This window comes from Marivita geojedonensis (genome assembly GCF_002115805.1).
Classification (GTDB): domain Bacteria; phylum Pseudomonadota; class Alphaproteobacteria; order Rhodobacterales; family Rhodobacteraceae; genus Marivita; species Marivita geojedonensis.
In genome coordinates, this window is record NZ_JFKC01000005.1 from 56,332 (window position 1) to 166,387 (window position 110,056).

Annotated in this window: 120 protein-coding genes (2 of these 120 running past the window's edge); 67 read left to right on the forward strand and 53 right to left on the reverse strand. The window is 62.0% G+C overall.

Going from position 1 to position 110,056, the window contains the following annotated elements; translation table 11 throughout:
- On the forward strand, positions 1–295 hold the 3' end of the coding sequence (locus MGEO_RS07920) for a 50S ribosomal protein L25/general stress protein Ctc (protein WP_085636186.1). Its footprint begins 353 nt before the window's first position; only the last 295 of its 648 coding nucleotides appear in the window; its start codon lies beyond the left edge, outside the window; its stop codon occupies positions 293–295.
- Between the two features lie 120 nt (positions 296–415).
- Here the strand turns inward: MGEO_RS07920 and MGEO_RS07925 are convergent, their stop codons facing one another.
- Positions 416–907, reverse strand: coding sequence for a SixA phosphatase family protein (locus tag MGEO_RS07925; protein WP_158090993.1), 492 nt, complete (start codon positions 905–907; stop codon positions 416–418).
- Between the two features lie 215 nt (positions 908–1,122).
- Between MGEO_RS07925 and MGEO_RS07930 the strand changes: the two genes are divergently transcribed.
- The 5 genes from MGEO_RS07930 (at position 1,123) to MGEO_RS07950 (ending at position 5,846) form a co-directional block, all read left to right on the forward strand.
- On the forward strand, positions 1,123–2,307 hold the full coding sequence (locus MGEO_RS07930) for a glycoside hydrolase domain-containing protein (RefSeq protein ID WP_158090994.1): 1,185 nt from the start codon (positions 1,123–1,125) through the stop codon (positions 2,305–2,307).
- Between the two features lie 61 nt (positions 2,308–2,368).
- On the forward strand, positions 2,369–3,622 hold the full coding sequence (gene chrA / locus MGEO_RS07935) for a chromate efflux transporter (RefSeq protein WP_085636189.1): 1,254 nt from the start codon (positions 2,369–2,371) through the stop codon (positions 3,620–3,622).
- Between the two features lie 75 nt (positions 3,623–3,697).
- On the forward strand, positions 3,698–4,393 hold the full coding sequence (pth, locus tag MGEO_RS07940) for an aminoacyl-tRNA hydrolase (protein ID WP_085636190.1): 696 nt from the start codon (positions 3,698–3,700) through the stop codon (positions 4,391–4,393).
- Complete coding sequence (locus MGEO_RS07945) at positions 4,390–5,427, forward strand: DUF2332 domain-containing protein (protein WP_085636191.1); 1,038 nt, start codon at positions 4,390–4,392, stop codon at positions 5,425–5,427. The genes pth and MGEO_RS07945 overlap by 4 nt, the downstream gene beginning before the upstream one ends.
- A 35-nt stretch (positions 5,428–5,462) precedes the next feature.
- Positions 5,463–5,846 (forward strand): DUF2237 family protein, encoded by a 384-nt coding sequence (locus MGEO_RS07950; protein ID WP_085636192.1) that lies wholly within the window; start codon positions 5,463–5,465, stop codon positions 5,844–5,846.
- A gap of 6 nt (positions 5,847–5,852) precedes the next feature.
- On the opposite strand, the gene MGEO_RS07955 is transcribed toward MGEO_RS07950, so the two are convergent.
- The 8 genes from MGEO_RS07955 to MGEO_RS07990 all read right to left on the reverse strand — a co-directional run bounded on the left by MGEO_RS07955 (position 5,853) and on the right by MGEO_RS07990 (position 11,990).
- Entirely contained in the window at positions 5,853–6,386 is a 534-nt protein-coding gene (locus tag MGEO_RS07955; protein ID WP_233139758.1) for a helix-turn-helix transcriptional regulator, read from the reverse strand.
- Between the two features lie 30 nt (positions 6,387–6,416).
- Positions 6,417–6,908, reverse strand: a complete 492-nt coding sequence (locus tag MGEO_RS21360; protein WP_158090995.1) for a PepSY domain-containing protein — start codon at positions 6,906–6,908, stop codon at positions 6,417–6,419.
- 65 nt (positions 6,909–6,973) lie between these two features.
- Positions 6,974–7,846, reverse strand: a complete 873-nt coding sequence (locus MGEO_RS21365) for a PepSY domain-containing protein (protein WP_106299170.1) — start codon at positions 7,844–7,846, stop codon at positions 6,974–6,976.
- A 242-nt stretch (positions 7,847–8,088) separates the two neighbouring features.
- On the reverse strand, positions 8,089–9,309 hold the full coding sequence (gene trpB, locus MGEO_RS07970) for a tryptophan synthase subunit beta (protein ID WP_085636193.1): 1,221 nt from the start codon (positions 9,307–9,309) through the stop codon (positions 8,089–8,091).
- A 152-nt stretch (positions 9,310–9,461) separates the two neighbouring features.
- Entirely contained in the window at positions 9,462–9,692 is a 231-nt protein-coding gene (locus tag MGEO_RS07975; RefSeq protein WP_085636194.1) for an N-(5'-phosphoribosyl)anthranilate isomerase, read from the reverse strand.
- 34 nt (positions 9,693–9,726) lie between these two features.
- Positions 9,727–11,055 (reverse strand): MATE family efflux transporter, encoded by a 1,329-nt coding sequence (locus tag MGEO_RS07980; protein WP_085636195.1) that lies wholly within the window; start codon positions 11,053–11,055, stop codon positions 9,727–9,729.
- Complete coding sequence (locus tag MGEO_RS07985) at positions 11,048–11,566, reverse strand: PaaI family thioesterase (protein WP_085636196.1); 519 nt, start codon at positions 11,564–11,566, stop codon at positions 11,048–11,050. The genes MGEO_RS07980 and MGEO_RS07985 overlap by 8 nt, the downstream gene beginning before the upstream one ends.
- 1 nt (position 11,567) lies before the next feature.
- Positions 11,568–11,990, reverse strand: a complete 423-nt coding sequence (locus MGEO_RS07990) for a PaaI family thioesterase (RefSeq protein WP_085636197.1) — start codon at positions 11,988–11,990, stop codon at positions 11,568–11,570.
- Between the two features lie 119 nt (positions 11,991–12,109).
- Between MGEO_RS07990 and MGEO_RS07995 the strand changes: the two genes are divergently transcribed.
- The 9 genes from MGEO_RS07995 to MGEO_RS08035 all read left to right on the forward strand — a co-directional run bounded on the left by MGEO_RS07995 (position 12,110) and on the right by MGEO_RS08035 (position 21,290).
- On the forward strand, positions 12,110–12,481 hold the full coding sequence (locus MGEO_RS07995; RefSeq protein ID WP_085636198.1) for a MerR family transcriptional regulator: 372 nt from the start codon (positions 12,110–12,112) through the stop codon (positions 12,479–12,481).
- Between the two features lie 280 nt (positions 12,482–12,761).
- A complete protein-coding gene (locus MGEO_RS08000) occupies positions 12,762–13,166 on the forward strand; it encodes a MerR family transcriptional regulator (protein ID WP_085636199.1) in 405 nt (134 codons plus the stop codon).
- A gap of 25 nt (positions 13,167–13,191) precedes the next feature.
- The gene (locus MGEO_RS08005) at positions 13,192–14,973 is read left to right on the forward strand and encodes an acyl-CoA dehydrogenase C-terminal domain-containing protein (protein ID WP_085636200.1); all 1,782 of its coding nucleotides are present in this window, start codon (positions 13,192–13,194) and stop codon (positions 14,971–14,973) included.
- A gap of 15 nt (positions 14,974–14,988) precedes the next feature.
- Positions 14,989–15,201, forward strand: coding sequence for a hypothetical protein (locus tag MGEO_RS08010; protein WP_085636201.1), 213 nt, complete (start codon positions 14,989–14,991; stop codon positions 15,199–15,201).
- 18 nt (positions 15,202–15,219) lie between these two features.
- On the forward strand, positions 15,220–16,359 hold the full coding sequence (locus MGEO_RS08015; protein ID WP_106299168.1) for an acyl-CoA dehydrogenase family protein: 1,140 nt from the start codon (positions 15,220–15,222) through the stop codon (positions 16,357–16,359).
- Positions 16,360–16,668: 309 nt separating this feature from the next.
- Positions 16,669–17,307: a glutathione S-transferase family protein gene (locus MGEO_RS08020; RefSeq protein WP_085636203.1), complete on the forward strand. Its 639-nt coding sequence runs from the start codon at positions 16,669–16,671 to the stop codon at positions 17,305–17,307.
- Between the two features lie 13 nt (positions 17,308–17,320).
- Entirely contained in the window at positions 17,321–18,532 is a 1,212-nt protein-coding gene (locus tag MGEO_RS08025; RefSeq protein WP_085636204.1) for an acetyl-CoA C-acetyltransferase, read from the forward strand.
- Positions 18,533–18,535: 3 nt separating this feature from the next.
- Positions 18,536–19,024, forward strand: a complete 489-nt coding sequence (locus MGEO_RS08030; RefSeq protein ID WP_085636205.1) for a hypothetical protein — start codon at positions 18,536–18,538, stop codon at positions 19,022–19,024.
- A gap of 79 nt (positions 19,025–19,103) precedes the next feature.
- Positions 19,104–21,290: a 3-hydroxyacyl-CoA dehydrogenase NAD-binding domain-containing protein gene (locus MGEO_RS08035; RefSeq protein WP_085636206.1), complete on the forward strand. Its 2,187-nt coding sequence runs from the start codon at positions 19,104–19,106 to the stop codon at positions 21,288–21,290.
- Between the two features lie 106 nt (positions 21,291–21,396).
- On the opposite strand, the gene MGEO_RS08040 is transcribed toward MGEO_RS08035, so the two are convergent.
- Both MGEO_RS08040 and MGEO_RS08045 read right to left on the reverse strand, forming a co-directional pair.
- Positions 21,397–21,591: a hypothetical protein gene (locus MGEO_RS08040; protein WP_085636207.1), complete on the reverse strand. Its 195-nt coding sequence runs from the start codon at positions 21,589–21,591 to the stop codon at positions 21,397–21,399.
- A gap of 170 nt (positions 21,592–21,761) precedes the next feature.
- Positions 21,762–22,412, reverse strand: a complete 651-nt coding sequence (locus MGEO_RS08045) for a sulfotransferase family 2 domain-containing protein (protein ID WP_085636208.1) — start codon at positions 22,410–22,412, stop codon at positions 21,762–21,764.
- 107 nt (positions 22,413–22,519) lie between these two features.
- On the opposite strand from MGEO_RS08045, the gene MGEO_RS08050 reads away from it, so the two are divergent.
- On the forward strand, positions 22,520–24,148 hold the full coding sequence (locus tag MGEO_RS08050) for an AMP-binding protein (RefSeq protein WP_085636209.1): 1,629 nt from the start codon (positions 22,520–22,522) through the stop codon (positions 24,146–24,148).
- Positions 24,149–24,167: 19 nt separating this feature from the next.
- Here the strand turns inward: MGEO_RS08050 and MGEO_RS08055 are convergent, their stop codons facing one another.
- Positions 24,168–24,584 (reverse strand): VOC family protein, encoded by a 417-nt coding sequence (locus MGEO_RS08055; protein WP_085636210.1) that lies wholly within the window; start codon positions 24,582–24,584, stop codon positions 24,168–24,170.
- 267 nt (positions 24,585–24,851) lie between these two features.
- On the opposite strand from MGEO_RS08055, the gene MGEO_RS08060 reads away from it, so the two are divergent.
- Positions 24,852–25,877, forward strand: a complete 1,026-nt coding sequence (locus tag MGEO_RS08060; protein WP_085636211.1) for a hypothetical protein — start codon at positions 24,852–24,854, stop codon at positions 25,875–25,877.
- On the opposite strand, the gene MGEO_RS08065 is transcribed toward MGEO_RS08060, so the two are convergent.
- From MGEO_RS08065 to MGEO_RS08090, 6 genes are all read right to left on the reverse strand, one after another.
- Complete coding sequence (locus MGEO_RS08065; RefSeq protein ID WP_143746248.1) at positions 25,878–26,519, reverse strand: hypothetical protein; 642 nt, start codon at positions 26,517–26,519, stop codon at positions 25,878–25,880.
- Positions 26,520–26,577: 58 nt separating this feature from the next.
- Positions 26,578–27,210: a uracil phosphoribosyltransferase gene (gene upp, locus MGEO_RS08070; protein WP_085636213.1), complete on the reverse strand. Its 633-nt coding sequence runs from the start codon at positions 27,208–27,210 to the stop codon at positions 26,578–26,580.
- Positions 27,207–28,184 carry an adenosine deaminase gene (locus MGEO_RS08075; RefSeq protein WP_085636316.1) on the reverse strand — a complete coding sequence of 326 codons (978 nt, stop codon included), beginning with the start codon at positions 28,182–28,184 and terminating at the stop codon, positions 27,207–27,209. The genes upp and MGEO_RS08075 overlap by 4 nt, the downstream gene beginning before the upstream one ends.
- Positions 28,185–28,246: 62 nt before the next feature.
- Complete coding sequence (locus tag MGEO_RS08080) at positions 28,247–29,455, reverse strand: phosphopentomutase (protein ID WP_085636214.1); 1,209 nt, start codon at positions 29,453–29,455, stop codon at positions 28,247–28,249.
- Positions 29,452–30,744 carry a thymidine phosphorylase gene (locus MGEO_RS08085; RefSeq protein WP_085636215.1) on the reverse strand — a complete coding sequence of 431 codons (1,293 nt, stop codon included), beginning with the start codon at positions 30,742–30,744 and terminating at the stop codon, positions 29,452–29,454. Before MGEO_RS08085 ends, MGEO_RS08080 begins: the two co-directional genes overlap by 4 nt.
- Positions 30,744–31,136: a cytidine deaminase gene (locus MGEO_RS08090; protein ID WP_085636317.1), complete on the reverse strand. Its 393-nt coding sequence runs from the start codon at positions 31,134–31,136 to the stop codon at positions 30,744–30,746. Before MGEO_RS08090 ends, MGEO_RS08085 begins: the two co-directional genes overlap by 1 nt.
- Positions 31,137–31,253: 117 nt before the next feature.
- Here MGEO_RS08090 and MGEO_RS08095 point away from each other — a divergent pair, with 117 nt between their 5' ends.
- Together MGEO_RS08095 and MGEO_RS08100 are read left to right on the forward strand one after the other, a co-directional pair.
- Positions 31,254–31,445 (forward strand): hypothetical protein, encoded by a 192-nt coding sequence (locus MGEO_RS08095; RefSeq protein ID WP_085636216.1) that lies wholly within the window; start codon positions 31,254–31,256, stop codon positions 31,443–31,445.
- An 86-nt stretch (positions 31,446–31,531) separates the two neighbouring features.
- The gene (locus tag MGEO_RS08100; protein ID WP_085636217.1) at positions 31,532–33,811 is read left to right on the forward strand and encodes an NADP-dependent malic enzyme; all 2,280 of its coding nucleotides are present in this window, start codon (positions 31,532–31,534) and stop codon (positions 33,809–33,811) included.
- A 42-nt stretch (positions 33,812–33,853) separates the two neighbouring features.
- Here the strand turns inward: MGEO_RS08100 and MGEO_RS08105 are convergent, their stop codons facing one another.
- Genes MGEO_RS08105 through MGEO_RS08115 form a run of 3 tightly spaced genes read right to left on the reverse strand, consistent with a single transcriptional unit; the run spans position 33,854 to position 36,444 of the window.
- Entirely contained in the window at positions 33,854–35,368 is a 1,515-nt protein-coding gene (locus MGEO_RS08105; RefSeq protein WP_085636218.1) for a cryptochrome/photolyase family protein, read from the reverse strand.
- Entirely contained in the window at positions 35,362–36,027 is a 666-nt protein-coding gene (locus MGEO_RS08110; protein WP_085636219.1) for an SDR family NAD(P)-dependent oxidoreductase, read from the reverse strand. Before MGEO_RS08110 ends, MGEO_RS08105 begins: the two co-directional genes overlap by 7 nt.
- Before the next feature lie 42 nt (positions 36,028–36,069).
- Positions 36,070–36,444, reverse strand: a complete 375-nt coding sequence (locus tag MGEO_RS08115) for a hypothetical protein (protein ID WP_085636220.1) — start codon at positions 36,442–36,444, stop codon at positions 36,070–36,072.
- A 63-nt stretch (positions 36,445–36,507) separates the two neighbouring features.
- Here MGEO_RS08115 and MGEO_RS08120 point away from each other — a divergent pair, with 63 nt between their 5' ends.
- A complete protein-coding gene (locus MGEO_RS08120) occupies positions 36,508–37,272 on the forward strand; it encodes an alpha/beta fold hydrolase (RefSeq protein ID WP_085636221.1) in 765 nt (254 codons plus the stop codon).
- Here the strand turns inward: MGEO_RS08120 and MGEO_RS08125 are convergent.
- A complete protein-coding gene (locus tag MGEO_RS08125; protein ID WP_085636222.1) occupies positions 37,266–37,616 on the reverse strand; it encodes a hypothetical protein in 351 nt (116 codons plus the stop codon). The two genes, MGEO_RS08120 and MGEO_RS08125, sit on opposite strands and share 7 nt — an antisense overlap.
- Positions 37,617–37,791: 175 nt before the next feature.
- Between MGEO_RS08125 and lepA the strand changes: the two genes are divergently transcribed.
- A complete protein-coding gene (gene lepA, locus MGEO_RS08130) occupies positions 37,792–39,594 on the forward strand; it encodes a translation elongation factor 4 (RefSeq protein ID WP_085636223.1) in 1,803 nt (600 codons plus the stop codon).
- A gap of 695 nt (positions 39,595–40,289) precedes the next feature.
- On the opposite strand, the gene MGEO_RS08135 is transcribed toward lepA, so the two are convergent.
- The gene (locus MGEO_RS08135; protein WP_085636224.1) at positions 40,290–41,438 is read right to left on the reverse strand and encodes a hypothetical protein; all 1,149 of its coding nucleotides are present in this window, start codon (positions 41,436–41,438) and stop codon (positions 40,290–40,292) included.
- A 288-nt stretch (positions 41,439–41,726) separates the two neighbouring features.
- Between MGEO_RS08135 and MGEO_RS08140 the strand changes: the two genes are divergently transcribed.
- From MGEO_RS08140 to MGEO_RS08150, 3 genes are all read left to right on the forward strand, one after another.
- Positions 41,727–42,047: a TraR/DksA family transcriptional regulator gene (locus MGEO_RS08140; RefSeq protein WP_085636225.1), complete on the forward strand. Its 321-nt coding sequence runs from the start codon at positions 41,727–41,729 to the stop codon at positions 42,045–42,047.
- A gap of 206 nt (positions 42,048–42,253) precedes the next feature.
- On the forward strand, positions 42,254–42,556 hold the full coding sequence (locus MGEO_RS08145; RefSeq protein ID WP_143746249.1) for a hypothetical protein: 303 nt from the start codon (positions 42,254–42,256) through the stop codon (positions 42,554–42,556).
- 68 nt (positions 42,557–42,624) lie between these two features.
- Entirely contained in the window at positions 42,625–42,807 is a 183-nt protein-coding gene (locus tag MGEO_RS08150) for a CTP synthetase (RefSeq protein WP_085636318.1), read from the forward strand.
- On the opposite strand, the gene MGEO_RS08155 is transcribed toward MGEO_RS08150, so the two are convergent.
- Complete coding sequence (locus tag MGEO_RS08155; protein WP_085636319.1) at positions 42,804–43,262, reverse strand: low molecular weight protein-tyrosine-phosphatase; 459 nt, start codon at positions 43,260–43,262, stop codon at positions 42,804–42,806. The genes MGEO_RS08150 and MGEO_RS08155 overlap by 4 nt on opposite strands.
- A 44-nt stretch (positions 43,263–43,306) precedes the next feature.
- On the opposite strand from MGEO_RS08155, the gene MGEO_RS08160 reads away from it, so the two are divergent.
- Positions 43,307–44,002: an NAD-dependent deacylase gene (locus MGEO_RS08160; RefSeq protein WP_085636227.1), complete on the forward strand. Its 696-nt coding sequence runs from the start codon at positions 43,307–43,309 to the stop codon at positions 44,000–44,002.
- A 4-nt stretch (positions 44,003–44,006) separates the two neighbouring features.
- Here MGEO_RS08160 and MGEO_RS08165 read toward each other — a convergent pair whose 3' ends face one another.
- The 8 genes from MGEO_RS08165 to parA all read right to left on the reverse strand — a co-directional run bounded on the left by MGEO_RS08165 (position 44,007) and on the right by parA (position 49,471).
- Positions 44,007–44,483 (reverse strand): copper chaperone PCu(A)C, encoded by a 477-nt coding sequence (locus MGEO_RS08165; RefSeq protein WP_085636228.1) that lies wholly within the window; start codon positions 44,481–44,483, stop codon positions 44,007–44,009.
- 39 nt (positions 44,484–44,522) lie between these two features.
- On the reverse strand, positions 44,523–44,873 hold the full coding sequence (locus MGEO_RS08170) for a hypothetical protein (RefSeq protein ID WP_085636229.1): 351 nt from the start codon (positions 44,871–44,873) through the stop codon (positions 44,523–44,525).
- A 102-nt stretch (positions 44,874–44,975) separates the two neighbouring features.
- Positions 44,976–45,266 carry a 50S ribosomal protein L28 gene (gene rpmB, locus MGEO_RS08175; RefSeq protein ID WP_085636230.1) on the reverse strand — a complete coding sequence of 97 codons (291 nt, stop codon included), beginning with the start codon at positions 45,264–45,266 and terminating at the stop codon, positions 44,976–44,978.
- 508 nt (positions 45,267–45,774) lie between these two features.
- Entirely contained in the window at positions 45,775–46,767 is a 993-nt protein-coding gene (gene meaB / locus MGEO_RS08180) for a methylmalonyl Co-A mutase-associated GTPase MeaB (protein WP_085636231.1), read from the reverse strand.
- Positions 46,768–46,830: 63 nt separating this feature from the next.
- On the reverse strand, positions 46,831–47,382 hold the full coding sequence (locus MGEO_RS08185) for a hemerythrin domain-containing protein (protein WP_085636232.1): 552 nt from the start codon (positions 47,380–47,382) through the stop codon (positions 46,831–46,833).
- Positions 47,383–47,430: 48 nt separating this feature from the next.
- Positions 47,431–47,838: a universal stress protein gene (locus MGEO_RS08190; RefSeq protein WP_085636233.1), complete on the reverse strand. Its 408-nt coding sequence runs from the start codon at positions 47,836–47,838 to the stop codon at positions 47,431–47,433.
- A gap of 115 nt (positions 47,839–47,953) precedes the next feature.
- Positions 47,954–48,799 carry a DUF6206 family protein gene (locus tag MGEO_RS08195; protein WP_085636234.1) on the reverse strand — a complete coding sequence of 282 codons (846 nt, stop codon included), beginning with the start codon at positions 48,797–48,799 and terminating at the stop codon, positions 47,954–47,956.
- A gap of 30 nt (positions 48,800–48,829) precedes the next feature.
- Positions 48,830–49,471, reverse strand: coding sequence for a ParA family partition ATPase (gene parA, locus MGEO_RS08200; protein ID WP_085636235.1), 642 nt, complete (start codon positions 49,469–49,471; stop codon positions 48,830–48,832).
- A 96-nt stretch (positions 49,472–49,567) separates the two neighbouring features.
- On the opposite strand from parA, the gene MGEO_RS08205 reads away from it, so the two are divergent.
- Positions 49,568–50,047, forward strand: a complete 480-nt coding sequence (locus tag MGEO_RS08205) for a pyridoxamine 5'-phosphate oxidase family protein (RefSeq protein WP_085636236.1) — start codon at positions 49,568–49,570, stop codon at positions 50,045–50,047.
- Between the two features lie 21 nt (positions 50,048–50,068).
- Here the strand turns inward: MGEO_RS08205 and MGEO_RS08210 are convergent, their stop codons facing one another.
- Positions 50,069–50,485 carry a DUF4864 domain-containing protein gene (locus tag MGEO_RS08210; RefSeq protein ID WP_085636237.1) on the reverse strand — a complete coding sequence of 139 codons (417 nt, stop codon included), beginning with the start codon at positions 50,483–50,485 and terminating at the stop codon, positions 50,069–50,071.
- A 95-nt stretch (positions 50,486–50,580) separates the two neighbouring features.
- Entirely contained in the window at positions 50,581–52,161 is a 1,581-nt protein-coding gene (locus MGEO_RS08215; protein ID WP_085636238.1) for a lysine--tRNA ligase, read from the reverse strand.
- 152 nt (positions 52,162–52,313) lie between these two features.
- Here MGEO_RS08215 and MGEO_RS08220 point away from each other — a divergent pair, with 152 nt between their 5' ends.
- Positions 52,314–52,715 (forward strand): tellurite resistance TerB family protein, encoded by a 402-nt coding sequence (locus MGEO_RS08220; protein WP_408607491.1) that lies wholly within the window; start codon positions 52,314–52,316, stop codon positions 52,713–52,715.
- On the opposite strand, the gene MGEO_RS08225 is transcribed toward MGEO_RS08220, so the two are convergent.
- Positions 52,716–53,144: a PaaI family thioesterase gene (locus MGEO_RS08225; protein ID WP_085636239.1), complete on the reverse strand. Its 429-nt coding sequence runs from the start codon at positions 53,142–53,144 to the stop codon at positions 52,716–52,718.
- Between the two features lie 56 nt (positions 53,145–53,200).
- On the opposite strand from MGEO_RS08225, the gene MGEO_RS08230 reads away from it, so the two are divergent.
- Genes MGEO_RS08230 through dacB form a run of 3 tightly spaced genes read left to right on the forward strand, consistent with a single transcriptional unit; the run spans position 53,201 to position 56,174 of the window.
- Positions 53,201–53,986, forward strand: a complete 786-nt coding sequence (locus MGEO_RS08230) for an enoyl-CoA hydratase (RefSeq protein WP_085636240.1) — start codon at positions 53,201–53,203, stop codon at positions 53,984–53,986.
- 2 nt (positions 53,987–53,988) lie between these two features.
- Positions 53,989–54,597, forward strand: a complete 609-nt coding sequence (locus MGEO_RS08235) for a nicotinate-nucleotide adenylyltransferase (protein ID WP_269845882.1) — start codon at positions 53,989–53,991, stop codon at positions 54,595–54,597.
- A 32-nt stretch (positions 54,598–54,629) separates the two neighbouring features.
- Positions 54,630–56,174 carry a D-alanyl-D-alanine carboxypeptidase/D-alanyl-D-alanine endopeptidase gene (gene dacB / locus MGEO_RS08240; protein ID WP_332908311.1) on the forward strand — a complete coding sequence of 515 codons (1,545 nt, stop codon included), beginning with the start codon at positions 54,630–54,632 and terminating at the stop codon, positions 56,172–56,174.
- An 83-nt stretch (positions 56,175–56,257) separates the two neighbouring features.
- Here the strand turns inward: dacB and MGEO_RS08245 are convergent, their stop codons facing one another.
- Positions 56,258–56,485 (reverse strand): DUF1127 domain-containing protein, encoded by a 228-nt coding sequence (locus MGEO_RS08245; protein ID WP_085636242.1) that lies wholly within the window; start codon positions 56,483–56,485, stop codon positions 56,258–56,260.
- A 112-nt stretch (positions 56,486–56,597) separates the two neighbouring features.
- On the opposite strand from MGEO_RS08245, the gene MGEO_RS08250 reads away from it, so the two are divergent.
- The 4 genes from MGEO_RS08250 to rpsI all read left to right on the forward strand — a co-directional run bounded on the left by MGEO_RS08250 (position 56,598) and on the right by rpsI (position 59,774).
- Positions 56,598–58,019 (forward strand): aminotransferase-like domain-containing protein, encoded by a 1,422-nt coding sequence (locus tag MGEO_RS08250; RefSeq protein ID WP_085636243.1) that lies wholly within the window; start codon positions 56,598–56,600, stop codon positions 58,017–58,019.
- 89 nt (positions 58,020–58,108) lie between these two features.
- The gene (locus MGEO_RS08255) at positions 58,109–58,642 is read left to right on the forward strand and encodes a GNAT family N-acetyltransferase (RefSeq protein ID WP_085636244.1); all 534 of its coding nucleotides are present in this window, start codon (positions 58,109–58,111) and stop codon (positions 58,640–58,642) included.
- A gap of 167 nt (positions 58,643–58,809) precedes the next feature.
- Positions 58,810–59,274 (forward strand): 50S ribosomal protein L13, encoded by a 465-nt coding sequence (rplM, locus tag MGEO_RS08260; protein WP_085636245.1) that lies wholly within the window; start codon positions 58,810–58,812, stop codon positions 59,272–59,274.
- Positions 59,274–59,774 (forward strand): 30S ribosomal protein S9, encoded by a 501-nt coding sequence (gene rpsI / locus MGEO_RS08265; RefSeq protein WP_085636246.1) that lies wholly within the window; start codon positions 59,274–59,276, stop codon positions 59,772–59,774. The genes rplM and rpsI overlap by 1 nt, the downstream gene beginning before the upstream one ends.
- A gap of 108 nt (positions 59,775–59,882) precedes the next feature.
- Here the strand turns inward: rpsI and MGEO_RS08270 are convergent, their stop codons facing one another.
- Both MGEO_RS08270 and tsaA read right to left on the reverse strand, forming a co-directional pair.
- Positions 59,883–60,911 (reverse strand): fatty acid desaturase, encoded by a 1,029-nt coding sequence (locus tag MGEO_RS08270; RefSeq protein ID WP_085636247.1) that lies wholly within the window; start codon positions 60,909–60,911, stop codon positions 59,883–59,885.
- A 102-nt stretch (positions 60,912–61,013) separates the two neighbouring features.
- Positions 61,014–61,505: a tRNA (N6-threonylcarbamoyladenosine(37)-N6)-methyltransferase TrmO gene (gene tsaA / locus MGEO_RS08275; RefSeq protein WP_085636248.1), complete on the reverse strand. Its 492-nt coding sequence runs from the start codon at positions 61,503–61,505 to the stop codon at positions 61,014–61,016.
- A 135-nt stretch (positions 61,506–61,640) separates the two neighbouring features.
- On the opposite strand from tsaA, the gene MGEO_RS08280 reads away from it, so the two are divergent.
- From MGEO_RS08280 to MGEO_RS08310, 8 genes are all read left to right on the forward strand, one after another.
- Positions 61,641–62,534, forward strand: a complete 894-nt coding sequence (locus tag MGEO_RS08280) for a helix-turn-helix transcriptional regulator (RefSeq protein ID WP_085636249.1) — start codon at positions 61,641–61,643, stop codon at positions 62,532–62,534.
- 74 nt (positions 62,535–62,608) lie between these two features.
- Positions 62,609–64,357, forward strand: coding sequence for a DNA polymerase III subunit gamma/tau (locus MGEO_RS08285; RefSeq protein WP_085636250.1), 1,749 nt, complete (start codon positions 62,609–62,611; stop codon positions 64,355–64,357).
- Positions 64,354–64,716, forward strand: coding sequence for a hypothetical protein (locus tag MGEO_RS08290; protein ID WP_085636251.1), 363 nt, complete (start codon positions 64,354–64,356; stop codon positions 64,714–64,716). Before MGEO_RS08285 ends, MGEO_RS08290 begins: the two co-directional genes overlap by 4 nt.
- 15 nt (positions 64,717–64,731) lie before the next feature.
- A complete protein-coding gene (locus MGEO_RS08295) occupies positions 64,732–65,076 on the forward strand; it encodes a YbaB/EbfC family nucleoid-associated protein (protein WP_085636252.1) in 345 nt (114 codons plus the stop codon).
- A 22-nt stretch (positions 65,077–65,098) separates the two neighbouring features.
- On the forward strand, positions 65,099–65,692 hold the full coding sequence (recR, locus tag MGEO_RS08300; protein ID WP_085636253.1) for a recombination mediator RecR: 594 nt from the start codon (positions 65,099–65,101) through the stop codon (positions 65,690–65,692).
- 117 nt (positions 65,693–65,809) lie between these two features.
- Positions 65,810–66,424 carry an MliC family protein gene (locus tag MGEO_RS08305; RefSeq protein ID WP_085636254.1) on the forward strand — a complete coding sequence of 205 codons (615 nt, stop codon included), beginning with the start codon at positions 65,810–65,812 and terminating at the stop codon, positions 66,422–66,424.
- Entirely contained in the window at positions 66,396–66,578 is a 183-nt protein-coding gene (locus tag MGEO_RS21680; RefSeq protein ID WP_170102901.1) for a hypothetical protein, read from the forward strand. The genes MGEO_RS08305 and MGEO_RS21680 overlap by 29 nt, the downstream gene beginning before the upstream one ends.
- Before the next feature lie 33 nt (positions 66,579–66,611).
- Positions 66,612–66,995, forward strand: a complete 384-nt coding sequence (locus MGEO_RS08310) for a rhodanese-like domain-containing protein (RefSeq protein WP_085636255.1) — start codon at positions 66,612–66,614, stop codon at positions 66,993–66,995.
- Between the two features lie 72 nt (positions 66,996–67,067).
- On the opposite strand, the gene MGEO_RS08315 is transcribed toward MGEO_RS08310, so the two are convergent.
- On the reverse strand, positions 67,068–67,835 hold the full coding sequence (locus MGEO_RS08315; protein ID WP_085636256.1) for a DUF1013 domain-containing protein: 768 nt from the start codon (positions 67,833–67,835) through the stop codon (positions 67,068–67,070).
- 134 nt (positions 67,836–67,969) lie between these two features.
- Between MGEO_RS08315 and MGEO_RS08320 the strand changes: the two genes are divergently transcribed.
- Entirely contained in the window at positions 67,970–68,608 is a 639-nt protein-coding gene (locus tag MGEO_RS08320; RefSeq protein WP_085636257.1) for a ribonuclease T2 family protein, read from the forward strand.
- A gap of 6 nt (positions 68,609–68,614) precedes the next feature.
- On the opposite strand, the gene MGEO_RS08325 is transcribed toward MGEO_RS08320, so the two are convergent.
- The gene (locus MGEO_RS08325) at positions 68,615–69,307 is read right to left on the reverse strand and encodes a COQ9 family protein (protein WP_085636258.1); all 693 of its coding nucleotides are present in this window, start codon (positions 69,305–69,307) and stop codon (positions 68,615–68,617) included.
- A gap of 213 nt (positions 69,308–69,520) precedes the next feature.
- On the opposite strand from MGEO_RS08325, the gene MGEO_RS08330 reads away from it, so the two are divergent.
- The 13 genes from MGEO_RS08330 to MGEO_RS08390 all read left to right on the forward strand — a co-directional run bounded on the left by MGEO_RS08330 (position 69,521) and on the right by MGEO_RS08390 (position 81,526).
- On the forward strand, positions 69,521–70,213 hold the full coding sequence (locus tag MGEO_RS08330) for a hypothetical protein (protein ID WP_085636259.1): 693 nt from the start codon (positions 69,521–69,523) through the stop codon (positions 70,211–70,213).
- Positions 70,214–70,300: 87 nt separating this feature from the next.
- Entirely contained in the window at positions 70,301–70,507 is a 207-nt protein-coding gene (rpsU, locus tag MGEO_RS08335) for a 30S ribosomal protein S21 (protein WP_036556662.1), read from the forward strand.
- 230 nt (positions 70,508–70,737) lie between these two features.
- A complete protein-coding gene (locus MGEO_RS08340) occupies positions 70,738–71,289 on the forward strand; it encodes a hypothetical protein (RefSeq protein WP_085636260.1) in 552 nt (183 codons plus the stop codon).
- 101 nt (positions 71,290–71,390) lie between these two features.
- Positions 71,391–72,068, forward strand: a complete 678-nt coding sequence (locus tag MGEO_RS08345; RefSeq protein WP_085636322.1) for a haloacid dehalogenase type II — start codon at positions 71,391–71,393, stop codon at positions 72,066–72,068.
- On the forward strand, positions 72,068–72,889 hold the full coding sequence (locus tag MGEO_RS08350; RefSeq protein WP_085636261.1) for an alpha/beta fold hydrolase: 822 nt from the start codon (positions 72,068–72,070) through the stop codon (positions 72,887–72,889). The genes MGEO_RS08345 and MGEO_RS08350 overlap by 1 nt, the downstream gene beginning before the upstream one ends.
- 4 nt (positions 72,890–72,893) lie before the next feature.
- Positions 72,894–73,871 (forward strand): threonine ammonia-lyase, encoded by a 978-nt coding sequence (locus MGEO_RS08355; RefSeq protein ID WP_085636262.1) that lies wholly within the window; start codon positions 72,894–72,896, stop codon positions 73,869–73,871.
- Entirely contained in the window at positions 73,871–75,070 is a 1,200-nt protein-coding gene (locus MGEO_RS08360) for an endonuclease/exonuclease/phosphatase family protein (protein ID WP_085636263.1), read from the forward strand. Before MGEO_RS08355 ends, MGEO_RS08360 begins: the two co-directional genes overlap by 1 nt.
- A gap of 82 nt (positions 75,071–75,152) precedes the next feature.
- Positions 75,153–75,941 (forward strand): 3-oxoadipate enol-lactonase, encoded by a 789-nt coding sequence (pcaD, locus tag MGEO_RS08365; protein ID WP_085636264.1) that lies wholly within the window; start codon positions 75,153–75,155, stop codon positions 75,939–75,941.
- Between the two features lie 66 nt (positions 75,942–76,007).
- Complete coding sequence (locus MGEO_RS08370) at positions 76,008–77,213, forward strand: TCR/Tet family MFS transporter (protein ID WP_085636265.1); 1,206 nt, start codon at positions 76,008–76,010, stop codon at positions 77,211–77,213.
- 75 nt (positions 77,214–77,288) lie between these two features.
- Positions 77,289–78,368, forward strand: a complete 1,080-nt coding sequence (locus MGEO_RS08375) for a Zn-dependent alcohol dehydrogenase (RefSeq protein WP_085636266.1) — start codon at positions 77,289–77,291, stop codon at positions 78,366–78,368.
- A gap of 117 nt (positions 78,369–78,485) precedes the next feature.
- A complete protein-coding gene (locus MGEO_RS08380; protein ID WP_085636267.1) occupies positions 78,486–79,721 on the forward strand; it encodes a mandelate racemase/muconate lactonizing enzyme family protein in 1,236 nt (411 codons plus the stop codon).
- A 70-nt stretch (positions 79,722–79,791) separates the two neighbouring features.
- Entirely contained in the window at positions 79,792–80,121 is a 330-nt protein-coding gene (locus tag MGEO_RS08385; protein ID WP_233139764.1) for an ArsR/SmtB family transcription factor, read from the forward strand.
- Positions 80,108–81,526, forward strand: coding sequence for an amidase (locus MGEO_RS08390; protein ID WP_085636269.1), 1,419 nt, complete (start codon positions 80,108–80,110; stop codon positions 81,524–81,526). The genes MGEO_RS08385 and MGEO_RS08390 overlap by 14 nt, the downstream gene beginning before the upstream one ends.
- A gap of 136 nt (positions 81,527–81,662) precedes the next feature.
- Here MGEO_RS08390 and MGEO_RS08395 read toward each other — a convergent pair whose 3' ends face one another.
- Positions 81,663–83,543, reverse strand: coding sequence for an acyl-CoA synthetase (locus MGEO_RS08395; RefSeq protein WP_085636270.1), 1,881 nt, complete (start codon positions 83,541–83,543; stop codon positions 81,663–81,665).
- Between the two features lie 298 nt (positions 83,544–83,841).
- On the opposite strand from MGEO_RS08395, the gene MGEO_RS08400 reads away from it, so the two are divergent.
- The 4 genes from MGEO_RS08400 to MGEO_RS08415 all read left to right on the forward strand — a co-directional run bounded on the left by MGEO_RS08400 (position 83,842) and on the right by MGEO_RS08415 (position 88,206).
- Positions 83,842–84,894: an ABC transporter ATP-binding protein gene (locus MGEO_RS08400; RefSeq protein WP_085636271.1), complete on the forward strand. Its 1,053-nt coding sequence runs from the start codon at positions 83,842–83,844 to the stop codon at positions 84,892–84,894.
- Between the two features lie 80 nt (positions 84,895–84,974).
- A complete protein-coding gene (locus MGEO_RS08405; protein WP_085636272.1) occupies positions 84,975–86,216 on the forward strand; it encodes an ABC transporter substrate-binding protein in 1,242 nt (413 codons plus the stop codon).
- Between the two features lie 74 nt (positions 86,217–86,290).
- Positions 86,291–87,313 carry a carbohydrate ABC transporter permease gene (locus MGEO_RS08410; RefSeq protein ID WP_085636273.1) on the forward strand — a complete coding sequence of 341 codons (1,023 nt, stop codon included), beginning with the start codon at positions 86,291–86,293 and terminating at the stop codon, positions 87,311–87,313.
- A gap of 11 nt (positions 87,314–87,324) precedes the next feature.
- Positions 87,325–88,206, forward strand: a complete 882-nt coding sequence (locus MGEO_RS08415; protein ID WP_085636274.1) for a carbohydrate ABC transporter permease — start codon at positions 87,325–87,327, stop codon at positions 88,204–88,206.
- A 119-nt stretch (positions 88,207–88,325) separates the two neighbouring features.
- Here the strand turns inward: MGEO_RS08415 and MGEO_RS08420 are convergent, their stop codons facing one another.
- From MGEO_RS08420 to MGEO_RS08430, 3 genes are read right to left on the reverse strand one after another with little or no spacing between them, the layout of a single operon-like run.
- Entirely contained in the window at positions 88,326–89,711 is a 1,386-nt protein-coding gene (locus tag MGEO_RS08420) for an FAD-binding oxidoreductase (RefSeq protein ID WP_085636275.1), read from the reverse strand.
- A gap of 57 nt (positions 89,712–89,768) precedes the next feature.
- Positions 89,769–90,434, reverse strand: coding sequence for an SOS response-associated peptidase (locus MGEO_RS08425; protein ID WP_085636276.1), 666 nt, complete (start codon positions 90,432–90,434; stop codon positions 89,769–89,771).
- A 43-nt stretch (positions 90,435–90,477) separates the two neighbouring features.
- Positions 90,478–92,037, reverse strand: coding sequence for a bifunctional metallophosphatase/5'-nucleotidase (locus MGEO_RS08430; protein ID WP_085636277.1), 1,560 nt, complete (start codon positions 92,035–92,037; stop codon positions 90,478–90,480).
- A 162-nt stretch (positions 92,038–92,199) separates the two neighbouring features.
- Between MGEO_RS08430 and MGEO_RS08435 the strand changes: the two genes are divergently transcribed.
- The gene (locus tag MGEO_RS08435) at positions 92,200–92,535 is read left to right on the forward strand and encodes a DUF952 domain-containing protein (RefSeq protein ID WP_085636323.1); all 336 of its coding nucleotides are present in this window, start codon (positions 92,200–92,202) and stop codon (positions 92,533–92,535) included.
- Between the two features lie 88 nt (positions 92,536–92,623).
- Positions 92,624–93,670, forward strand: a complete 1,047-nt coding sequence (locus MGEO_RS08440; RefSeq protein ID WP_085636278.1) for a quinone-dependent dihydroorotate dehydrogenase — start codon at positions 92,624–92,626, stop codon at positions 93,668–93,670.
- A 96-nt stretch (positions 93,671–93,766) separates the two neighbouring features.
- On the opposite strand, the gene MGEO_RS08445 is transcribed toward MGEO_RS08440, so the two are convergent.
- From MGEO_RS08445 to ihfB, 3 genes are read right to left on the reverse strand one after another with little or no spacing between them, the layout of a single operon-like run.
- Positions 93,767–94,423 carry a phosphoribosylanthranilate isomerase gene (locus tag MGEO_RS08445; protein WP_085636279.1) on the reverse strand — a complete coding sequence of 219 codons (657 nt, stop codon included), beginning with the start codon at positions 94,421–94,423 and terminating at the stop codon, positions 93,767–93,769.
- An 8-nt stretch (positions 94,424–94,431) separates the two neighbouring features.
- Positions 94,432–94,782, reverse strand: coding sequence for a lipopolysaccharide assembly protein LapA domain-containing protein (locus tag MGEO_RS08450; protein WP_085636280.1), 351 nt, complete (start codon positions 94,780–94,782; stop codon positions 94,432–94,434).
- Between the two features lie 6 nt (positions 94,783–94,788).
- Positions 94,789–95,070, reverse strand: a complete 282-nt coding sequence (ihfB, locus tag MGEO_RS08455; protein WP_085636281.1) for an integration host factor subunit beta — start codon at positions 95,068–95,070, stop codon at positions 94,789–94,791.
- A gap of 324 nt (positions 95,071–95,394) precedes the next feature.
- Here ihfB and MGEO_RS08460 point away from each other — a divergent pair, with 324 nt between their 5' ends.
- Entirely contained in the window at positions 95,395–96,243 is an 849-nt protein-coding gene (locus MGEO_RS08460) for a fumarylacetoacetate hydrolase family protein (RefSeq protein WP_085636282.1), read from the forward strand.
- A gap of 25 nt (positions 96,244–96,268) precedes the next feature.
- Here MGEO_RS08460 and MGEO_RS08465 read toward each other — a convergent pair whose 3' ends face one another.
- The gene (locus tag MGEO_RS08465; RefSeq protein WP_085636283.1) at positions 96,269–98,758 is read right to left on the reverse strand and encodes an adenosylcobalamin-dependent ribonucleoside-diphosphate reductase; all 2,490 of its coding nucleotides are present in this window, start codon (positions 98,756–98,758) and stop codon (positions 96,269–96,271) included.
- 204 nt (positions 98,759–98,962) lie between these two features.
- On the opposite strand from MGEO_RS08465, the gene MGEO_RS08470 reads away from it, so the two are divergent.
- From MGEO_RS08470 to MGEO_RS08480, 3 genes are all read left to right on the forward strand, one after another.
- Complete coding sequence (locus MGEO_RS08470) at positions 98,963–99,394, forward strand: DUF1489 family protein (RefSeq protein ID WP_085636284.1); 432 nt, start codon at positions 98,963–98,965, stop codon at positions 99,392–99,394.
- Between the two features lie 93 nt (positions 99,395–99,487).
- Entirely contained in the window at positions 99,488–100,354 is an 867-nt protein-coding gene (gene yghU, locus MGEO_RS08475) for a glutathione-dependent disulfide-bond oxidoreductase (protein WP_085636285.1), read from the forward strand.
- A 72-nt stretch (positions 100,355–100,426) separates the two neighbouring features.
- A complete protein-coding gene (locus MGEO_RS08480) occupies positions 100,427–101,746 on the forward strand; it encodes an ABC1 kinase family protein (protein WP_085636286.1) in 1,320 nt (439 codons plus the stop codon).
- 53 nt (positions 101,747–101,799) lie between these two features.
- Here the strand turns inward: MGEO_RS08480 and hisG are convergent, their stop codons facing one another.
- The 3 genes from hisG to hisS are packed head-to-tail and all read right to left on the reverse strand — an operon-like array spanning position 101,800 to position 105,070.
- Positions 101,800–102,492: an ATP phosphoribosyltransferase gene (gene hisG / locus MGEO_RS08485; RefSeq protein ID WP_085636287.1), complete on the reverse strand. Its 693-nt coding sequence runs from the start codon at positions 102,490–102,492 to the stop codon at positions 101,800–101,802.
- Positions 102,489–103,586 (reverse strand): ATP phosphoribosyltransferase regulatory subunit, encoded by a 1,098-nt coding sequence (locus tag MGEO_RS08490; protein WP_085636288.1) that lies wholly within the window; start codon positions 103,584–103,586, stop codon positions 102,489–102,491. The genes hisG and MGEO_RS08490 overlap by 4 nt, the downstream gene beginning before the upstream one ends.
- The gene (hisS, locus tag MGEO_RS08495; RefSeq protein WP_085636289.1) at positions 103,586–105,070 is read right to left on the reverse strand and encodes a histidine--tRNA ligase; all 1,485 of its coding nucleotides are present in this window, start codon (positions 105,068–105,070) and stop codon (positions 103,586–103,588) included. The genes MGEO_RS08490 and hisS overlap by 1 nt, the downstream gene beginning before the upstream one ends.
- Before the next feature lie 212 nt (positions 105,071–105,282).
- Between hisS and MGEO_RS08500 the strand changes: the two genes are divergently transcribed.
- Positions 105,283–105,483 carry a SlyX family protein gene (locus MGEO_RS08500; RefSeq protein ID WP_085636290.1) on the forward strand — a complete coding sequence of 67 codons (201 nt, stop codon included), beginning with the start codon at positions 105,283–105,285 and terminating at the stop codon, positions 105,481–105,483.
- A 10-nt stretch (positions 105,484–105,493) separates the two neighbouring features.
- Here MGEO_RS08500 and MGEO_RS08505 read toward each other — a convergent pair whose 3' ends face one another.
- Positions 105,494–106,495 (reverse strand): hypothetical protein, encoded by a 1,002-nt coding sequence (locus MGEO_RS08505; protein WP_085636291.1) that lies wholly within the window; start codon positions 106,493–106,495, stop codon positions 105,494–105,496.
- Positions 106,496–106,581: 86 nt separating this feature from the next.
- On the reverse strand, positions 106,582–110,056 hold the 3' portion of the coding sequence (gene dnaE, locus MGEO_RS08510; RefSeq protein WP_085636292.1) for a DNA polymerase III subunit alpha. 26 nt of this gene lie beyond the right edge of the window; the window shows 3,475 of its 3,501 coding nt (coding positions 27–3,501); its start codon lies beyond the right edge, outside the window; it ends in the stop codon at positions 106,582–106,584.

Consider the following 110,056-nt stretch of genomic DNA (forward strand, 5'->3'; position numbering starts at 1 on the left):
TGCTCCCGGCCTGAAGAAAGGTGGCGTACTGACCGTTGTGCGTCCGGAAGTCGAACTGGTGGTGACTGCCGGTGACATCCCCGAGAAGCTGACCGTCGATCTGACCGGCCTGAACATCGGTGACACCGTGACCATTTCGGCGATCACCCTGCCGGAAGGCACCAAGCCGACCATCGACCGTGACTTCGTGATCGCGAACGTTTCGGCTCCGTCGGGTCTGCGGTCGTCCGAGTCGGAAGACGAGGATGCGGCAGAGGCGGACGAGGTTCCGGCAACCGAGCAGTCCGACGACTGAGACCTGTCATCCAGGTCTGGATCGTTTCATGGCCCCGCCTTTTGGCGGGGCCATTTGCATTCAAGGGTCATTGAACCACACCGGCTTTGATGGACAACTACCGCCGCCGGGTGTTCCTCATCAGGGCATCCGAAGTTGGATCACCGCAGGCTCGCCGCCCTCAGACGGGCGAATGACAAACAGGTTTGCGTAGTCTGTCAGGTCGATCTGAACTTTGCCGGTATGGCCCATTCCTCTGATGATCGAAGGAATGGTCTCTGTGTGACCGACGACCAGCACTCTTTGGTCGGCATAATCAAAGCTAAGAAGGTCAAGCAGCCCTGTTACGTCTTCCACCGCAAGTGCCGACCGGTCAACACCCAGCGTCTCAGCGATGATCCGTCCGGTTTCGCGGGTCCGTCTGGCATCGGATGTGAGGACATGATCGATCTCCGACGTCGCGAGCATGGTCGCCCATGCCTCAGCGCGGGCACGGCCGGCTGCGGTCAAGTCTGGGTCTTCTTCGGACAGGGCTTTTTCGGCATGGCGGATCACGAAGACGGTTTCCTGAGCATGGACCGACGGCGCCGCGATCAGCACCGCTGCAGCAAATGGCAGAAGCATTTGGGTCATCTTGGACATCTCCGGTCTGATATTGCTCTTTGCCGATGGGCCCGACAGCCCCTCAGTCAATGGGTCTTATACAACATCCACTCGATTTTTCCGAACTCCGGCCCCGCGCCTGAGCAGCCGCGCCTGATCACCCTCTCCGTAATCATATCGGTCGCCAAAAAGGCGCGCTCGCCTTATGCTGCCACCATTGATGTATTCGCCATCGGGGGTTTCCCGTGTTCAGTTATGTATTTATCCCGCTTCTTTTTGCTGCCAGCCTGCTTTGGGCGCCAGCCCCGCTGCACGCCGAAACCCGCGTGGCGATCATCGACACGGCTTATGACACCCGCCCCTATCTCGACCGGTTGAAAGAGCGCGGCGTCGTTGCCATCGGGCGATACTACGCCCGCTGCGATCAGCCGGAATACGGGCTGACCGAAAAGCGGCTGATCAATCAGGGGCGCCCCAGCGACCCCGGCAGCGAGATTGCGCAGATGTTCGCCAAGGGCTTCGCTGTGCTGTCGGTCTACCAGTATTACAGCAACACCCCGAACAAGTTCCGCGGCCAGAACCGCGACGGCAAAGCTCTGCCCGATGCCAATTGCAACTGGACAGGTGTGGGTCGCAGCGTGGAAGAGGAAGCGGAACTGGATGTGCAGGCGGCGATCTCGCAGGCGCAGGCTTTGGGGCAACCCCGAGGCACCGCGATCTATTTCGGGGTGGATTTCAATTTCACCGACAGCGACACCGAGACCATTGACCTGATGGTGCGCTATTTCCGGGTGATCAAAGCGCGGATGGATGCGGCGGGTTACCGGACCGGAGCCTATGGCAGCGGTCATGCACATCAGATCCTGAAGGGTGCCGGGCTGATCGAGTATTCGTGGATCTCGGCCTCGCGCGCCTTTTCGCGCACCAGTGCATTTCACCGGTCGGGCGAGTGGCATCTCTTTCAGAACCAGGTGGACCGGGAATGGTTCGGCAGCAGCGGATCGGGGTGCAGGCGCGGTTTGCCGCTCGATACCAATGTGCAGAACATGTTTCAGGACGCCGACGTGGGTCTCTGGCGGCAGGGTGAGAGCTATATCATCGATGAAGGCCGCACCTTCGACATCTTCGCCACACGCCGCTTTGCCTGCGACGGCGACGCGGTGGTGCGGCGCGACAAAGGATCATCCTCGTCCGACGTGGCGCGGATCACCGAGTGCAAGGCGGGCAAGGCCAAGGCATTGCCGCCCAAGATCGACTTCGCCAATGCCGCGCGGGTGGGGGCGGCGACGGACACGCTGATCGAGGTCGATGTGGACGATGACGGCGAGTTTGACGGCTGGACGCATCACAGCAACCTGACGGCGCATTTCGGCTACAAGCCCGACTGGATTTTCGAAACCGCACGACGCAACGCGACATCCTGCGACTGATCTGGCATTCAATGGCCAAGGTGTCATTCTACGGACATCCAGATCAGAGACACCGCCCCTCATGTCGCCCAGCCTTTCCCAGATCTTTGCCGTGTTCCTGAAAATCGGGCTTCTGTCCTTTGGCGGCCCGGCGGCGCAGATCGCGCTTATGCACCGGATGCTGGTGGATGAACGCGATTGGCTGACGGAAAAGCAGTTTCTCAACGCGTTGAGCTTTTGCATGCTCCTGCCCGGGCCGGAGGCCATGCAGTTGGCGACCTACGCGGGCTGGCGGCTGCATGGGATCCTGGGTGGTCTGATCGCGGGGCTGCTGTTTGTGCTGCCGGGGGCGGTGGTGATCTTTGCACTGGCGCTGCTCTACGTGACCTATGGCGACCTGCCGCTGGTGGACACGTTGTTCCTCGGTGTGCAGGCGGTGGCCGTGGTGATCGTGGTCGAGGCGCTGCTGAAAGTGTCCAAGCGCGCGCTTCATGGGATGCCGCATTGGGTGCTGGCGGGCTTGGCCTTTGTCGCGATTTTCTTCTTTGCGGTACCGTTCCCGGTGATCGTTCTTGCCGCCGGGCTTTACGGCGCGATGGTGGCGACGACCGAGGCGACCCCTGCCCTGCCCGTCGCGGTGTCGGCAAAGCGCAGCTTGGTGACGATCCTGATCGGACTGGCAGCATGGGGCTTGCCGGTGCTGTTCGTCGACCTGGCCTTTGGCGGCACGATTCTGACCGAGATCGCGCTCTTTTTCTCCAAGCTTGCAGTTGTGACCTTTGGCGGAGCCTATGCGGTGCTGGCCTACATGGCGCAGGACGTGGTCGTGCAATACGGTTGGCTCACCCCGACCGAGATGATGGACGGGTTGGTTCTTGCGGAAACCACCCCCGGCCCGCTGATCCTTGTCACGCAGTTCGTGGGGACTTTGGCTGCGTTCCGCGAGGGCGGATACGCGCTGGCCATCGCAGGTGGGGCGATGACGCTTTGGGTGACCTTTATCCCCTGCTTCCTATGGATCTTTGTCGGTGCCCCCTACATCGACTGGATTTCCGCGCAGCCGCGTCTGAACGGAGCCCTACGCGCGATCACGGCGGCGGTGGTTGGGGTGATCCTGAACCTGTCGCTCTGGTTTGCGCTGCATGTGCTGTTCGGCACGGTGACAGAAGCACATATCGGGGTGCTGCGCCTCTGGTCGCCGGACGTGGCAACGCTGAATTGGCCGGCCCTTGCCCTGATCGCGTTGTCGGCGGTGTTGCTGTTGCGCGTCCACTTGGCGATTGGCTGGGTTCTGGGCATCTCGGCTGCAGCTGCTCTCGTTCTGGCCCAGATCTGACGCTTGGGCTTTTGCCCTTGGTCCCGGTTTCGCCTAGAGAGGGGCAAAGGCGATGCACTTGGAGGCACGGGCAGGATGAAACTCTTTGTGGGACTGGGCAATCCGGGGTCAGGCTACGCCAGGAACCGGCACAATATCGGCTTCATGGCGGTGGACCGGATCGCGTCGGATCATGGGTTTGGCCCGTGGAAATCCAAGTTCCAGGGCGAATTCACAGAAGGGCGGCTGGGCAGCGACAAGGTGCTGCTCCTGAAGCCCGGCACCTTCATGAACCGCTCGGGCCAATCGGTGCAGGCGGCGATGCAGTTCTACAAGCTGGAGCCTGCGGATGTGGTGGTGTTCCACGACGAGCTGGACCTCGCCCCTGGAAAGTGCCGCGTCAAACAGGGTGGCGGCCACGCCGGGCATAACGGGTTGCGGTCGATCCACGGGCATATCGGTGAGGCGTATGGTCGGGTGCGGTTGGGCATCGGGCATCCGGGCCACAAGGACAAGGTCGCGGGATACGTGCTGCATGATTTCCCCAAGGCGGATGAGGTCTGGCTGGACGACCTGCTGCGCGGGATTTCCGACGGGGCAGCGTATCTGGCGGATGGCGACACCGGCAAGTTCATGAACGCGGTGGCGCTGCGCGTGGCCCCGCCCCGGTCGTCAAAGACCCCGGCAAAGGCGGAAAAGGCGGATGTGCCGAAACCGGCCCCGAAACCCGAGGCCGAACCGGAGCCCGATACCCGCAACCCGCTGCAGAAGCTCGTGGACCGCTTCCGGTGAGCCTCTCAGACGCGCTGGCCGATCAGGCCGGGCATTGCGCGGCGCTCGGCTCGCCCTTCATGGCGCGGATTCTGCCGCTTCTGGCAGAGGTCTGGCCGGCGGGTTCGGCATTGGATGCGGCGTTGCGGGCTTTCACCGGCGACATCGGCCCCAAAGGCCATTCCCTGCCCTTGCGATTGGCCTCGGGGTTGCACGCGTTAGTTCTCACCGGGCAGGATGCGGACCTGATCGCGGCCTACCCGCCGAACGACGTGTCGGATCAGGCATTGAGAACGGCCCTGACCGGCGCGCTGGCGCGGCACGAAGCTTTCTTGACCCAATGGATCACCTCACCGCCCCAGACCAACGAGGTGCGCCGGTCGGCGCTTCTGATCGCAGGGGCGCATGCGCTGGTGCATCGGACCGGGGTGAGAGATCTGCGCCTGTCGGAACTGGGGGCCAGTGCCGGGTTGAACCTGATGTTCGACCGCTACGCGCTGGACGCTGGCGGCACCCGGCTGGGGCCGGAGGACGCGGCATTGACGTTGTCACCCGATTGGGTCGGACCTGCCCCGATGGCCGCGCCCTTCACCGTATGCGACCGGCGGGGTGTGGACCTCAACCCGCTTGATCCGCACAACCCCGACCACGCGCTGCGCCTGCGCGCGTATCTCTGGGCGGATCAGGAACACCGGCTGACGCTCACCAACGCGGCGATCCGGGCCAATGCGGCAGAGGTCGACAGGGGCGATGCGGTGGATTGGTTGGACAGGCGGCTGGCCGATGCGCCGGAAGGCCAGATGCACCTGATCTATCACACCATCGCTTGGCAATACTTCCCGGCCGAGCGGCAGGCCACCGGCACCGCCCTGATCGAAGCGGCGGGCGCGCGGGCAACGGCAGACGCGCCGCTGGCATGGCTGCGCATGGAAGCCGACGGAGAGACACGGGGCGCATCGGTGACCGCACGGCTTTGGCCGGGCGATCATCACATCACGTTGGGACGGGCAGATTTTCACGGGCGCTGGGTGGATTGGGCGGACAATCCCGCCTAGGTTTCGTGGATACCACCGCAACGCAGGAGGCCCCGATGGAACCCGACGACTCAATCAATGTGCTGGGCGGTCCGCTGCAAGGATGCTCGACCGATCCGCTTACGGGATTCTTCCGCGACGGACATTGCAACACCTGCGCCGCCGATCAGGGCAGCCACACGGTCTGTGCGATGATGACGGCGGAATTCCTCGCCTATTCGAAATATGTGGGCAACGACCTGAGCACCCCAAACCCGCAATTCCGCTTTCCGGGGCTGAAGCCCGGCGATCACTGGTGCCTCTGCGCCTCGCGTTTCCTGCAAGCCCATGACGAAGGCTGCGCGCCGATGGTGAACCTTGCGGCCACACACAAACGGGCACTGGACATCGTGCCGATGCGGGTGCTTGAGCAATACGACATCAACGCCTCGGAGGCCTGACGCGGGTCAGGAGGCTTTCTCGATCACCTGCGGCGTGTCGCTTGGCGGCGCAACGGCGATCGGCTCGCCCATCAGTTCTTCGATGAAGAGGCTCAGAAGCTGAGGGCGGCCCGACACCCCGGCCTTGCGGTAGATGGCGTTGGTCTGCGCCTTTACCGTGCCTTCGGAGGTGTTGCGCAACCCGGCAATATCAGCCGTGCTCAAGCCCTTGATCGAAAACAGCGCGACATCCTTTTCCGCCGGGGTCAGTTCCCACTCGGCGAACCGTTCCTGCAGCACATCCATAAATGCGCCCGAAGCCAACCGCAGGCTTTCCTCGGCCGCGCGCTGGCGGCGGATCGAGCGCAACATCAGGACTGCGCTGACCACCATACCGAGGATCAGACCGATCACCGCACCAATCTGTGCCAGTTCGTAATAGACCCACGCGATGGGTGACGATGAAATGCCGAGGATGCTGCCAAGAATGTCCCACAACAGAAAAAGCCCGCTGCCCATCTGCAGCGCGCCCAATGGAATGAGGACAATCCAAACCTTCACTGGCTAACCGTCACCCCGACCGATCCCTGATCAGTCGTCATCATCATCGTCATCGTCGTCCCCGCCGCCGCCACTGCCGCTGTTGTCGTCGCGATCATCGTCGCGGTCGTCATCCCGGTCTCCACCGCCACCGGGACCGCTGTTGTCGTCATCGTCACGGTCGTCGTCGCGATCATCATCACGGTCGTCATCACGGTCGTCATCGCGATCATCATCGCGATCATCGTCGCGGTCGTCATCAACGTCGCTGCTTTGGCTGCTGCCGGAACCGCCACGGTCGGAGCGATCGACATAGTCCCGCAGGATCGCCCCTGTCGACGGGTTGAGGATGATCTCGCGCCGCCCGCGTGGCCCGGTCGCCACGATCCGCGTCCGACCTAGAAGCGTGCGCGCCAGTGTGATCCTCCGGTACCCCTGTCGCTTGAGCTGGTTGATAACCTGCTCTTCGGCTGTCTGCGCAGATGCAGTGGCAGGCAGGACAACCGAGGCCAGCAAACCGGTGATGATCTGTCTTCGTTTCATTCCCATTCTCCACAAGGGCCCCTGCCATCCGGCAAGAGCCCCTGGCTGCTCAGCTCTCGATAACCTTAATCGTCATCGTCGTCATCGTCATCATCGCGGTCGTCGTCATCATCGTCGTCGCTGTCGTCATCACGATCCCGGTCACGGCCGCGATCATCGTCGTCATCATCATCGTCGTCGTCGCTGCGGTCCCGATCCCGGCCACGATCATCGTCGCCGTCATCGTCGCTGCCACGACCACTGCCGCTGTTGTCGTCACTGTCATCGTCGCGACCGCTGCGGCGATCATCGTCATCATCATCGTCATCCGAGCCCGATCCATCCACAAAGTCACGGTCGCGGGTGCGGATTTCAACCCCCGGACGGGTGTCGTCACCGGAATCGACGGTTTCGACTTCCTGCTTGATCACATCGCCTGTCGCGCGGTCAAAAACTGTTTCGACTTTCTCGGTGCCACGGATCGCCTCGACCTTGGTCTGGGTCGCGCCGTTCTTGATCTCGATCCGGGTGAAACCCTGCGCCTGCAGATTGCGCACAATGTCGTCGGTGCTGGTGCTGCCGGTGCTGGTGGTGGTTGTCGTGGTGGTGGACTGCGACGCGCTTGTGCTGGTTGAGCTGCTGTCGTCCGACACACGGCCGGCATCGACAAAGTCGCGGTTGCGGTTGCGGATCTCGACGCCCGGTCGGGTGTCTTCGCCGGCGCGCACACGTTCCACTTCCTGCTTGAGAATGGCACCTGTCGCGCGGTCATAGACGACTTCAAGCTTCTGCGTGCCCCGGATCGCCTCGACCTTGATCTGGCCGATGCCGTTGTCGATCTCGATACGCTGGAAACCCTGTCCGGTCAGGTCATTGATGATCTGATCGGTCGCGGATTGTGCAATTGCCATCGTCCCTGCGAAGGTTGCGACGACGGCGGAAATCAATGTCTTTTTCACTGGTTAAGTCCTTTCATATCCCTGGGCCTGCCTTGCTGCAGACACCGGCAACACTGACCGGTCCGGACCATGAGGGACATTTGCAGATGGTTTAATCCCGGGTCCATAAACCGACGCCCCATGCGCATAAACCGAGGTTTATGCGGACCCTTGGGCGTTTTGCGGGTAAAGAAAAACCCCTCGCACCGGGGGCGCGAGGGGTCTGACAGTCAGTCTAGACTTCGGGTTTATGGGACGGGCCCTCAGCCCATGTCGAATCCAAGGTGCTTGGCGACGGTGAAGATATCCTTGTCGCCACGTCCGCACATGTTCATGCAGATGATGTGATCCTTCGGCAGCTCGGGTGCGATCTTCATCACATGGGCCAGCGCGTGGCTGGGTTCGAGCGCCGGGATGATGCCTTCCGTCTCACAGCAGAGCTGGAACGCGGCCAGTGCCTCTTTGTCGGTGATCGCCACGTATTCGGCGCGGCCGATGTCGTGCAGCCAGGCGTGTTCCGGGCCGATGCCCGGATAGTCGAGACCGGCAGAGATACTGAAGCCTTCGAGGATCTGGCCATCCTCGTCCTGCAACAGATAAGTGCGGTTGCCATGCAGAACGCCGGGACGCCCGCCAGTGAGCGAGGCGCAGTGCTCCATCTTTTCGTTCACGCCCTTGCCGCCCGCTTCGACGCCGATGATGCCCACGTCTTTGTCGTCGAGGAACGGGTAGAACAGTCCCATCGCGTTCGAGCCACCGCCGATGGCGGCGATGATGGTGTCGGGCAGACGGCCTTCGGCCTCCATCATCTGTTCCTTGGCTTCCTTGCCGATGATCGCCTGGAAATCGCGAACCATGGCCGGGTACGGGTGCGGACCGGCCACAGTGCCGATGCAGTAGAACGTGTCGCGCACATTGGTCACCCAGTCACGCAGCGCGTCATTCATCGCGTCCTTGAGCGTCCCGCGCCCCGAGGTCACCGGGATGACCTCGGCCCCGAGCAGTTTCATGCGGAACACGTTGGGCTGCTGGCGCTCTACATCGTGCGCGCCCATGTAGACGACGCATTTCAGACCGAATTTGGCGCAGACGGTGGCGGTGGCCACGCCGTGCTGACCGGCGCCGGTTTCCGCGATGATGCGGGTCTTGCCCATGCGGCGGGCGAGGATGATCTGGCCCAGCACGTTGTTGATCTTGTGCGCGCCGGTGTGGTTCAGCTCGTCGCGCTTCATGTAGACTTTGGCACCGCCAAGGCGCTCGGTCAGGCGTTCGGCGTGATAGAGCGGCGACGGGCGGCCGACGTAGTGCTTCCAGAGGAAGTCCATCTCGGCCCAGAAGCTCTCGTCGGTCTTGGCGCGCTCGTACTGGTCTTCCAGTTCGAGGATGAGCGGCATCAGCGTTTCCGAGACGAACCGCCCGCCGAAGATACCGAACCGGCCCTTTTCGTCGGGACCGGTCATGAAGCTGTTGAATAGATCGTTCATCGCGCGCCTCTCTTGTCGAACGGGACACAGGTAGCGGGGTGATGCGGGATGAGCAAGGGGAAGCGCCTTCGAAGGCGCTTGGGACCGCGTTTCGAAACGCGGTTTTCAAGCCAATTCGAATTGGCTTGGGCAAAGCGATTTCGAAATCGCTTTCACCGAACCCGCCGGATCGGCAGGTTGTTGCAGAACACAACGTAGTGCCGACCGTTGCGCACCGCCTGAAACCCGCGGTCATGCACCGCCGCGATGATGGCGTCATAGCCGACAAGCCGCTCGACATCCCGGATCTGACGTTTCACCACACCGCCCTTCTGCGCTTCGGCCGAGGACAGCATCTGGGTAAGCCATTTTTCGGGCGTCAGGTGATCGGGAAGCAGCGTCATTCGTCTGTTCTGCCTGATTTCGGTAAACAGGCGGTTAATCTGCGACCGCCCGCTCCAGTGCCGGGTAACGCGCAGCAAGTGTCGCGCCGCGCGCCACGAAGGACACCAGCAGCGCGATCCACAGCCCGTGATTGCCGAAGACCGGGACAAGCGCCAGCGCCGCCCCGCCATAGATCAGCGCCGACAGCGCCATCATGTTGCGCATATCCGCCGTGCGCGTGGCCCCGGTGAAGATCCCGTCGAGCAGAAAGGACGCCACCGCCAGCACCGGGGCGACTGCCATCCATCCGAGATAGAGACGCGCAGCCTGCTGCACTTCGCTGTTCTTGGCCATCAGGTCCACGATCACCGGACCCAGGGCCCAGAACCCAAGACCAAGCACCACCGCCGTTCCCAGTGCCCAGCGGCTGACGACAACCACAGCGCGCCGCAGCGTTCTCCGCGATCCCGCCCCGGCCGCTTGCCCCACCAGCGCTTCGGCGGAAAAGGCAAACCCGTCGAGCGCGTAGGCGGTGATGTAGAGGAACTGCAAAAGAACCTGGTTCGCGGCCAGCGTCACATCTCCGAAATCCGCACCAAGGAACATGAAGGACAGAAACACTGCCTCGAGCAGCAGCGACCGGATCAGAATGTCGGAGTTGACCCGCGCCATGCGCAGCAACCGGACCCGATCGAAAACCCGCGACCAGTTGCGCCAGTCCGGGACATGAAATGCCGCTCGGCACAGGTAGAGCCCCATGGCCAGTCCGCTCCACTCTGCAAGGAAGGTCGCGAGGGCCACGCCGTTGACACCCCAACCGAGGCCCAGCACGAACCACAGGTTCAGCAGCACGTTGATGCCGTTCATCCAAAGCTGAAGAACCAGAACCGCTCGGGTGCGTTCCTGCGCGATTAACCATCCGGTGATGCCAAGAATTGCAATGGCCGCCGGGGCGGACCAGATGCGGATTTCCATGTAACCACGCGCAAGCGTTTCGACCTCAGCGCTGGCCGGAGACAGCGACAGTGCCGCCCAGAGCAGCGGCACCTGCAACAGGATCAGGACCACCCCGGCGGCGATGCCGATCATCAGCACGCGGGTGAGGATCGCCGCCACCTCGGCTCGGTTGCCTTCGCCCTGCGCCTGTGCGGCAAGGCCGGTTGTGCCCATGCGCAGAAAGCCGAACACCCAGTAAATGGCCGACAGCACAACTGCACCGATACCGACGGCGCCGATTGGTGCTGCGGTCCCCATCTGGCCGACGACGGCCGTATCGACCGCGCCGAGAATCGGGATGGTGACGTTGGACAGGGCGATCGGCAGCGCGATGTTGAGAACGCGCCTGTCGGTGATGGGTCGCGGCGCGGAGGCCGGCTCAGTCACCGGACGGATCGGGCCGTGGCATCAGGAAATGCGCTGTGGCCTGCGCGAAGGGGCGGTCGCGGTTGTCCTGCCAAGCCTCGGCCTGAACGCTCGCATAGCGCCGCCCGGCCCGCGTGATGGTGGCGCGCGCATAGGCGTCGCGCGGCAGGCCCGAGCGCAGGTAATCCACGGTAAAGTCGATTGTCTTGGGCAGGCGCGGCAGATTGCCGGCGGCCAGGGCTTCGACATCCAAGGCGCCGCTTTCGAAGTCTTCCCAGATATAGGCCCAGCTCAACGAGATCATCGCGGTGACCTCGAGAAAGGCCGCCGTGACGCCGCCGTGGATCGCGGGGAGCATGGGGTTGCCGATCAGCTTGTCTTCGAAAGACAGCACACCAGTCAGTTCATCGCCGCGCCGGTCAAAGCTGATCCCCATGAAGGTGATGTAGGGCACGCCACCGACCAGAGCGTTGAGTGCTGCGTCGCGACGCTGTTTGACGACCTGTACGGGTTCTGGGGTTTTGCGTGCCATTTCAGCGGCCCTCCACAGTGAAGGCACCGGTGGCGGTGGCCACGGGGCGGTCCGTGTCGTCGTCGCAGGCCGTGGCGCGGACAAAAGCGACCGAGCGCGTAATGTGATAGACCTCGGCCCGGGCGGTGATGGCCTGACCGGGCGTTGCGGCGCGCATGTAGTCGATGCGCAAATCGATCGTGGCGGTGCCCGCTGGCGCATCGGGGTGGCTCATCACCGCAGCACCGCCGCAAGTGTCCATCAGCGCCGACACCGCTCCGCCGTGAATCACGCCGGTTTTCGGGTCGCCGATAAAACGTTCGTCATACGGCATGGAAATCTCCGCCATCCCATCGCCCAGAGCGGTGATTTCCATGCCTAGCGCCTTGGAATGGGGAATCGTCTGGATGAACTGGCGGGCTATCTTCGCTTTGTCGACGGTCATATCGGTCCTCGGCTGTTGGGTCCGGTTTACGCGGCTTCGCGACCGGAGGCCAGCCATGCGATGACGCGGTTGCCCTGCGCGCAGGTGCCTCGTATGGTCGATTTGGGAGAAGAAAAATCATGTCCGAGCAGCGTCTCAGTTTCAAGGAGATGTGCGCGAAGTTCGATGTGACGCCGCGCACTCTCAGGTACTATGAATATATCGAACTTCTGCAGCCCGACCGGGAGGGCCGTTCGCGCTGGTACGGTCCGAAGGAGGTGGCGCGGATGACGCTGATCCTGCGGGGCCGGAAGTTCGGGTTTCAGCTTGAGGACATTCGCCAATGGCTCCTGATCTACGAGCATGAAGGCACCGAGGCACAGATGCGCGCGTGGATCGAGCTGGCCGACCGGCAGCTCGACGAACTGGCCGAACAGCGCAAACAGCTGGATGACGCAATCGATGAGCTGCGCAAGCTGCGCGACGACACCGCCAGCAGCCTGAGCACCTGAGATTGCCCCTGCCCGTCAGGGCCAATCCGGGAAATGTGCCGATCCGAGTCGGTCCGCCGTATTCGCACAATCCGAGGTCAGGTATTCCCGACCTTACGTCCAAAGCGCACTCAAAGCGCTTTGAAAGAAAATTTCGGAAAAAGCAGGGTGACGTTGCCTGATCTTACGTCAACCTGAAAGTGACGTAGCGTATGAGTTACGTCAACGTAAATTCCCATTGTAAGAGAGCCGCAACCTTCGCATGTCGATGCCATGACGGCATTGATTAAGGATGTAGAAAATGACCGATGACCGCACAATGACGATCCGCGAAATGTGTGACGCGTTCGACGTGACGCCGCGCACGCTGCGGTTCTACGAAGCCAAAGAGCTTCTGTTTCCGATCCGCGAAGGTCAGAAGCGGCTGTTTACCAAGCGCGACCGCGCACGCCTGAAACTGATTCTGCGTGGCAAGCGTTTTGGATTCAGCCTCGAAGAAATCCGTCAGCTTCTGGACCTCTATCACATGGGTGACCAGCAGCAGACACAGCTTGCCCGGACTTACGAGATCGCCCAGCAGCGTCTTTCCGACATGGAAGCGCAGCGCGACGAGCTCACCCAGGCGATTGACGAACTGAAGGAACAGATGCGTTGGGGCGAGAAAATGCTCGCGTCGATGGATCAGACGAAAAAGGCGGCTGAATAAGCCGCACCGCATTAGGGAGACCGCCATGCCTAGCTATATCGCACCTCTGAAAGACATGCAGTTCATCCTGCATGACGTTCTGAACGCCTCGGAACAGGACATCCCCGGCTATGACGAGCTTGACCGCGATTTCACGGGCGCGGTGATCGAGGAAGCGGGCAAACTGGCCTCCGAAGTGCTGATGCCGCTCAATTCCGTCGGCGACACCGAAGGCTGTGTGCTTGAAAACGGCGTGGTGCGCACGCCGACCGGCTTCAAGGAAGCCTTCCAGCAGATGAAGGATGGCGGCTGGACCGCGCTGGATTGCGATCCGGAATATGGCGGTCAGGGCCTGCCCTACCTGATGCACACCGCGGCACAGGAACCCTTCGTGTCGTCCAACATGGCCTTCAACATGTACCAGGGCCTGACCCACGGCGCCTATTCGGCGATCTACTTCCACGGCTCGGACGAGCAGAAGCAGACCTACCTGCCGAAGATGACGACCTGTGAATGGACCGGCACCATGAACCTGACCGAACCGCATTGCGGAACGGATCTGGGCCTGATGCGGACCAAGGCTGTCCCGCAGGATGACGGCAGCTACAAGATTTCCGGCCAGAAGATCTTCATCTCCGCCGGCGATCACGACATGGCAGAGAACATCATCCACCTCGTTCTGGCGAAAATCCCCGGCGGCCCCGACGGCATCAAGGGTGTGTCGCTGTTCATCGTGCCGAAGTTCATCGTGAACGAAGACGGCAGCCTGGGCGAGCGCAACGGCGTCTCCGTCGGCAAGCTCGAAGAGAAGATGGGCATCCACGGCAACGCCACCTGCGTCATGAACTATGACGAGGCGACCGGCTACCTGATCGGCGAGATGCACAAGGGCATGCGCGCCATGTTCACCATGATGAACGAAGCGCGTCTGGGTGTGGGCCTGCAGGGCTACGCACAGGCCGAGGTCGCCTATCAGAACGCGGTGGCCTACGCAAATGACCGCCTTCAGGGCCGCGACGTGACCGGCGCCAAGGCGCCCGAGAAATCGGCCGACCCGATCATCGTGCACCCGGATATCCGCCGCAACCTGATGGATCAGAAATCCTTTACCGAAGGCGCCCGCGCCTTCACCTATTGGGGCGCCTATCTGATCGACCGGGCGCACAAGAACTCGGACAAGGACGCTGATGGCCTGATTTCCCTGCTGACCCCGATCATCAAGGGCTTCCAGACCGACAAGGGCTTCGAAATGGCGGTGAACGCCCAGCAGGTCTATGGCGGCCACGGCTATATCGAGGAATGGGGCATGTCCCAATTCGCCCGCGACGCCCGGATCGCCATGATCTACGAAGGCGCAAACGGCATTCAGGCGCTGGACCTGGTGGGTCGCAAGCTCGCGCAGGACGGTGGCAAGCATGTCATGGCGTTCTTCGACATGATCAAGACGTTTGCCTCTGAGAACAAAGGTCAGGACGAGGCGTTCGACCGCGACTTCCTCGAACCGCTCAAGGCGGCATCGAAGGATCTGCAGGCGGCGGCGATGTATTTCATGCAGAACGGCATGAAGAACCCCAACAACGCGCTGGCCGGATCCTATGACTTCATGCACATGTTCGGCCATGTCTGCCTTGGCTACATGTGGGCGCGGATGGGGCTTGCAGCCTCGAAGGCTTTGAAAAACGGTGCGTCCGACGTGGCGTTCTACGAGACAAAGCTGGCCACCGGGCGCTACTACATGGCACGTCAGCTGCCCGCCACAAAGATGCACCTCGCGCGCATCGAAACCGGAGCCGAGCCGGTGATGGCGCTGGAGGCGGCCAACTTTTAAGGTCCGGGAGGACAGATGCCCAAACGCTTTCGACTGACCCGTCGCTTTCCGGCAGCCATGACCGAGGATGGCTATCGCCGCCTCAAGCGCTTTGCCGAAGAGGCGGGTCTGGATGAAGGTGAGGCGCTGTCCTTCCTCTTCGAGAATTTCGACAGCGTCACGGATTCCGAGGCGCTGGGACATCGGCTCAGGCTCTTCAATGCAGAGCTTGACGCACGCAAACGATAGCGCGGGATGGGGGGAGCCATGCGATCAAACTGGATGACCGACGAGCACGAGATGCTTGCCGAGATGACCGCGAAGTTCATCGAAACGGAATGGCAGCCGCTCTACGACAAGTGGCGCAAACAGGGCCAGATGGATCGTGACACCTGGGCTCAGGCCGGTGAGCTTGGCCTGCTCTGCCCCTCCGTTCCCGAGGAATACGGCGGTGCCGGCGGCGATTTTGGCCACGAGGCGGTGATCCTGATCGAAGCGGCCCGCGCCAATCTGGCCAGCTGGGGCCACGGCATCCATTCCGGCATCGTGGCGCATTACATCCTCGCCTATGGCACCGAAGAGCAGAAGAAACGCTGGCTGCCAAAGATGGTCACCGGTGAGCTGGTCGGCGCATTGGCGATGACCGAACCTTCGGGCGGGTCGGACGTGCAGGGCATCAAGACCCGCGCGGTAAAGGACGGCAACGCCTACCGCCTGTCGGGGCAAAAGACGTTCATCACCAACGGCCAGCATGCCAACCTGATCGTCGTGGCGGCCAAGACCGACCCGTCGCTCGGATCGAAAGGAACGTCTTTGGTCGTCGTGGAAACCGAGGACGCAGACGGCTTCCAGCGCGGGCGCAATCTGGAAAAGGTCGGCTGCCACGCGGCGGACACGTCGGAGCTGTTCTTCGACAATGTCGAGATCGCGCCGGAAAACCTGCTGGGCGGCGAAGAAGGTCAGGGCTTCTACCAGATGATGAAGCAGCTGCCGCAGGAACGGCTGATCATCGGATGCGGCGCGGTCGGTGCCATGGAGGGCGCCGTCGCCCGGACCATCGCCTATTGCAAGGAACGCGAAGCCTTCGGCGGGCCTCTGACCCAGTTCCAGAACACCCGTTTCAAGCTGGCGGAGTGTCAGACCAAGACCACCGTGGCGCGCGCCTTCCTCGACAATTGCATGGAAGAACACCTCCGCGGCGCGTTGACCGTCGAAAAGGCCGCGATGGCGAAATACTGGCTGTCGGACACGCAGGGCGAGGTTCTGGACGAATGTGTGCAGCTGCATGGCGGCTATGGCTACATGCAGGAATACGCCGTGGCCGAGATGTGGGCAGATGCGCGCGTGCAGCGGATTTACGGTGGCACCAACGAGATCATGAAAGAGCTGATTGCGAGGGCGCTCTGATGCGCCCGGCCCTGGCGCATACGGCACCTTCGGGATGCCTCCGGCGGGAGTTTATCCGGCAAGATGAAGGAGCACGGCAAGCTCCACCCCGCCGGTCGGCCTCTTTACCACGCGGTGTCAGGCACGGTCGGCGGGGCTTCACCTTGCACATGGCTCAACTCTCCAGTCTGCCATGCGGATACAGAATGCGGCCGTTAATCTTAACCTTAGGTAAAGAAGAGATTGGCTCCTGCTTCATCTTGCCGGATAAACTCCCGCCGGAGGCTCCCGGCCTTTCCGCCCAACCCTGACAGTCGAGGATCAGACCAGATGACCATTCAACTCTATTGCTTTGGCGAAAGCGGGCATTCCTACAAGGCGGCGCTGGCGCTGGAGCTTGCGGGGCTGGACTGGGAGCCGGTGAAGGTCGATTTCTTCAACGGTGAGACCCGCACGCCGGAATACCGCGCCACTGTCAACGAGATGGGTGAGGCCCCGGTGCTGGTGGATGGCGATGTCAAGCTGACCCAGTCGGGTGTGATCCAGACCTATCTGTCGGACACCTACGGCAGGTTCGGCGGTAAGGACGCGATGGAGAAGCTGGAAATCCTGCGCTGGATCATCTGGGACAACCAGAAGTTCAGCGGCACTTCGGGGCCGTTGCGCTTCCTGATGAATTTCCTGCCCGAGGACAAACGCCCCGCCGAGGTGATCGCCTTCATGCAGGGACGGATGAAAGCGGCTTACGGCGTGCTCGACGCGCATCTGGAAGGGCGCGACTGGATTGTTGGAGATGCCGTCACCAATGCCGATCTGACCTGCTGCGGCTACCTCTTTTACCCCGAACCGTTCGGTTTCGACCGCGCGGACTGGCCCAATATCGACCGCTGGCTGTCCAATATTCAGGGACTGCCCGGCTGGAAACACCCTTACGAATTGATGCCCGGATCCCCTGCGGATCGGGCCTGAGACGGAGAGCAGAATGACTGAAGCGTATATCTATGACGCCGTGCGCACGCCGCGCGGCAAGGGCCGGAAAGACGGCAGCCTGCACGAAGTGACCTCTGTCCGCCTGTCGGCGCAGGTGCTGGACGCGGTGAAGGATCGTAATGGTCTTGATGGCCACGCGGTTGAGGACGTGATCTGGGGCAACGTCACCCAGGTCGGCGAACAGGGCGGCTGCCTTGCGCGGACCGCCGTTTTGGCGTCCGGGCTGGATCAGTCCATCCCCGGTCTCGCCATCAACCGCTTCTGTGCAAGCGGTATGGAAGCGGTGAACCTTGCCGCCAACCAGGTCAGGGGCGGCGCAGGCGACGCCTACATCGCCGGTGGTGTCGAGATGATGGGCCGCGTGGCGATGGGCAGCGATGGCGCGGCGATTGCCGTGGACCCGTCGGTCGCGATGGAGACCTATTTCGTGCCGCAGGGCATTTCGGCGGACATCATAGCCACCGAATACGGGTTTTCCCGCGACGATGCCGACAGTCTTGCGGTGGAAAGCCAGCGCCGCGCCAAGGCGGCGTGGGATGACAAGCGCTTTGCCAAGTCGGTGATCACCGTGCGCGACCAGAACGGTCTGCCGATCCTCGACCATGACGAATACATGCGCCCCGGCACCGACATGCAGTCCTTGGGTGCTTTGAACCCGTCCTTCCAGCAGATGGGCGAGGTGATGCCAGGCTTCGACGCGATTGCGTTGATGAAATATCCGCATCTGGAGCGGATTAACCACATCCACCACGCGGGCAACTCGTCGGGCATCGTCGATGGCGCGGCTGGCGTATTGATCGGCAACAAGGAGTTCGGCGAGAAATGGGGCCTCAAGCCCCGCGCCCGGATCAAGGCGACCGCCAAGATCGGCACCGATCCGACGATCATGCTGACCGGGCCGGTACCGGTGACCGAAAAAATCCTTGCCGACAGCGGCATGTCCATCAGCGATATCGATCTCTTCGAGGTGAACGAGGCATTCGCATCCGTGGTCCTGCGCTTCATGCAGGCGTTCGATGTGGATGCGGACCGGGTGAACGTGAACGGCGGCTCCATCGCGATGGGCCATCCGCTGGGCGCGACCGGCGCGATCATCATCGGCACGCTGCTGGATGAGTTGGAGCGCACCGGCAAGGGCACGGGCCTTGCCACGCTCTGCATTGCCAGCGGAATGGGCGCGGCAACCATCATCGAGCGCGTCTGAACCATGCCTGGCGGTGATCACAGAACGGCCTACGAGATCGGCTACGAGCTCCTGGAAAAGACGAGGCGCGCCTATTTCGAAGACGATTTCGCGCTCATGGAAAGCGCTTTCATGCTGCCGCATGAACATGTGACGCTGCAGGGCTGGGCTGTGCTTGAGACCCGCGAAGACTTGCTGATGCTGTTCGAGCGGATGAAAGCCCAGTTCCGCGAGCTGGAGGTGGATGAAATCGTCAGGCCGCTTCGTTCGGCCGAGTTCGTGACGCCGTTCGAGATACTGGCGACGGCAGAGTCGCACATGTTCTCCAAGGGTCGGCGGGTGGCTGAACCGTTTGCGGTGCAGTCGACGCTGCTGCGCTGCGGACCGGACTGGCGCATCGCCACCGCGAATTACTGCGTGCCGCTCACCACTGCGGGAATTTCGGGTGCTTTGATGCCAGACGCGTTTCCCTCCGAAATCGCCAGCGGACGCCGCCCGCCATCCGCAAACTGACCCAGTGGCCCAAGGTGGCCACATCGACACATATTTCTGGGCTGCGACTGCGCGCCCACGAGACCAAAGGACGACACAGATGACCGATTTTACGATGACCAAGGACGCCGACGGGATCGCGACGATCACGTGGGACGTGCCTGAGAAGTCCATGAACGTACTGAGCTTCGAAGGCCTTCAGACGCTCAACGATCTGGTGGACGATGCACTGGCGGATGAGGCTGTGAAGGGCATCATCATCACTTCCGGCAAGGCCGATTTCGCTGCGGGCATGGACCTGAACGTGCTGGCGACGCTCAAGGAAGCGGGTGCCGAGGCGGTATTTGACGGGATCATGAAAATGCACGGTGTCCTGCGCAAGATCGAACGCGCGGGCATGGACGCAAAGACCAACAAGGGCGGAAAGCCCGTGGCGGCGGTGCTGCCGGGTACGGCTCTGGGCATCGGGCTGGAAATCCCGCTCGCCTGCCACCGCGTTTTTGCGGCGGACAACCCGAAGGCCAAGATCGGTCTGCCCGAGATTCTCGTGGGTATCTTCCCCGGTGCCGGTGGCACCACCCGTGTCGCGCGCAAGATGGGCGCGATGGCAGCATCGCCTTTCCTGCTGGAAGGCAAGCTGTCTGATCCGGCCAAAGCCAAGGCGGCTGGCCTGATTGACGAGGTGTCCGCCGATCCGATGGCCGATGCACGCGCATGGGTGCTGAGCGCAGGGGATGCGGACATTCTCAAGCCGTGGGATGCCAAAGGCTACAAGATGCCCGGCGGCGCACCGTATCACCCGGCAGGTTTCATGACCTTTGTCGGCGCGTCCGCAATGGTCAACGGCAAGACCAAGGGCGTCTACCCGGCGGCCAAGGCGCTGCTGTCGGCGGTCTATGAAGGCGCGCTGGTGCCGTTTGACACCGCGCTCAAGATCGAAGCGCGCTGGTTCACATCCGTCATCATGAACCCGTCCTCCTCGGCGATGATCCGGTCGCTGTTCATCAACAAGCAGGCGCTTGAGAAGGGGGCTGTCCGTCCGGCAGACGTGGACGATCAGCGCGTCAAGAAGGTTGGCGTTCTGGGTGCGGGCATGATGGGCGCGGGCATCGCGCTGGTGTCGGCGCAGGCGGGCATCGACGTGGTGCTGCTCGACCGCGATCAGGCGGCTGCGGACAAGGGCAAGGCCTATTCGGCTGACTACGCGGCCAAGGGTGTGTCCCGCAGGAAGATCACGCAGGACAAGGCCGATGCGATGCTGGCGCGGATCACCGCGACCACGGATTACAACGATCTCGCGGGCTGTGATCTGATTGTCGAAGCGGTGTTCGAAGACCCCAAGATCAAGGCCGACGTGACGGCACAGGTCGAAGCGGTGATCGGTGAGGACTGCATCTTTGCGACCAACACCTCGACCCTGCCTATCAGCGATCTGGCGAAGGCCAGCAAGCGGCCCGAGCAGTTCATCGGCATTCACTTCTTCTCGCCGGTCGAGAAGATGATGCTGGTCGAGATCATCAAGGGCAAGGAAACCGGGGATCGCGCCGTGGCCAAGGCGCTCGACTTCGTGCGCCAGATCCGCAAGACGCCGATCGTGGTCAACGACGCGCGGTTCTTCTACGCCAACCGCTGCATCATTCCGTATATCAACGAAGGTATCCGGATGGTGAAGGAAGGCGTCGCCCCTGCCCTGATCGAAAACGCCGCCAAGATGGTCGGCATGCCGCTGGGGCCGCTTCAACTGGTCGATGAGACCTCGATTGATCTGGGGGCCAAGATCGCCCGCGCCACCAAGGCCGCGATGGGCGATGCCTATCCGGATGGCGCGGTGGACGAGGTGATCTTCTGGATGGAAGGCGAAGGGCGCCTGGGCCGCAAAGCCAAGGCCGGGTTCTATGACTATGACGACAAGGGCAAGCGTCAGGGTCTGTCGTCGGTCGTGGCGGCACAATACCCGCAGGCCGAGGATCAGCCCGATCTGATCGACGTGCAGCACCGTCTGCTGTTCGTCCAGTCGCTCGAAGCTGTCCGCGCGCTGGAAGATGGCGTGCTGATGGACATCCGCGAAGGCGACGTCGGCGCGATCCTCGGTTGGGGCTTTGCACCGTGGTCCGGTGGCCCGCTCAGCTGGCTCGACATGCTTGGGTCGGAATACGCGGCAGAGCGCTGCGATCAGCTGGTCGAAACCTATGGCGACCGCTTCGCCTGCCCGGACCTCCTGCGCGAGATGGCGGCGAAGGGTCAGAGCTTCTACGGGCGGTTTGCACCTGAGAAGTCGGCGGCCTGATCACCGCTTAATCTGAGAAAAGAGAACGCCGCCCGCCTATGCGCGGGCGGTTTTCGTTTGGGGTGGCGCATCCCCGGGCGGCAGACGGTTAAGGCAGTGGCCTACCCTACTCTGTCCGCAGCGCGGCGAACCGTTCCATCCGGTCGATCTGGGGGGCCATCGTGCACCACTCGTCCCCGACCGCGACCCAATGCGCGTCGCGGGTTTCGGCATGGACAATGATCCGACCTGGTTCAGACGTGATCTCGGGCACCATGATCATGTTGAGGAAGAGGGCGAAGGCTTCGGCAGTCAGACACATGGGAAAACTCCTTTTTCAAGTGTCCTCCCATTTGCAGTGTCCACCTCTGCGGGTGGTGATGTCAGGCTAACGCGAAACGGTTTCGTTTGGGTGAAGCGCCATGCTGCGACGCAGCATTTTCCAACGGATATGCCTGCCCATTGTGCAGTACGACCCGAACCGCACAGAATTCAGGCGTCAAAACGATACCCGAACCGCGCAATATCGTCGGCGCACATGGCGGCCACAGCGGCGGCGGTCTGATCTGAATACGCGCTGCGATACTCCCGAGGCCGGTCCGAGGCGTTGGCATGTGGGACGGTCAACCGGAACCCCAGATGGTCCTCCACCGGCGCGAGGTCCTCGGCCAGATGCTCCAACCGAACATAGGCCGAGGCGCGTTCGACCCCGGTTGCATCGGTGACATAACGCGCCGCCGGAAAGGCGCACAGGCTGGCATCGGTTTCGGGGTGCAGGACGAAACCTGTGAAATCGGTGGATTTGGCCAGTGTCACCGCCGGATGATCGAACCCCTGCTGCCGCAGCCAGTGGTAATAGCTGACTATCCGGTCCCACGGGTTGCGTACGAGGGTGAAGACGAACATCCCGCCCAGATCCGCCGGAGACAGCGCCCCATCGAGATCGGCCAGCGTGCTGTGTTTCCACAGTCGCCCCTTGGCCGTCAGGTTCTTGACCCGCCCCTTGCGCTTGATCGCCTTTGGTGTGTCGCCAATCAGGATGTCATCCCGATTCGCGCGCGCTTCCAGCGCGAGGGCCAGCGAGGTGCCACCCGTCTTGGGGATGTGGACAAAGATGAATTTCCGGGCGGGCGACAGGATCATGCGTCAGAGGTGCCAGTTTGGGGCATGTCACGCAAGTTTTGGCTTTTCCCACCTTTGATCCCTGCGCTATGTCACCCCGTACAGAATGTCGCAGGGGAGGACACGAGATGGGATGGATGCGCGATGAAACCGGGCTGGAAAAGCGCGCGGCGAATTTTGTGCCGCTGACACCCCTGTCGCATTTGCAACGTGCCGTTGAGGTGTTTCCCGACACAATCGCCGTTGTGCATGGCCCCCACCGCAAAACCTATCGCGAATACCACGAGCGGGTGACACGGCTGGCCTCGGCCCTGTCTGCGATGGGCGTGCAGCCCGGCGATGTGGTGGCGACGATCCTGCCCAACATCCCCGCACAGGCCGAGGCGCACTTCGGCGTGCCCGCCTGCGGTGCGGTTCTGAACACGATCAACACCCGTCTGGATGTGGACACGATTGCCTACATCCTCGACCACGGCGAAGCCAAGGTCGTGCTGTGTGATCCGCAGTTCATGCCGGTGCTGGCCGAGGCGATGGACCAGATGGAAGGCCCCGCGCCCAAGGTGATCGAAGTGGCCGATCCGCATGAAGGCGTGACTGCGTCGAGCGATTACCCGGAATACGAGGATGTGCTGGCGGGTGCCGATCCGGATTTCGAGTGGATCATGCCCGAGGACGAATGGGAGAGCCTTGCGCTCAACTACACCTCCGGCACGACCGGGCGGCCAAAGGGTGTCGTCTATCACCACCGTGGCGCGTATCTGATGACGATGGGCACGGCTGTGAGCTGGGAAATGGCGCTGCGGCCCAAGTACCTGACCATTGTGCCGCTGTTCCACTGCAACGGCTGGAACCACACCTGGATGATGCCGCTGCTGGGCGGCACGGTTGTGTGCTGCCGCGACATCAGCGCAAAGGCGATCTACAACGCCATTGCCGACGAGGGCGTGACCCATTTCGGCGGTGCTCCCATCGTTCTGAACATGATCGTCAACTCGGACCCGAGAGAGCGGCGCGAATTTGACCATCTGGTAAAAGTTTACACCGCAGGCGCGCCCCCTGCCCCGGCAACGCTCGCCAAGATCGGCGATCTGGGTTTTCACGTGATGCAGGTCTACGGGCTGACCGAAACCTACGGCCACGTCACCGAGTGCGTCTGGAATGGCGACGCATGGGACGGGCTGGCGCAGGACGCCAAGTCGGCCATCAAGGCGCGGCAGGGTGTGGCCTTCCCGATGATGGAAAAGATCGACGTGATCGGAGAGGACGGCCACCCAGTGCCGCGCGATGGCAAAACCCAGGGCGAGATCGTCATTCGCGGCAACTCGGTGATGAAGGGATACCTCAAGAACACCAAAGCGACGGAGGAATCCTTCGAAGGTGGGCATTTCCATTCCGGCGACATCGCGGTGATGCACCCGGACAATTACTGCCAGATCGCGGACCGCGCGAAAGACATCATCATCTCGGGGGGCGAGAACATTTCCTCGGTCGAGGTCGAAGGCTGCCTTATGGCGCATGACGCGGTGCTGCTCTGCGCCGTGGTCGCAAAGCCCGACGAGAAATGGGGCGAGGTCCCCTGCGCCTTTGTCGAACTCAAAGGCAACCAAAGCGCGACCGAAGAAGAGCTGATCGCGTTTGCCCGGACAAAACTGGCCGGGTTCAAAACGCCGAAGAAAGTGGTGTTCGAAGAATTGCCCAAGACTTCGACCGGCAAGATCCAGAAGTTCCAACTGCGCGAACGGGCAAAGGCGCTTTGAGGACCGTGCGGGACAGGCGCTAGTCGTCGCGTCCCGGATCGTTGGGATTGCTGGAAAACAGCGCGATCTTGTTGCCCTGCGGGTCTCGCAGGTAACCAACATAGAACAGCGGCCCATAGGAGGCCCGGAACCCCGGTTGGCCCTCATCTGTCCCGCCAGCGGTCAGAGCGACTGCGTGCAGGTCGCGCACCTGTTGCTGGTTGGTGACCTCAAAGGCAACCATGGCCCCGTTGCCGGCAGACGCACCGCGCCCGTCAAACGGCGGTTTCACGTAGAAATCCGGCAGGACGGGAGACTGACCCGGTTCAACGGGCAGGACATAGCTCAGCCCCTCGGGGCCTTCCTCAAGCGCGTAGCCGAGCGCGGGCAGGAATGAAGAGTAGAAGCGCTTTGCACGGTCGATGTCATCCGCTCCGACAGTCACATAGCCAATCATTCCGCACGTATCCTTCCGGGCGCTCGTGTGTTCAATGGGGCATGACTGCGTCGGAACGGGCAAACATGCAAGTCTGCTTGCCGCGCCTCAGAGACTTTATGAACCACGCATCTGTCTCACCCCCAGATTTTGCTGAGGAATGGCACATGCCTCGGACAGGCGGGGACACAGGCGATGCTGTGCCGCAGTGCTTTGCCCTGTGCTGCATTGCGCGAAAGGCCGCGCGGGTGTACCCTTGGCCGCAATCAATGAGGCAGAGCAGCCCGCATGACCGCGCTGAAGGAATTTCAACGGCTTGAGGCCGAAGGTGTCTGGCGTGCAACCCCCGCCGACCAGCGCAAGGATGTGATCGTGTCCTTGGGCGACGCCTCTCTGACGATCCTTGATCTGCGGGAAAACGTATTGGCCCACTGGTCGATTGCCGCAGTGGCACGCGCCAACAAGGGGCAGCGGCCCGCGATCTATCACCCCGATGGCGATCCGGGCGAAACGCTCGAGTTCGGGGACGACAGCACCCAGATGATCGAGGCGATCGAGCGGATCCGGGCGGCCATCGACAAGAGCCGAGCCAAACCCGGCAAATTGCGGTTCTGGATCACCGGTCTGATCGCAGCGACTGTGGTTGCAGGCATGGTGTTCTGGCTTCCGGACGCGTTGCTCCGGCATACCGTTCAGGTGGTGCCGACCGTGAAACGCGTTGAGATCGGAGAAGCCCTGCTGTCGCGGATCACGCGCATATCCGGTAAGGCCTGCATGACCCGCGACGCGCGCGAACCGCTGCGGAGACTGGCATCACGGGTACTGGGCCCGGCACAGCGCGGTGCCCTGGTGGTTCTGCCCGGCGGCGTGGCCGAGACCGCGCATCTGCCGGGCGGGCGTATCCTGCTCAACCGGTCGCTGATCGAAGATCCCGAAGAACCGGATGTGACTGCAGGCTATATCCTCACGGAACGCCTTCGCGCTTTGACCCAGGACCCGCTTGAGGAAATGCTGATCCAGACGGGACTGTGGTCCAGCCTGCAACTGCTGACCACCGGGCAGCTGTCCGATGACGATCTTCAGCGCTACAGCGAATACCTTCTGGGCCGCGCGCCTGCGCCGCTCTCGACCGACGTGATCATTGCTGGTTTCGAAACCGCAGAGCTGCGGACAACGCCTTACGCCTACGCTGTCGATATCACCGGGGAATCGACGCTGCAGTTGATCGAAGCAGATCCGATGGCTGGCAAATCCCCGCGTCCGGTGCTCAGCGATGCAGACTGGCTGCGGCTTCAGGGTATATGCGGCGAGTGATCAGTGACCGAGGCCCTTGCCACGGCCGACGATGATCGGATCCTTGATGTCCTGCGCTTCCCTGAGCTGCCTGCGCGGCACGGTGTTGCTCAGAAGCTGTTGCGTTGCGCGGTGGCCCTGACGGGTCATGTGCGCACGGTGCGGGTTGAGGCGATCATCCTCCCACGCCCGCTTGTAGCCTTTGGGGATGGGGGGCAGCGTGTTGCCCTGCGCGTCGTAGACGTGCTTGGGCACGATACGTTCTTCCCGGACGCGCATCTGTGGCTGGGCTTTGGGCGCGCTGTATTTCCGGACGGCCACGCTGCGATCAGGAACGCCGGGCACAATCCGCTGCGGGGTGATGATCACCGGTGCGGGTGCCGGTGCTGCCGCCACGGCGACGCTGCGCTGTGCAAAGGTGGGTTGCTGGCCGCAGATCGGTTGGCGGTCGCGCGACACACGCGGCACCCAGCTGACCGCACCATCGACGCCGGCCCGGACGAAGACGCACCCGCGACTGTCGACAAATTGCCGACCCTCAAAGCTTGCCGGTGGCAATTCAGCCGGCGGCCCAACCGAGCGCAGGCTTTGCGCCGAGGCCGCCGAGGTGGATACAAGCGCCGCGACCAGAACGGCCACGGCCCTAACCGAAAACACTGTCATATGTCTGTCCCCACAGATGCAGGGAAAGACTGCCCGTCAGCCCTTTGAGTGTAAAGGGCTATTTCGTGCCGAACATGCGGTCGCCCGCATCGCCCAGGCCCGGAACGATGTAACCCAGTTCGTTGAGGTGCGAATCCAGCGCGGCGGTGACGATGGGCACATCGGGATGCGCTTCTTTCATGCGGGCCACACCTTCGGGCGCGGCGAGCAGGCAGAGGAAGATGATGTTCTTCGCGCCAGCATCCTTGATGAGGTCAATCGCGGCGGCAGAGCTGTTGCCGGTGGCCAGCATCGGATCGACGACAATCGTAATGCGGTCTTCGAGTTGCGCGGGGACCTTGAAGTAATACTGCACCGGCTTGAGTGTTTCCTCATCGCGGTAGAGGCCGACGAAGCCCACACGGGCCGCCGGGATCAGTTCGAGGATGCCGTCGAGCAGCCCGTTGCCTGCGCGCAGGATCGAGACCAGCGCGAGTTTCTTTCCGTCGATGACGGGGGCCTCCATTTCGCAGAGCGGGGTTTCGATCCACTTGGTCGTCAGCGGCAGGTTCCGCGTGACCTCATAGGCCAGCAAGTGACTGATTTCGCGCAGCAATTGGCGGAACGACTTGGTCGAGGTGTCTTTCTCGCGCATCAGGCTCAGCTTGTGCTGAACAAGCGGGTGGTCAACGATTGTCAGGTGATCGGTCATGTGCGCTCCAGTCGTTTCAGGACACGTTCGCGGGTGTCCTCATCGCAGAAGGCCGCGCGGGCGGCGGTGTCGTTCAGTTCGGCAAATACATCTTCGTTCCAGCGGAAGGTCCGGGCAAGATTGACATATTCGTCGCGCATCGTGGTGTGGAAGAAGGGCGGGTCGTCGGTGGAGACCGTAACCTTCGCGCCGCGTTTGCGCAGTTTTTCAATAGGGTGTTCGGCAAGGCTCGGGTAGACGTTGAGGTTTACGTTGGAACCCGGGCAAACTTCGAGGGTAATCTCGTTCTCCACAAGTTTGTCCACAAGCGCGAGATCGTTGATCGCGTGGACGCCATGGCCGATGCGTTCGACGCGCAGATCGTCTACCGCATCGCGCACCGATTGCGCACCACCCCATTCACCCGCATGGGCCGTCAGGCGCAACCCGGCTTCACGTGTCATGTCAAAGCTGTAGGCAAAGTCCTTGGGTTTGCCTTTCATTTCGTCACCCGCGATGCCGAAGCCGACGATCCAATCGCCTGCGGTTTCAGCGGCACACAGCGCCGACGCCTTGGCCTTTTCCGGGCCGAAATGGCGGATGCAGGTGACGATGCCGCGCAGAATGATGCCGTGATCGCGTTCAGCCTCGTCTGCCGCGTCTTTGATGGCGTGCAGATATTCGCGCCAGGCGCCCACATCGCTGCCGCCGCAGAAATCGGGGGACAGGAAAGTTTCGGAATAGATGACGTCGTTTGCGGCGCTTTCCTCAAGCACAGCTTTAGTCAGGCGGGCATAATCCTCGGGGGTCTTGAGCACGCTGGTGGCGGCCTCATAGACGCTGAGGAAATGCACGAAATCGCGGAAGGCGTAGCTGCCATCGGCTTTGAACACGCCATCGAGATTGACGGATTTTTCCCTGGCGAGCCCCTTGATGAAGGCGGGCGGAGCCGCGCCTTCGTGGTGCAGGTGCAGTTCGACCTTCGGCAGGCGCATGATGCGATCAAGCTGCTCTTCGTCCATCGGACGGCTCAGACGCTCGCGTTCTTCTTCATCCATCACAGGAAACTCCGCCCCGATCCTTTTGACGCCACACCCAGATGTTCGGCGATGCTTGCGGCCACATCGACAAACCCGATATGGCCGATCTCTCCGCTGCCTGCCCCGGCGATCAGCACAGGTACACGTTCGCGCGTGTGGTCCGTTCCGGTCCACGTGGGGTCGTTGCCATGATCCGCAGTGATGAGCAACAGGTCATCGGGTTTGAGCCTTGGAAGAAGTTTGGCGATTTCGGCATCGAACCATTCCAACGCGCGCGCATAACCGGACACATCGCGGCGGTGGCCGTATTTGCTGTCGAACTCCACGAAATTGGCAAAGATCAGAGCGCCTTCGGGGGCGGTGTCAATCTGGTGCGCGAGGTGGGTCATCAGTTGGGTATCCGACCCCTTGTGCACCGCGTCAATGCCGGACATGGAAAAGATGTCGCCGATTTTTCCAATGGCGATAACCGCTTGGCCGGCGTCATGTACCCAATTCGTCAGCACCGGTTCCGGAGGCGCGATTGCGTAGTCGTGGCGGTTGGTGGTACGCTCAAAACGGCCCTCTTCTCCGACAAAGGGGCGCGCAATCACTCGGCCGATCCGTCGCGCGTGGCACATGGGCGCGAGGTCTTCGCAGATCTGAAGCAACCGATCGAGGCCGAACGCCTCTTCGTGTGCGGCGATCTGCAGGACACTGTCGGCGGAGGTGTAGCAGATCGGCTTGCCGGTTCGCAGGTGCTCCGCACCGAAATCCTCAATCACCTTCACGCCATTGCTGTGACAGTTGCCAAGGATACCGTCCGTGCCTGCGAGGTCGCAGATGCGCTGGGTGATGTCGTCGGGGAAGGACGGCACCGTGTCGGGAAGATAGGTCCAGTCCCACGGCACCGGGAGGCCGGCAAGTTCCCAGTGGCCGGAGGGGGTATCCTTGCCTTTGGAGATTTCCGTGGCAGCGCCCCAGCGTCCGGTCGCTGTTGCATCAAGCCCAGGTGCGCGCTGACCTGAGGCCAACTCAACGGCTTGTCCAAGGCCAAGCGCGTCGAGCGTGGGCAGGTTTAAAGGACCACTGCGCCCCTCTTCGGCGCGTCCCGCTGCGCAGGCTTGGGCGATGTGGAGGACGGTGTTGGCACCCGTGTCGGGCACCGTTCCGTTGAAGAACTGGTCCGCGTCCGGCGCGCCTCCGATACCGACGGAATCCATCACGACAATGAACGCGCGGCTCATGTGATGTGCTCCAGAATAAGCGCGGGCGTACTGGCCGGGCCGTCACCAATCGTGATCGCAGCCAGAACGGCTTTGACGGCCGCATCCGCCTGCGCCTCACGGGCGGCGTGGACGCGGGCCAGCGGCTGGCCCTTGGTCAGCGTGTCGCCGATAGAGACAACGTCGCTCAGCCCAACGGCGGGATTGACCACGTCGGTTTCGACCTGACGCCCGCCCCCAAGCTCCACCACTGTAAGGCCGAGCGCCTCGCCGTCGATGGCTGTGACTATCCCCGCTGTCGGTGCTGCGACTTCGCGGATCACGGGCGCTTCGGGCAGGAAGCGGGCCCAGTCTTCGACGAAATGCACAGGACCGCCCATGGCGTAAACCATGGCGCCGAATTTTTCGGCAGCGGCGCCGTTGGCGATGGCCTCGGTTATCTTCGCATGACCATCGCTGATCCCGGCCTGTTCCAGCAACGCGCCGCCCAGCGCTATGGTCAGGTCGAGCAACCGACCGGAGCTTGCGCCCGTTAGGACGCGCATGACGTCGATGACCTCAAGCGCGTTGCCAAGGCTGGGGGCCAAGGGTTGTGACATGTCGGTGATGAGCGCAGAGGTCGGGCAGCCGGTCGCCTTGGCCGTATCCACCAAGGCACGGGCCAAAGCGCGGGCATCGTCCTGCGATTTCATAAACGCGCCCGAGCCGCATTTCACGTCAAGCACCAGCCCCTCGAGCCCCGCCGCGAGTTTCTTGGAGAGGATCGACGCCGTAATCAGATCAAGGCTTTCCACCGTCGCAGTGACGTCGCGGATCGCGTAGAGCCGTTTGTCGGCAGGGGCGATATCGGCGCTGGCACTGACGATGGCGCAGCCGACTTTGGCGACGACCTGGCGGAACTGGTCTTCGGTCAGGGTGGTCCGGAAGCCGGGGATCGATTCCAGCTTGTCGAGCGTGCCGCCCGTGTGGCCCAGTCCTCTGCCCGAGATCATCGGAACATAGACACCGCAGGCCGCAAGCGCGGGCGCGAGGATCAGACTGACACAATCGCCCACACCGCCCGTCGAATGCTTGTCGAGCACGGGCGCGTCGAGATCCCAGTGAAGCACCTTTCCACTGTCACGCATGGCGGCGGTCAGGGCGGCACGACCTGAGTCGTCCAGACCGTTCAGGCAGACGCCCATGGCAAAGGCCCCGGCCTGCGCATCGCTCACCGAGCCATCGGCAAGACCCTGAGCAAACCAGGACAGTGCCTCGGCGTCCGGTGTGCCGCCCTTGCGCAGCGTTGCAATGATCGCGCGTGCGTCCATCAGGTGCGGTCCATATGGCCAGCATCGAACGCGCCGGGCAGCAGATCGCCAACGGTGGTTCTGAACTCTGCCCCGTCGGTGGTGGCGAGCGTCACCGGAACGTCACGCCCCGCGAATTCGGACAGTTTCTGGCGACACCCTCCGCAGGGTGGCACGGGATTTGGACTGTCGGCGATGACATAGGCTTCGGCAATGTCCTGCAGGCCAGCGGCGACCATGGCGGCAATTGCCCCAGCCTCGGCGCAGGTGCCTTCCGGGTAGGCCACGTTCTCAACATTGCAGCCGACAAACACCTGCCCATCCACCGTGCGCAGCGCCGCGCCAACCTTGAAATTGGAATAGGGTGCGTAGGCGTTTTCCCGCACCCGTGCTGCCGCTTCTCTGAGGTCCATCGTCCCCTGCCCCCGAATTGTGAGCGTCATCATTGCGAGCCTGCGGCCCCGATTGCAAGGGTTGGTCGGAACCGTGATTGCCGACATCGCGTTTTCCTTCGAGTAAAGGAGGTTCCCATGCCAATGCAAAACCCTGTCGTGCTTGACCCCACCCTGAAACTGGGTCCGGACCCCGAAGAAGAGATGAGGGAACAGCAGGCCATCACGCTGCGCGAACTTTCCAGCGAGGCGGGCGAGCCGTTTGATGGCAGCCTGACCCGACGCCAGGCCGAACGACGGATTGCGTATCTTCAGGAATACCTGAAATGAGCTTCTTGCCGCAGGGGTAACTGAGCGCCTTTCCCTCAGCCCGCAAAAAGTTTAACCCTAAACAAAATTTGAGCGGGACGGGATTCATGTCGGACAACACCAACGAAACGCTACGCCAGGCGGCCCTGTTTTATCACGAACATCCAAAGCCCGGTAAGCTAGAAATCCGTGCGACAAAGCCGCTGGCGAACGGGCGCGACCTTGCCCGCGCCTACAGCCCCGGCGTTGCCGAAGCGTGTCTTGAGATCAAGGCCGACGCGACAAACGCCGCGCGCTACACAGCCAAGGGCAACCTTGTGGCGGTGGTCTCGAACGGGACGGCTGTTCTGGGCCTGGGCAATATCGGCGCGCTGGCGTCAAAGCCGGTGATGGAGGGCAAGGCTGTCCTCTTCAAGAAGTTCGCCAATATCGACTGCTTCGACATTGAGGTGAACGAGAGCGATCCGGAAAAGCTCGCCGATATCGTCTGCGCGCTTGAGCCGACATTCGGTGCGGTGAACCTTGAGGATATCAAGGCGCCGGACTGCTTCATCGTCGAAAAGCTGTGCCGCGAGCGGATGAACATTCCGGTGTTCCACGATGACCAGCACGGGACCGCAATCGTCGTGGGCGCTGCGGCAACCAACGCGCTGCACGTGGCGGGCAAGTCCTTCGAGGACATCAAGATCGTATCGACCGGAGGTGGTGCCGCCGGGATTGCCTGTCTGAACATGCTGCTCAAGCTGGGTGTGAAACGCGAGAACGTCTGGCTCTGCGATATTCACGGGCTGGTTTATGAAGGCCGGACCGAGGACATGAACCCCCAGAAGGCGGCGTTTGCCCAGAAAAGCGATCTGCGGACGCTGGACGACGTGGTTGACGGGGCAGACCTTTTCCTTGGCCTCAGCGGGCCGAAGGTGCTTAAGCCCGAGATGGTGGCGCGGATGGCGGACAGGCCGATCATTTTCGCGCTTGCCAACCCGACGCCCGAGATTCTGCCCGAAGAGGTGCGCGCGGTGGCTCCGAATGCCATCATGGCGACCGGACGCAGCGATTTTCCCAATCAGGTCAACAACGTACTGTGCTTCCCGTTCATCTTCCGGGGTGCGCTGGATGTCGGCGCGACCGAGATCAACGATGAGATGCAGATCGCCTGTGTCGAGGGGATTGCCAAACTCGCCCGCGCGACAACCAGCGCTGAAGCTGCTGCTGCCTATCGCGGCGAGCAGCTGACCTTCGGACCGGACTACCTGATCCCGAAACCGTTCGACCCGCGTCTGTCGGGTGTCGTGTCGACGGCCGTGGCCAAGGCCGCGATGGAATCAGGTGTGGCGCTGCGCCCGCTGGACGATCTGGCAGCCTACAAGGCGCGGCTGGATGCGAGCGTTTACAAGTCCGCCCTGCTCATGCGCCCGGTCTTTGACGCCGCCGCAACGGCTGCGCGGCGGATCGTGTTTGCCGAGGGCGAAGACGAGCGCGTGTTGCGTGCAGCGCAGGCGATTCTGGAAGAAACCACGGAAACGCCGATCCTGATTGGCCGACCCGACGTGATCGCGTCACGCTGTGAACGGTTGGGTCTGGAGATCCGGCCCGAGCGCGACTTCACGCTGGTGAACCCGGAAAACGACCCGCGTTACCGGGATTACTGGGAGACCTACCACAAGATCATGGCGCGCCGTGGCGTGACGCCGGATCTGGCCCGCGCCATCATGCGCACCAACACCACCGCCATCGGCGCTGTGATGGTGCATCGCGGCGAGGCCGACAGCCTGATCTGCGGCACGTTCGGAGAATTCCGCTGGCACCTGAACTATGTGACGCAGGTTCTGGGAACCGAGCAACACACGCCTCACGGCGCTCTGAGCATGATGATCCTCGAAGATGGGCCATTGTTCATCGCTGACACCCATGTGCGGTCGTTGCCGACGCCCGAGGAACTGGCTCAAACGGCGATTGGCGCGGCACGGCACGTGCGGCGCTTTGGCCTGACGCCGAACATCGCGTTCTGTTCACAGTCGCAGTTCGGCAACCAGTCGGAAGGTTCGGGCAAGCGGCTGCGCGAGGCGATTGCGCTGCTCGATGCCGCGCCGCGTGACTTCTGCTACGAGGGCGAGATGAATGTGGACGCCGCGCTTGATCCGGAGCTGCGCGAGCGGCTTCTGCCGGGCAACCGCATGAAAGGTGTCGCAAACGTGCTGATCTTCGGCCATGCCGATGCGGCCTCGGCTGTGCGCAACATCCTCAAGATGCGCGCCGGTGGGCTTGAAGTGGGTCCGATCCTGATGGGCATGGGCAACCGGGCACATGTGGTGACACAGGGCATCACCGCGCGGGGGCTGCTGAACATGGCCGCCATCGCAGGAACACCGGTGGCGCAGTACGGGTAAGCGATGGGTCGACCCATCGCGGTTTTGGGTTGACCCAAAACCCTAGCTCAACCCGTTGAGAAACGCCTCGGCATCCTCGAGGATCGTGCGCTTGCGGTCCTCGTCCATCCGTTTCCAGTTGGCGTAGATCGTGCTCATCCTCTGGTTCTTACTGAACTTTTCGGAGTGGCGGTCAAGAAACGCCCAATACAGCAGGTTGAACGGACAGGCGTCCTTTCCTGTCTTTTCGTTCACCTTGTAGCGGCAGGATTTGCAATAATCCGACATCCGGTTGATGTAAGCGCCTGACGACACATAGGGTTTGGACGCGATGATCCCGTCATCAGCGAACTGACTCATGCCGATCACGTTGGGCGCTTCGACCCATTCGAAAGCGTCGACATAGACGCGCAGATACCACTCATGCACCTCGTGCGGGTTGATGCCAGCCAGAAGCGCGAAATTGCCCGTGACCATCAGGCGCTGGATGTGGTGGGCATAGGCCTCCTCGGCGGTCTGGGTGATCGCTCTTGAGAGGCAGTTCATGTCCGTGTCGCCGGTCCAGTAGAAGTCCGGCAGCTTGCGCTGGTGGTTGAGCGCGTTGCGGCGGGGATAGTCCGGGCCTTCGCGGAAATAGATGCCGCGCACGTATTCGCGCCAACCGATGATCTGGCGGATGAACCCTTCAACCGCGTTGAGCGGCGCGTGGCCGTCCTTGTACGCCTCTTCCGCTGCCTTGCAGACCTCCATCGGGTCAAGCAGCCCGACATTCAGGTAGGGCGAGATCAGCGCGTGATAGAGGAAGCGGTTGTCGTTCATCATCGCGTCCTGAAAATCGCCAAAGCGCGGCAGGGCGTAGGTGATGAAATGCGCCAACGCGCGGCGGGCCTGTTCCTGATCGGTGGCGAACCAGAAGGAGCGCAGCGACCCGAAGGAATTGCCGAACCGCGCCTCGACCAGATCGAGCACCTCTTCCACGGTCTCGTCGGGGGTGAACTGCATCGGGCCTGAAAAGGCGATGTCGTCCGGGGCGGGTTTGCGGTTCTCGGAATCATAATTCCACTTGCCGCCCTCCGGGTCATCGCCATCCATCAAGAGGCCCGTCTTGCGGCGCATGTCGCGGTAGAAATACTCCATCCGCAGGGCTTTGCGCCCCTCGGCCCATGTGTCGAATTCCTCCTGCGTGCTGACGAAGCGCGTGTCCGGCTTCATCGTCAGCTTGAGCGGCATGTCCTCGAGCGATTCGATCAGCCGCCATTCACCCGGCTGGGTGGCGATCACCTCGGACGCGCCGGTGTCCTCGGCCCGGCGCAGGAGTTCGCCGGGGATGGAGCCTGCGTTTTCGGTGTCGTCGAGCTGGGTGTACCGCACGTCCCAGCCATCGTCGCGCAGGCGGGCGGCGAATTTGCGCATGGCGGCAAAGATGAAAGCGATCTTCTTGGGGTGGTGTTGGACATAGGTTGCCTCTTCGGCAACTTCGGCCATGACGACCACATCCGTCGATTTGTCAGCCGCTTTCAACGCCGACAGCGTGTCGGTCAGCTGATCCCCCAGAACAAGCACCAGCCGGCTCACCACGGCACCTCTTTTCCCTGCCAGTCGAAGAACTTGCCGGTATCGTTCGGGGTCAAACCGTCGAGAACCGCAAGCAGGTTTTCCGCTGCCTCTGATGCCGGAACGGACGGGTTGTGGCCGACATATTTCTCGGTGAACCGGGTCTCGACCGTGCCGGGGTGCAAGACGACGCAGATCAGGTCCTTGTGGGTGCGCGCCAGCTCGATGGCGCTGCCGTGGATCATCTGGTTCAGCGCCGCCTTGGACGTCCGATAGCTGTACCACCCACCCAAGCGATTGTCCCCGATGGACCCCACACGCGCAGACAGTGCGACAAAGATCGCCCGCCCCTTCCGGGGCAAGAGACGCATGGCGTGCTTAAGCACCAATGACGGGCCGACCGTGTTCAGCTTGAACTGGTCGATCATCGCCTCTGCCGTCACATGCTTCAGCGTTTTCTCGGGCTCCGCGCCATTGATCTCCAACGCCCCGGTGGCGACGAAGACAAGATCGAAAGGACCGTCGAGCGCGCCCAGCGCGGCTTTGACGCTGGCCTCGTCGGCCACGTCCAAGCCGTCATGCCTGCGGGACAGTCCGGTGACGGCAACGCCGCGCGCGGTCAGGGCGTCTGCGAGCGCCGAACCGATGCCGCCGCTTGATCCGATGATGAGTGCTGTTTCCATGACCCGCCAGCTAGGGTGACGGGTCCGCCGGTCAACGGGCGTTCAGACCAGCCCGCGCCAGCGCAGGACGACGATGAGTATCGTGATCACCGCAAGGATGTTGAACGCGATGCTTCCGAGGATCGAAAGCGCCAGCCCCTTGCGCCGGTCCGCCACGTCGATGCCCCGCAGATGCACCGTAGCGCGGTCGAACGCCCCCTTGGTTGCTCCGGGGTTCAGGCGCATCGCAAGCTTGGGGTTGAGCGCGATCTTTTCCGCCTCGGCAACGGCGGCGATGTCATTGCGCACACCCGAGGGCAGGCGACGCCCGGCCTTGGCGACGCGGCGCGCAAGCGATCCCCGCTTGAGGCCCAGCTTCCGGGCCATAAGCGTCCGCAGGGTTTCTGCCTGATCCTGGATCGACTCCGTTTTCTCCATGGCGTGTTTCTAGGGACCCTGCCGCCCTTGCTCAAGGCCACTTGGCCGAAGTAAGGAGCGAATATGCTGAACACCTTGTTTACCGACTCTGCCGGATCCGCCACACCGCTTCTGATCATTCACGGGCTTTACGGGTCCGGTCGAAACTGGGGCGTGATCGCCAAACGTCTGTCAGACCGGGGGCCTGTAACGGCTGTCGACCTGCGCAACCACGGCGACAGCTTCTGGTCGGACAGCCACAGCTATCCTGATATGGCCGGTGATCTGGCCGATGTCATCTCGGCGCAGGGCGGGCCGATGGATGTTGTTGGACATTCGATGGGCGGCAAGGCTGCCATGACACTTGCGCTGACGCGGCCCGATCTGGTGAACCGCCTGATCGTCGCGGATATCGCGCCGGTGACCTATACCCATTCGCAAATCCAGTTCATCGACGCGATGCGCGCGGTTGATCTGGCGCGGGTGGAAAAACGGTCCGATGCATCAGAACAGCTTGCCCAGAGCGTTACCGACCCGACGCTTCAGGCCTTCTTCACGCAATCCCTTGATCTCAAAGAAAAACGCTGGAAGCTGAATCTCGACACCCTGGCCGCCGAGATGCCGAAGATCCTGAGCTTCCCCGATCTGGAGGGAACGTTCGAAAAGCCGACGCTGTTTCTGTCGGGGGCGGAGTCAGAGTATGTGATCCCGGACCACCGCCCGCACATTCGTGCGCTGTTTCCCAAGGCGCGATTTGCCAAAATACCGGGCGCAGGGCATTGGTTGCACGCGGAAAAACCGCGTGAATTCGAGGCCTCTGTCCGGGCTTTCCTGGATCTCGCTCAGTAGCCGCGGCAGGATTGTTCGGACCGGGCGGCAAACCGCTCGTACCGTTCCCAGAAGGCATCGTCGGAGGCGGTTTTCGACATCTTCACATCCATCGCACGCTGTGGATCGCGGAAGAACCGCGCCGCCTTGCGCTGATCCGAGCCGGACAACGATCCGTTTGCCACGGTCTGGATACAGCCACAGAGCCGCGAATTGCGGGCCTTGCGGTCCGAGGACAGGCAAGCCCGGCTGATCGGTCCCGTGGAAAACCGGGTCACCACGCCACTGTCGCCCCGGTCATAGCGGCTTCCGCCACCACAGCCTGCGACCAGTGCAAGGACGAGTATCGATGCCAATACCTTCATGCTGCCTGCTCTTTGTCCGATCACGCCGTACCCGGGTCTTGCGCCCGCTCTCCCGCGTCTCTGCCTGCGGTAACAATGCCTGAAACGGCAACTGTTTTCAAATCACCATTTGTCAAGCAGGCGGGCCGCATCACGCCATCTTGACCAGACCCCCAAACCGCATCATATCCGCCCCATGACAGAGCTTTCGCACATCCGCAATTTCTCCATCGTTGCCCATATCGACCACGGGAAATCCACCCTGGCCGACCGGCTGATCCAATCCACCAATACGGTGACGGAACGGGAGATGAAGGAACAGCTTCTCGACTCGATGGATATCGAGCGGGAACGCGGCATCACGATCAAGGCGAACACGGTCCGGATCGAATACAAGGCCGAGGATGGCGAGGTCTATATCCTCAACCTGATCGACACGCCCGGACACGTGGACTTTGCCTACGAAGTGTCGCGCTCGATGCGTGCGGTCGAGGGGTCGCTGCTGGTGGTCGATGCCACGCAAGGCGTGGAAGCGCAGACGCTGGCCAACGTCTATACCGCGATCGACGCGGATCACGAGATCGTGCCGGTTCTGAACAAGATCGACCTGCCCGCCTCCGAGCCCGAGCGGGTCAAGGAACAGATCGAGGACGTGATCGGCATCGACGCCTCCGAGGCTTTGGAGATTTCGGCCAAGACGGGTGTCGGCATTCCTGCCGTGCTGGAAGCCATCGTCAAGCGCCTGCCGCCGCCGCATGAAGGCGATGCGACGAAGCCGCTGAAGGCGATGCTGGTGGACAGCAAATACGACCCCTATCTGGGCGTCGTGGTCATTGTGCGCGTGATCGACGGGGTTCTGAAGAAGGGCCAGCGCATCAAGATGATGAAGACCGGCGGCACCTATGACATTGACCGGATCGGCGTCTACCGTCCGGCGATGCAGGCCGTCGATGAGCTTGGACCGGGTGAGATCGGCTACATCACGGCGCAGATCAAACAGGTCAGCGACACCCGCGTGGGTGACACGATCACCACCGAAAAGAAGGGCTGCGAAACGCCCCTGCCCGGCTTCAAGCCGTCGATCCCGGTGGTGTTCTGTGGCCTCTTCCCGGTGGATGCCAACGATTTCGAAGACATGCGCGACGCGATGGAGAAGCTGGCACTGAACGACGCCTCTTTCACCTTCGAGATGGAAACCTCGGCCGCGCTTGGCTTTGGCTTCCGCTGCGGGTTCCTTGGCCTGCTGCACCTGGAGGTGATCCGGGACCGTCTGGAGCGAGAGTACGATATCGACCTGATCACCACCGCGCCGTCGGTGATCTATCACGTCTACACCAAGGACGGCGAGATGCGGGAGTTGCACAATCCCGCCGACATGCCCGACCCGTCCACCATCGATCACATCGAAGAACCGCGCATCAAGGCGTCGATCCTTGTACCCGACGATTATCTGGGCGACGTGCTCAAGCTCTGCCAGGACCGGCGGGGGCTTCAGCTTGACCTGACCTATGTCGGCAGCCGCGCGATGGTGGTCTATGACCTGCCGCTGAACGAGGTGGTGTTCGATTTCTACGACCGCCTGAAATCGGTCACCAAGGGGTACGCCAGCTTTGACTACCAGATGATCGGCTACCGCGAGGACAGCCTCGTGAAGATGCAGATCCTCGTGAATGACGAACCGGTGGATGCGCTGTCCACGATGGTTCACCGCGACCGCGCCGAGATGCGCGGCCGCGCCATGTGCGAAAAGCTCAAGGACCTGATCCCGCGCCACATGTTCAAGATCCCGATCCAGGCCGCCATCGGCGGCAAGGTGATCGCCCGTGAAACCCTGTCAGCCCTGCGCAAGGACGTGACCGCCAAGTGCTACGGCGGCGACGCGACCCGGAAGAAGAAGCTTCTGGAGAAGCAGAAGGCGGGTAAGAAGAAGATGCGCCAGTTCGGCAAGGTCGAGATCCCGCAGGAAGCGTTTATTTCGGCTTTGAAGATGGATTCCTGAGGTTTCCGAATGGTGCGTGTAAACACGCACCCTACGCCCCGCCCGAGGAACAGCGCGGGGCGGCCTCGGGCAGCGGAGGACCGTCCTCCGGCCAGCCGCTTCGGCAACGCCTGCACGCGGATTTATCGTGTCCTGCACGCCATGCCCGCACCCTTTGCGCAAAGTGCGTCCACATCTCGGAAAATCCGGCTAACCCACAGCTGATCCACCGGGTTATCAACCGTTTCCTCCCCAAGAAATGTGACCGTTCGGCAAAATTTCCGTTGCGCGACTCGGGAAGGCTGAGCCAGCCTTGGGTTAACGCAAGGGGTCGCAAGACCCGGCGCGGGACGCGAAGGTCTTCCGGGGCTTGAGCGGGGAACGGATAGGTTACACTGAACGGACCCCGTGTTGAGAGTGTCGGGACGCAGGCCGAAACGGGCAGTCTCTAAGAGGCGATCCGGGAAGGCGGCGCAAAAGCCATCGTGTGACCGGGGACGGTGTACGCCGGAACCGGAGGGGGGATGGGCCGCAAGGTTATCCCGCGATGCTCGAAGCTCCTTGGAGCGGAGGCACATGAACAGAGGGGTTTTCGGACCCGGACGTTCCGGAAGGCGTCAGGATTTTGGCTTTGGCCGCTTTATGCGGCTCGGACCCAGAACCCTGGCGCCTTCTGCTTTTGACCCGCAGCAAAGCACATCTGAATCCGAACCCATTCAGGCCGCCGCCGGTTTCAGCGTGATCATCCGGACGAGGCAATAATCCGGCTGGTTCTTGTAATTCGGGTGACCGGCTGTTCCGAACAGAATACCATCCCGCTCCTTCCGGTAGAGCGGCGCGCTGTTCAGTGAGCGTTCCAACTGAACCTCGCGATAGCGCTTGCTGAGCGATGAAAACGGGTGGAACCACATCTTCGCTCCGTATGCCGGATCAAGCGCGAGATATTGCTTCATCGCATCGCCCGAGCTGGCCCCGGGAATGATCAGAACCCAATGATCCCCCCAGCTTTCGCGGAACTCGTCATAGACAATGTCTCCGTTCTCATCCCGGACATATACCGTTTTGCCCTTTGCGTTCTTTTCAGTCTGCGCCACGAAATGGTCTTTGTAATCCACATGCCCCATGACCGGGTAGCCCTGCGCAAGGTGGCTTTGCAGCATTCCGATGTGCGCCGACGTGAGCGGACCATGATGATAGTCGCCCTTCATGCCCAGAAGACCAACGGAATGCAGCGTATTCAACCCCGCATCTGAATAGCCGTTGTTGTCTTTCATGATCTTGTTTGCGATGTGGGGCGCCATGTCTTTCGGAGCGAGGCCGTCGGGCCAGACACCTGCCACGCGCGCGCCGATGACCGTGCAGGCCATAACCATCGAACACAGACAGCAACCTTCGCTCTTGATCGTGGGCGGGCGCTTCTTGTTCTGGCCATAGCCGAGTTGTGCTGTGAAATCGCCCTGCTTGAACACCTGGTATCCGCCGATGTTCGCGATGGCGTTTCCGACTTCGACCATCACGCCATTTGCATCGATGTTTGGCATCTTGCTGTACGCGATATTGCCGTTGAGCGCGGTCCATGTCGTGCCACCGGGATCAACCCGCCCGTCGCTGCGCGCCTCGCTCCAGCGAAGCACGTAGTGCTGGAAACACAAGATGGCGAGTTCGGTTTGCGGGCCGCAATTTCCGTCCTCGGCAAGTACGCCTGTGGTCGGCACCGGCGCGCCGCCTCTTTCAAAGAAATGCGCCCGGAACTTTCCATTGCCCGCCAGATGCTGGTTCAGCAGGGACTGGACAACGATGACTTCATTGTAGGAATTGAACCCTCCCTTTCCGACAGAGAGGTAGATCGTCATGATCGGCAACATGTGTTCACCTGTGACTTAATCGAAAATGAGCAGAAAAAAGATGCAGCTTCCGCCAGCAGGTGCGACGGTAAATTCTGTGGCACCAGGCAGATCAAAGCATGAAAACCAAAGGGGTGTGGCCTAACCTCCGCGAAATCGTCAAAAACACTGATCTACAGTGCGTCAGAAAACGGGATTCTGGCAAGTGTGATGAATGAGCAGACGCATGTGTGCCTCCGTGACTTTGACAAATATCAACGCAGCGCGTCGCGCGTTGCGGCAAGGTAAGACCAACAAGGGAGACCCGATATGGATCTGAACGTACAGAAAGACCTGCTTCTCAAACGCCGCGCGGACCTGACCGGCGATCTTGCGGAGATCGAGCACAAGCTTGATGATCCGATGCCCAAGGACTGGGAGGACCGCGCTTCGGAGCGGCAGGGCGACGAGGTTCTTGAGGCGTTGGGCAACGCCGATCTGGAGGAACTGCGCCGCATCGACGCCGCTCTGGGGCGAATCGAGGATGGCAGCTACGGTACGTGTGTGAAATGTGGTGAGGCGATATCCGAAGAGCGGCTCGCAGCGGTTCCGACAGCACCATTGTGCCGGACCTGCGCCCGCGACAGCTGAGAATTGTCACCCGCCGTTGGCCTGCCGCGCAGGCGGGCCCGCGTGCCGGGTGGTTTTTTAATATTAATATTCCAAAATCAGAATCTGAGATATTTTATTTCGAAATTTCAATCCTCTGAGATTTTTTCATAAATTTCGCTGATCCGAATTTTGCATACGGACGTACACATTTATGTCAGAAAAAATTTACACTCTGGGAGGGATAGGTGTCAGTCTATTCGGACACATTACGGCGGGATTTCGAAGTCCGCATGAGCGCGCATGAAGGGATGCTTGCGCATCTTGGATTAAACCCAACGGAAGACGACGCTCCTTTTCTGCTCACCGAGTTGAAGGCAACCATGGGGGCCTGCGGTGCGTGTCACTGTCCCAAGACCTGTCTTGAATGGCAGGAGCAGGGCCATGCGGGACCGCCGCCGTGGTGTCACCGACGCAAAAGCTTTCTTTCACTGATCGACGCCTGTGCTGCGCTCGAGGCACAGCCGATGCGTGCCGTTGCTGCAGGTTGATCCGGGTCAAGGTCATCACATCAGAAATATGGAATGTCTGAGTCGTTCCTGTTTTAGTGGAGGCTCTGATGTTCCGACTTGCCAGTATCCTGTATTCTCTCATCGCCACGACATTGGCGGGCACCGCCGTGATTGCCGTGCTGACAGCCGGATTCGGCACTCTGGTTCCGATCGTTGCTGCGGCCCTTGTCGGTGCCGTTGTCGCGCTGCCGGTGTCATGGTTCGTCGCACGGGCGATCTATCAGGCCTAACCGCCGACGCGCCTCACCAGCGAATCAAGCAGTCCATCCGCACATTCCTCGATCAGCGCGAGAGCGCCGTCGAAATCGCGCGTGAAATACGGGTCGGGAACGTAATCTGACCCGCTGTCCGGCGCGTAGTCGGTAAAGCGCACGACCCGGTCGGTCGGGCCGAATGCGCCAAGGTCTGATGCGTTGTCGTCATCCATCACGACGATCAGGTCGAACCGCGAGAAATCCGACGCCGCAACCTGCCGCGCCCGGAGCGCAGACAGGTCATATCCCCGTGCCCGGGCAGCCTCTTGCATCGGGCCGTACGGTGGTTTTCCGATGTGCCAGTTGCCGGTTCCGGCACTGTCGAGCGACAGCGTCATGCCCCGCGCTTCGGCTTTCGCCCGCGTAACCGCTTCGGCGGTCGGGGAACGGCAGATATTGCCCAGGCAGACAAAGAGGATACGGTGGGTCATGGCCATGACTTAACCGGTTGTGGCGTTTGGGAAAAGGGGAAGGCATGCGACAGGCGAAACGGATCGTGGTTCTGACAGGGGCCGGGATATCTGCGGAAAGCGGGCTGGGTACCTTCCGCGACGAAGGCGGCCTGTGGGCCCAGCACCGGATCGAGGACGTCGCCACGCCAGAAGCCTTTGCCCGCAATCCCGACCTCGTGCACCGGTTCTACAATGCCCGGCGCATTCAAGCGGCAGAGGCGCATCCGAACCCGGCCCATGAAGCCCTCGCGCGCCTGCAAAACGCATTCGACGGCGACGTGACCCTGGTCACCCAGAATGTCGACGGTCTGCACGAAAAGGCCGGGGCACAGGTCATTCACATGCACGGAGAACTCGCACGCGCGCTCTGCGCCGACTGCGCCCATCGCTGGGACGCCCCGCGCGAGATGTCCGTGGGGGAAACCTGCCCCGCCTGCCACGCGCCCAGCGCCCGCCCGGATATCGTCTGGTTCGGAGAAATGCCCTACCATATGGAGCGCATCATCGACGCGGTGCAGAGCTGCGACCTCTTCGCTGCGATCGGCACGTCGGGACAGGTCTACCCCGCCGCAGGTTTTGTCGAAGAGGCGCGGGTCTGCGGTGCGGACACCGTGGAACTCAATCTACGGGACAGCGACACATCCCACGCCTTTACAGATCACATCATTGGACCGGCCAGCAAGACGGTCCCCGCGTGGGTGGACCGCCTGCTGTCCTGAAGACTCAGTTTCCGCTCTTAATCTGACCGTGCTGCATGCCGCCATGGTCCTGCCGTTCGAGATCAACCGGCACCTCGATAACGACATCGCCGGCTTTCTCGAATGTCAGCGTGATGGTCACGGTGGCGCCCTGCTCCATCGGCTGCTTCAGCCCCATGAGCATGACGTGTTTGCCGCCGCGTTGCATGGCGATCATGCCGTCTGCGGGAAGCTCGAACCCTTCCTCGACATGAACCATGCGCATCACGCCATTCTCTCCGGCCAGATGGGTGTGCAATTCGGTGCGGGCCGCCGCGTCTGACGCGGCGCCGATCAGTCGGTCCGCGCTGCCGTCGGTGTTGCGAATCATCATGAAGGCCGCGCCGGATTTCGCCATCGGAGAGGCCGAGCGCGCATAGGCATCCTCGATCTGGATTTCGGCATAGGCAGGCAGCACGGAAGCAAGGGCAACTGCCCCTGCGATAAGGGATGTTTTGAACATTGGATTGGTCTTTCGTTTGAAGTCAGGTGAGTGGGACGTTCAAACCAAAGGTGGTGGCCCCCGGGCCTGTGCGGGCGGCAAGCCTGCGCCAAAGCAGTGCTCGTCCGGCTGTCCGAGCCACAGATCCTGCCAGCGATCCAACCGGATGGCGGCGGGCGTGACATGCGACACCTCGGCAAAGAAGGCCACCGCATAATCCGGGCAGATCATCACCCGCCCGGTGGGTTGGCCATTTTCATCGACAAGAATGTGCACCGGCCCGGTGCCGGTGCAGATGACCATCGTGCTCACAGCCGGAGACTGCCCCCGCGCCGCCGCCAGCTGAACACTGGTAAAGGCGATCAGCAGGCCCAACAAAAGGGTGGTCAGCTGGCGTAGCACGATCTTCATATCACCGATCTAGGCTGCCCACCGGCACCCACAAGGCGACAAAAGGAAACAGCCCCGCCGGGATGCCCGGCGAGGCTGTTCAAATCCGCAACGCGAAAAGGATCAGGCTTCGGCAGCCTGCGCCTTTGCGATCTCTTTCTTGACCTTCAGCGCGTTGGCCGACAGATCGGTGTCCTTGGCTTTCGCCAGGAACTTGTCCAGTCCACCGCGGTGGTCGACACTGCGCAGCGCATGCGCCGAGATCCGCAGCTTGATGCCACGGCCCAGAGCTTCGGACTGCAGCGTCACATCATTCAGGTTCGGCAGGAAGCGCCGACGGGTCTTGTTGTTGGCGTGGCTGACATTGTTGCCAGTCATCGGGCCTTTGCCGGTCAGTTCGCAAACACGCGACATGGGTTCATCCTCGTTCTATCAAAGGGGAAGATCGGGCCTTCCGCCAATATGAAAGGGAGCCGACTGGCAGCGCCCGGAATCTCGTTGGCTGTCCTTAGAGGGATGCGGGAAAGGCGTCAAGTGGGGCGGTGCGCGAAAACCGGGACTCTGCGCCAAGTTCGCGGGTTTTGTGTCGAACCGCCTGCGGCGGTGCGACAGGTCGGGGGCTTTGCCCCCCTGCCGCGCAGGCGCGGCATTCACCCCAAGGTATTTTTCAAACAGAGAAGAAACGGAATTTTAACCCGACTCGCCTGTTCTGGTCTAGCGGGACAGGCGGAGGCGCCGATGACCGTAAACGGAGAAGCCCCCTGTCGCACGGCGCAGGGGGTGGACCGTCTGAGCGTCTTCTCTGTTTCACAAATGCCTCGGGGGAGAGCCGCCTGCGGCGACGGGGGCAGAGCCCCCGAACTGCTTGGATGGCCAAAGGCCATACAAGCGCAAACCCGTGCGCCGGAGGCGCTCAATCGGGTCACGCGACGGGCATATTGCGCCCCTCAAGTTGCGCCAGCACCTCATCCGCCGCCTGGCTGGGCGTCTTTATTCCCTCTTCCACGCAATGCCCCAGAGAGCGCACCAGCCCCTTCATCGGCTCACGTTCCAACCGCGCCAGCAGCGCCTGCTTGAGCTCTGCCTCGAACCAGAATCGCGCCTGCGCGGCGCGGCGGGATGCAAAATGGCTGGTCTCGCGCCGCCAGTCGGTGAGGCTCTGCATCTCATCCCAGGCCGTCTGCAAACCGTTCTCTTCCAGCGCCGAAACCGTCATCGCCTTGGGAAAGCCCTGCGGGTCCTGCGGGCGTTTCCGCAGCAGGCGCAGGGCACCGGCGTAATCGGCACAGGTGCGGGTGGCGGTGGTTTTCAGATCACCGTCGGCCTTGTTGACGAGGATGATATCAGCCATCTCCATGATGCCGCGCTTCACACCCTGCAATTCATCGCCGCCGGCAGGCGCCAGCAGCAGCAGGAACAGGTCCGACATTTCCGCCACCACGGTTTCCGACTGCCCGACACCCACGGTTTCGATCAGCACCACGTCAAAGCCCGCGGCTTCGCACAGATCGATCGCTTCGCGCGTGCGCCGCGCAACACCGCCGAGATGGGATTGTGACGGCGACGGGCGGATGAAGGCGTTGGGATCGCGGGAGAGGCGCTCCATGCGGGTCTTGTCGCCGAGAATCGAGCCGCCGGAGCGCGCGGAACTCGGATCGACCGCCAGCACGGCGACCTTGAGCCCCTGCCCTGTCAGCATCATGCCGAAGGATTCGATGAAGGTCGATTTACCGACCCCCGGCGTGCCCGAGAGGCCGATGCGCAGGGCTTCCCGCCCATGTCCCTTGAGTTTTTCGAACAGCGCGATCGCCTCCGACCGATGATCGGCCCGCCCGCTTTCGACAAGGGTGATGGCGCGTGCCAGCGCACGGCGTTCACCGGCAAGGATACGGGTTGCCAGATCGTCGATGTCCATGCGCGGGGCTCCGTCTTGGTCTGGCGGCACATGTGCCATGGGCCGGGCGACCAAGTAAACCCGTCAGCCCAGCCCTCCGGGACCGTGTTTGAGAATCACCGGCACCACCAGTTCCTCTTCGTCGATCAGGTGGCGGTTCAGCATGGACTGAAAACTGAGCAGCTCTTCGCGGAACACACCGGCCTCCGACTTGCCCTGGATCACCGCATTGGCGCCATCGGCAAACCGGTTGAGCAACCCGTCCATCGCGTGATGATCGGAATCGAGCAGCTCGAACCCCTTGTTCAGGACGGGTTCGCGCGTGGCGAGAATCGGGAAATAGTGGTGGTCCTCGATCTGATGATGCCCATGCAGGTTCTGAAGCAGCATCGAGCCATAGCGCGACAGCTTGGCGGCATGGGTCCGGGCGTCGATCTTGCGGTCGACCGCCTGTTCGGCATCGTCGATCAGCGCGCCCATCAGGCGACGGAACATCAGGTGCCGATCCAGCCAGAAGGCCACCAAACCGGCGAAGTTGTTGTGCTCAGGCCAGGTTTCGCGCGGAAAGTCCTGAAGCAAAACGCGCAGCGCGTCCGGCAATCCGTCGCGCGTCTCGAGTGTCAAACTGTGGTCCATGGGCACCTCCTGCGGGTGACGAGGTGCAGCACGCTGGCGATTTGTCAATCAGCGAAGCACATGGACCGCACACTGGGCGTGGCGCACCACATGGGTTGCAGTGGAGCCAAGCAAGAGCGTCTGCATCCCCGGTCGGTGTGACGCGATCACGATCAGGTCGCTGCCATGGTCCTCCGCATAGTCCAGAATCGACCGGCCCGAATGGCCTTCGATCACGACAGAGTCTGCCCCGATCTCGGATGCGAGCCGCGCCATTTCGGCCTCGATCCCTTTGCGCGTCGCGGTCAGGATATCGGCAGAGATATAGCTGATAGCGTAGCTGGGCACGGCTTCGACCACATGCAGCAGGGTGATCTTGGCTCCGTCTGAAGCGAGTACCTTTGCGATGGCGATGGCCTCTGCCACGCGATCGTCTTCGTTGTCGAGCGCAATGGGTACGAGAATGTTCGAATACATGGGTCCCCTCCCTCAATTCAGGATGGGTCCAGTTTAGGCAAGCGTCGGAGTGCGGTCCTTGATCCGCATCATGGTCACTTCAGGGTTTGCAAAACTCGCCGGCAGGTTTGCAAAGTCATGAAACGTTGGGTTCGCCCTGCAATCCCAGCACCTTGCGAAAGCCGGTCCAGTATCCCGGCAGGCGCGGCGGTTCCTGAAGCCCGGGCAGCGCTTCGTCGGCCCAGCGGGACATGCGGCGCTGTGTGAAATCGCGGCCCCAGTCAAGATAGGCCTCGGCATCGTTCGGGCGCAGGCGGCAGGCGGAGCCAACCAGCCCGACCAGCGTTTCGGGGGCCGAATACCATTCGTCTTGAATGCCCGTGACCTTCTTTTGCAGGAACGGCCCGACCCAGCGCATCAGCGCCTTGTCCGAGAACAGGAGCAGCATCTTGCCCATCTCGTCACGGCTGTAATGGATGAGCGGCGGGAACGTGTCGAAGAAAAGAGCCTTTCCGTCAAGATAGGCGAAGTTGCGGATCGACGGATGAAAGCCGATGCGGGTGTCGAACTGATCGGCGTTGTTCCAGAAGGTCGCGATCACGTCGCCTGCAGCCTCCATCATCAGGAGTGTTGCGTCCGTTGAGGCGGTCTGCATCTGCGGGCGCATCATGCTGTCCGAGGGCAGCGCCTCCTGCACGATCACCGGGATGCGGGTGCCGTCCATATCGAGCAGGTGGAATTCGGTCTGTGGCAGGGCGACACCTGCCTGGTTCAGAGCGGTCACGTAATCGTCGTGACAGTGTGCCAGCCGGTCGAGCGCCGCCGCATCGCGCAGGCCGCGATAGACCTTGATGACCCTGTCCGAGAACGGGCCGGACGCAGGCCGGAACGGTGCGCAGAAGTAACCCAGCTTCGACACGGTCTGGCCGCGTGCGGCGCTGTCGGCGCGGATCACGGCTTTCAGGGCATCGAGGTCTGTCATGGCACAGGCTCCTTGGTCGGGTGCCCTGCCTTACCCGTTTGCCAGCACCTGTGCCACCTCTGAGGTGAGCGCATCAACCTCGGCCTGTGCCGGTGTTTTGCGGCCCTCTGCGGCGCCCCGGCCCTGCCCGAGCGCTTCGGCATAGATCACGCGGTTGGCAAGCGTGGTTTCGGCAATGCGTGCCATCAGCTTTTCCGCCGCCTCGGCCACTTCGGAGCCAAGGCGCGTGTTTTTGCGCGCCCGGTTCAGCACGACAAGCGCCTCTTTGCCTTCACGCCGCGCCAGATCGAGCACGCCTTCGGTGGCCCAGAGATCCACGTGGCTGACGCTGACAGGCACCACCACGAGGTCTGCCACACGCAGCGCAGGGCGAAGATCGCTGTCTGCCTTGGGCGGCGTGTCGATAATGACGATGTCGTGATTGTCAGACAGCTTGCGCACCTCATAGGTGATGCCCCACGCCGAGGAGGTGGCAAATTCGAGGTTCTCGACAGGTCCGGTTTCGGTTTCAATCCGGGTCATGAACCAGCGCCCCAGACTGCCCTGCGGGTCAATGTCGACAAGTGCCACGCGTTTGCCCTGGCGCAGGAACCCTGTGGCGAGGTTGGCGGAAACCGTGGTTTTTCCGGAGCCGCCCTTTTGCTGCGCGACGGTGATAACATGTCCAGCCATGGTCGATCCCTTCGATTCGTTTTGAAGGGTACAGGCTTATTTCGCAGGTGCAGCATAAAAATTGCCACACCCGCCCAGGACGGCAGAGGCAGTTGTATGAAATCACCCATCCGACCCACCGATGATTCTGCGCGCGAGCTTGCGCGCAAACTGATTGAAACCGCCAAATTCGCTGCGCTTTCCTATGAAGACCCCGACAACCGCGCGCCGATTGTCAGCCGGATCGCCCTCGTGTCCGGGCCGGACGGAATGCCCCTGAGCCTGATCTCGGACCTCAGCCACCACAGCGCTGCATTGCAGAAAAACCCGCTCTGCGCCCTTCTGATCGGCGAGCCGGGCAGCAAGGGAGATCCCCTGACCTTTCCCCGGCTGAGCCTGCGGGCCGAGGCGCGATTTGTCCGCCATGGGTCGCCCGAGCATGCCGGACTGGCTCAGACGTTTCTGACGAAACAGCCGAAGGCGAAGATGTATATCGGTTTTGCGGATTTTGCGCTGGTTCGGTTCACGCCGCTGGGGGGCAATCTGAACGGCGGATTTGGCAAAGCCTACACGCTGGATGCCGGGGATCTGATCTGACGGCGCGAGAGGCCGCGATTGCTAGGCAGAGACCTCGGGCGCCTGAAGAATCTGAACCCCGGCGATCCGCCATTCACCGTCGATCATCTGCATTCTGTAATCGAGGTAGTGGAGATTGCCCGCCGCGTCTTTGACGATCACCATCTGGTAAAGACCGCCTGCGATCTCACGCAGTTCCCCGAAGGTCACGTCCTCGGGTCGCCAGACCATCGGGTAACCCTGCTGCACCATCCGGCCGAAGTTTTCCGGGGTACCGAACATGCTGCGGATGTTCGGGCTGGCGAAGGTAAAGGCTGTGACGAAATCATCTTTGAGGAACGCGTCGATCTGGCTCTGGATCGTGCTCTCGATTGCAGGCTCGGGCGCCAGAACCTCCTGCGCCCACAGTGCACCGGTCATCGCCGCCGCGAGTGTCAGTCCAGTGAAGAATGTGCGCATGATCCGTCCTCCTGCGGTGAAGGTAGGACAGTTCGCGAAGCGGACAAATTCAATCTGATGGATGGCCGGTCAGACAGTCCTGTCTGACCAGCGTATCAGGACAACTCGCCTGCCAGACCTTTGCGGATCAGCGCGGCGGATTCGGCCACGCCGTAAAGCGCGATGAACCCGCCAAAGCGCGGCCCCTGAGACTGACCCAGCAGCACCTCGTAAAGCGCCTTGAACCAGTCCCGCAGCGGCTCGAACCCATGATCCTTTCCGACAGCAAAGACCAGCGTTTGAAGCGTTTCGTCGTCTGTTGCGCCGTCATGCGCCTCGAGCCGTGCCGCGAGGTCTTCCATCGCCGCGCGTTCTTTTTCATCCGGCGCGCGGTAGGTCTTCGTCGGCTTCACGAAGTCGTTGTAGTAGCGCACGGCAAAGCCCGCGGCCTGATCAAGGTCAGCATGGGTTTCGGGCGTGGCATCCGGCGCATAGCGCTTGATGAAGCCCCACATCGCGTCCTTGTCCTCGGCCCCCGCTGCGGACGCGAGATTGAGCAGCATGGAGAACGGAACGACCATCGTGGACTGCGGAACTTCGCCGTCGGAATGGATGTGGAAGACCGGGTTCGCCAATTGCTGCGCGGCGTCCTGCGTGTGATAGGCCCGAAGCTGCTGGTGGTATTCGTCAACTGCCTTCGGGATCACATCGAAATAGAGGCGCTTGGCCGTTTTCGGCTTCTGGAACATGAAGTAGCTGAGCGACTCGGTCGAGGCATAGGTCAGCCATTCGTCGATGCTGATGCCGTTGCCTGTCGACTTGGAGATCTTCTGGCCCTGATCGTCGAGGAAAAGCTCATAGACGAAATGTTCGGGCGCGGGCGCGCCGAGGATGCGGCAGATCTTGTCGTAGATCGGTGTGTTTGTGGAATGGTCCTTACCGTACATTTCGAAATCGACACCAAGCGCCGCCCAGCGCGCACCGAAATCAGGCTTCCACTGAAATTTGACGTTACCGCCGGTGACGGGAAGCGTCCATTCGCGCCCGTCTTCGTCATCGAAGGTGATCTCGCCTTTCGCGGCATCGACGTTTTTCATCGGAACATACAGAACGCGTCCGGTTTCCGGGTGCAGCGGAAGGAAGATCGAATAGGTCTGCTGACGCTCTTCGCGAAGTGACTTGAGCATGACGGCCATGATCTCATCGTATTTTTCGCAGGCCTTCAGAAGCGTTTCGTCAAACTGGCCGGACTTGTAGAAATCGGTCGCGGAATAGAATTCATACTCGAACCCGAAGGTATCGAGGAATCGCCGCAGCATGGCGTTGTTGTGGTGTCCGAAGCTTTCGAACTCCTCGAACGGATCCGGAACGGATGTCAGAGGCTTTTGCAGGTGCTGGGACAGCATCTCCTGATTGGGGAGGTTGCCTGGCACCTTGCGCATGCCATCAAGATCATCCGAGAAACAGATCAGCCGTGTGGGAATGTCGCTGATCACCTCGAAGGCGCGGCGGATCATCGTTGTGCGCAGCACCTCGCCGAATGTGCCGATATGCGGCAGACCCGAGGGGCCATAACCGGTCTCGAACAGGACATAGCCTTTTTCGGGCGGCGCTTTTTCGTACCGTTTGAGCAGCCGGCGCGCCTCTTCAAAGGGCCACGCCTTTGAGGTCATTGCAGCTTCGCGCAGTTCGGACATTGCTCTTTCACTCCGGATGGTCGCCGCACGATGTTGTGCGGTCGTTCAAAAGGCACTCCCTATTGCGGGGGCGCGGGCGGGTCAATAAGTTGCAGGAAGTTGATGTTCCAATCCAGAAAGCGATCCCCGTGACCGACCACGACCCCCACCTGATGAGCCCGCAAGACTGCCTGGTCGCGCTGATGATTGCCGTTTCGGCATCGGACGAGAGCATTCGGACTGCGGAACTGGTCAAAATCCAGTCGGCTGTGAACAATCTGCCGATCTTTGCCGAATACGATGAAGCACGTATCCCCGAGATGTCGGCTCTGGTGTTCGACCTGTTCGAACAGGAAGACGGCCTTGATGCGCTGTTCGGGCTGATCCGCGACAACCTGCCCGAGCGGCTGTTTGAAACCGCCTACGCGCTGGCCTGCGACGTTGCAGCCGCCGATGGCACGCTGCGCGAAGCGGAACTGCGCCTGCTGGAAGAGATCCGCTACGAACTGGAACTGGACCGCTTGCACGCCGCCGCCATCGAACGCGGATCGCGCGCCCGGCACATGCGGTTGTGATCAGCCGACAGGCTTGGGCGGAATCGAATAGGTGAGCGTCGCCCGGGCCACCGAATCGGGCTGACCCTCGGAGAACAGCAGAACATCCGTCACGCTGAGCGCGCGACCGAGCTTCAGCACTTTGGCATGGGCAATCACATCTGCGCCTGCCACCGGTTTGCGCATGAAATCGATAGAGCAATTCGTGGTGACCGCCAGCGCCTCTTTCCCGATGCGGGACATGGTGGCGACGTAGGCGGCCACGTCGGCGAGGCTGAACATCGCGGGACCGGATACGGTGCCGCCGGGGCGCAGATGCTGTTCACTGGCGTGCAAGCGCATCACCAAAAGATCTTCGTCCAGCCGGTCGATCCCGAACATCCCTTTGACCTGAGGAAACACCTCGTCCAGAAAGGCTTCCATCTCATCCGCCGGAACTTTGAGCGCCATGCTTTTCTCCCCTGCTCTGAACCGGTAAAGTCGCCGCAACTCACTGGGAGGACAAGATGAAAATCCTTGAACGTCACGACACGGGCGCGGTTTGCCATTTGCACCTGAACGCGCCCGAGCGCCTCAACGCTCTGTCGGACGAAATGCTGGCCGCGCTGCAAGACCAGATCGACGCGTTGCAGGACGATCGCTCGGTTCGGGTGGTCGTGATCTCGGGCGCGGGAAAGGCGTTCTGTGCGGGGCATGACCTCAAGCAGATGACGGCAGGGCGGCAGGCCGAAGATGGCGGCAAGGCGTATTTCAAGGACCTGTTCGACCGCTGTGCACGGGTGATGACGGGTGTGCAGCGCCTGCCACAGCCCGTGATCGCACAGGTTCATGGCATTGCCACCGCCGCCGGGTGCCAGTTGGTCGCGTCCTGCGATATGGCCGTGGCCGCCGAAGGCACGCGGTTCGGAGTCAATGGCGTGAATATCGGGCTGTTCTGTTCGACGCCGATGGTGGCCCTGTCCCGCAATATCCCGCGCAAGCAGGCGTTCGAGATGCTGGTCACGGGTCAGTTCATCGACGCGCACCGCGCCGAGGCTCTGGGTCTGGTGAACAAGGTGGTGCCCGCCGATGACCTCGCAGATGCGACGCAAGAGATGGCACAACTTGTCGCGAGCAAGCTGGGCGCGGCTGTGAAGATCGGCAAGCAGGCCTTTTACGAGCAGGTGCAGATGGGTCTGGATGACGCCTACGCCTATACCGGTCAGGTGATGGTCGAGAACATGCTGTACCGCGACACCGAGGAAGGCATCGCTGCCTTTCTGGAAAAGCGCCCGCCTGACTGGTCGCAGTAATCTTGACGCAGAGCAGGCTTCTTCTCCGGCCCGGTATGCGCGTGGGTCTGCTCGGCGGTTCGTTCGATCCGGCGCATGAAGGGCATGCGCATCTGACACGGGTGGCGCTTCGGGAGTTCGGGCTCGACCGAGTGATCTGGCTCGTATCGCCCGGAAATCCGCTCAAGACGCGGGGACCGGCGCCCCTTGATCTGCGCATGGCCCGAGCACGGGAGGTCATGCAGCACCCCCGTGTGATCATCAGCGACTTCGAGGCCCGGATCGGAACGGCCTACACGGCAGAGACGATCGAAGCGCTGCGGGCGACCTATCCCGGCGTTCGATTTGTCTGGCTCATGGGCGCGGACAACCTTCAGCAGTTCCATCGTTGGCAACGGTGGGAGGACATCCTCTGGTCCGTACCGCTGGGTATCCTCGCACGTCCGGGCTGGAGACAGTCGGGCCTGCACTCGCGCACCGCACGCCAGTATCGACATGCACGCCTGCCCGGTCAGGCCTCGAAACTCCTGCCGCTCCAGGACGCGCCTGCGTGGTGCTTTGTGAACATGCCGATGATGCAGGTCAGTTCGACCCAGTTGCGTGCGGCGGGCGACTGGCGCAGCCCGGGCTGAAACAGCTTGATCCACTTCACCAAACCGTGTGCTTGTCACCTGCTGATTGGTCGGGTTACATCGCGATCATGACACGGGAGGTAACACGTCGCGCGGTACTTGGTGGTCTGGCAGCAGCCGGGCTTGGCCACGCCGCATTTGCCCAGTCCGCCCTTGCCCCGATGAGTTCGCTACGGCCCTCGTCGCGTGGCGGTGATCTTCTCAAGACATACCAGCCACCGCTGAGCACCCTGATCGCGAAGTCCGGGCTTCCGGGTCAGATCAGCGTACAGGTCGCGGATGTGAAAACCGGGTTGGTGCTGGAATCGCACAACCCGCTGCGCGCGCTGCCACCGGCCAGCGTCGCCAAGGCGCTGACCGCCTGCTACGCGCTGGATGTGCTGGGTCCGGGGTATCATTTCGAGACACGGATCATGGCAACTGCGCCGGTCACGAATGGACGCATCGACGGCGATCTGATTCTTGCCGGTGGCGGCGATCCGACCCTCGATACGGACGCCATCGCAGACATCACCAAGCGACTGCGCGAAGAGGCCGGGGTGACCGAGGTCACGGGGCGGTTCCTTGTTTGGGGCGGCGCGCTGCCCGCGCTGAACGGGATCGACAGCGAACAACCCTTCCAGGTGGGGTACAATCCGGGGATTTCGGGACTGAACCTCAATTTCAACCGTGTCCATTTCGAATGGAAGCGGAACGGAAACGGGTACAATGTGTCGATGGATGCGCGCTCGGCCACCCTGCGGCCCGAAGTGCGTGCGGCCCGGATGCGGATCGAGGCGCGCAATCATCCGATCTACACCTATGTCGACGGCGGGACACATGACACGTGGACTGTGGCGCAGGGTGCGCTGGGAAAAAGCGGCGCGCGCTGGTTGCCGGTGCGCAAGCCCGCACGATACGCGGCTGAGGTTTTCCAGATCCTCGCGCGCTCAAACGGGATTGTTCTGAAGACGCCCGAAATGAGCGACGCACTGCCCGAAGGCAGCACCGAAATCCTGACGCATGAAAGCGCGGCGCTGCGGGTGATCCTGCGCGACATGCTGAAATACTCCACCAACATTACCGCCGAATGTGTCGGGCTGACGGCCACCCATGCCCGGTCTGGCACAGCGTCCTCGCTGCGTGCCTCGGCCGACGCAATGAACAGTTGGGCCAAGGACCGGCTGGGCATGAAGTCTGTGGCACTCGAAGATCACTCCGGGCTGGGTGACGACAGCCGCGTGTCCGCTCGGGACATGGTGAAGGCGCTGATAGCAGCGCGAAAATCCATGGGGATCAAGCCCTTGCTCAAGGCGCACCCGCTGCGTACCGAAGACCGAAAGGTGATCGAGGACCACCCCGTAAGCGTTCACGCCAAGACCGGAACGCTCAACTTCGTGAGCGGTCTGGGTGGATTCATCGACCTGCCGGATGGCACGGAACTGGCCTTTGCGAGCTTCTCGGCCGATCTGCCCAGACGCGATGCGCTGACCCGCGAAGAGCGCGAAAACCCGCCGGGCGGCAAGGCCTATGCCGTTGAGGCCCGCAAGCTCCAGCAGCGCATGCTGGCGCGCTGGGGCATCCTTTACAGCGGCTGATCAAGACCGGGAGCCGGACGCAAAAAAGGGGCGCAAAGCCGGTCTTTGCGCCCCCAGTGGAAGAGGTCTGTCTGACGCAGGGATTACATCAGCCAGAACTTACGATTGGCCTCCCGTTGGGCGGTCAACCGATCCAGTCCGACGTCACGGAGCAGGTGATCGTCAAGATTTGCAAGGTGAATGCGCGTGCGACGGCGCTCTGACCACTTCGTGAGGGTCACCGCGACGCGCAATGCCACAACGGCCAGCGGCGACAGTGTGGACTGTGCACCAAGATAGGCGATCTGTGGGGTATGTGCTGCGTGTGCCATGGGTGAACTCCTCAAATGTATCGACACAATTTAACCGTATCGCGATATCAGACTTGCCATCGCGATACAAAAAGCGATACATTCGACTCAATCAGCGATCCAGAGAAAGATTGTGTCGGATACAATTTCCCCAGATCAGATCGTCTCGTTGCCGCAGTCCGGCATTGGGCCCAAATACAAACGGGTGGCGGATGCGATACAATCGGCAATCCGGTCAGGCGACCTCACTGTAGGGGACAGGCTCCCCCCGGTCCGGGAGCTGGCGTGGTCTCTTGGCATCACACCGGGCACCGTGGCCCGGGCCTACACTCTTCTGACCGATGCGGGACATGCAGTTGCCGAGGTGGGCCGCGGCACGTTCGTGGCCAATCGCAACACACCCCGCACCAGAACAGCGCAGAGCCCCGTTCGGGAATACGTCTCTGTTCCCATGCAGGGCGGCAAGATCTCGCTGGCAAGTCCGCAACTGCCCGATCTGGGCCAGGTCGCCCTGCTGCGTGATGCCTTTGCCCGCGTAGGGGAAACCGCGCCCGAACGGTTGCTGCATTACCCGACGCGCAATGCCTACAAACCACTCCGGGAAGCGGCTGTGCATTGGCTGCGCACAATTCCTCTGGGGCATATCCACGAAAGTGACGTTGTTCTGGTGCATGGTGCCCAGAACGGGTTGAGCGTGATCCTGCAAGCGCTGCTTCAGGGCCCAAGCCCGACCATGCTGGTCGAAGAACTGGCCTATCCTGGGTTCCGTCGCTCGGCAGACCTGTTGCGCGCGGATATCGCCGGGCTGCCCAGTGACAACAAGGGCATCCTGCCCGACGCGCTGGAAGAGATCGCCCGGCGCACCGGTGCGCAGGTCCTGTGCACCTCGCCGGACGTACACAATCCTACACTGGTCTGCACCCCGCCCGAGCGCCGCCGTGCCATTGCGGACGTCTGCCGGTCGCTCGACATACAGATCATCGAGGATGACTGCTACCGCCGGACCGACAGCGATGCGCCCAGTTACCGGATCCTTGCGCCCGAGCGCACATGGCATGTTGCGTCGATCTCAAAAGTCCTGACGCCCGCGCTTCGTCTCGGATTTGCCATTGCGCCCAGCGGTCGCGGACCGGAGTTGCGGCAAGTCGCGGAACACGGCTTCTTCGGCATCGCCCAGCCTTTGGCCGAGGTCGCCGAACACATCCTGACGGCGCCGGAAACCGAAACCATTGTCGCCGCCATCCGGGAACGGATGGCCGCGTATGTGCGGGTCGCCGTTAACGCGCTGGGGACCTACAACCTGACTTGGCACGAAGACGTGCCATTTCTTTGGCTTCCCCTGCCCCAGGGCTGGCGTGCCGCGGCGTTCTGCCGGGCAGCAGAGGCGCGGGACATCCAGATCCGGTCTGCCGATGAGTTCGCTCTGCGGGACGGGCGCGCACCACATGCGGTCCGCATCGCCATCAACGCGCAGATCCCGCTGCAGAGCTTCGAGAGCGCCATGCAGCAGTTGCGCGACCTCCTTCAGCACCCGCCAGAGCAGATAAGTGTCTGATTTCTCCGTGGAATGGTGAAAAAATGGTCGCCTGCACAGTATTCCATCGCTAGGCTTGTCGAGACGACTCACCCGACCACGAGACTTTAATGGGTTTAGACATCAGCTTGGACTTCGTAGACACGTGTCCGGATCTCGATGAACTGACCGATATCCTGACCGAGTATTACGCACAGATCCTCGAACGGCTGATGGCCGTTGGGGGCCCGGGCCTGTCGGTCGAGGAGCAGGTTCAGTCAAGCCTTGCTGTGATCAACGATTTCCTGCCGCCCAATGGCGGGATCGTTCTGGCGCGGGACAGCTCCGGATACCTGCTGGGGTGCGGATTCGTCCGCATGATCGACGATCACCGCGCTGAATTGAAACGCCTGTATGTGCGCGATCTGGCCCGTGGCTACGGTCTTGGCCGCAAGATCATCGAGATGCGGATTGAAAAGGCCAAGGAGTTGGGTGCAACGACAATTCTCGCCGATACGGTGCGGGGAAACAGTTCGATGCTGGCGCTGTATGACCGGTTGGGCTTCACCGAAACGCCACGCTATGACGGCAATGCGAATCCGGCTGAGCTCGACACGTATCTTGTCTATCGGAAACTGGAGCTTCCGGCAGGCCGAAACCGGTGAAAAACGTGGGGTATCTGGATACCTTATTTTTAAGTATATGATTTCAAATAACTTATTCAGATAAACGCCGCTTGACTGCGGTTTGGCAATCCTTATAACCCGCGCATCGGAATATCAGGGGTGCGCTGCGCCCTGTCTTACCAATCAAACGTCAGGGACATCCCACGATGAAAACCTTTTCTGCAACACCGGCAGACATCGACAAGAAATGGATCCTGATCGACGCGGAAGGCGTCGTTCTGGGCCGTCTCGCATCGATCGTCGCCATGCGCCTTCGCGGCAAGCACAAGCCGTCCTTCACTCCGCACATGGACATGGGTGACAATGTCATCGTGATCAACGCGGACAAGGTTCAGCTGACCGGCAACAAGCGTCAGGAAAACTACTACTGGCACACTGGCCATCCGGGCGGCATCAAATCCCGCACGAAGCAGCAGATCCTCGAAGGCGCGCACCCCGAGCGCGTGGTCCAGAAAGCGGTCCAGCGTATGCTGCCGGGCAACCGCCTGTCGCGCAAGCAAATGACCAACCTGCGCGTCTATGCGGGTAACGAGCATCCCCACGAGGCGCAGAGCCCCGAAGTGCTGGATGTGAAGTCCATGAACTCCAAGAACACACGGACGGCGAAATAATGGCTGAGCAAATCAACTCCCTCGACGAGCTGGCGAAAGCCGTCACCGACGACATCGGCGCAGTTCAGGGTGCAACCGCAGAAGACATCGCACGCGAACCGCAGCGTGACGAACTGGGTCGTTCCTACGCCACGGGTAAGCGGAAAGACGCGGTCGCTCGCGTCTGGATCAAGCCGGGCTCCGGCAAGGTCACCGTGAACGGCAAGGAAATGAACGCATACTTCGCACGTCCGGTTCTGCAGATGATCCTGCGCCAGCCGTTCGACGTGGCCGGCGTTGCCGATCAGTTCGACGTCATGGCAACCGTCAAAGGCGGCGGTCTGTCCGGTCAGGCCGGTGCAGTCAAGCACGGCATCTCCAAAGCGCTTCAGCTCTACGATCCGTCGCTGCGCTCCGCGCTCAAAGCCGCAGGCTTCCTCACCCGCGACAGCCGCGTGGTGGAACGCAAGAAGTTCGGTAAGCGCAAGGCGCGCCGGAGCTTCCAGTTCTCCAAGCGTTAATCGACGCTTTCAGAATATCGAAAAGGCCGCCTTTCGGGGCGGCCTTTTTGTTTGTAGTGTTTTGTGCAGATGTGCCGGGAGTGCCACCGGCCTGTTCCACTCGCTGGATCAGAGCGATCGGGCCTCGCGGAACGACAGCAAACGCCGAGAGCCTTCATCCCAGAGGTGCAGGCGCGCATTGGCAAAACTCTCGCGGATCGTCATGCGGTTGTGATCGGCAAGGCTCGCATGCTCGCGCACCACTTCGGGCAGCCGGTAAAACGGGATCCGACTGTAAAGATGGTGCACATGGTGGATGCCGATATTGCCACTGAGCCACTGCAGCACCTTCGGCAGAACGTAATACGAGCTGCCATGCAGCGCCGCATCGTGGAGTTGCCAGTGTTCTTCGCCGTCCCAGGACGTGTTCTCGAACTGGTGCTGCACATAGAAGAGCCAGACACCGGCCGTCGCGGCAAGCAGGGTGGACGGCAGGAAGATCAGCAGAATCGGCATCAACCCTCCGAAATAGAGGATCAGCAGCAGACCGGTCAGAATGGCTGCGTTGGTGCCCATGGCGCTGGCCCAGTAGCGGACGCTGGACATCAGCCCAAGAGGAATACGATTCTGAAGCAGGAACAGGTATCCCGGCCCCAGCCCGAACAGGATGATCGGATGGCGATACAGCCGGTACATCAGCTTGCTCCACCCAGACAGCGCTTTGTATTCCGCAACAGTCATAGTGTGAACGTCGCCGATCCCGCGTCTCTCAAGATTGCCGTGAGAACTGTGGTGGATCGAATGTGTGCGGCGCCACACGTCGTAGGGTGTCAGAGTCAGAACCCCGAGGATGCGCCCGAGCCAATCGCTGAGCGTGCGGTTGTTGTAGAATGATCCATGCCCGCAATCGTGCTGGATGATGAAGAGGCGCAGCAGGAACGCCGCGTTCACGAGCGACAGCGCAAATGTCAGCCAGTAACTGATACCCATCGCCCACCACGCGGCCGCCCACAGCGCGATGAATGGGCCAAGCGTGACAGCAAGTTCAAAAGAACTGCGCATCGCATTCGGCTCTCGGTATTTGGAAAGGACTTTCACCCAGTCTTTGGCGGAGGGCGTTGCGGGCGTATGCCCGTGGATCGTGAACTGCTCGGACATATGCCTGCTTTTGTATTGGTCGTTGCAGCGTCTTAGCGGAAGTTTGGCTTTCCGCCTACAATTCAAACCGCCCGAAAGCCCAGACGAGGCATTTTGCCACTGCTATACGTCGTCTGCATCCTTGTGAGGGGCCTGCGGTGTGTAGGCACAGCGTTCCGGCTTGATGTCGATAAGCGGTGTCCCGTCAAGGCAGTCCAGACCCTTGACGATCAGAACATTGCCCTCGCGTCGGATCAATCGCACCAGCGAGAGGCCAATCGGATTGGGCCGCACCGGCGACCGCAGGGCAAAGGTTCCCGTGATCCTGCCATCGCTGCGGGGGTTTTGCGTGACAAGGTCGCGCCGCGACTGATGCAGCCAATAAAGCACATCCAAATGATCGAACTTCGTGATGCCTTCGAGACCAGGTTCCCATTCAGGCCGCAGTTCGAGTCGGCAGTCGGGGCCATCGAGTTTTCCCTGACGGGGGCACATGTCCCGGCTGGTGTAAGGCGTCCGGATCACGCCGATGAACTGAACGGCGGCGTCCTCCCGCATGGGCGCATCAATGCGCGTTTCTCCGTCACGGATGTCGTGGCTGTCGGTCTCGGTCATCTCTGGTTCGGCTCTCTGGGTCTCGTGGTCAAGTGATGGCCCAACCGAGGCACGCCGTCCAGCTCCGATCCCCAAGACGGCATGGCGTCGGATCATCTTGCTGTGCCCCGGACGGTAGGACATAGTTGCGCCGATATGACCACAACAGACACATCCCCACGCGAACGCTTCCTGACCGTCCCGGAACTGGCAGAGCTTCTGCGGATCAAGGAGCGCAAGGTCTATGATCTTGCCGCAAGCGGTGCCGTTCCCTGTTCGAAAGTGACCGGAAAACTGCTGTTTCCTGAACAGGCAGTGCGGCGCTGGCTGGCCCGGGAACAGACCGGCAGCGACGGTGACGACGCGCCGCGGCCAGCGGTTTTTCTGGGCAGCCACGACCCGCTTCTGGATTGGTCGCTGCGCCAGTCCGAATGTGGAATTGCCACCTTTTTCGACGGGTCGCAGGATGGGCTTGACCGTTTTTCCAACCGTGAAGGGCTGGCTGCTGGATTACACATGTATGACGCGGCGACCCACAGCTGGAATCTGCCCGCGATTGAAGCCGCGTTCACCGGCGCACCGGTGGTGCTTCTGGCTTTTGCGATCCGGCGGCGCGGACTGGTGGTGAAACCCGGCCTGGAAGAGCAGATTGCATCTCTGGACGACCTGCGCGGTCGCAAGGTCACGCCGCGGCAACCCGGTGCCGGGACGCGAACTTTGTTCGACCATCTGCTCGCACAGTCGAATGCCCTGCCCGAGACCATCCAGCTGCGCCCGGTAGCGCGCAGCGAGGCGGATGCCGTGCTTGACGTTGCCACGGGCAGCGCCGATGCCACATTCGGGTTGGAGTCACTGGCGCAACAGCATCATCTGGGTTTCGTGCCACTGATCGAGGAACGCTTCGACCTTCTCGTCAGCCGCCGCGCCTATTTCGATCCACCGATGCAGCGCTTTATCGCCTTTCTGCGCAGCGACGCATTTGCTGAACACGCTGCCGCCCTCAAAGGCTATGACGTGTCGGAAGCCGGAACCGTCCGCTGGAACGGATGACGCGAAACCTCTGCGCAGGTGGTGGACGCTGGCGCGTGCGCGGCTTAGGTTTGGCGACAACCAAGGATGCCTGAATGACCGATGCTACCCCCTATCAGGTGCTTGCCCGCAAGTATCGCCCGGAAACCTTTGCCGACCTCGTGGGTCAGGAGGCGATGGTCCGCACTCTGAAGAACGCGTTCGAGGCGGACCGTATTGCGCAAGCCTTCGTGATGACCGGGATTCGCGGTATCGGGAAAACAACGACAGCGCGGATCATCGCCAAGGGGCTGAACTGCATCGGACCGGATGGGAATGGTGGGCCGACAACCGACCCCTGTGGCCAGTGCGAACACTGCGTTGCGATCATGGAAGGCCGTCATGTCGACGTGATGGAGATGGACGCCGCCTCGCGCACCGGCGTGGGCGACATCCGCGAGATCATTGACAGCGTGCACTACCGGGCGGCCTCGGCGCGCTACAAGATCTACATCATCGACGAAGTTCACATGCTGTCGACAAGCGCGTTCAATGCGCTGTTGAAGACACTCGAAGAACCTCCCGCACATGTGAAGTTCATCTTCGCCACAACCGAGATCCGCAAGGTGCCGGTCACAGTGCTGTCGCGCTGCCAGCGGTTTGACCTGCGGCGGATCGAGCCGGAGATGATGATCGCGCTGCTGCGCAAGATCGCGACGCGCGAAAACGCCGAAATCACCGACGATGCGCTTGCGCTGATCACCCGCGCCGCCGAAGGATCCGCGCGCGACGCGACCTCACTTCTGGATCAGGCGATCAGCCACGGCGCGGGCGAAACCACCGCCGATCAGGTCCGCGCGATGCTGGGGCTGGCCGATCGCGGTCGGGTGCTCGATCTGTTCGACATGGTGATGAAGGGCGATGCGGCGGCGGCGCTGACAGAGCTGAGCGCGCAATATGCCGACGGCGCAGACCCGATGGCGGTGCTGCGCGATCTGGCCGAGATCACGCACTGGATTTCGGTCGTCAAGATCACGCCCGAAGCCGCCGAGGACCCGACGATCAGCCCGGACGAACGCCAGCGCGGACAGGATTTCGCCAATGCGCTCGGGATGCGCCCTCTGACACGTCTGTGGCAGATGCTGCTCAAGGCGCTGGATGAAGTGGCGCAGGCCCCAAACGCCATGATGGCTGCCGAGATGGCGATCATCCGGATGACCCATGTCTCGGAACTGCCAAGCCCGGAAGACCTCGTGAAACGCCTGCAGGATTCGCCGCCCCCTCCCCCACCATCGGGCGGCGGACTGTCAGCAGGCGGCGCGGCGCGGACGCAGGCAATGGGCACCCCAGCCCCCACACACGGGACCACGTCAGGCCCACATGCCTCGCACGGTGGGGCGGTGCTCGCCGTTGCCGTCGATCAGGCCCTTGCACGCTATCCCACATTCGAACACGTGATCGAACTGATCCGCTCCAATCGGGACGTCAAGCTGCTGGTCGAGGTCGAAGGCTGTGTTCGCCTTGCCGCCTATCAACCGGGTCGGATCGAGTTTACTCCGACGGACAATGCTCCGGCCGATCTGGCGCAGCGTCTGGGCAGCGCGCTGCAACGCTGGACGGGCAATCGGTGGGGCGTGTCCGTGGTCAACGGATCAGACGCTCCAACCATCACCGAAACCCGCGATGCCGCCGACCTCGCGATCAAAGCCGAAGCTGCCGAACACCCGCTGGTCAAGGCCGTGCTGGACGCGTTTCCCGGTGCGGTGATCGAAGAGGTGCGCACGCCGGACCAACTGGCAGCCGAGGCTGAAGCTGAAGCCCTGCCTGAAGTGGAAGACGAATGGGACCCGTTCGAGGAGGAGTGATACTCGCTCTCCTTCCCGGTGCAGCATTTGCGCAGGACTGCGCCGTGCAGCGCCCGGATTGGGACGGCGCACCGGTCACCGCTATTCAGGAAGCGGCCTTCCTTGCTGCATCGCCCGCCGCCCTCGTTCTTTTTCTGGGTACGATTGCCGCCGTCCGGTTCAAGAGCCAATGGGGGGCGCTCGCGGTGGTTCTGGGCTGGACCGCGTTTGTCACTTTTCTGACCATGCTCGCCCCGGCCTCGCGCGAAGTCGCGATGGCGGAAGGCTGCGTCGGGTCCCCCGCCTTGTTCATCGGCATCATCGCTGCGATATGTGTGGGGATGATCTTTTACACCGCGCCACCGATCAAGGGGCGCTGAGCTACGGAGAAACACATGTTCAAGGGTTTGGGCCAGATGGGCGACATGGCCAAGATGATGAAGGCCGCGCAGGAAATGCAGGGCAAGATGGCTCAGATGCAGGAAGACCTCGCCACAATGACCGTGACCGGCGAAAGCGGCGCGGGTCTCGTCAAGGCGACGGCGACAGCCAAGGGCGAACTGACCGGACTGGATATCGACCCGTCGATCTTCAATGGCGACGACAAAGAAGTTGTCGAAGACCTGATCCTCGCCGCCATCAAGGACGCCCAGCAGAAGGCGCAGGACAAGGCGCAGGAAGAGATGTCCAAGCTCACCGAAGGGCTGGGCCTGCCGGCAGGAATGAAACTGCCGTTCTGAGCATGGAGCGGACAGCAGTCTGATGCGGGACGGCGGCGATATCGAAGCGCTCATCCAGATGATGGCGCGCCTGCCGGGGCTTGGCCCCCGGTCGGCCCGGCGTGCCGTTCTGCATATGATCCGCAAGCGCGGGCTGCTGCTCACTCCGCTTGCCGAGTTGATGACCCGGGTGGCACGGGATGCCCGCGAGTGTCTGAACTGCGGCAATATCGGAACGCAGGACATCTGCGACATCTGTCAGGACAACCGCCGCAACAACGGTTTGCTCTGCGTGGTCGAGGATGTCTCTGACCTGTGGGCGATGGAACGGTCCGGCGTATTCAAGGGACGGTATCACGTTCTGGGCGGCACCCTGTCGGCGCTGGATCAGGTCGGGCCGGAAGAACTGCGCATTCCGAAGCTCTCGGCGCGGGTGGACAGCGAAGAGATCACCGAAGTCATCCTCGCGCTGAATGCCACCATCGATGGCCAGACGACCGCACATTACATCGCGGATCAGTTGGAAGGTCGAGTGACGCTGACATCGCTGGCACAGGGCGTCCCGATCGGGGGCGAGCTGGATTACCTCGACGAGGGCACGATCACAGCCGCAATGAATGCGCGCAAACCTGTTTAGCACGTCCGGAGTCGACGTAATCAGGCGTTGTCCTGGACCTGCTCGGCGTTCAGAACCGTCGGATTAGACTTTGTCGCACATGCAACAGCAGGTAATCTCGGCGCAGAGGAGAACGCCATGAGAGTCGTCCTGTCACTGATCCTGTCGTTGTCCTGCCTGCCCGCGATCGCGCAGGAGGGACCGTCTTTCGATTGCAGCAAGGCCACCAGTTCCGCCGAAGAGCTGATCTGCGCCGACGCCGATCTGGCAAAGCTCGACCGTATCGTAGCGGAGCGTTTTTCCGCGGCGCTCTCGGTCGCTGGCGCGCTGGATGCCGGAGCGGAAAAAGCCGTTGCCGACCTGCGCACCTACCAGCGCGGCTGGATCGGTGGGCGCGACGAATGCTGGAAAGCGAGCGATCTGCGCAGCTGCGTCGAACAGGCCTACCTGACCCGGGAAGGGCAACTCGTGGCCTATTGGATGCTCGAAGAGCCGACCGGCACCGCCTTCTGGACCTGCGACGGCAATCCCGCAAACGAGGTGGTGACGATGTTTTTTGACACCACGCTGCCCAGCGCGCGCATCGAGCGGGGCGACAGGGTCTCGACCGCATCACTAAGTCCCACAGGCTCCGGTTCCCGCTACGATGGGGATTTCGGACAGTTCATCTGGATCAAGGGAGATGAGGCGACCTATCGTGAGCCTGATCCGGATGGCACGTCCCATGCCTGCGTTCTCGCGTCGTCAAACTGAATACCGTGTCGTGCGGGATGTGCGACTGCGTGGTGGGACCCGCAAACCGAGTGACAAAACACTCGCGCTGGCTGACGGGATGTTGCATGTCTTGCACATGAACCTGCGCGCAGGCCGCGCGCCCGATCCGGAAAAGATGGCACAGGCTGTCTGAGAATACCGCATAACCGATCCCAGGAGATGGCACATGGATGTCGAACAGACCGAGCACGGAACCCTTGAACACTGGACCCCGGCCGAGGTGGCCGAAGCCTTTGCACAGGACAAGATCATCCTGATCGACGTGCGCACCCCACAGGAATTTGCGTTGGAACGGATCAACGGCGCTCTGCTTGCTCCGATGCAGGCATTTCAGCCGAACCATATGCCGGAACAGTCGAAGAAGCCGATCGTGTTCCACTGCGGCTCCGGGGTGCGATCGGCGCGTGTCGCCAAGCTGTGTCTCGAAGCCGGGGAAGACCGGATCGCGCATATGGCAGGCGGGTTTGCTGCCTGGAAAGAGTCAGGCCAGACCTACATGGGCACCGATGTGGCCACAGGCGGGCCAAAGGAAATGCGAAAGTCATCCTGACCCCAGCTTCAGCCATGAAAAAACCCGGCACCGCATCGCGGGCCGGGTTTCTTCATGCGACGTGACGCCGGATCACCGGTCGTCGTCGTCCTCATCATCGTCATCATGCGTGCCGTCGGGCAGGTTGAAGAAGCTGTCCGCATCGGCGTAATCGTCATCGCTCTTCGATGACTCGTCCTCGGCATTATCCGAGCCACCGGTCAGGCTGAATGTTTCCAGACCCTCGATTGCGCTCGGCAGGCGCGGTTCTGCGTCCATTTCGAGGCTCTGTTCTGTCGACACCAGCTTGCGGCGCTCGTCATCGGTCATCACCGCTTCCTGCTTCTTGGCAGCTTTGGCAACGGCGGCATCCAGTTCGGACTGCTTGCACAGGCCCAGCGCAACCGGATCGATCGGTTGGATGTTGTTGATGTTCCAGTGGGTACGTTCACGGATTGCCTGAATGGTCGGCTTGGTGGTGCCGACCAGCTTGGAAATCTGGCCATCGCTCAGTTCCGGGTGGAATTTCACAAGCCAGAGGATCGAGGCCGGACGGTCCTGACGCTTGGACAGCGGCGTGTAACGCGGGCCACGGCGTTTTTCCTCGCCCTGCGCAGCGGCGTAGACCTTCAGCTTGAGCTTGTGGAGCGGGTCGGCTTCGCCCTTCTTGATCTCTTCGGGTTCGAGCTGATTGTTGGCAATCGGATCGAAGCCCTTCACGCCAGCGACCACATCGCCGTCGGCAATCCCCTGAACCTCAAGCTCGTGCATCCCCGTGAAATCGGCGATCTGCTTGAACGTCAGCGTTGTGTTGTCCACCAGCCAGACGGCGGTGGCCTTGGCCATAATCGGTTTGCCCATCTCGCGTCTCCTTACGCAAAGCTTTTTCCCTCTCCCGGAGGGGTCCGGGAGGTCCCGGATCGGCCGGGACGGGTTTCCATTGTCAGGGAACTTGGCGGCCTTATAGTCGCGCAGAGGCAAAGAGGGAAGAGGTAATGCGGGTTTTGGTGCTGGCTCTCATCGGTGTGATCTCGGCAGGGCTTGCCCGTGCAGAGGGCGAAAAGGCAGGCGCGTTCGATTACTACGTGCTGTCGCTCAGTTGGTCGCCGACATGGTGCGCGCTGGAAGGGGACGCACGGAAATCGCCGCAATGCGATGCCGACGCCGATTTCGGCTGGGTCATGCACGGGCTGTGGCCGCAGTATCATCGCGGCTGGCCGTCCTTTTGCCCGACCATCGAGCGCGCCCCGTCGCGGGCGATGACACGCGACATGGCCGATATCATGGGGACGTCCGGGCTTGCGTGGTATCAGTGGAACAAACACGGCGTGTGTTCCGGGCTGTCAGCACAGGACTACTACGCGCTGTCCCGTGAAGCCTATGGCAGCATCACCCGGCCCGATGTTTTCCGCAAACTGGACAGGGCCGTCAAACTCCCGGCGTCAGTGGTGGAAGAGGCGTTTCTGAAGGCCAATCCGCAACTCGAACCCGACATGATCACCATCACCTGCAAATCCGGGCGGATTCAGGAGGCACGCATCTGCCTCTCCAAATCCCTTGAGCCGGTACCCTGCGGACGGGACGTCGTGAAGGACTGCACCGCCAAGGATGCGCTGTTCGAGCCGATCCGCTGAAACCCGTCAGCGCGGCGTCGTCCAACCACCGGGCAGATCGTCCCGCCGGGCTTTCGGGGGTTTGACGCGCGACAGCACGGATTCTGCAGATTTTACCAAACGGTCAAATCCCGGAGCTTTGCGCACCTGCGCCTTGACCTTCTCGATCTGCATCACGTCGTCAATGCGGCGGTCAAGGAAGGCCAGTGTCGCCTGATGTCCAAGGGAATCGTCACCCAACCAATACAGCACGGTCGAGGAATAGACCCCGGACAGGGTCGCGCGCTTGGTATACCAGTTGATGTCCCGCGATGTATCTCCGAGGGTGTTCCAGATCCGGTCTGCGGTTCCCCAGATCAGTTTCGCCCCTTCGGCGGCGTGCATCGGCAATGCAAACAGCGTCACCCCGCGCCGAACGGCCTCCTTGTCGTCCGCCGCTTCGAGCCGCAGGCGCACCGCAAGCGCGACCTTGTCCCGGAACCGCATCCCGGACATGTCCTGGGCGTTCAGCGCCGCCACCATCGCATCGTCACCCCGGCGGTGAAATGCCGCCGCAAGGTCAATCGCGCCGCGCGGATTCAGACCTTTGGCCAATGCCGGCGCCACCCCGACATCGGCAATCGCCGCCTGAAAAGCCGCATCGGACCAACCGTCGAAGGGCACATGCATCAACGCGGCATCCAGCAATTCTGTCGCAATGTCTCTGGACGTGTCTGACATGACGGACCTCCATTCGGGCGCACAATTAAAACTATTAGGAAAGGAATTAGCGCCAAGATCCGGCAAACGCCACCGAAACGGTCAAAATGCCACGCTGGCCAGACGCGGCTCGCGGCCATACCTGCTACATCAGGGTTATTCGGAACCCGACCCTTTCCCAGTGTGTTGAGTGTGAGTGCGCTTCATCCGAAGCACAACAAGAGCACATGCCACATGAAAACGCACATCGCTGACCGACTGATCCTCTCGCTGGGGGGCCTGGTTCTCATTTCCGCCTTTGCCGTCTCTGCGATGTCGAGAGAGGCCTTCTTCACCTATTTCGGGGCCGAGGATTCGCTGATCGAAAACATGACGGCCGCGCTGCTTGGCCTGTGCGGGCTGGTGCTGATCCTGCGCGTTCTGAAACTGCGCACCACCCTGTCGCACGGTGCCCTGGCGCTGGGGCTGGTCTATGGGTTGGTCTACATCTGGGCCGGAGGCGAAGAGATATCCTGGGGTCAGCGCATCATCGGTTTCGAGAGCCCTGAATTCTTTCAGGAAAACAACGACCAGCAGGAATTCACCTTCCACAACCTCGTCATAGGGGATGTGAAGCTTGACGAGTTCATCTTCGGGCCGGTTCTGTCCTACATCATCTTGAGCTACCTGATCCTGCTGCCGCTGCTGTGGCAGCGCGTGGCATGGGTCAGGACGCTGACCGACCGGATGGTGATCCCGGTCCCGCGCCTGCATCATGCGGCGTTTGCACTGGTCGTCACGCTCATCATCCCCTTCCTCGGAGAAAGCCGCCGCTGGGAAGTCTATGAGTGTATCTTTGCGCTTCTGTCGCTTGCGATCTTTCTGAACCCCGCCAACCCGCTGACCGCGAAAGCGCAGGAACCGGACGCGCGTCCAGCGGACAGGTGACGGGCTGGACAAATGCAGAAAGCCTTGCTATACGGCGCGCTCCTGCAAATCCTTGCAAATCCAACTTAGAAAGGTGGTGAAAACCACATGCAGGTTAGTGTTCGTGACAATAACGTCGATCAGGCGCTCCGCGCTCTGAAGAAAAAGCTGCAACGTGAAGGCGTTTTCCGTGAAATGAAGCTGCGTCAGCACTTCGAGAAACCCTCGGAAAAGAAAGCCCGCGAGAAAGCCGAAGCGATCCGCCGCGCTCGCAAGTTGGCGCGCAAGAAGGCACAGCGCGAAGGTATGCTCTAAGCAGTTCTTTCCAACACGCTATGACATTGACAGCCCCCGGAACCGTACGCGTTCCGGGGGTTTGTTTTTTTCAATCCCGTCGATTCTTGCACGACTCACGCCTGCCATGAGACGATGAACTGTCCGGCGCCTGTTTTTTTGCCGGATCCGAATTTCCAGCAACAGGCCTGCGGGTCTACCCGTCTTTCAATTTGCTGACCCCGCATGGCCGTTATTCAAGGGGTGTAATTATGACTGGTGAAAACTCCGCCACCAATGCGGTGGTGACTGTCGCAGCCTTTGCCGTCGAACGGGCCATTGGCGGCGCAAGGGGCAGCGTGGCCGGGCTCGTGGTTCAGCCCGTGGCATGGGCCGTGACCGGGACAACACCGGATGCCGGCGATGCGTTCATTTACGGTGTCGGCGCGGTTGGGGCTGCAGCGGGATGGATTCTTGTTGTGCCAGCCACCTTCACGGGTGTCATCAAGGCTGCCGTTGACGATTATGTCGGCGGTCTGGTTGCAGAGGCCAAGGCAGATGAGCCTCAAGCGGTGCGCAACGGCATTCATGGCACGGACGACTATGGCTTCTGGTCCGCCAACAACCACATCGAGGCGATGACAATCGCGAGCTATGGCGGCGTGGCCTGGCAGCACAGGAACGGGGCATACCTCTTCATCAAAGACGCCAGCGACACGCTGATCTGTGACTATCACCCGCGATCCTACCGCCGCCTCTACCGCCCGGTTCTGCCGCTGCGCCGAAACGGAGACCGGGTGGCATGGCAATACGAAGACGCCTGATCCGGACACAGGGCGAAAGATCGCGGTTTTCCGCAACAGGACTTCCCTCGCCCGGTCGCATCTGACAGGTTGCCAGAGCGACTAAGGGGAGGCGGATGTTCATGGCCAGGGTCTGTGTGTTCGACGCGTATGGCACGCTGTTCGATGTTGCGGCAGCGGCGCGGGTGCTGGCGGATGCCCCGGGGCGGGACGCGCTCAAGGCTGTGTGGCCATCCCTTGCCGAACACTGGCGCCTGAAGCAGCTTCAATACAGCTGGCTGCGCGCCATTACCGACGAATACACCCCGTTCTGGGAAGTGACCAAGGACGGGCTGGATTGGGCGATGGAAAAGGTCGGTCTGACCGATGACCCGGAGCTTCGGGAAGCCCTTCTGGCGCTCTATTGGGAACTCCCCGCCTACCGGGAGGTCCCTGTCATGCTGGCGCGGTTGAAGGCTGCCGGAAAAACCTGTGCGATTCTGTCCAACGGAAACACGGACATGCTGGAAGGCGCGGTCGACAGCGCCGGGATTGGCACGTTTCTCGATGCGGTTCTGTCCGTCGAGGAGGTCGGCATCTTCAAACCGTCGTCCCGCGTCTATGATATGGTCGGCGCACGCTTTGGCTGCACCAAGGAGGATGTTCTTTTCGTATCCTCCAACGGCTGGGATATCGCAGGCGCAGCGGGGTACGGGTTCCGAACCGTCTGGGTCAACCGCGCGGGCGATCCCGTCGATCGCCTGCCGCATCGCCCCGACCATATCCTGTCTGATCTGACCACCATTCCGGAGCTGGCCTGATGCCGCGTTTCACAACCTCTGACGACCTGTCCCTGCACTATACCGACGAAGGTGACGGGTTGCCCCTGCTCTGCCTCGCCGGCCTGACGCGCGACGGTTGGGATTTCGAATTCGTCGCGCCACATCTTGAGAATGTGCGCCTGATCCGGCTGGATTATCGCGGACGGGGCCAGTCAGACTGGGGCGAACCGGCAACCTACCAGATCCCCGTAGAGGCGCGCGATGCAATTGAGTTGCTGGATCACCTCGGCATCGACAAAGCCGCCGTTCTGGGCACGTCGCGTGGCGGACTGATTGCCATGGTCCTCGCCGCCACCGTCAAGGACCGGCTGCTTGGTGTGGCGCTCAATGACATCGGTCCCGACATCGCGCCGGCGGGGCTTGAGGTGATCAAGGATTATCTTGGCCGGAAGCCCGTGCTGAAAACCCATGCCGAGATGGCCGAAGCCCGCGCCCGGGTCATGACGGGGTTTCCGAACGTCCCACCGGAGCGCTGGCTGCGCGAGTCGCAGATCCTGTTCAATGAAACCGAGGACGGGCTGGAACTGACCTATGATCCGCGTCTGCGCGAAGCCGTGCTCGATGGTGGCGCGCAACCCGCACCGGACCTCTGGCCGTTGTTCGATGCCCTCGCCGGTCTGCCACTGGTCTGCCTCCGCGGAGCGAATTCCGATCTGCTGTCTGAGGCGACATTTGCCGAAATGAAACGCCGTCGCCCCGACATGATTGCCGTCGAAGTCGCAGACCGCGGCCATATTCCATTTCTTGACGAACCCGAAAGCCTGGACGCCCTTCGGCGCTGGCTGGACATGCTGAGGTAAGCCCATGGACATCGAACGCATCGAGGCGGCAGCAGGCCGCCTGAAAGGACACGCGCGGGTCACGCCGCTCCTGTCCTCTCCATTTCTTGATGACATCGCCGGGCGGCGGGTTCTGGTCAAGGCCGAGTGCCTGCAGCACACCGGCAGCTTCAAATACCGTGGGGCCCGCTCGGCTGTCTCGGCCCTGCCGGAGGACAAGCGGAAAAACGGCGTGATCGCCTATTCCTCGGGCAACCACGCGCAGGGCGTGGCGCTTGCGGCACGGCAGTTCGGGGTCGCGGCGGTGATCGTGATGCCGTCGGACGCGCCGAAAATGAAGATCGACAACACACGCGCCCTCGGGGCGGAAGTGGTGCTGTATGACCGGGCCAACGAGGATCGGGACGCCATCGGCACCAAGCTTTCGGAGGAGCGCGGGCTGACACTCATCCGCCCCTTCGACGAACCCGAAGTGATCGCCGGGCAAGGCACATGCGGGCTGGAAATTGCCGCACAGGCCGCCGAGTTGGGTGTGACCGAAGCCGATGTGATCGTCTGCTGCGGCGGTGGTGGACTGACGTCGGGTATTGCTTTGGCGCTGGAAGCCCGCGCGCCGGGAATGCGGGTGCGCCCCGCCGAACCGGAGGGCTTTGACGATGTGACGCGGTCACTGGCGTCTGGCCGGATCGAACACAATGCAAGCAGCGCCAACGGGCTGTGCGACGCGATTGTAACACCGCAGCCGGGCAACCTCACTTTCCCGATCATGAACCGGCTCTGCGGGCCGGGGATCGTCGTAACGGACGACGAGGCGCAGATGGCGATGGCTCAGGCGTTTTCGCGGCTCAAACTGGTGGCCGAACCCGGCGGCGCGGTGGCGCTGGCTGCAGCGCTTTATCACGGTGACCAGCTCGACGGGGACGCGGTGATCTGCACCATTTCCGGCGGGAACGTAGACCGGGCGGTGTTTCTGAGGGCGCTGGAACAGTTCGGAGAAGGATAGTGCAGGATGTCACGGTAGCGAGTTTCAACGTCAAGAACCTGATCGGCCCGGATCAGGAATATTACCGGTTTCAGACCTACACACCCGAGGAGCACGCCTGGAAGGCCGACTGGATGGCGGATCAGTTGCTGGCGCTGGATGCCGATGTGGTCGGCTTTCAGGAGATATTCGAGCAAGCCGCGCTGCAGGCGGTGATCGACGAAACCACGCGCCGCGCCGACAGTCTCAACGAGGCCGCACAACCGGACAGAACCAAGCCCTACCGCAAAAAGGCGATCTTTCGTCGTCTGGAAAGCGGCGGGTATCGCGACGCCGCGCTGGCCTTTGCCCCCAACTCCGCAGATGACGGCATTCCGGGGGAACGCCGTCCGGGAGTCGCGATCCTGTCGCGGTTGGGTTTTGAAGGTGCCCCCGAGATCATTCAGGATCTCCCGCAGCCCCTTGTCATTCCCTTTGCGCCCCTTCGTGGCCTCGACGCGGGCGATGCCGGGCAGTTTACGCTCAGGCGGCTGTCACGGCCAATTCTCAAGGTCCGCGTACCGATGGGACGTCAGGTCGTGACCGTGTTCAACTGTCATCTCAAATCCAAACTGGGCGAATTCATCAAACCCGCAGGCGCAGAGTTTGCACGCGAGGCCGATCTCACGCGATATGACCCGCTCGGTCGGGCGCTTGGGGCGCTCCGCGCGGCTGTGCGACGGATGGCCGAAGCCTGGGTGCTGCGCGCTGAAGTCCTGTCAGAGCTGAACGCGGGCAACCCCGTCATCGCGATGGGCGACTACAACGACGGCGAACATGCGGTCAGTTCCGAGATCATATCGGGCGAACGCCCGTTCAAGAACTACGCGTGGATGCTGCGCCACGATGCCCGGCACCCCTCGGACCGCTACACGGCCGAGGAAAACGACCAGATCACCGCAGCCGTGGAACATGTGCGCCTGCATTCTGCCGAAAAGCTGTTCGTCCGAAAATCCTTGCGCGACATGGTTTATACCTCGGCATTTGGAGGGGTGTTCGAAAGTATCGACCAGATCTGGCTGTCCCGGCATTTCGCGCCGGAGAACGAAAACCAGATTGGTGACATGACCTATTTCAGCGTGCTCAACGATCACCTGACAGATGGCAGCCACCCCGAAGCGCCATACAACAAGCTCGCCAGCGATCACGGACAGATCATGGCGCATCTCAGGATGGCCTGAGCGCTTGGGGGCGTTGCCCTGTCCGTCTGCGGCGGACTCCACCGACGTATTTTGAAACCGGAGAACAGGAGGTCACATACACATGAACATCGCTGATCTGGAGGACATCCGCCTGCACTACCGGATTGACGGCGACCCCGACGGGGCGCCGGTGGTCTTTGCAAATTCGCTGGGAACGGACATGCGGCTCTGGGACAAGGTGCTGGCGCGCCTGCCAAAGACCGGACTGAAATACATCCGCTACGACAAGCGCGGGCATGGCCTGTCTGAATGCCCCAAACCGCCCTATGGCATGGGCACCCTCGTGCGTGACGTAGAACGGCTGATGGATCACCTCGCCATCCGCGATGCGGTGTTTGTCGGCCTGTCCATAGGCGGTATGATCGCGCAGGGATTGGCCGCCAAGCGTCTGGACCTCGTGCGCGCGATGGTCCTGTCGAACACCGGCGCCCGCATCGCCACCCGCGAAATCTGGGCGCAGCGGATCGCGGACGCGGAACGCGGCGGCGTCGTAGCGCTGGCCGATGCCACGATGACCCGCTGGTTCACACCCGCTTTCCGCGCAACACCCGAATTCACCGCATGGCGCAACATGCTCACACGGACGCCGGCAGACGGGTATATCGGGTGTTCACACGCGATTGCCGGAACAGATTTCTATGCGACAACTGCGGCGCTCCGCCTGCCCACACTCGGCATCGCGGGCAGCGAAGACGGATCGACGCCGCCTGATCTGGTGCGCGAAACCACGGAGCTCGTGCCGGGATCGCAGTTTCACCTGATCCGAAAGGCAGGCCACCTGCCCTGCGTCGAGGCTCCTGACGAATATGCCCGCGTGCTGAATGACTTCATCATCGCGCAGGCGCATTGACTGACGAACTGTCAAGTGTAGTTTACACTCTGAAGGCGCAATGGCCTGACCCCGAGAGTTTTGCACATGCGCCTTCCCGTCGTCTTTATCCTGATCACCGTGATGATCGACGCGATGGGCGTCGGCCTCATCATCCCCGTGATGCCGGACCTCATCCGCGAGGTCACGGGCGGAGATCTGGCCAATGCAGCCCTCTGGGGCGGCGTGCTTGCCACGGTATTTGCCGTGATGCAGTTTCTTTTCGGCCCGGTGATCGGCAACCTGTCGGACCGCTATGGGCGGCGCCCGGTTTTGCTGATTTCACTGGTTGTCATGGCGGCGGACTACGTGGTGATGGCCCTCGCAGGAACGGTCTGGCTGTTGCTGATTGGCAGGATCATCGGGGGGATCACGGCCGCCACGCAATCCACCGCGTCGGCCTATATGGCAGACATCTCTGACCCCGAGAAAAAGGCGCAGAATTTCGGACTGGTCGGGGCGGCCTTCGGGCTGGGCTTCGTAGTCGGTCCGCTTCTTGGAGGGCTGCTCGGGGAATGGGGAACGCGCGCACCGTTCTGGGCGGCCGCAGCCCTTGCCGGAGCCAATGCCGTCCTTGGATATTTCGTGCTGCGCGAAACCGTCACCGACGCCATCCGGCGCCCGTTCGACTGGCGCCGCGCCAACCCACTGGGCGCGTTCAGGTCTCTGGGAGAGCTGCCCGGTCTCGGAAGGCTCTTTGCCGTGTTCTTCCTCTATCAGGTGGCGTTCTTCGTCTATCCGGCCGTCTGGGCCTATTTCGGTCAGGCGCGGTTCGGCTGGAACGCGGGCATGATCGGGCTGTCGCTGGGCCTTTTCGGGATCATGATGGCAGTGGTCCAGGGCGGGTTGATCCGGCTTATCCTCGCCCGTCTGGGGGAACGCGGAACGGTCATCTATGGACTCGTTTTCGATGTCTTCGCCTTCGGAGCGCTGGCCTTTGTCACATCCGGAACGGTGGCGCTGATCCTGACCCCTCTGGCAGCCCTCGGGGCAGTCATCACCCCGGCACTCCAGGGCATCATGTCGAAGGCCGTCGGAGACAAGCGTCAGGGTGAGTTGCAGGGTGCCCTGACATCGGTCGGGGCTATTGCGATGATCGTTGCTCCGATGGTGATGACCGGCGTCTTTGCGCAATACACCCGGATCGATGCTCCGGTGTATTTCCCCGGCGCGCCTTTCCTGCTGTCGCTCGGGTTGATTGTCGTGGCGCTGGTCGTGTTTCTTGCCCCGCGCCGTGGCGCTGTCGCGGCCTGACCTGCAGAGGTCGACTTCACGCTTGCGCTTGCGCCCACTGCGGGACACGGTGCCCAAAAGATCAAGGGAGGGGCCATGACCCGCATCAAAGCCGCCGTCTGCACGGAGTTCGGCAAACCGCTTCAACTCGAAGAACTGGACCTGCGCGCGCCGCTGGCCGGCGAGATCGAAGTCACATTGGAAGCGGTGGCGATCTGTCACTCGGACATCCACTACGCGGACGGTGCCTGGGGCGGCGATCTTCCCGCCGTTTATGGCCACGAAGCTGCCGGACGCATTTCAGCAACGGGCCCGGGCGTCACCGACCTGAAAGAAGGGCAGCGGGTTGTGGTGACACTGATCAAGGCCTGCGGCACCTGCCCCAACTGTTCGAGCGGCAAACCGACAATCTGCGAAACCCCCGGCACCGACGCCTCGCCGATCAGCCGCACGGATGGCACGCCCGTCGTCAAGGCAATGAACTGCGGCGCCTTTGCGGAACGGGTTGTGGTCGATCAATCCCAGGTCGTTCCCCTGCCCGAGGACATGCCCGCCGAAGCCGTCGCACTGATGGCCTGCGGTGTCATCACCGGTGTCGGGTCCATTGTGAACGCGGGCAAGCTGCGCGCCGGCGAAGACGTGGTTGTGATCGGCGCAGGTGGCGTTGGCCTGAATGCCATTCAGGGCGCACGGATCGCGGGCGCGCGTCGGATCGTTGCAGTCGATATGACCGAAGAAAAGCTTGAGACCGCCAAAGCCTTCGGCGCGACCGACGGCGTTCTGGCGACCGGAGATGCCCCCTGGAAAGAGGTCATGCAGATTCTGGGGCGCGGAGCCGATCTGGTTGCGGTGACAGTCGGGGCCATCCCCGCCTACAACAATGCCCCGCGCTATCTGGGCTGGGGGGGACGCATGGTGATGATCGGCATGCCCCATTCCGGCGCGATGGCGGAATACGAACCGGTGGTGCTCGCATACATGTCGCAGGGCATGATCGGATCCAAGATGGGCGACGTGGTGATCCGCCGCGACATCCCATGGCTGGCCGATCTCTACAGACAGGGGCGCCTCAAGCTCGATGAACTGGTGTCAGGTCGCTGGTCGCTGGATCAGATCAACGAAGCGATTGCCGACACCAAAACCGGCGGAGCCAAGCGCAACGTCATCATGTTCTGAGCCGAACGTGCGCCGGGTCCCGCATATCCCGGACCACCCGCCCGGCGGGCGGGTCTCCGACCAAGGAAACCGCTGGATGCATCCACGCATCGCGCCTCTTGCCCGAAAGGACATTGGATGAAACTCCACGCGCTCGACATCATCACAACAGCGCCCCCACCTCCGGGATGGGGAGGGCGGTACTGGACCTTTGTCAAAGTGACCACCGACACCGGTATCACCGGATGGGGAGAGTGCTACGCCTCCTCGGTCGGCCCGACCGCGATGAAGGCCGTGATCGAAGATGTCTTCGACCGCCACATGAAGGGTGAAAACCCCGAAAACATCGAACTGATGTTCCGCCGCGCCTATTCCTCCGGTTTCACGCAGCGCCCGGACCTGACGGTGATGGGCGCGTTCTCGGGGCTTGAGATCGCCTGCTGGGACATTCTCGGAAAGGCACGCAACCGTCCCGTCTGGGCCCTTCTGGGCGGACGGATGAACGAACGCGTGCGGGCCTATACCTATCTCTATCCGCTGCCACATCACGACTTGAACAGCTTCTGGACCGATCCGGACGCGCAGGCCGAGGCCGCCAAAGAATACGTCAGGCAAGGCTTCACCGCGCTCAAGTTCGATCCCGCCGGTCCGTACACGATCCATGGCGGGCATCAACCGGCGCTTACCGACGTTTCGCTCTCTGTGGAGATGTGCAAGGCCATACGCGCGGCGGTTGGCGACAGGGCGGACCTTCTCTTCGGCACCCACGGACAGTTCACGACCTCAGGCGCGATACGTCTGGGTCAGGCGATCGAGCCTTACCTGCCGCTTTGGTACGAAGAACCGATCCCGCCCGACAACTTGCTGGAGTTCGCCGAAGTGGCCCGTGCGGTGCGCATCCCCATCGCCACCGGGGAACGCATGACCACAAAGGCAGAGTTTGCCACTCTCCTGCGCACCGGTGGCGCAAAAATCCTGCAACCTGCGCTTGGCCGTGCGGGTGGCATCTGGGAAATGAAAAAACTCGCGGCCATGGCCGAAGCCTTCAACGCCGAAATGGCCCCGCATCTTTATGCCGGACCTGTCGAGTGGGCGGCGAACATTCACCTGTGCGCGTCGATTCCGAACGTGCTGATCGCCGAAACCATTGAAACCCCGTTCCATGCTGCTCTGATCCGCAACTCCATCCGTGTCGAAGACGGCTACATCACACCGCCCGAAACTCCCGGTCTTGGAATCGAATTCGATGAGGAGTTTGCCCGCGCACATCCCTTTACCGGAGACGGGTTGCACCTGCAGATGCAGAACGAACCCTGTGACTATAAAGACGGCAATAGCTTCCAGGGTGGGGCCCCGCCGCTTCCCGAAGCGTAATTCACGCGATAATTCTTTGAATCGTACCCGGCAACGGTGCTATATGCCTCTATCCTTTGGGGGACTGTCGATGAAAGATACAAGTTTTGCGCCAAGCACTGCGCAGGACATGGCGAAAAGCGCACAGGAGGCCGCAGCCTACCTTAAGACCCTTGCGCATGAAGGTCGCCTGATGATCCTGTGTTATCTTGGCGCTGGTGAAAAGTCTGTGGGCGAGTTGGAAGCCCTTCTCAACATTCGTCAGGCTGCTGTGAGCCAGATGCTCGCGCGGCTGCGCGACGAGGAACTGGTCAAGACCCGGCGCGACGGAAAAACCATGTATTACAGTCTTAATGACGCCAGTACGGCGAGTTTGATCGCGCATCTGCACGGGATGTTCTGCGCACGTGACGAGGCCTGAGACCCGATTCAGCGGACCAGAGTTGTGCGCTCTGTCTGCGCGTGATGCGATCGGCCTGCTGCGTCAGGGCGAGATCACAACTGCGGATCTGATCGATGCCAGCCTTGCCCGCATGGACCAGGTCGAACCAGACGTGAACGCTGTCGTGACCCGCTGTCCCGACCGCGCCCTCGCCGCGACGGCCGCTGGGGATTCGCTGCTCGCGGGCCTGCCGATCGGAATAAAAGACCTCAACACGGTCGAAGGCGTGCGCACCACGTTCGGCACCAAGGGCATGGCCGATCATGTGCCAAACGCCTCTGACCCGCTGGTACTGCGGCTGGAAGAGCGCGGCGGCGTGGTGCTGGGCAAGACCAACACGCCCGAGATGGGCGCCGGCGCCAACACGTTCAACGCGGTCTGCGGCGCAACCCGCAACCCGTGGAACACCAGAATGAATGCTGCCGGTTCCTCGGGCGGGGCTGCGGTGTCACTGGCCACGGGCGAGTTGTGGCTCAGCCACGGATCGGATTTCGGCGGCAGCCTGCGGAGCCCGGCAAACTACTGCGGCATCATCGGCCTGCGCCCCTCGCCCGGCATCGCTGGCGGAAGCTCCGCACATCTGGGCTTCACCAATGGTGGCGTCGATGGCCCGATGGCGCGCGATGTGCTCGACTGCGCTCTCTTCCTCGACGCGATGGCGGGGTATGACCCGGTTTGGCCGATCTCGTTCCCGGCCCCCGAAACTCCCTATCTCGAAACCGCCCGCCGCGATGCAGGTGAAATCCGCATCGCCTACACGCCCGACCTAAACGGTTTTGCAGCCGTTACTTCGGAGATCGACACGGTCCTGCGCGGCGCCCTCGAAAGCCTGCGCCTGCCCTCGGTCACGGTCGAGGAGCATTGCCCCGAACTGCCACGGTTGGATGAGACATTCCGCGCCCTGCGCTGCCTGTCCTTCCTCGGCAGCTATCAGGTGACCCCCGAAAGCATTACCAGACACTACAAAGACACGATCAAGGGCAACCTCGCCGATGCCCGCGCCATGACCTTTGACGATTACGTGCAGGCGGAACGGGACAGGGCCACTGTCTACAATACCATGGCCGCGTTCTTCAAAACCCATGACGTGCTCGCCTGCCCGGTCAACGGGCTTGCGCCTCTGCCGGTCGAAATCGAATACCCGACCGAGGTCGCCGGCCGTCCGATGCGCGACTACATCGACTGGTTGCAGTTCGCCTTTCTGGCCACCGTGGCCGGGCTGCCCGCCCTGTCCCTTCCCGTTGGCTTCACGCCGTCGGGCATGCCGGTCGGACTGCAATTGATCGGCCCTCCGCGCGGCGAAGCGCGTCTGCTGCAAGTGGCCCATACGCTAGAACAGGCTCTCAATCTGCCGGTCACCCTGATCGACCCGATCAAGGGTTAAGGACGCGGCGCACCCGCCGAGTTTGCAGGTCAGTCAAACCCTGGGAGTCAAATCGGCGCATCCGGGTTCGTGCAGGATGTAAGTCCAGCGCGAAAAGGCCCGGTCGGGTCAGCCGACCGGGCATCGATAGACGGCCTCAGGCCGCTTCTTCCCACTGGTTGGCAAAGGCGCCCAGCACAAGCCCCACATCGTCATGCGCGGCACCATGCATCTCGACCTGAGCGACCAGACCGCGCTTTTTATCATCGACAACCCTGATCACCCGCGCCGGAGACCCGGCTTCATCGAGCGCCGCATTGAACACCCGCGTGATCGCGTTCTTGCGCAGGTCAGGCTTGAAGACTTTGCCCACCGCGGTTTTCGGCAGTTCCGGCATGATCGTCATGTGCTTGGGGACCGCCGCACGTTCATGCACATGCACCTTGCAATGCTCCAGCAACTCCTGCTCGGTCACGCTCGCGCCAGCGACAAGCTCGACATAGGCGCAGGGCAACTCGCCCGCATGAGCGTCGGGCTGGCCAATCGCCCCTGCCACGGCAACCGCAGGATGCGCCAACAGTGCGTCTTCGATATCAGCGGGGTCGATATTGTGACCGCCCCGGATGATCAGATCTTTCGCGCGTCCGGTGATCCACAAATAGCCATCGGCGTCCAGACGTCCCAGATCGCCTGTCCGCAGGTAAACGTCATAATGGTAGAGGTCCTCGTTCTTGGCCGCCTCGGTGTAGGTGTTGCCGGGGAACACACCGGGGTTGGAGACACAGATTTCCCCGATCTCATCAACACCACATTCGGCAACCTGCCCGTCACGGATCGTCAGGATCTTCACGTCAGTATAGGGGAACGGCATCCCGACAGAGCCGACCTTCTTTTCCCCATCCGGCGGGTTGATCGACACGAGGCAGGTCGCTTCGGTCATGCCGTAGCCCTCGCAGATCGTCAGACCGCAGGCTTCCTCGAACCGGCGGAACAGTTCCATCGGCATCGGCGCTGACCCCGAGATCGCAAACTGGACCGAAGAGATATCCGCATCGACAGGGCGCTGCATCAGCGCCGCGACCGCGGTCGGAACGGTGATCATATAGGTCACTTTCCAGCGCTCGCAGAGCTTCCAGAAGTTGACCATGACGCCTTCGCCGCGATAGCCCTGCGGCGTCGGGAACACCACATGCGATCCCGATACGATGGCAGACATCAAAAGCGCCTGCGTTGCCATGACGTGGAACAGAGGAAGCGGGCAGATCATCGTGTCCTTCTCGGTAAAGAGCACGGTATTGCCGATCCAGCCGTTGTACATCATGCCGGAATACTTGTGCTGCACCACTTTCGGCATCCCCGTAGTGCCGCCCGTATGGAAATAGGCCGCCACCCGATCCCCGTCGCTGTCCGAGAAATCAAGCGTGGTGTTCTGCTTTTTGAGCTCCGCATTGAAGTTCAGAACATCGGCATGGTGACCACCGGGGTTTTTCGGGCGGATGAGCGGAACGATCCACGACTTCGGTGGCGTCAGATAGCGATTCAGATCGACTTCCAGAACCGTCTGGACCTTGGGCGCATGGCGGCAGGCTTCCGCCACCTTCTGTGGCACATCCGTTTTCGGAAACGCCTTGAGTGTCACCACCACCTTGGCTTCGGTCTCGCGAAGAATCGCCGCGATCTGCTCCGGCTCCAGAAGCGGGTTGATCGGATTCACGATCCCGGCAATCGCACCGCCAAGAAGCGTCAGAATGGTCTCGTTGCTGTTGGGCAGCACGTAGGCCACCACGTCATTCTCGCCAATACCCAGCTTGCGGAACATGTTGGCCGCCTGCACGGTTTTCGACAGAAGCTCGGTCCAGCTGAGTGTTTCCGACTTGTCAGTCGGCCCGGACAGCAGCTGAAAACTCACAGCCGGGCGGTTCGGATATGCTGCGGCGGTCTTGCTCAGCTGACGATAGAGCGTCGCGGGAACATCCCTCTCCGCCCACGTCATCTCATTCTCGATTGCGTCGCGGTCCTTGAAACTCGCAAACGTCATGGCGTTCCCCTCCCTGTTGGCGCGCTCTGAGCGCCGTCGCATCTTTGGCGATCTCTGTAGTGGATATTCTGCAGGAACAAGACACCACGACGCTACGACAAAATTCTTGTGACGCTGCGTTCCGAATTCATTTGGGCATCGGAAAGAAGGTTTCCAACGAAAATCGCCGGGGTTTTGCCCCGGGCGTCGACCGGTTTTGATTTTTTGCACACGTTTGCAAAGAATTCTTGCCAAACCGGAAACCCTATGGCTTGGTGGGGTCGTCTACCGCAAATCCGAGTTTGCGCAGGGGGAAGAAATGGCGGAAATCCAGCTCAGGAATGTCAACAAACGCTGGGGCAACTTCGTCGGTGTCGACAACTTCAACCTGACCATTGCGGACAAGGAATTCCTTGTGCTGCTAGGCCCGTCCGGCTGCGGAAAGACAACAACCATGCGGATGATCGCCGGGCTGGAAGACATCACCGAGGGTGAGATCGCAATCGATGGCCGGGTGGTGAACGATCTCGATCCAAAGGACCGGGACGTGGCGATGGTGTTTCAGTCCTACGCCCTCTACCCGAACATGAACGTCTACGAGAACATCCGCTTTCCGCTCAAGGTGCGCGGGGTCGATGCGTCAACCCATGACGAGCGGGTCCGCCGTGCCAGTGCGATGGTGGAACTGGACGATTTCCTGCACCGAAAGCCTGCCGAACTGTCCGGCGGCCAGCGTCAGCGCGTGGCACTGGCCCGTGCGATCGTGCGCGAACCCAACGTGTTCCTGATGGACGAGCCACTGTCGAACCTCGACGCCAAGCTGCGGGTTTCGACCCGCGCCCAGATCAAAAACCTGAGCCACGAGCTTGCCGTGACCACGATCTACGTGACCCACGACCAGATCGAAGCGATGACCCTCGCTGACCGCGTTGTCGTGATGGAAAAAGGCGTCGTGCAGCAGGTCGGCAGCCCGACCGAGATCTACGACCGCCCCGCCAATGCCTTCGTGGCAAGCTTCATCGGAAACCCGGCGATGAACCTGATCGACGGCGAGATCACCGATGGCATTTTCGAAACCCGCAACACCCACATTTCCGGATTGGGACACGCAGACGGCAAAGTCACACTCGGGTTCCGCGCAGAAGATGCAGCACTTGCCCCAGAGGGCGACGGCCAGATCACCGCACCGATCTACACGCTCGAACTTCTGGGCGACGCGACCATGATCTCGGTCCGCATCGGACAGTCACTGGTTGCGGTCAAGACCGACAAATCCTTCCGGGCCGAAATCGGCGATCCGGTTTCGATCCACGTACCGCCTGACATCTGCCACCTGTTCTCAACGGAAACAGGTCAGAGAATAGAGGGCTGAACCAAACGGGAGTCCCGGCTCAACCGGGAAACAGCGATGTGTCTTCGAAGAGGCGCATCCAGACACACAGGGAGACCAAGATGAACCTCAGAAATATCCTGATGACAGGCTCGTTCCTTGTCGCGGCGGGTGCCAGCACTGCGATGGCAGCCGATTGTGGCATCGACGGTGGCCGGCTCAGCATCATCGGCAACGAATTCCCCGCCATCCAGACTGTCGCGCGCAACGCACAGGACTGCGACGGTCTGTCCGAAGCCAAGGCGAATCTCACCGCCGATCACCAGACGATCAACCTTGCCGGGATGCAGGGCGATCCGGCCGAATACACCACCGCGATCGTCGCAAACTCATCCATCGTTGCGCTGATCAACGAAGATGTGATCCGCCCACTCGACGATCTGGTGTCCGCGCATGGTCAGGACATCCCGAAGAACCAGCTCATCACGATCAACGGTCAGGTTATGGCGGTGGCGTTCATGGCGAACGCGCAGCACCTCGTCTACCGCAAGGACATCCTCGAACAGATCGGAATGGAGCCTCCGAAAACCTACGAAGACATGCTGGCCGCAGCCGAAAAGATCCGCGCCGAAGGTATCCTCGAATACCCGCTGGGCGGTGCCTACGCGGCAGGCTGGAACCTCGCGCAGGAATTCGTGAACATGTATATCGGCAATGGCGGTCAGTTCTATGAACCAGGCACCGCGCAGGTCTCGATCAACAACGAGGCGGGCGTTGCAACGCTCGAGATGCTGAAATCGCTCAGCGCCTATATGAACCCCGACTTCCTCACCCACGACTCCAACGCAACCAGCGCCGAATGGGAAGCAGGCAACGTCGCGCTCATGAACATGTGGGGCTCGCGCACGGGAGTTCTGATGGATGCCGAAGGCTCCACCCCCGAAGTCTACGAGAACACCACCGTCGCAGGGCCGATGACCGTCGCAGGCGGCGACACCCCCGCATCGACACTGTGGTGGGACGGATGGACCGTGGCCAAGAACATCAGCGACGCAGACGCCGAAGCGACCTTCAAGGCGATGAAGCACGGCATCAGCCCGGCCATCCTCAACGACGAGACCATGGGACAGGCGGTCTGGATGATCGACGGATACCAGCCCGCCCCCGTCAATCAGGGTGTGTTCTCGGCCATTTCGGCAGGAACAACACCCTATCCGATGCTGCCCCATCACGGCCTTCTGCACACCGCGCTTGGCGACAACATCGCTGATTTTCTGCAGGGCAAGGAAAGCGCCGAACAGACCCTTTCCGACATCGAAGACGCCTATATGACGGCGGCACGCGAAAAGGGCTTCGTCAACTGATCCCGCTGAGTGCAGGGGCGGCCCTCTCCGCCCCTGCACCTATCTGACACCAGCAACCCCGTGGGGCTGATCCGATGAAACACAGTGCGTTTTTCTGGTTTGTGCTGCCCTCAGCCATCGCAATGCTGTTGTTCATCTTTTTCCCGATTGTCTCGGTGGTCATCCAATCCGTTCATGTTGCCCACGAACAGGTCATCGTCGAGGTGGAAAACTGCGGCCCCTTCGGCTGCACCACCGCCACCGCCATCGATCAGGAAGCGACCGCTGCGCTGCGCGCGGAACAGCCCCTTGGACGGTTCGCCGGGCTGGAAATCTACAAGGACCGCAACCACCTCGCGGTGACGCAGGTCGGGCAGCTCTGGGACCAAAGCACCGGGATCGGAGACTTCATCGGAAAGCTGATGAACCTGCCCTTCTACAAAGCGCTCGGATTCACGCTGACCTATACCTTCGTGGTCACGCCACTCACCATTCTGTTCGGCTTCGTCATCGCCGTCGCCGTCAACAGCGCGGCACGCGTTCTCCGCGGACCGCTGATCTTTTTCTCGCTGCTGCCCAACATCGTCACCCCCCTGATCGGCGGTCTCATCCTGTTCTGGATGGTCGATGCCCGCGGCGTGATCGGAACCGCTCTGCGCTGGCTTGCCGACGATCCATCGCTGTCGGTCAAGGCCGACACCGGCCTGATGTGGATCATGCTCATGGTCTACGGCGTCTGGCACTCCGCCCCTTTCGCCTTCATCGTGTATTACGCGGGTCTGCAAACCGTGAACACGGACACGCTCGAGGCCGCCCGCATCGACGGGGCCAGCCGGTGGCAGCAGATCCGGCACGTCGTGATCCCGCATCTTCTGCCGCTGACCACTTTCATCGCCCTGATCCAGCTGATGGACAATTTCCGAGTGTTCGAACCGATCATCAGCTTCAACGCCAGCGCCCATGCAACCTCGCTGAGCTGGGCAATCTACAATGACCTTGGCGGAGAGACGCAGCAGCTGACCTCGGCTGCCGCCACCTCTGTTCTGACGGTGATCGGCGTGGCCATTCTGCTGTCGCCCGTCCTCGTCCGAACCTACCGCAGCTATGGCAAGGCATAGAGGACAGGATCATGGCCAGCAAAGCACAGCAACGCCCCCTCGCCCTTCAGATCGTCCTCTTGATCACGCTTGTGGTCTGGATGGCCGCGGCTGCTTTCCCATTCTTCTGGACACTGTGGGGCTCGTTCAAAGTCGAAGCCGATTTCTTCTCTCTCGCCGACTGGACCAACGCGCTGACCGGGCGCATGACCAGCATGGAAACAGGAGAGGCGTTCACCGCACAGGGCTACTACGGCGCCTGGATTCAAGAGGAATTCTGGCGCGCCACACTGAACTCGGTCCTCGTCTGCCTCTTTGTCGTGACCATCTCACTGACCCTCGGCACTCTGGGCGGCTACGCGCTGGCCCGCTCCACCTACCGCTACGCGTTCTGGTTTCTGCTGATCGCGCTGATCTTCCGCGCGATGCCGCCGATCACGCTGGTGTCCGGCTACCTGCCGGTGTTCTTCGAATGGAATGTCTGGGGCTATCTGCCAACGGCGATCATCGTGCTCGTGGCGATCAACCAGCCCTTCACGCTCTGGATGCTGCACTCCTTCTTCAAGAACATCCCGCAGGATCTCGACGAATCCGCAATGGTCGATGGCTGCACCCGGTTTCAGGCCTTTCGCCACGTGATCATTCCGGTCATGTGGCCGGGCGTCATCACCACCGGGCTCTTCAGCTTCCTGCTGGCCTATAACGACTTCGCCGTGACCGCGATGATCCTCGACAAACAGAACCAGACCATGGTGCCCAAAATCGCCAGCTTTCTCGGAACCACACAGACCAAAGGCAACGTGATGTTCGCCGTCGCTGCCGTGGTTTCGACAACGGCACCGCTCTTCCTGCTGATCATGTTCTTCCAGCGTCAGATCGTCTCCGGCCTCACCGCCGGAGCCGTTAAGGGCTGACCCCCGATCTTCTCTGTTTCAAAAATACCTCGGGGGAGTCGCCCACAGGGCGACGGGGGCAGCGCCCCCGTTTTCCGTCAACGGAAAACAAGGATGCGCCAACGCATCCTCCACCGTCCTCAGTTCAAGGTCACCAACTTGCCCGGGTTCATGATATTTCCCGGATCGATCGCCTTCTTCAGCGTCGCCATCAACGCATAGGCCGCGCCATGTTCCTCGGCGAGGTATTTGCGCTTGCCCAGCCCCACACCGTGCTCCCCGCTGACCGTGCCGCCGAACTCCAGCGCCAGCATGTTGACCTGATTGGCCAGCGCCTTCGCGCGCTCCATTTCGTCGGCGTTCTCGGGATCGACAAGGATCAGCAGGTGAAAGTTCCCATCCCCCACATGGCCCACCAGCGGCGCAATCAACCCCGATTGCGCGATCACCTCTTTCGTCCGCGCGATGCACCCGGCCAGGGCCGAGATCGGCACGCAGCAATCCGTTACCAAACCCTCACATCCGGGCCGAAGCGCTTTTCCCGCGTAATACGCATTGTGCCGCGCCTGCCAAAGGCGGTTGCGATCTTCCGTTCGTGTGGCCCATTTGAAATCCGACCCGCCATGCTCTTCGACCAGCGAGGCAAAGCTCTCGACCTGCTCGGCCACGCCAGCTTCCGAACCGTGGAACTCCAGAAACAGATGCGGCACTTCCGGAAGACCCATGTCGGGATTGTAGATGTTCATCCCCTTCATCTGGACCTCGTCCAGCAGCTCGATCCGGGCCATCGGCAGGCCCATCTGAATGGCAAGGATCACCGTGTCCACGGCGCTGGCAATATCGGGAAACGCGCAGGTCGCCGCCGCCACATGTTCGGGCTGGCCACGCAGTTTGACCGTCAGCTTGGTGATGATCCCAAGCGTGCCTTCCGACCCGACAAAGAGGTGCGTCAGGTCATACCCGGTCGAGGATTTCCGCGCCCGGCTGCCCGTCTCGATGATCTGTCCATCCGGCAGCACCACCTCCAGCGCCAGCACATTGTCCGCCATCGTCCCATAGCGCACCGTATTGGTGCCCGAGGCCCGCGTTGCCGCCATTCCGCCCAGGCTGGCATCCGCCCCCGGATCGACCGTGAACATAAGCCCGGTCGCCCGCAATTCCTCGTTCAACTGCACCCGCGTCACGCCGGGTTCCACAACCGCATCCAGATCGCTCTCGTTGATCTGAAGCACCCTGTTCATCCGGCTGGTGTCGACGGTGATTCCACCCTGCACCGGCACGATATGACCTTCCAGGGACGACCCGACACCATACGGCACCACCGGGCAGCCATGCTGCGAACAGACCTTCAGGATCAGCGACACCTCTTCCGTGGTTTCGGGAAAGGCCACCGCATCGGGCAGGACCGGCGTCGTGTAGGCTTCGTCATGGCTGTGCTGATCAAGGATAGACGACCCCGTGGACAGACGGTCTCCAAGGATGTCACGCAGGGCGGCAATGGTGGCTTCGATATGGGTGTTGGACATGCAGCTCTCCCTCTTCGGCGCCACGCTACTGCCTCGCGTGCGCAGGGAAAAGCCTGATCAGGCGTCGATCGGTTCAATCAGGTCCGGCCCCGAGGCCCGGTTCGAATTCACCCGCCGGTCGACACGGTAGAAGTCCATCGCGTCATCGGGGGCCGCCCGCATCAACGTCGCCGCCCCGTGCCCGGCCTCCCCCAACCAGAGCGCCCAGTCCTCGGGGCGCAGCGTCACGGGCTGGCGATGGTGAATGGCCGACATGCGCTCGTTCGCGCCCGTCGTGACAATGGCGCAGGTCCGATGCGCCACACCGTCCCGCTCCCAATCCTGCCACACCCCGGCAAAGACCAGCACCTCCGCATCCGCCGGATGGATGTACCACGGCAGGCGGTTGCCTTCGTCATCCTTGGTCCATTCGTAAAACCCCGTCGCCGGGATCAGACAGCGCCGCTCCCGGCACGCCGCTTTGAACGCGGGCTTTTCGGCAATCGTCTCGGCCCGCGCATTGATCAGCAGCGGCCCGCCGTTTTCGGTCTTGTACCAATGCGGCAGAAACCCCCAGCGCATGGCCACCAACCGGCGCTGGCCCTCGAGCGTATGAACGGCATGCACGAGGTTGGTCGGACACACATTGTAGTTGGGGACATCGGGCAGCGCATTGGCCGGCACGGCATCGAACAGCCGCGCCATGGCATCATGCGGCAGGGTTATGGCGAAGCGTCCACACATGAGAGAAAGGGTAGGCCGGGCGGAAGCCGGCCTACCCGTTGCATCACTGCTTCAGCGTGATCCGACCGTCCGTATAAGGCTGATACGGTGCGTTCTCGGCGATGAATTCAGCCGTCACATCGGCAAGGTCCGGGCCAAAGTCATACGCGTTCATCGCATCGCGGAACATCGAGAAGCCGTCACCGCCGTTGCGGACAAAGTTGTTGCTGACCACACCATAGACCTTTTCCGGGTCGAGCGGCTCACCGCCGATCATCACGTCCGAAATCCGGCTGCCGGGCTCTTGCGTGAGATCGGCCGTGAAGCTCATGCCAGACACCTGCAGGAACCGACCGGCGCCGTCCGCATGCTGACTTACCCCGTTCTCCAGCGCGTCAAGCAGCGTTGCCCCGGTCACCTGGAAAGTCGAAAGCGAGTTCTGGAACGGCAGCACCGTCAGAACCTCGCCCATGGTAACCGGGCCCGCATCGATATCGGCGCGGATGCCACCGGAGTTCATCAGGGCCACGTCGATTCCCTGGTCTCTAACCCGTTCGAGCATCGCGTCGGCAATGAGATTGCCTCCGGTGCATTCCATCTGACGGCAAACGCTGCGATCTCCGGTGATGACGTCAGCCGCTTCAGCCACGACCTTGTTGCGGATTTCGTCAAGCGGTGCGGCCGCCTCGGTGATCCGCGCCTTGGTCGCTTCGTCCTCGGACACGGCCGCATCCATGATCAGCGGCGCGCCTGCGGCTTCGGTCACGTTGCCCTCGTCGTCGAAGGTCACGTTCAGCTCACCCAGGAACTTGCCAAAGGCATAGGCCTGCACGATCGCGGTGTTGCCTACCATCGTCGGATAGCTGCCTGCGGCACCCTCCATGTCACCCAGCAGCGTGTTGGAGTGGCCACCGACGATCACATCGACACCGGTGGTGTTTTCCGCCACACGAATGTCTGTGTTGTAGCCCGAGTGGCTCAGAACGATGATCTTGTTCACACCCTCTGCGGTCAGCCGGTCGACCTCGCCCTGCACTGCATCCACCGGATCGGTGAAGATCACGTTCGGGCCCGGGCTTGCCAGTTCATCGGTATCCTGCGGTGTCAGGCCGATCAGGCCCAGCTTTTCACCGCCCCGCTCGATGATCACCGATTTCTGGATCGCATCGGACAAAAGCGGCTCGCCCGAAATGTCCGCGTTCGACATCAGCACCGGGAATTCCACCGAATCGACAAACCCGCGCAGAACTTCCGGGCCATCGTCGAATTCGTGGTTGCCCACGGTCATCGCGTCATAGCCCATCTGGTTCATCATCTCAGCTGCCAGCTTGCCCTTGTAATAAGTGTAGAACAGCGTGCCCTGAAACTGATCCCCGCCATCGACAAGGATGTGATTGTTGGTGCGCGCCTTGGCATCGTTGATCGCTGTCATCAGGCGGGCAGAGCCGCCAAAGCACTTGCCTTCAGCGTTGTCCTCTGCCGAGCAGCCGGAATCGTACTTGCTGATGGGTTCGAAACGGGCGTGGAAATCATTGGTGTGAAGAATCGTCAGGGAATAATCGGCCTGCGCCACACCAGCGGTCAGCGCCAGCGCTGCGGCGCTTGAAAGTAGTCGGTAAGACATGTGAGTCCTCTCTGTCGGATTGTTATGGCGCAATCGTGCATCGCCGCGCGAAGGGAGTCAAAACTTACGCAAGGGACAGCGCTGGATTTGTCTGTGCAACGCTTCTGCAACGGGCAGATGACAGTGCTTGACGCCACGGCCCGCAACCGGCACATCCCTCCCATGATCTACAAAATCCTCCGCTCCGACGAATGGGACGCGCTTCAGGCGCAGGGTGAAACCTCGGGTGCCCCGATCGATGTGACCGATGGCTACGTCCATTTCTCGACCGCCGATCAGGTCCGGGAAACCGCAGCGAAACACTTCGCCGGGGAAGCGGGCCTGATGCTTCTGGCATATGACGAAACCGCGATGGAAGGCGATCTGCGCTGGGAGCCTTCCCGCGGTGGCGCACTGTTCCCGCATCTCTACGGTCCGCTTCGGCTGTCCGAGGTCGTCTGGGCCAAGCCTCTGCTGATGCAGGGAAATGGCCACGAGTTTCCGGACGACCTCACATGACATCCGTTGATCCGACACGCGCGCAGTTCGAGGCCGGTGCCTTCCTGACGATGGCGACCGCACCCGATACCACAGGGGAGGCATTGGGATGAGCCTGCTGGAACAGGCCGGGCTTCGCCTTCTGCACCGGTTCGACCCTGAAACCGCCCATGGCATGGCGCTCACTGCGCTGCGCCTCGGTCTCGCGCCGTCCGCCGGAACCGTGACCAGCCCCCGCCTGCGCACCACGCTTGCCGGGATGACGCTGGCCAACCCGGTTGGCCTTGCCGCCGGGTTCGACAAGAACGCCACCGCCCTGCGCCCGCTCTCCCGCGCTGGCTTCGGCTTCATCGAGGTTGGCGCTGCCACCCCACGACCACAGCCCGGCAACCCGAAACCGCGCCTCTTCCGCCTGACCGAAGACCGCGCCGTCATCAATCGCTTCGGCTTCAACAATGACGGCATGGCAGCCATCGCGGCACGCCTCGCCGACCGCCCCCGCGATGCCGTGATCGGGCTCAACCTCGGCGCCAACAAGGACAGCGAAAACCGCGCGGGCGATTTCGCCACCGTGCTGGCCACCTGCGCCGCCCATCTCGACTTCGCCACGGTGAATGTCAGTTCGCCCAACACCGAGAAACTCCGCGACCTGCAGGGCAAGGATGCCCTCGCGGCCCTGCTGGCTGGCGTCATGGAGACCCGGAATTCCCTCGACCGGCCGATCCCGATTTTCCTCAAGATCGCGCCGGACCTGACCGATGCGGAAATCGCCGATGTGGCCGAGGTCGCGCTCACGTCGGGCATCGACGGACTCATCGCCACCAATACGACGCTCGACCGCGACGGACTGACCTCACCCCATCGCGACGAAAAGGGTGGGCTTTCAGGACGGCCTCTCTTCGAAAAATCCACCCGCGTGCTGGCGCAGATCTACCGCGCCACCGAAGCGCGTTTGCCGATCATCGGCGTCGGCGGCATCGCATCGGCCGAAGACGCTTACGCCAAGATCAGGGCCGGTGCCTCGGCCGTGCAACTCTACTCCGCCCTCACCTACGAAGGGCTGAGCCTCGTGCCACGGATTTCCAAGGGTCTCGATGATCTGCTCAAGCGCGACGGGTTCAACACGGTGTCCGAGGCGGTCGGCACCGCAACCTGACCCTGCCGCTTCTTCGTTTCAAAAATACCTCGGGGTCTGGGGCAGAGCCCCAGGATTTTCCGTCCACGGAAAATCCCGGACGCGGCACCGCGTCCGCTACCGCATCATCGGCACCCGGGTCGCTGCAACGAAGTCCCGGATCATCTGCGCATCCTTGATCCCCGGCGCGGCCTCCACGCCCGACGACACGTCGACCTGCTTCGCGCCCGTAAGCGCGATTGCCTCGGCGACATTCTCAGGGGTCAACCCACCGGCAAGCATCCACGGAACCGGCCACCGGCGGTTCGAGATCAGCCGCCAGTCGAACGAAACCCCGTTGCCGCCCGGAAGCGTTGCTGACTTCGGCGGCTTCGCATCGACAAGGATCTGATCCGCAACGGTGGCATAATCATCCAGCGCCGCCACATCCTCGGCATCCGCAACACCCACAGCCTTCATCACCGGCAGGCCATACCGCGCCCGGATTTCGGACACCCGCTCAGGGGACTCCGCCCCATGCAACTGCAACATGTCCAACGGCACCGTCCCGGTGATCTCGTCCAGCAACGCGTCATCCGCGTTGACGACCAGCGCCACCTTGGCGATGCCCACGGGCACCTCAACCGCAAGGTCTCGCGCCGCAGCGACCGACAGGTTGCGCGGGCTCCTGGGGAAGAACACGAAACCGCAATAGGCCGCCCCGGCCTCGGCCACGGCAGCCACGTCTTCAGGCCGGGTCAGCCCGCAGATTTTCACACGAATGGCAGGGGTCACGGGTCCGGTCAGCTCGCCTGATCGAGAAGCGCCAGAACCTCGTCCTTGTCCTTGTCACGCTCCGCCTTGGTCCGGCGCAGTTCCCGCTCGAGCTTTTTGACCTCGGCCTGACGCTGGGCCGCTGCGGCACGGTGCTTGTGCTCCCGCAGCCACTCCCAGACAAATCCGATCAGCAGCCCGGCGATGATGCCACCGAAGATCACGATGAACAAAGGCAGTTCGATCGATCGGTTCATCCCCGCCAGATCGGCCAGACCCGACGGCAGAAGCTGCAGCATCACCATGCCGCGATTGGCCAGCGCCACCGACACCAGCACGATGGCCAGCGCCGCAAGAAATGCATAGCGAATATATCGCATCAGTTTTTACTTCCCATTCAACCTGTCTCGAAGCAGCTTGCCGGTCTTGAAAAACGGCACATGCTTTTCTTCCACTTCAACCGCTTCGCCGGTGCGCGGGTTCCGCCCCACACGAGCTTCACGCTTCTTGACCGAAAACGCGCCGAAGCCTCGAAGTTCAACCCGGTCACCGCGTGCCATGGCATCGATGATCTCTTCAAAAATGGTGTTCACAATGCGCTCTACATCGCGCTGGTACAAATGCGGATTGTCGTCGGCAATCTTCTGAATCAATTCGGACCGTATCATAGTCTCGCATCCCCTTGTCGCACGCCTGTCCCGCGCGTGTCGTGAGGTTCAGTATACGCAGGACATTGCAAAACGGAAACCACGGCGTTTGCGCCAAAGGCAGAAAGTTGAGGCAAATGAAGCGGTTCAAGGCCCCTCGTCCGCTTGAATCCCGGCGAAATCCTGCACCGGGCCCCATGGGCACCCACCTCGCGATCCCGACGATTCGCAGGCGACAGAGTGTCGAATGACACACGCGATCCGGGGTGTCGGCGCGGTCCGGGTCTGGACTTCCGGCCTCATCGCTGGCTCAGTGCGGACACAAAAGACCACAGGGAGGCGACCATGAAATTGCTGCGTTTCGGAGACACCGGGGCCGAGAAACCCGGACTGATGGATGACACCGGCCAGATCCGCGATCTGTCCGGCCAGATCGACGACATTACCGGTGACACGCTCTCGCCCGCGTCCCTCGAGCGGCTGCGCGGCATCGACCCGGCATCGCTTCCGGCGGTGGAGGGCGCACCACGCATCGGCCCCTGTGTCGGGTCGGTCGGCAAGGTCATTGCGATTGGTCTCAATTATGCCGACCACGCCGCCGAAGCGAATATGGCGCTGCCCGAAGAACCCATCGTGTTCTTCAAGGCGACCTCGTCGATCTCCGGCCCCAACGACCCGGTGGAAATCCCGCGCGGCTCGTCCAAGACGGACTGGGAAATCGAGCTGGGCGTGGTCATCGGAACCCGCGCGAAATACGTGTCCGAAGCCGACGCCCTGTCCCATGTGGCAGGTTATTGTATCTTCAACGATGTCAGCGAACGCGACTTCCAGCTGCACCGCTCCGGCCAGTGGGTCAAAGGCAAATCCCACGACACCTTCGCGCCGATGGGCCCGTGGCTCGTCACAGCCGATGCCGTGGCCGATCCGCAGAACCTCGCTATGTCGCTCTCGGTCAACGGCCAGACCATGCAGGACGGGTCCACCCGTACGATGCATTTCTCCGTGGCCACGGTGATCGCGCACCTGTCCCAGTTCATGACGCTCAATCCGGGTGACGTGATCGCCACAGGCACGCCACCGGGTGTCGGCATGGGACAGAAGCCGCAGGTCTACCTGCGCGAAGGCGACGAGATGGTGCTCAGCATCGAAGGCCTCGGCGAACAGCGCCAGACCTGCATCGCGGCGCGCGACTGATCAGGGGGCCGTCAGGCCCCCGACATCACCCGCACTTGCTGTGGCCGCAGGATCCGCAGGTCATACAGCCCTCGATCATCCGCATATCGTACTGCCCGCAGGACGGGCAGGCTTTGCCGCGCGGCGCATCGAGATTGACCACCTGCGCCTGCGGGTCCGATTTCAGGCCCATGCCCTCACCGGCAAGAAAGCCGATGGCGATCATGTGCTGTTCGATCACCCCGCCGATGGCGGCAAGGATCGACGGAATGTATTTGCCCTGCACCCAGGCCCCGCCGCGCGGATCGAACACCGCCTTGAGTTCCTCGACCACAAAGGACACGTCGCCGCCGCGCCGGAACACCGCCGAGATCATCCGCGTCAGCGCCACGGTCCATGCGAAATGCTCCATGTTCTTGGAGTTGATGAACACCTCGAACGGACGGCGATGCCCACCGACGATGATATCGTTGATCGTCAGGTAGATCGCGTGCTCGCTGTCCGGCCATTTCAGCTTGTAGGTGTTGCCCTCCAACGCCTGCGGCCGGTCGAGCGGTTCGGACATGTAGATCACGTCGCCATGCGGCTGCCGCAGTTCTTCGTCGGAGGTGGCGATGACTTCCGGTGAGTTTGAGTTGTCCAGCAAAGTGGAGAGGGAAACCCCCAAAACATCTGCAATTTTTTCAAGAGTATCAACGCGCAAGCTGGAGTTTTCGCCGCTGAGATATTTGCGTAGAGTACTAGCATCCAAACCAGCGTCTCGTGCGACGGCTGCTACCGAACTCTTCTTCTCAGCGATCATGTCTTTGATAACTTGACGAAGATCGACTTCCTTCTTCTCCTCCGCCACACTCAAAACCGACCCCGTCACATCGTTCGGACGATAGGTCGTGCAGCCCTTACAGCCGGTCTCGAAGGCCTCCATATAGACGTCCTTGAACGCCTCAAAGGAAATGTCCTCCGGGCAGTTGATCGTCTTCGAGATCGAGGAATCCACCCATTTCTGCGCCGCCGCCTGCATCTTCACATGCTCCAGCGGGGCCAGCGTCTGGGCGTTGACGAAATAGTCTGGCAACTCCCGGTCGCCGAACTTCTCGCGCCACATCTGGACAGCGTAATCAACCACCTCTTCCTCGGTCCGCGTGCCGTCCTTCTGCAACACCTTGCGGGTGTAGGCATAGGCAAAGACCGGCTCGATCCCCGACGACACGTTCCCGGCATAAAGCGAGATCGTCCCGGTCGGCGCAATCGAGGTGAGCAGCGCATTGCGAATGCCGTGTTCGCGGATCGCGGCGCGCACGTCCTCGTCCATCATCTGCATCGTGCCGGACGCGAGGTACTTCTCCGCATCGAAGAGCGGGAACGCGCCCTTCTCCTTCGCCAGATCGACCGACGCCAGGTAGGCGGCGCGGGCAATCGCGTGCAACCAGCGCTCGGTCTGGGCTGCGGCCTCGTCCGAGCCATAGCGCAGGCCCAGCATCAGCAGCGCATCCGCCAGCCCGGTCACGCCCAAACCGATCCGCCGTTTCGCCTGCGCCTCGGCCCGCTGCGCCTCGAGCGGGAAGCGCGACGCGTCCACCACGTTGTCCATCATCCGCACGGCAGTCGCGACCAGATCGTTCAGCGCGCCTTCGTCCAGCGCCGCCGCCTCCTCGAACGGGTCCGTCACCAGCCGGGCCAGGTTGATCGACCCCAGAAGACACGCCCCATACGGCGGCAGCGGCTGTTCTCCGCAGGGGTTCGTCGCCGCGATGGTTTCGACATAGCTCAGGTTGTTGGCCTGATTGATCCGGTCGATGAAAATCACACCCGGTTCGGCATAGTCATAAGTCGCGCGCATGATCCGGTTCCAAAGATCGCGCGCCTGCACCGTGTGGTAAACCTTGCCGTCAAAGACCAGATCCCACGATCCGTCCGCCTTGACCGCTTCCATGAAGTCATCCGTTACCAGCACGGACAGGTTGAACATGCGCAACCGCGCCGCATCCGCCTTGGCGCCGATGAAATCCTCAATGTCCGGGTGGTCGCAGCGCATCGTCGCCATCATCGCACCCCGGCGCGACCCGGCAGACATGATGGTGCGGCACATCGCGTCCCACACGTCCATGAAGGACAGCGGCCCCGACGCATCCGCCGCAACCCCTTTCACATCCGCACCCTTGGGCCGGATGGTGCTGAAATCATACCCGATCCCGCCGCCCTGCTGCATCGTCAGTGCGGCCTCTTTCAGCATCTCGAAAATGCCGCCCATGCTGTCGGGGATCGTGCCCATGACAAAACAGTTGAACAGCGTCACCGACCGCGCCGTACCCGCGCCCGCGGTAATGCGCCCCGCAGGCAGGTATTTGAAATCCTCCAATGCGCCGTAGAACCGCTCTTCCCAGACCGCAGGCTCCGCCTCCACCTCGGCCAGAGACCGCGCGATCCGCCGCCACGTGTCCTCGACCGTCCGGTCCAACGGCGTGCCATCCGCCTCTTTCAGACGGTACTTCATATCCCAGATCTGTTCAGCGATCGGCGCGGCAAAACGGGTCATGGATGCGATTCCCCTAACATCGAAGATCGACAGGATACCCTGTCGGCAAGAAACAACAATTAGTTTTGGTGGAGCGGAAACACTACCACATTCGGTAGCGCCTGGGGAAGGCTCTGTGGATAACCCCGTGAAAAACCTGTGCAGCCACGTCGCCCCTTGAACCCCCTCCCCCGACGTCTAATCTCCACTTCAAGGGAGACCCCAATGGCAGGCACCATCCATCTCATCAAACTCTCCGTCGGCTCCGACAGCGTGGAACAGATCGAGGACTGGCAGCAGAACCGTTCGAAGCAGCGGGTCAACGGCCAGTATTTCCACCTGACCCGCATGTGGCCCAAACGTGAAACCGACCTGCTCAACGGTGGCTCGATTTATTGGGTGGTCAAAGGCCTGATTCAGGCCCGCCAGCGCATCATCGCACTTGAGGAAATCATCGGCGATGACGGCATCCGCCGCTGCGGCATCGTTCTGGACCCGGAGTTGATCCGCACCGCCACCGCCCCCAAACGCCCGTTCCAGGGCTGGCGCTACCTCAAGCCCGAAGACGCTCCGCCCGACCTCGGCAAGTCGCGCCTGAATGACGATACATTGCCCCCCGAACTGGCTGGCGCACTGGCCGAAATCGGTGTGCTCTGACTGGGCCGCACAGTCGCCCTGCGCGACCGCACTGGTGATTTGCAGATCAATACATAGTTTGGGCTGAGCCCTTCAGCGAACAGGACAACCGACATGACCGAAAGCTACACGCCCCCCAAAGTTTGGATCTGGGACAAGGAAAACGGCGGCAAGTTCGCCAGCACCAACCGCCCCATCGCGGGCGCGACCCATGACAAGGAATTGCCGGTCGGCAAACATCCGTTCCAGCTTTACAGCCTCGCCACCCCGAACGGTCAGAAGGTCACCATCCTGTTCGAGGAGTTGCTGGCCGCAGGCCACACCGGCGCCGAATACGATGCGTGGCTGATCAGGATCGGCGATGGCGACCAGTTCGGATCGGGTTTTGTCGAGATCAACCCGAACTCCAAGATCCCCGCCTTGATGGACCGCTCCGGCGACACACCGGTGCGCGTGTTCGAATCCGCCGCGATCCTGATGCACCTTGCCGAGAAATTCGACGCCTTCCTCGGGCCGAAGGAAAACCGCGCCGAAATGCTCAGCTGGCTGTTCTGGCAGATGGGCAGCGCGCCCTATCTGGGCGGCGGTTTCGGCCATTTCTACACCTACGCGCCCGAGCCGATGGAATATCCGATCAACCGCTTCGCGATGGAGGCCAAGCGCCAGCTTGACGTGCTCGACCGCCAACTGGCCGACCGCGACTTCATCAGCGGGCCGGATTACACCATCGCCGACATGGCGATTTGGCCGTGGTACGGCGGGCTGGTTCTTGGCCGACTCTACAACGCGGCCGAATTCCTCGACGTCGAAAGCTACACCAACGTGGTCCGCTGGGCCAAAGCCATCGACGCCCGTCCCGCCGTCAAACGCGGGCGCATGGTCAACCGCACCTCTGGCGACCCCAGCGAACAACTGCACGAACGCCACGACGCGTCGGATTTCGGCACAAAGACGCAGGACAGGATCGCAGCCGCCGAATGACACGCTCCTGCGCGCCGGGACGCCCGGCGCGCGGGTATTGCCGCATCCCGACCGGGCCTTATCTCGGCCCACATGAAGGATGAGTTCGACAACCGCAGCCGCCCCGTCCCCACCGGACGTGCCGCCCGCGCTGCCCGCATGGGCGGGTTGGCCGGGGGTCTTCTGACCTCCGCTGCCGCAGCCGGGGCGCGCACGCTGTTTCAGGGTCGCAAACCATCGCCCCGCGACATGTTCCTCACGCCGTCAAACGCCCAGCGCCTCACGCGGGAGCTCTCGCAGATGCGCGGTGCGGCTATGAAAATGGGTCAGCTGCTGTCTCTCGAAGCAGGCGACCTGCTGACGCCCGAACTCGCCGCCGTCCTCCGCCCGTTGCAGGCACAAGCGCATTTCATGCCGCCCTCGCAGCTCAAACAGGTGCTGACCAAGGCCTGGGGTTCAGATTTTACCAAACGGTTCAAAAAATTCGACGTCCGTCCCATCGCCGCCGCCTCGATCGGACAGGTCCACCGTGCCCGGACCCACGATGGCCGCGATCTGGCGATCAAGGTGCAATACCCCGGCATCCGCGACAGCATCGACAGCGACCTGCGCAACCTCGCCAGCCTGATGCGCCTCTCGGGCCTGATCCCCAAGGCGCTCGACCTCAGCCCACTCCTCGAGGACGCCCGCGCGCAACTGCACGAAGAAGCCGATTACCAACAGGAAGCGCACAGCCTGCGCCAGTTCGGTGACCTCCTGAAAGACGACCAGCACTTCATCGTCCCGCAAGTGTATGACGATCTGTCCACCCGCGACATTCTCGCGATGGCGTTCATCCCCTCTGAACCCATCGACACGCTGGAGGACGCAGATCAGACCACCCGCAACCGGATGGCGGAACGCCTGATCGCCCTGATGATGCGCGAGGTGTTCGACTTCCACCTTGTCCAGTCCGACCCCAACTTCGCCAATTTCCGCTGGCAGCCCGAGACCGGCAAACTGGTCCTGCTCGATTTCGGCGCAACCCGCCGTCTGACGCCCGAGCTCGTGGACTGCTCCCGTGCCATCCTGCGCCCGGCGCTGGACAATGACCTGCCCGGCATCGCCGCCGCGCTGCGCGACCTTGGCCTGCTGTCGGACGCGCTCCCGGAAAAGGCCCGCGCCGAGATCCTGAACATGGTCGAAACGGCCAACGCACCCATGCTGCATCCCGACGGGTTTGATTTTGGCGACACATCCCTTGTGTCAGACCTGCGCGACCGGGGCATGGCGCTTGGCCGGGATCGGTCCATCCAGCATATTCCGCCGACCGAGGTGCTCTACCTGCAACGCAAGGCCGCCGGGCTGTTCCTGCTCGCCACCCGCCTGCGCGCCCAGATCACGCTGCGCGATCTTTTCCAGACTTACGTATAAAGCGCCCAAACGCGTTGACGCGTTTGGTCACTCCGTCGACGGAGTGTCCCGCGCTACAGCCCCAGCCGCTCGATCAGGGCCCGCAGGGCTGCCCGCTCCTGATCCGTCACCTCGGCGCGCCTGCTCCGGAACAGCGTCGCCTGGCTTTCCAGAACCGGCGGTTCATCCAGTATTTTCAGGTGGTTGGCCCGCAGGGTCTCGCCGGTCGAAGTGATATCCGCAATTGCTTCGGCCGTCAGGTTCTTGACCGTCCCTTCGGTCGCCCCCTGACTGTCCACAAGCTGGTAATCCGCCACACCACCCCGGCGCAGATAGTCCCGCACCAGCCGGTGATACTTGGTGGCGATCCGCATCCGGAACCCGTGCCGCGCGCGAAACGCTGCCGCCGCACCGTCCAGATCATCGAGCGTGTCCACATCGACCCAGCAATTCGGCACTGCCACGATCAGGTTCGCATGGCCAAAACCCAAAGGTGCCAGCGGTTCGACCTTCTGATCCCACTGCACCAGCTTTTCCTGAATGAGGTCGTTGCCCGTCACCCCAAGGTGAATGCGCCCCGCCGCCAGTTCGCGCGGAATCTCCCCCGCCGACAGCAACACGAGATCAACCCCGTCGACCCCGTCCACCGCGCCGGCATATTCGCGCTCCGACCCCGTCCGCGTCAGCGTCACACCCCGCGCGCCGAACCAGTCGAAGGTCTTTTCCATCAGCCGCCCCTTGGACGGCACGCCCAGCTTGATCGTCATGGCAGCCCCCCAAGATCGAGCACCAGATCAGGCCGGATCACGCCCCCCACGGCAGGGATTTCACGCCCCTGACCCAGCCGTCGGGTCAGCGCGTCGTAACGCCCTCCGGTTGCCACCGGAGGCAGGTCAGGTCGCGCCTCGGAATAGAAGCCAAAGACAAACCCGTCGTAGTATTCCATGGACGTACGCCCGTACGACGCCTCAAACGGCAGGCTGTCCACATCGACACCGCGCCGGGCCATTGCCTCGCAGCGCGCCTCGAACCGGTCGAGCGCGGGGAGCAGGCCCGGCATTTCCACCGCAATATCGCGCAGATGTTCAAGCGCGTTGGGGCAGGTTTCCGACACGGACAGAACGGTGGCGATCAGGTCAACGATCTCGACCGACATCGGTGGTTCCGCCGCATCCGCGCGCAGGGCGTCGATCCGGGTTTCGATCTCGCGTTCGCTGCGCAGCCCGATCATCACGCCCGCGTCCTGCAACGGAGCCTCCGAAGCCAGCAGCGCCGCCCGCGACGGCGGTACGGGCGCAAGCCCGGCAAAGCGTTTGACCAGCGCCGTAAACCGCGCAGGCCGCCAGATATGGCGCATCAAGGCCGCGCGCCGGTCCTCCGTCGTGGCAAGCCCCCGCACCATCGCGATCAGGATGCCGATATCCCCGGTCGCCGCGCGCAGGCCCAGCGGGGCAAGCACGTCCGAAAACTGGCCGAACACATCTGCATCCGACTCCGCCGCGTTGGAGCCGCCGAATTCCTCGTAGCCCACCTGCATGTATTCGCTGCGGCGGTCGGGGTAATCCTCCTGCTTGCGGAACACCTCACCGAAATATGTGTAGCTGGCGGGAAAACCGTCACCTTGCATATGGTACTGCACCACCGGCACGGTGAAGTCCGGGCGCAGCATCATCTCGCCGCGTTCCGGGTCCGTCGTGACATAGGCCCGCGCGCGGATATCCTCGCCATAGAGGTCGAGAAGCACCTCGGCCTGCAACAGGATATCCGTCTCGAACCGCATCGCGCCATCTGCGACAAAGCCTTCGCAGATGGATTCAGCCTCGATCCTGACCCGCGACTTATTGGGAATGTCCTGCGCCATCAGGAATAGCTTTCAAGGATCTCGCGCACCTTGGACACAAGCTGATCGCGCGGCACTTCGAACTGGTTCGGGCGGTCCTGCCATTCCTCAAGGCTCGCGCTCTCGGCGATCTTCGCCCCAAGGATCAGGTCCTTGATCTGCACCACGCCATTGGCCTTTTCATCCCCGCCTTCGATCACGGCCACGGGCGAATTGCGCTTGTCCGCGTATTTGAGCTGATTGCCGAAATTCTTGGGATTGCCCAGATAAACCTCGGCCCGGATGCCCGCGCTGCGCAGTTCGGCCACCATCGCCTGATAATCGCCCATGCGATCGCGATCCATGACGGTAACCACCACCGGGCCCTGCGTCTTGCTGCCGATCCGGCCTTTTTCGCGCAGAGCGGCCAACAGGCGATCAACCCCGATGCTGACCCCCGTGGCGGGGACCGGCTGGCCGGTAAAGCGCTTGACCAAATCGTCATAGCGCCCGCCACCCGCGACCGATCCGAACTGCCGTTTACGGCCCTTTTCATCAAGGATTTCAAAGGTAAGCTCGGCCTCGAACACCGGTCCGGTGTAATAGCCCAGACCGCGCACGACCGAGGGGTCGATGACGATGCGATCCGGGCCATAGCCGCCAGCAGCCAGCAGATCAGCGATCTGCTCAAGCTCTGCCACACCTTCTGTCCCAATCGCGCTGTCACCAACCGCCGCCTTCAGATTCTCGATCGTCTGGGCGGCAGTTTCGCCTTTGGAGGTTAAGAACGCGATAACGGGCTCGGCCTGCGCGTCGCTGAGGCCCACACCATCAATATAGGCACCAGATGCATCCAGACGCCCCTTGCCCAAAAGCTCGCGCACACCGGCTTCGCCGACCTTGTCGAACTTGTCGATGGTGCGCATCACTGCCGCCGCTTCGGCCTCGTCGGTGACAGCCATCGCCTCCAGCACACCGTTCAGAACCTTCCGGTTGTTCACCCGAACGATGTAGTCCCCGCGCGGGATTCCAACGACCTCCAGCGTGTCCGCCAGCATCGCACAGATCTCGGCATCCGCCGCGACGGAGCCGGACCCGACCGTATCCGCATCGCATTGATAAAACTGCCGAAACCGCCCCGGCCCCGGCTTTTCGTTGCGCCAGACAGGCCCCATCGCGTAGCGCCGGTAGGGCAGCGGCAGATCGTTGCGGTGTTGCGCATAGACCCGCGCCAGAGGGGCCGTCAGATCATAGCGCAGGGCAAGCCAATCCCCCTTGTCGCCATCCTCGTCTTCCTGCCACGCAAATACACCCTCGTTGGGGCGATCCACATCCGGCAGGAACTTGCCAAGCGCCTCGACCGTCTCCACCGCAGAGCTTTCCAAAGCGTCGAACCCATAGCGATGATAGACCCCGGCGATCTGCGCCAGCATCTCGGCGCGTTCGGTCACCTCAGTGCCGAAATAGTCGCGAAAGCCCTTGGGCGTCTGCGCCTTGGGCTTGGGGGCTTTTTTCTCTTTGGCCATGGTCAATTCCCGCTTGGGCTTGCGTGTCGCGCTTCCTCTAAACGCTGGAACCCGAGGGGGCAAGCAAAGGCACGCGCCCCGCATAGCGGAGATGGTTAACAAAAGGTTAAAAGGGCCGGATCGGACCCAATGTTTCGCGTGCGAAACAATAGGTCCGCACATGGACCCATTCACCTCTTGCCATCGGCGGCGACCATGCGCATCTGTGGAGTATGAACAGCACCGCCCTCGAAGAACGCATCGCGCATCTTATGCGCATAACCGACGACCTGTCCGACACCGTGGCCCGGCAGGCCAAGGAGATCGACCGCCTGACCGCGCGGGTCGAAATGCTTTTGATGCGCGAGGCCGAACGCGAAGCCGAAGGGTCAGGCGGCATCGTCCTTGGCGACGAACGGCCCCCACATTACTGACCCGCCCCGGTCAGTTCCCGCGAATGTCGGTCTCGATCACTTCACCGCCGTGCAGAAGGATCGTTTTCCAGACAGGGTTCGACCCGAAGCGCTCATAGACACTGACAAAGACCGTATCGCGTGCCAACCGTGACATGGCAGACCCACAGGGCTTGCCTTTGCCGACACGACAGACCCGCGACTTGAGGGTCTCATAGGCCGCGTCGGTCGACGAATAGGGCTGCACTTTGGAGGGCAGACCGTAGCGCAGCTGCTCGTGCGTTTCCGGACTGCCGAACATCGCCAGAGCGGCCGTAAACTGACGCGCGCATCCGTCGTCGAAGCCGGTCACGTAAAATGTATGCGGCGCGGTGTTTCCGGGCTGGCTGTCATAGATCGCGTAGCCGCTGCCGCGCTCCGGGTAGCGTTCGACCCGCGTGCCCAGCTTTCGCGTCGGAACATCGCAGACCCGCGCCAGCGTGCCATAGGGAAGAACGGTGCCCATTTGCACAATCTGGTAATCCGGTGCGCCGGGCTTTGGCCCATTCGCCACACGTGCTCCGCCCGGCGCGGCGGTTGACCCGGCGTCGGATCGCGTCTCCGGGGCCAGCGCGGCGACCTGCACCCCATCAGCCTCGGGCTGGGTCTGAGCGTCTGCCGCCGCGCGACTGAGGAAACCCAGCAATCCCCGCCGTGGTGTCTGCGGTTGAGTCGCGTCTGCCGCTGCAGTCTCGGCGACGGCGTCTTCCGTCACCGCATCTGCATCGGAGCCTGCATCTGACACGCCAACGTCCGGAACCGGCGACGGATCAGAAGCCTGCGCCCCGCCGAAAAGCCTGCCGAACAAGCCACGCTTTTGCGGCGCGACAGAGGTCGGTTCGACGGCTTCCGCCTCCGGGGTTTCGCGGATGGCGGCCTGAATCTCGCTCTCGCTCACATCGGCATCCGACAGGCGCGGCACGTCACGCAGCGGGTCACTGGCGCAACCGGCAAGCAGACTGCCCGCGATCAGGATCGCAGCGAAACGGTTCATGCATCCCCCCTATTCCGTCGCGGCACCCTAGCGAGGCGCTGACACCCCGTCCAGCCGCCCACACGCGACATTCCGCCATGCGTGGATCAAAGCTCCTCGACGTCGAGCACCCCGCCAAGAGACTTGATTGCACCCTTGATTTCAGGCGTCACGGGAAACTCCTGCGACAGCGCCACATCGACCTCACCGGGCAGCCCGGGCGCGTTGAGGCAGCAGATGCGGATCGGCCCCTTGCCCGCCTTCGGAAGCTGATCCGCCGCGCGGGTCAGGACCGAGGCAACATGGGGGACGACCTCCACCTCATCGACAAAGATGCGCAGCCCCATGCTCACGGCATCGGCGACGGCAATATCCACAGGTGCAACCGAACGGCCCAACAGTTTCAGCTGGTCAGATTCCATCGTCGCCTCGGCAGTGACCATGACCTTGGAGCCAGTTTCGAGATGATCGCGCGCGGCTTCGAGCGTGTCCGAGAACAGCGTAACCTCATACGCCCCGGTCGGATCGCTGAGCTGGGCAAAGGCAAAACGATTGCCGCGTGCCGATTTCCGTTCCTGCCGCCCGGCCACAACGCCCGCCATCTTGACAACGCAGGGTCCGTTCTGCGCCTTGGCCAGCACATCGTCGAGCGTCATCGCGCCCTTGCGCTTGAGCGCGGTCATGTAATCATCAAGGGGATGGCCGGAGAGGTAGAAACCCACGGCCTTGAACTCTTCCGACAGACGTTCGGCGGGCAGCCAGTCCGTCACCGGCGACAGCCGCGGTTCGGGCAGGTCATCGCCCGCTTCGCCAAAGAGCGACACCTGCGCTGACGCGCGCTGATCGTGGATGGCCGCGGAATAGGCCACCAGCGCATCAAGGCTTTCGAACACGCGCCGCCGGTTGGGATCAAGCCGATCGAACGCACCGGACCGCGCCAGCATTTCCAAGGGGCGCTTGCCCACTCGTTTCAGATCGACCCGGCGGGCCACGTCGAAAAGGTTAACAAATGGTTTCTCCCCGCGCGCCTCGGTGATCAGCTTCATCGCGTCCACACCGACGTTCTTGAGCGCGCCCAGCGCATAGACCAGCGCCCCGTCCTGAACGTCGAACATCGCCTGAGAACGGTTCACGCAGGGCGGCACCCACGGCAGGCCAAGGCCCTTCTTCACCTCTTCGAAATAGGTGGCCAGCTTGTCGGTCAGGTGAATATCGCAGTTCATCACCCCGGCCATGAATTCGACCGGGTGGTTCGCCTTGAGCCATGCCGTCTGGTAGCTCACCACCGCATAGGCAGCGGCGTGGGATTTGTTGAAGCCGTAGTTGGCGAACTTTTCCAAAAGGTCGAACACCTCCGAGGCTTTCTTCGCCTCGACGCCGTTCTCCGCCGCGCCCTTTTCGAATTTGGGGCGCTCCGCGTCCATCGCCTCCTTGATCTTCTTACCCATCGCGCGACGCAAAAGGTCCGCGCCGCCAAGGCTGTAGCCCGCCATGACCTGCGCGATCTGCATCACCTGTTCCTGGTAAACGATGATGCCCTGCGTCTCCTCAAGGATATGATCGATCAGCGGATGCACCGATTCCCGTTCGCGCAGACCGTTCTTGACCTCGCAATAGGTCGGGATGTTTTCCATCGGGCCGGGACGGTAGAGCGCCACAAGCGCCACGATGTCCTCGATACAGGTGGGCTTCATGCGCTTGAGCGCGTCCATCATGCCCGAGCTTTCCACCTGGAACACCGCGACGGTCTTGGCCGCAGCGTAGAGCTTGTAGCTTTCTTCATCATCGAGCGGGATGTGCCCGATGTCGTTCTCGGCCCCCGGTGCGGGTTCGTAAAGCTGACGCCCGTCTGCCGCCATGTGCAGCGGTCGGCCGGCCTTGGCGATCATGTCCAGCGCGTACTGGATCACGGTCAGCGTCTTGAGGCCGAGGAAGTCGAACTTCACCAGACCCGCCTGTTCGACCCATTTCATGTTGAACTGCGTTGCGGGCATCTCGGAGCGCGGATCCTGATAAAGCGGCACCAGCTCGTCCAAAGGCCGGTCCCCGATCACCACACCGGCGGCGTGGGTGGAGGCGTTGCGCAGCAATCCTTCAACCTGCTGGCCGTAAGTGAGCAAACGGTCCACCACCTCTTCCTCGCGCGAGGCTTCGCGCAGGCGCGGTTCGTCCTTGAGCGCCTTTTCAATGCTGACGGGCTTGACCCCTTCGACCGGGATCATCTTCGACAAACGGTCCACCTGCCCGTAAGGCATCTGCAACACACGCCCCACATCGCGCACCGCAGCCTTGGACAGAAGCGCACCAAAGGTGATGATCTGGCCCACCCTGTCCTTGCCGTACTTGTCCTGAACGTAGCGGATCACCTCTTCGCGGCGGTCCATGCAGAAGTCGATGTCGAAGTCGGGCATCGACACACGTTCCGGGTTCAGGAAGCGTTCGAACAGAAGCTGATAGCGCAGCGGATCAAGGTCGGTGATGGTCAGCGCATAGGCCACCAGAGAGCCCGCACCAGACCCCCGCCCCGGACCCACCGGGATATCGTGATCCTTGGCCCATTTGATGAAGTCGGCCACGATCAGGAAGTAGCCGGGAAAGCCCATGCCTTCGATGATGCCCAGCTCGAATTCGAGCCGTTTCTCGTATTCCTCGACGGGCGCGGCGTGCGGGATCACCGCAAGCCGCTCTTTCAAACCCTCGCGCGCCTGTCGCTTGAGTTCCTCGACCTCGTCATCCGCGAATTTCGGAAGGATCGGATCGCGGCGATAGGCCATGAAGGCGCAACGCCTGGCAATTTCCACCGTGTTTTCAATCGCTTCCGGCAGGTCGGCAAAGAGCGTCACCATCTCCTGCGGCGACTTGAAATAGTGCTGCGGCGTCAGGCGGCGGCGCGGTTCCTGCTGATCGACATAAGCGCCCTCGGCGATACAGATCAGCGCGTCATGCGCCTCGTACATGTCGGATTTCGGGAAATAGACATCGTTGGTCGCAACCAGCGGCAGCCCCATCGCATAGGCTATTTCCACAAAGCCGCGCTCGGTCAGACGCTCGCTTTCAGGCAGGCCGTTTTCGCCCGGATGACGCTGCAATTCGACATAGAGCCGGTCACCGAAGATCTCGGCCAGACGGTGCATCACCGCCTCTGCCGCGCCCCGATTGCCCTGTTGCAGGATGCGCCCCACCGCGCCCTCCGGCCCGCCGGACAGGCAGATCACATCTTCGCTGTGCTGCGCCAGCTCGTCCAAAGTGACATGCGGCAGTTCCCCATCCCTCCGCAGGTAGAGGCAGGAATTGAGCTTCATCAGATGCTCGTACCCGGTTTCGGTCTGCGCCAGCAGAACCACCGGCGCAGGCGGTTTGGCACGTTCGCCCGGCGCGGGTTCGGCCACCCGCAGATCTACCTGACAGCCAATGATCGGCTGGATGCCCGCACCCGATGCGGACACCGAAAATTCCAGCGCCGCAAAGAGGTTGTTGGTGTCGGTCAGCGCAACCGCAGGCATACCCTTGGTCATGCACAGATCGGGCAGCTTCTTGAGCCGCACCGCCCCTTCCAGAAGCGAATATTCGGAATGGACGCGC

What these genes read in the sequence shown, in the direction of transcription:
- MGEO_RS08225 (WP_085636239.1), bottom strand. Translation starts at nt 53,144, where the DNA reads ATGGCGCTCAAAGTTCCGGCGGATGAGATGGAAGCCTTTCTGGACGAG.
- MGEO_RS08190 (WP_085636233.1), bottom strand. Translation starts at nt 47,838, where the DNA reads ATGTATTCGAACATTCTCGTACCCATTGCGCTCGACAACGAAGACGAT.
- MGEO_RS08420 (WP_085636275.1), bottom strand. Translation starts at nt 89,711, where the DNA reads ATGTCCAACACCCATATCGAAGCCACCATTGCCGCCCTGCGTGACATC.
- MGEO_RS08205 (WP_085636236.1), top strand. Translation starts at nt 49,568, where the DNA reads ATGAAATCACCCATCCGACCCACCGATGATTCTGCGCGCGAGCTTGCG.
- MGEO_RS08380 (WP_085636267.1), top strand. Translation starts at nt 78,486, where the DNA reads ATGAAACTCCACGCGCTCGACATCATCACAACAGCGCCCCCACCTCCG.
- pcaD (WP_085636264.1), top strand. Translation starts at nt 75,153, where the DNA reads ATGAACATCGCTGATCTGGAGGACATCCGCCTGCACTACCGGATTGAC.
- MGEO_RS08370 (WP_085636265.1), top strand. Translation starts at nt 76,008, where the DNA reads ATGCGCCTTCCCGTCGTCTTTATCCTGATCACCGTGATGATCGACGCG.
- yghU (WP_085636285.1), top strand. Translation starts at nt 99,488, where the DNA reads ATGACCGAAAGCTACACGCCCCCCAAAGTTTGGATCTGGGACAAGGAA.
- MGEO_RS08340 (WP_085636260.1), top strand. Translation starts at nt 70,738, where the DNA reads ATGACTGGTGAAAACTCCGCCACCAATGCGGTGGTGACTGTCGCAGCC.
- MGEO_RS08460 (WP_085636282.1), top strand. Translation starts at nt 95,395, where the DNA reads ATGAAATTGCTGCGTTTCGGAGACACCGGGGCCGAGAAACCCGGACTG.
- MGEO_RS08270 (WP_085636247.1), bottom strand. Translation starts at nt 60,911, where the DNA reads ATGTCCGAGCAGTTCACGATCCACGGGCATACGCCCGCAACGCCCTCC.
- MGEO_RS08505 (WP_085636291.1), bottom strand. Translation starts at nt 106,495, where the DNA reads ATGAACCGTTTCGCTGCGATCCTGATCGCGGGCAGTCTGCTTGCCGGT.
- MGEO_RS08035 (WP_085636206.1), top strand. Translation starts at nt 19,104, where the DNA reads ATGACCGATTTTACGATGACCAAGGACGCCGACGGGATCGCGACGATC.
- meaB (WP_085636231.1), bottom strand. Translation starts at nt 46,767, where the DNA reads ATGGACATCGACGATCTGGCAACCCGTATCCTTGCCGGTGAACGCCGT.
- MGEO_RS08465 (WP_085636283.1), bottom strand. Translation starts at nt 98,758, where the DNA reads ATGACCCGTTTTGCCGCGCCGATCGCTGAACAGATCTGGGATATGAAG.
- MGEO_RS08295 (WP_085636252.1), top strand. Translation starts at nt 64,732, where the DNA reads ATGTTCAAGGGTTTGGGCCAGATGGGCGACATGGCCAAGATGATGAAG.
- MGEO_RS08100 (WP_085636217.1), top strand. Translation starts at nt 31,532, where the DNA reads ATGTCGGACAACACCAACGAAACGCTACGCCAGGCGGCCCTGTTTTAT.
- MGEO_RS08375 (WP_085636266.1), top strand. Translation starts at nt 77,289, where the DNA reads ATGACCCGCATCAAAGCCGCCGTCTGCACGGAGTTCGGCAAACCGCTT.
- MGEO_RS08160 (WP_085636227.1), top strand. Translation starts at nt 43,307, where the DNA reads ATGCGACAGGCGAAACGGATCGTGGTTCTGACAGGGGCCGGGATATCT.
- MGEO_RS08355 (WP_085636262.1), top strand. Translation starts at nt 72,894, where the DNA reads ATGGACATCGAACGCATCGAGGCGGCAGCAGGCCGCCTGAAAGGACAC.
- MGEO_RS08195 (WP_085636234.1), bottom strand. Translation starts at nt 48,799, where the DNA reads ATGACAGACCTCGATGCCCTGAAAGCCGTGATCCGCGCCGACAGCGCC.
- MGEO_RS08215 (WP_085636238.1), bottom strand. Translation starts at nt 52,161, where the DNA reads ATGTCCGAACTGCGCGAAGCTGCAATGACCTCAAAGGCGTGGCCCTTT.
- MGEO_RS08400 (WP_085636271.1), top strand. Translation starts at nt 83,842, where the DNA reads ATGGCGGAAATCCAGCTCAGGAATGTCAACAAACGCTGGGGCAACTTC.
- MGEO_RS08095 (WP_085636216.1), top strand. Translation starts at nt 31,254, where the DNA reads ATGCCAATGCAAAACCCTGTCGTGCTTGACCCCACCCTGAAACTGGGT.
- hisS (WP_085636289.1), bottom strand. Translation starts at nt 105,070, where the DNA reads ATGGCCAAAGAGAAAAAAGCCCCCAAGCCCAAGGCGCAGACGCCCAAG.
- MGEO_RS08285 (WP_085636250.1), top strand. Translation starts at nt 62,609, where the DNA reads ATGACCGATGCTACCCCCTATCAGGTGCTTGCCCGCAAGTATCGCCCG.
- MGEO_RS08305 (WP_085636254.1), top strand. Translation starts at nt 65,810, where the DNA reads ATGAGAGTCGTCCTGTCACTGATCCTGTCGTTGTCCTGCCTGCCCGCG.
- MGEO_RS08210 (WP_085636237.1), bottom strand. Translation starts at nt 50,485, where the DNA reads ATGCGCACATTCTTCACTGGACTGACACTCGCGGCGGCGATGACCGGT.
- MGEO_RS08020 (WP_085636203.1), top strand. Translation starts at nt 16,669, where the DNA reads ATGACCATTCAACTCTATTGCTTTGGCGAAAGCGGGCATTCCTACAAG.
- MGEO_RS08115 (WP_085636220.1), bottom strand. Translation starts at nt 36,444, where the DNA reads ATGGAGAAAACGGAGTCGATCCAGGATCAGGCAGAAACCCTGCGGACG.
- MGEO_RS08090 (WP_085636317.1), bottom strand. Translation starts at nt 31,136, where the DNA reads ATGGACCTCAGAGAAGCGGCAGCACGGGTGCGGGAAAACGCCTACGCA.
- MGEO_RS08440 (WP_085636278.1), top strand. Translation starts at nt 92,624, where the DNA reads ATGAGCCTGCTGGAACAGGCCGGGCTTCGCCTTCTGCACCGGTTCGAC.
- MGEO_RS08430 (WP_085636277.1), bottom strand. Translation starts at nt 92,037, where the DNA reads ATGTCTTACCGACTACTTTCAAGCGCCGCAGCGCTGGCGCTGACCGCT.
- MGEO_RS08395 (WP_085636270.1), bottom strand. Translation starts at nt 83,543, where the DNA reads ATGACGTTTGCGAGTTTCAAGGACCGCGACGCAATCGAGAATGAGATG.
- MGEO_RS08065 (WP_143746248.1), bottom strand. Translation starts at nt 26,519, where the DNA reads ATGACAGTGTTTTCGGTTAGGGCCGTGGCCGTTCTGGTCGCGGCGCTT.
- trpB (WP_085636193.1), bottom strand. Translation starts at nt 9,309, where the DNA reads ATGAACGATCTATTCAACAGCTTCATGACCGGTCCCGACGAAAAGGGC.
- MGEO_RS07995 (WP_085636198.1), top strand. Translation starts at nt 12,110, where the DNA reads ATGTCCGAGCAGCGTCTCAGTTTCAAGGAGATGTGCGCGAAGTTCGAT.
- MGEO_RS08170 (WP_085636229.1), bottom strand. Translation starts at nt 44,873, where the DNA reads ATGAAGATCGTGCTACGCCAGCTGACCACCCTTTTGTTGGGCCTGCTG.
- MGEO_RS08025 (WP_085636204.1), top strand. Translation starts at nt 17,321, where the DNA reads ATGACTGAAGCGTATATCTATGACGCCGTGCGCACGCCGCGCGGCAAG.
- MGEO_RS08045 (WP_085636208.1), bottom strand. Translation starts at nt 22,412, where the DNA reads ATGATCCTGTCGCCCGCCCGGAAATTCATCTTTGTCCACATCCCCAAG.
- hisG (WP_085636287.1), bottom strand. Translation starts at nt 102,492, where the DNA reads ATGACGATCAAGCTGGGCGTGCCGTCCAAGGGGCGGCTGATGGAAAAG.
- rpsI (WP_085636246.1), top strand. Translation starts at nt 59,274, where the DNA reads ATGGCTGAGCAAATCAACTCCCTCGACGAGCTGGCGAAAGCCGTCACC.
- MGEO_RS08010 (WP_085636201.1), top strand. Translation starts at nt 14,989, where the DNA reads ATGCCCAAACGCTTTCGACTGACCCGTCGCTTTCCGGCAGCCATGACC.
- MGEO_RS21680 (WP_170102901.1), top strand. Translation starts at nt 66,396, where the DNA reads ATGCCTGCGTTCTCGCGTCGTCAAACTGAATACCGTGTCGTGCGGGAT.
- MGEO_RS08325 (WP_085636258.1), bottom strand. Translation starts at nt 69,307, where the DNA reads ATGTCAGACACGTCCAGAGACATTGCGACAGAATTGCTGGATGCCGCG.
- upp (WP_085636213.1), bottom strand. Translation starts at nt 27,210, where the DNA reads ATGACCGATCACCTGACAATCGTTGACCACCCGCTTGTTCAGCACAAG.
- MGEO_RS08015 (WP_106299168.1), top strand. Translation starts at nt 15,220, where the DNA reads ATGCGATCAAACTGGATGACCGACGAGCACGAGATGCTTGCCGAGATG.
- MGEO_RS08415 (WP_085636274.1), top strand. Translation starts at nt 87,325, where the DNA reads ATGGCCAGCAAAGCACAGCAACGCCCCCTCGCCCTTCAGATCGTCCTC.
- MGEO_RS08140 (WP_085636225.1), top strand. Translation starts at nt 41,727, where the DNA reads ATGGATCTGAACGTACAGAAAGACCTGCTTCTCAAACGCCGCGCGGAC.
- MGEO_RS08165 (WP_085636228.1), bottom strand. Translation starts at nt 44,483, where the DNA reads ATGTTCAAAACATCCCTTATCGCAGGGGCAGTTGCCCTTGCTTCCGTG.
- MGEO_RS08125 (WP_085636222.1), bottom strand. Translation starts at nt 37,616, where the DNA reads ATGAAGGTATTGGCATCGATACTCGTCCTTGCACTGGTCGCAGGCTGT.
- parA (WP_085636235.1), bottom strand. Translation starts at nt 49,471, where the DNA reads ATGGCTGGACATGTTATCACCGTCGCGCAGCAAAAGGGCGGCTCCGGA.
- MGEO_RS08470 (WP_085636284.1), top strand. Translation starts at nt 98,963, where the DNA reads ATGGCAGGCACCATCCATCTCATCAAACTCTCCGTCGGCTCCGACAGC.
- MGEO_RS08350 (WP_085636261.1), top strand. Translation starts at nt 72,068, where the DNA reads ATGCCGCGTTTCACAACCTCTGACGACCTGTCCCTGCACTATACCGAC.
- MGEO_RS08310 (WP_085636255.1), top strand. Translation starts at nt 66,612, where the DNA reads ATGGATGTCGAACAGACCGAGCACGGAACCCTTGAACACTGGACCCCG.
- MGEO_RS08280 (WP_085636249.1), top strand. Translation starts at nt 61,641, where the DNA reads ATGACCACAACAGACACATCCCCACGCGAACGCTTCCTGACCGTCCCG.
- MGEO_RS07985 (WP_085636196.1), bottom strand. Translation starts at nt 11,566, where the DNA reads ATGGCACGCAAAACCCCAGAACCCGTACAGGTCGTCAAACAGCGTCGC.
- MGEO_RS08135 (WP_085636224.1), bottom strand. Translation starts at nt 41,438, where the DNA reads ATGTTGCCGATCATGACGATCTACCTCTCTGTCGGAAAGGGAGGGTTC.
- MGEO_RS08320 (WP_085636257.1), top strand. Translation starts at nt 67,970, where the DNA reads ATGCGGGTTTTGGTGCTGGCTCTCATCGGTGTGATCTCGGCAGGGCTT.
- MGEO_RS08435 (WP_085636323.1), top strand. Translation starts at nt 92,200, where the DNA reads ATGATCTACAAAATCCTCCGCTCCGACGAATGGGACGCGCTTCAGGCG.
- rpsU (WP_036556662.1), top strand. Translation starts at nt 70,301, where the DNA reads ATGCAGGTTAGTGTTCGTGACAATAACGTCGATCAGGCGCTCCGCGCT.
- MGEO_RS08030 (WP_085636205.1), top strand. Translation starts at nt 18,536, where the DNA reads ATGCCTGGCGGTGATCACAGAACGGCCTACGAGATCGGCTACGAGCTC.
- MGEO_RS08425 (WP_085636276.1), bottom strand. Translation starts at nt 90,434, where the DNA reads ATGTGTGGACGCTTCGCCATAACCCTGCCGCATGATGCCATGGCGCGG.
- MGEO_RS07990 (WP_085636197.1), bottom strand. Translation starts at nt 11,990, where the DNA reads ATGACCGTCGACAAAGCGAAGATAGCCCGCCAGTTCATCCAGACGATT.
- MGEO_RS08050 (WP_085636209.1), top strand. Translation starts at nt 22,520, where the DNA reads ATGGGATGGATGCGCGATGAAACCGGGCTGGAAAAGCGCGCGGCGAAT.
- MGEO_RS08330 (WP_085636259.1), top strand. Translation starts at nt 69,521, where the DNA reads ATGAAAACGCACATCGCTGACCGACTGATCCTCTCGCTGGGGGGCCTG.
- MGEO_RS08055 (WP_085636210.1), bottom strand. Translation starts at nt 24,584, where the DNA reads ATGATTGGCTATGTGACTGTCGGAGCGGATGACATCGACCGTGCAAAG.
- MGEO_RS08245 (WP_085636242.1), bottom strand. Translation starts at nt 56,485, where the DNA reads ATGGCACACGCAGCACATACCCCACAGATCGCCTATCTTGGTGCACAG.
- rpmB (WP_085636230.1), bottom strand. Translation starts at nt 45,266, where the DNA reads ATGTCGCGTGTTTGCGAACTGACCGGCAAAGGCCCGATGACTGGCAAC.
- MGEO_RS08150 (WP_085636318.1), top strand. Translation starts at nt 42,625, where the DNA reads ATGTTCCGACTTGCCAGTATCCTGTATTCTCTCATCGCCACGACATTG.
- MGEO_RS08120 (WP_085636221.1), top strand. Translation starts at nt 36,508, where the DNA reads ATGCTGAACACCTTGTTTACCGACTCTGCCGGATCCGCCACACCGCTT.
- chrA (WP_085636189.1), top strand. Translation starts at nt 2,369, where the DNA reads ATGTCGCCCAGCCTTTCCCAGATCTTTGCCGTGTTCCTGAAAATCGGG.
- MGEO_RS07950 (WP_085636192.1), top strand. Translation starts at nt 5,463, where the DNA reads ATGGAACCCGACGACTCAATCAATGTGCTGGGCGGTCCGCTGCAAGGA.
- MGEO_RS07975 (WP_085636194.1), bottom strand. Translation starts at nt 9,692, where the DNA reads ATGACGCTGCTTCCCGATCACCTGACGCCCGAAAAATGGCTTACCCAG.
- recR (WP_085636253.1), top strand. Translation starts at nt 65,099, where the DNA reads ATGCGGGACGGCGGCGATATCGAAGCGCTCATCCAGATGATGGCGCGC.
- MGEO_RS08345 (WP_085636322.1), top strand. Translation starts at nt 71,391, where the DNA reads ATGGCCAGGGTCTGTGTGTTCGACGCGTATGGCACGCTGTTCGATGTT.
- MGEO_RS08385 (WP_233139764.1), top strand. Translation starts at nt 79,792, where the DNA reads ATGAAAGATACAAGTTTTGCGCCAAGCACTGCGCAGGACATGGCGAAA.
- MGEO_RS08000 (WP_085636199.1), top strand. Translation starts at nt 12,762, where the DNA reads ATGACCGATGACCGCACAATGACGATCCGCGAAATGTGTGACGCGTTC.
- lepA (WP_085636223.1), top strand. Translation starts at nt 37,792, where the DNA reads ATGACAGAGCTTTCGCACATCCGCAATTTCTCCATCGTTGCCCATATC.
- MGEO_RS08080 (WP_085636214.1), bottom strand. Translation starts at nt 29,455, where the DNA reads ATGAGCCGCGCGTTCATTGTCGTGATGGATTCCGTCGGTATCGGAGGC.
- MGEO_RS08110 (WP_085636219.1), bottom strand. Translation starts at nt 36,027, where the DNA reads ATGGAAACAGCACTCATCATCGGATCAAGCGGCGGCATCGGTTCGGCG.
- MGEO_RS08405 (WP_085636272.1), top strand. Translation starts at nt 84,975, where the DNA reads ATGAACCTCAGAAATATCCTGATGACAGGCTCGTTCCTTGTCGCGGCG.
- MGEO_RS08155 (WP_085636319.1), bottom strand. Translation starts at nt 43,262, where the DNA reads ATGACCCACCGTATCCTCTTTGTCTGCCTGGGCAATATCTGCCGTTCC.
- MGEO_RS07925 (WP_158090993.1), bottom strand. Translation starts at nt 907, where the DNA reads ATGACCCAAATGCTTCTGCCATTTGCTGCAGCGGTGCTGATCGCGGCG.
- MGEO_RS21360 (WP_158090995.1), bottom strand. Translation starts at nt 6,908, where the DNA reads ATGAAACGAAGACAGATCATCACCGGTTTGCTGGCCTCGGTTGTCCTG.
- MGEO_RS08315 (WP_085636256.1), bottom strand. Translation starts at nt 67,835, where the DNA reads ATGGGCAAACCGATTATGGCCAAGGCCACCGCCGTCTGGCTGGTGGAC.
- ihfB (WP_085636281.1), bottom strand. Translation starts at nt 95,070, where the DNA reads ATGATACGGTCCGAATTGATTCAGAAGATTGCCGACGACAATCCGCAT.
- MGEO_RS08060 (WP_085636211.1), top strand. Translation starts at nt 24,852, where the DNA reads ATGACCGCGCTGAAGGAATTTCAACGGCTTGAGGCCGAAGGTGTCTGG.
- pth (WP_085636190.1), top strand. Translation starts at nt 3,698, where the DNA reads ATGAAACTCTTTGTGGGACTGGGCAATCCGGGGTCAGGCTACGCCAGG.
- MGEO_RS08005 (WP_085636200.1), top strand. Translation starts at nt 13,192, where the DNA reads ATGCCTAGCTATATCGCACCTCTGAAAGACATGCAGTTCATCCTGCAT.
- MGEO_RS08410 (WP_085636273.1), top strand. Translation starts at nt 86,291, where the DNA reads ATGAAACACAGTGCGTTTTTCTGGTTTGTGCTGCCCTCAGCCATCGCA.
- rplM (WP_085636245.1), top strand. Translation starts at nt 58,810, where the DNA reads ATGAAAACCTTTTCTGCAACACCGGCAGACATCGACAAGAAATGGATC.
- MGEO_RS08220 (WP_408607491.1), top strand. Translation starts at nt 52,314, where the DNA reads ATGAGCCCGCAAGACTGCCTGGTCGCGCTGATGATTGCCGTTTCGGCA.
- MGEO_RS08040 (WP_085636207.1), bottom strand. Translation starts at nt 21,591, where the DNA reads ATGTGTCTGACTGCCGAAGCCTTCGCCCTCTTCCTCAACATGATCATG.
- MGEO_RS08085 (WP_085636215.1), bottom strand. Translation starts at nt 30,744, where the DNA reads ATGGACGCACGCGCGATCATTGCAACGCTGCGCAAGGGCGGCACACCG.
- MGEO_RS08230 (WP_085636240.1), top strand. Translation starts at nt 53,201, where the DNA reads ATGAAAATCCTTGAACGTCACGACACGGGCGCGGTTTGCCATTTGCAC.
- MGEO_RS08075 (WP_085636316.1), bottom strand. Translation starts at nt 28,184, where the DNA reads ATGCGCCTGCCGAAGGTCGAACTGCACCTGCACCACGAAGGCGCGGCT.
- MGEO_RS08480 (WP_085636286.1), top strand. Translation starts at nt 100,427, where the DNA reads ATGAAGGATGAGTTCGACAACCGCAGCCGCCCCGTCCCCACCGGACGT.
- MGEO_RS08450 (WP_085636280.1), bottom strand. Translation starts at nt 94,782, where the DNA reads ATGCGATATATTCGCTATGCATTTCTTGCGGCGCTGGCCATCGTGCTG.
- MGEO_RS08255 (WP_085636244.1), top strand. Translation starts at nt 58,109, where the DNA reads ATGGGTTTAGACATCAGCTTGGACTTCGTAGACACGTGTCCGGATCTC.
- MGEO_RS08185 (WP_085636232.1), bottom strand. Translation starts at nt 47,382, where the DNA reads ATGGACCACAGTTTGACACTCGAGACGCGCGACGGATTGCCGGACGCG.
- MGEO_RS08490 (WP_085636288.1), bottom strand. Translation starts at nt 103,586, where the DNA reads ATGGCGCAGGACATTCCCAATAAGTCGCGGGTCAGGATCGAGGCTGAA.
- tsaA (WP_085636248.1), bottom strand. Translation starts at nt 61,505, where the DNA reads ATGACCGAGACCGACAGCCACGACATCCGTGACGGAGAAACGCGCATT.
- MGEO_RS08500 (WP_085636290.1), top strand. Translation starts at nt 105,283, where the DNA reads ATGAACAGCACCGCCCTCGAAGAACGCATCGCGCATCTTATGCGCATA.